Origin of the sequence: Bartonella sp. A05 (genome assembly GCF_026930145.1) — a bacterium.
Lineage (GTDB): Bacteria > Pseudomonadota > Alphaproteobacteria > Rhizobiales > Rhizobiaceae > Bartonella.
Genome location: NZ_JANHOJ010000001.1, coordinates 461,372 through 576,714 on the forward strand (window position 1 = coordinate 461,372; position 115,343 = coordinate 576,714).

Sequence of the window (115,343 nt, forward strand, 5' to 3'; positions counted from 1 at the left end):
AGCACCAGTCTTTATTGAGGGCAAAAAAGTGAAAACATTGCGTGGTCCTCATATTGCTGAAGAGTTTGAACTTATACTGAGTGACTATATTCACACACGCTTTGGGCAGGCTGAAACAAAGCTATAATTTTGCTCTGCTTGACGATCTCAACGATTTTTCAATAATTTGCGTAAAAGATCGAAGCAGATTTATGTAAGAATTGCCGATTTGGCGCGATAAATATCTTGGTGTTGAAGGTTTTAAAGGTGCTGTACAGGGCGGTATTATCGATGGGGCAGGAGAACAAAATATGTCGAAATTACGCTTTGCTCTCGTGTGCTCTGATCGTCGTATAGATCGTGGTACAGAAGGAAATAATGACTTTAATTTTTGCGCGTGATAATAAACCGTGCTGCTTGTTTGAGTGGTTGAGCTTTGGTGCCAAAAGGGTAAAGAAGTTCTTCTGCTTCGACAATGAGGTCGTCTCGTTTTTTTTGTGCTTTTTGAATGCCATAAAGATTGATAAGAGTAGCTTTATTCGCTGTTCGATCTTTACCAGCAGTTTTTCCAAGAATTTGGGTGCTGGCGGTTACATCAAGAATATCATCAGCTAATTGAAAAGCAAGACCAATGTGTGCTCCAAATGTGGCAAGTTGTTCGATTTGTGCTTGAGAAGCATTCCCAATTATGGCGCCTGCTTGGCAGGCAAAGCTTATAAGTGCTGCTGTTTTCATGCGCTGCAGAGTGATGATGGTGTTCTCATTTTGAGGCTTATTTTCGGCTTCAATGTCGAGCATTTGGCCACCGACCATACCGCCAAGTCCTGCTGCTTGTGATAGAGCTGTGATAAGGTTAATTCTTGTTTCGGGCGTGAGGGTATCTGCTTTATGTGCGATAATTTCAAAAGCGAATGTTAGAAGGGCATTTCCTGCCAAAATTGCTGTGGCTTCATCAAATGCTGTGTGAACAGTGGGTTGTCCGCGTCGTAGCGTATCGTTATCCATAGCAGGAAGATCATCATGAATCAGTGAATAACAATGGAGACATTCTAACGCTACTCCGACATCAAGGGACTGTTCAGGAGGAACATCAAAAAGTGCGGCACTTTGGATAACCAGAAAAGGGCGTAAGCGTTTTCCACCATTGAGCACACCGTGACGCATGGCTTTGATTAAGATTTCAGGTCGAGCAATTTCACCCTCTTGAACACTATGATTTAAAAGCATATCGAGTCGTTTTTCAACATCATGAGCATGTTGTGCAAGAAGGGTCGTGAATTCATGCATTGTTACTTCCTTTATGCTTTGCAAAATAGGGGAGTTCTTTTTATGATAGGAAAATAAAGAATGGAATGGTTATTTTGGTGATCGTGCATTCTATTAGGCAAAATCGGGACAATGGCTAGATGTGGAGAGCAAAGAGGAAAAAGAAGCGGAGGGGGTGGTACAATTGGAAAAGGTGGCGCTGTTACGTTGTGTGGCTTTTGGCGTTGTTATTTTTTCTACCAGTTGTTTTTTTATGGATTTATCGTCTTGATTTTGTGCATCCCATCTCGACTTTGATGGTGCGTGATGTCATGAGGATGGAGGGTTATAAGCGTGAATGGATTGCGCTATCGGATGTTGCATTCTCAGTGCCAGCAGGGGTTGTTATGTCTGAAGATGGGAAGTTTTGCCGTCATTCTGGGGTTGATTGGGATGTGTTTTTGGAGATCTTACAAGATGATGTAGAACGTTTGCGAGGTGGATCAACAGTCACAATGCAAATGGTCAAAAATTTATTTCTTTGGTCCAATCGATCTTATGTGCGTAAGATTTTTGAAATTCCTTATTCTATCATTGCTGATTCCGTTTTATCAAAAAAACGCATTATGGAAATTTACTTGAATATTGCAGAATGGGGTCCCAGAATTTACGGGATAGAAGCTGCATCTTTTTATTATTTTAATAAATCTGCACGGAATCTAACGATTCAACAGGCGGCAGCTCTTGTGGCGAGCTTGCCAAATCCTTATTTGCGAAACCCGCATCAACCTACAGATCATTTTTTAGCTCTAATCCAGCTTATTCAGAAACGAATTTCTATTTCAAGCGCGTATACACACTGTATTCGTTGAGTGTGTTAGGACACACTTTATAAAGTCAAACAAAAAATTGAATGAACGTCTAGTCAAAAGACTTTAATCAGTGTATAGAAAAATCAAATTTTGTTATGTGATCGACAGAAACTGTCATTATTGACACTGTCTATTTTGTTTTTGTGGATTTGGAGTATCCCTCTATGGCTGTACCTAAACGAAAAACCTCTCCGTCAAAACGGGGTATGCGCCGTTCGGCTGATGCCCTTAAAGCACCGACTTATATTGAAGATAAAAATTCCGGTGAATTGCGGCGTCCTCATCATATTGATTTGAAGATGGGTATGTATCGCGGACGTTCGGTTCTACCTGCTAAGGATTAAGGTTTTTATCCGGCATCCGTGGTAAAATTCATTTTCGAACGATAAGATTCATTTGACGGATGGTGTGGGAAGAAAGCTTTTTCTCATTATTCTCATGAGATATTTATCATTTCTGCGCATGGTTATCTAATCATGCGGAGATTTTTTGTGCACTTTATTATTCTTTACAACAAAGGCTTGTGTGGTTGCAGATCTCTGCAGATCTGCGTAAGGTATCTTTGCTCTTTTTAAAAGGCGTTTCTTCGTGCTATCTGTGTCAAGAATTAAAGGCATAAATAGTATGAATCGTTAATGTTGGCCTATTTTACAGTTTTCTTGGTTAGCCCTATTTTTAAAAATAATCATTCAGCTCTGGCAGACAATCGGTACACTTGCACGATAAATCAATAAAATTTAGACAATAGATTGCCACTTGGCATCGGTCAATGATAGGTCACAATACATTGATGGAGCTGTCTTTTTTCTTATACGATCGAGAATGGTTCTGAGAGGTTATAATTTTCTGTATGCTTATGAGAGCGCACAGGCAGAAACAGGATTATGCGCTTGTAAAAGTATATCTTTGAAAAAATGCAGGGATTTATTGCGACTCATGAAGAGTAGAATTCTCTTCAAAATGGGAATGGTCGAAATATAAAGCAGAATGCTCTCTTTCCTCATGGCAAGATATGCATGGTAAGATATGACATGCAATATTTTTTGAAAAGCGCCAAGTGAAATAAAAGAGAAATGGCACGTGTCGGATCAAGTTTATTTTTCTGAGCTTCATATTTTAGCGAAATAAAAACGGTTTCACTGTCCTATGAATAAAACAGAAAAATTATGCAATTCTGCGCTTCCCTGCTTTCCTTTTGAACAGGGGTCGAGTGATTTTATTCTCTTATTCGTGTTGATAAATAACCTTAATGTTATGAATTTTATGCAAAGGCAATAGATATTCTCATCATCTATGGCATTTTCTCTCTGCAATTTTTGAGATTTAAGAGTTTAGTGAGCTGAAATGATCTGTTGAAAGAAATTTATGATATTGTTAGTGCAGCTTTTTGTTATAAATGAGTTTGTTTAAAGAGAGAGCTTATTGAAAACTGTTTCTGTTGTCAATTTTGTGGTTTCTATAAGTTTTAATAGAATTTACAACTTTAGACTATTATGTGTTTTGGTTTCTTTGGAAACTATTACAACCGTTTGAAAATTCTAATCACTCTTAGAGGTAGGATTTTAAGGTAAATCTGATCCGGAAAAGCAAAAATTGACTTAAAAAAGGGGTTAGAAATAAATGCAATACAAGCAAACTACTCGATTGCATTCACTCGTTCATAAAATACTGACCTTAATGGAACAATTTGTCAAAGAAGATACAGAATTATTAAAGAAGATATAGCAATCCACTTATGGCAGCATAAAACCATCTTTGCGTTTAATTTTATGCTGTTAATCATGCAAATCTCATTGCTTATGCAGCATAGACTGCGTTATTTTCTTCATCTGTTTCATCTACATCCGTTTTAAATTCGCGCCTTGGCTTGTTCATGAGATGCATCTCTATTAAATTAATAGCTTCCGTTTCAGAAAAACTTTTGATGACAGCAATTTCACGTGCCATCCGCTCAAGCGCAGCAGTATAGAGCTGACGTTCAGAGTATGATTGTTCAGGTTGAACATTTGGGCGAAAGAGATCTCGTACGACTTCAGCAATACAGATAAGATCCCCAGAATTAATTTTAGCATCATATTCTTGAGCACGACGTGACCACATTGTACGCTTAATCCGTGCTTTTCCTTGTAGGATTTTAAATGCACGCTCAACAGAATCAACAGCAGACAATTTGCGCATTCCGATAGAAAGAGCTTTTGCAATTGGTACTTTTACATTCATTTTGTCTTTAGCAAAATGGATCACAAAAAGTTTTAATTTATGCCCCGCAACTTCCTGGTCTTCGATTGCTACAATTTGTCCTACCCCATGGGTAGGATAGACGATATATTCAGAGGTTGAGAATCCCTTAGCGCCGGAAGGGATGTTGTGCTGGGACGCCATATCTTAATTTACTCCCTTTGTGACCAATAGTCATACCAAAAAAGAGGCTGAAAGTAGAACCTTCCTTCAACCAAGCACATTGCATCAATTTATCAAGCATAAAAGCTGCATACTCTTATATTCAGTAAAAAACACCCTTTTTCGCAATGAAGAACAAGGGCAAAATACTTAAAAGAACGATTGTGCTAGCAAATCGTTAACATAAAAAATCAAAAAAAACAATCATTCTGCTTGAAATTTTTTATTTCTACATAATATGAGCTGAGCTTTTTAAGAGGCATATTGCGTTATTACTCATCACTTCCGGGATTTTCTGAAAAATACTTTTCTAGTTTATTAGGAATACCATCCATTTCTTTAGCTTGTGGAAGAGGGTCTTTTGGGGTTGTTAAATTAGGCCATTTTGTCGCGTATTTCAGATTCAATTCCAGCCATTCTTCCAGTCCTGGTTCCGTATCAGGCTTAATAGCTTCAGCTGGACATTCTGGCTCGCATACACCACAATCGATACATTCATCAGGGTGAATGACGAGCATATTTTCACCTTCATAAAAACAATCCACAGGGCAGACTGCAACACAATCGGTATATTTGCAGTGAATGCAATTGTCGGTTACAACATAGGCCAAGATTGAACTCCATTTTTCTTTTTATGACCTTTGGAAGGAATACAGCGTATGCCCTTATCCATTTTTAAGTTGGTCGCGGAGTGCTGCCAATTTTGCAAAAGGCGAATCGGGATCAAGACGTTTTCGTGTTTGAGAGGAGAGGGTATTTGGGCGATTGATATATGTTTTATTGCCTTTATGGGAACGTTTGACATGTGATGGTTCTTTGAAAGCAGCCTCATCACGTGTGTTAAACTCTTTTTTGAATGTTTTTCTATGTTTATTTTGCGACATTTGTCTGGATTCACCGCGGGCTCTATGAGAGCTGTGATGGTGTTGGTGATTATAACGCCACAATAAAACAATTTTCTCTTTTGTTGTTGCGATAGGCTTTTGTACGGAAAAATCGCCAACGGGTTCTGCGGCCGGTAAACAATTTTCTGCACAAGAGTTTTCTTCAAAAGAAGCGGTTGAAACCATATGTTTTTTTTGTACCACTTCTGATCCTTGCATTGCTTGCCATTGATCTCCGATACATTCTGCTTCAGGATAGTTTTGTTCTGTCATGTTCTCAGAGTTGGAGGATTTCTCTTGTGTGAGGGTCTGTTCAAGTCTAGCATTTTCAAGTCCAGCGCTACTAATGGGCTGAGATTGATAGCCAAGCCCTTTGAGAATTTCTTCCATATCAGTTCCATTGGCACCAAGGATAGACATCATCGTTGGCGTGACAAAAAAACTCTTGCCATCGTAAGCGCCATCAGGTTTAGGTTGCATTTCAGGTTTCCAATTCAGTGCAGGGCGGATGAGGTTGGCAAGACGTTCTAAAATATCAATGCGCACAGCACGCCGTCCTAGGACTTGATAACCTGCTAACTGATAAAATTTTTGATTATATGTTGGATCAACAACCAATGAGGTACGCCCAGCAACTAGAGCTGCCAATATTTCATTCAAACCGCTTTGGTTACTATTCTCATTTTGAAGTCTCCAGAGGAGTGTAATTGCTTGTGCTGGAATTGGTTTAAGCATCGCAATAACGTAGATATGAAAAGCTCCAAAGCGCACACCTAAACGCCGGAGCACTGCTCGGGATTCTTGGTCAAGGTTTTTAACTGTTTCAGCCACTTTTCGACGTGGCAAAACACCCAAAGAGTTTACAAGCTGTAAAGCGAGACTACGTGTTGTATCTGTTAAAGTATCGGCATTACACAAATCAAATAGCGGTTTTAAAGCTGTTTCAAAATGAAAAATGACAAAACGCTCTAACCGTGCCATGACCTTATCACGGGCTTCTCCAGTTAATTGGGCATCTGCGAAAAGAATGGGTTTGGGTTTTAAAATGTCTTCCGTTGGAACAAGTTGCCCCACTGGTTGGCCAATCCAGCGTACAAGGCCGTCAGAACTGAGTGTAAAATCTCCATTAGCAGCAGCGCAAAAACGCGCTGCACGTTTGGCAAAGGCGCTTACCAAATTGTCGTTATCCGTTAAACTCTGTGTATCCGTTTCTTGACCGGTTATGTTCTTATTTGTGTAAAAACGAAATCCTTCAAATCTACCATTTCCATGTTTTTCAATAAGAATATCATCCTGTTGAATAATTTCACTATCCATGATCGTTTTCTTTCTTAGCGCCTTATGGGTAAAAGATTACTTTTGACAATACCGTATCCACATTGTTTCTTTAGCATGTTTGTTGCACTTTCTTCAATCATCCTGATGCTCTTTAATAGCCCTTGAGAGCATTTTGATTTTGAGCGTTTCTTTTTTGCATCATTTAGCATGAACTCTGAACGTATCTGCGTATTTGTATATGCAATCTATGATTGTATCAGAAAGCCTTGAATATAAAAAGTTAGCTGGCGGCGCACAAAACAAAATTCATTCTGCTTTTGATTTTATTTTTTCTGCTTAACGTCGTCAAGACGTGAGAATGTAGCATTTTCAACTGTTCCTTGGAGTAAAATCATCTTTCTATTAGCGGTTTATCAAGCCAGTTCGCTCCTTAAGACAAGAAGTTTTAAGGTTATCACAAAAAAAACAATTGCGATTATAAAAATACACGTTAAAGTAGTGATTCTTTAAAGTACAATTTTTACGTTCTTTTTTGCAGAAGAATGGTGATGTGGTTGTCAAGTCAACTTTAAAATTTTAATCGCAAGAGGTTGTGTATGGGTACTCTTTCAAGTGCTGTTTATAAAAGCAGTAAAAATTATAGCGATGCTGATAAAAGCTTGGGAAGGAATATGATGCGTTCTGCGATGCAGGCGCCTTATCTTGAACGACAAAAGGAGCATGATTTAGCTCTGCGGTGGAAAGATAAACGCGATGATGATGCTATGCATCAAATTGCAGCGGCTCATATGCGTTTGGTTATTTCAATTGCGAACCGTTTTAAACGTTTTAAAATGCCGTTAGGGGATTTAGTGCAAGAAGGATATGTGGGGCTATTGGAGGCAGCTGCGCGTTTCGAGCCTGATCGTGAAGTGCGTTTTTCAACCTATGCAACGTGGTGGATACGTGCTTCTATACAAGATTATATTTTACGGAATTGGTCAATCGTTCGAGGTGGAACCAGTTCTTCGCAAAAAGCGCTTTTCTTTAATCTTCGGCGCTTACGGGCTAAATTGGTGCAAGATGATAGCGCCTTGACAAAGCAAGATGTCTTTCGCACGATTGCTGAAAAGCTTGGTGTTTCAGTTAACGATGTTGAAAAGATGGATTTCCGCTTTTCGGGTTCTGATAATTCATTGAGTGTTTCTGTTTCTGAGAGTGGTGAAAATACAATTGCCAAAATGGATGCTTTAGTGGATGAAAATCCTCTGCCTGATGCTTTAATTGAGCAAGTGATTGATGGTCAACGGCGGACACAATGGCTTTACGATGCTTTACAAATTCTTAATGAGCGGGAACTTGAAATTATCCGTTTTCGCCGATTAAATGAAGAAGGGGCTACTTTAGAGGTTTTGGGTGAAAAGTTAGGAATCTCAAAAGAGCGAGTGCGCCAAATTGAAGCGCGCGCTTTACAAAAATTACGTGCTGCTTTGCTGACTGCTAATTCAGCAGATGCTTATGAGGTATAAGTCTTTATCCGTAAAAACCATATAATGGTTTATGTGGAGTTGTATCAGAAGCTGATGATTAAAAATGTAGCGCTTATTCAGCAATAATTTTGACGTGTGTTCCTGCTTGTAAAGTTTGAGCAGGGGAGAGCGCATTAAGAATACGAAATAGTTTTTCTTTATTCGGTATATCCTGCATTTTGTTTGCAAGGCTTGCAGGGGTTTCTCCTTGTTTAACGCGCACGACACGGATTCTCAAGGGTTTAAGTTTGTTTAATTCCGGCGATGAAAGCAAATGAAAACTTTGCGTTGTGCTTTTAGCAACAGTATCAAAATTTCTGGAATGATGAGGAGCGGCAGTGATAAAGCGAAAGACACGGTTTTCGATGGGAATGACCATTACATCAAATTGCCAATGTTCGTTGGTCGCACGGGCATGAGCTGCGGATAAGCCTTGAATGAGGATCGGGCGAACAGAGGATTCATCTAGTCCTGCAATCCATCCGCTTTTTAAATAATCGCTTGCAGACATGTTGGCAGGCAGTGGCACTGCATCAAAACGAAGTGCGGTTTTGTCTGGGCCGCTGGCTAGAACAGCATGGGGTGAATTCTCTATGGTAAAATTATTAGGAATAGAAAAAGCGACACGCAATTGTGGATGGATAAATTGGTTTCCTCTTACATAACCGTCACGAAAACTTCCACCAAAAATCATACCATCAATGCTTTTTAAAAAACGATCGCGATTTAAAAAACGATCGTGATCAGTCTTTCCAATGTAAGATTGGCTGATTTTACGGGCTTTTTCTATAGCAAGATGAATCCGCTGCGGGGTTGTCGGGTGTGTTGCTAGAAAATCTAACGAAGTATTTTGGGTTCCTGAGATATTGTGAAAAGCTCTATAATTTTCCATTGATTGTAGGAAGCGTGGGGAAGCAAACGGATTATATCCGGCTTTGTGGAGCATTTCGATTGCAATAGAGTCAGCTTGCAGTTCCTGATTGCGTGAAAACTGCGCCATTTTTCGTTTGGTCTCAAGAATGTGTTGGGATTCGGATGTGGAAGGATACAAAAGGTCGTTGGGCATATGATTTGCCTGCTGTAATGCGACTTTTTGTTGTAGACGCAAAATACCATGATTGGCTGTAAGGTGCGCTATTTCATGGGCTAAAACTGCTGCGACTTCTGAGGTGTCATTCGCCAATGCCAGCATGCCACGAGTGACATAGATATATCCCCCTGGCAAGGTGAAGGCGTTGACATGTGCCGAGTCTAAGATGGTTACATAATAGACTTGGCTGGGATCTTGTGCTGCAGCGGTTAATTTGTCCACAATTTTTGTTAACATGTGTTCAAGTCTTGGATCATTATACGCGCCGCCATATATGTCTAAGATGCGCGGATGTTGTTTGGCACCCAATAGGGCATAGGCATCATTGTCACTCATATGTGTGGTGGTTGCAGATGAGCTGAAAGGAAAAGGTGTCTGGCTCGATGTGAGATTGATGTGACAGGCAGAAAGGAAAGGCATCAGGCTTGCGAGAGTTGCTATACAAATTTGACTGTGGAGAAAGAATTGAGAGCGAAAAGAAAATATTAATTGAACAAATCTAATGCCTCGAATCATTGTACGCCTCTGCTGAGTGTTATTCCTATAAAACGCGGTTTATATCTTTTGATCTTTTTATATCGAAGGGTTTTTATCGTAAGGGATATTTTAGTTTTTTCATGATTAATAGTTTAATAAGATTGGTGTAAATAATTTTCATGGAAAGCCTAGTATATCATGGCAACATTTACAATATTGTTAAATGGAGATGTTTGCGTTACTGATCGTTTACGTTCTCAAATTCGTAAAAGCCGCGTGATTGCAGCCGATGGTGGGATGCGCCATGCTGCAGCATTGGGTGTGATTCCTGAGCTTTGGTTAGGAGATTTTGATTCTTCTGATCAGAATTTACAGCAAAAATACAGTGATGTCCCCCGTGCGTGTTTCCCTTCTGATAAAGATGCAACTGATAGCGCATTGGCATGTGAAAAAGCTTTGCAGCAAGGCGCTAAAAAGCTTATTTTATGTGGTGCTTTTGGAGGCGAAAGGTGCGATCATAGCCTTTCTCATATGACGCAAGCCATTGCAATGGCAGAAAAAGGCATTTCCGTTTTCTTGACCAGTGGAGGCGAAGAAGGTTGGCCAATTGTTCCAGGGTCTTTCTCCTGTAATTTGCCTGATGATTGTCTTTTTAGCATTATTGGGTTTTCTGATTTGCACGGGTTAACAATGTCAGGTGTAAAATGGCCATTATCACGGAAAAATGTGCCTTTTGGATCTTCTTTAACGCTTTCTAACCGCGCTTGTGGAACCTTTTACTGTGATTTATATTCTGGAAAAGCTATGTTATTAGCATCTATACCTATTCTATAGATCTCTTCTGGTCTATAAAAATTAGGAGGAAGAGTAAAAATGTAAATGATGGTGCAGTTGATGCGCCTTTATTTTGACTTTAAAAAAGAGGGACTGAGTATGTTAAAATCAATTTTTACAATGACTGCTATTTCAGTTGTTGGTCTGAGTTTAGTGGCTTGTACTGCTAGTGAACAGACCGTTGCAGACTATGGTGTTGGTGGTGCGGCGCTGGGTGCTGTAGCAGGAACAGTGGCTACCGGAGGAACTGCTGAAGGTGCAAGAAGAGGGGCAGCAGTTGGTGCTATTGCAGGTACAGTAACAGGTGTTGCTGCAGCGCAAAGAAAAGCTCAAGAGCATGCTCCTATAGTTATGCAGCAAGCTCCTTCTTCCATGATGGTTCAGCAAACGCTGCCCCCTCATACGGTTGTGCAGCAACCAGCATTATGTACCTACCAGGATAGAAGAGGTAGATTGTATCAAGCACCTTGTCCTCAACCGGTTTCACCACACAAGTTATGCACCTTTACTGATGGAACAGGTAAGCTTTTTCAGGCACCTTGTCATAGCCACCCACGCTGATGACAGTTCCACTTCTGCGGCTTGATCGTATTGTCTTAACTTTTGGGGCAACAGCTTTGCTCAACGAGGCATGCTTATGTGTTGGGCAAGGTGAGCGTATCGCGCTTGTTGGCCGTAATGGATGTGGAAAATCAACGCTGTTAAAAATTGCAGCGGGAATATTAGAGCCGAGTGGAGGCGAAATCTTTCGTCACCCTCGGACGACTGTGCATTATGTATCTCAAAATCCGGATTGTTTAGAATTTGATGATATGAATGCGTATGTAGAATCTAGCTTAAATGCTACGCATGATATCCAATGGGTCAAAACACTCTTTAGAACTCTTGGCTTTTCAGGCAATGAAAAGCTGTCAACGCTTTCTGGTGGAGAAAGGCGGCGTGCCTCATTGTTGCGGGCGATTGCAGCGCAGCCAGATGTTCTTTTATTGGATGAACCAACCAATCATCTTGATTTACCAAATATTGAGTGGCTTGAAGGCATTTTGTGTTCTCTGCGTTCAGCAATTGTAGTAATTTCGCACGATAGACGTTTTTTAGAAACAGTGACACAGTCAACGGTATGGCTGGATCGTGGGGTTACCAAAAGACTTGAAAAGCGTTTCTCTGAGTTTGAACGTTGGCGCGATAAGGTGCTCGAAGAAGAAGCGCTCGATCAGCATAAATTGGGTCGTCAGATTAAGCGTGAAGAGGACTGGTTGCGTTATGGAGTAACAGCGCGACGTAAACGTAATGTGCGGCGTTTAGATGCATTAAAAGAACTGCGGAAGCAGCATAAAACCTATGCAGGACCACAGGGAAAAGCGCTTTTAGTAGCCTCTAAAAGTCACAATTCTGGTCAGTTGGTTCTTGAAGCCAAAAAGGTTTCAAAGTGTTATGGTGATCGTGTCATTATTAAAGATTTTTCCTTGCGTATTCAACGTGGAGATAGGATCGGTCTTATTGGTCCCAATGGTGTCGGGAAAACAACATTGCTCTCAGTCTTGATTGGTCAGGAGTTGGCAGACCATGGAGTGATTAAGCATGGGCATAATTTAGCCATGGCATTTCTCGATCAGCAACGCATTTTAAATGAAGAAGAAACCGTAGCGTGTTATTTAACAAGTGGGCGGGGTGAGACTTTGCTTATCAATGGGCAAGAACGGCATGTTGTTTCTTATATGAAGGATTTTTTGTTTTTGCCAGAACAAGCCCGTACGCCTCTTAAGAAATTATCTGGCGGCGAAAAAGCCCGTTTAATGTTAGCACGGCTTTTATCTCGACCTGCAAACTTTTTGATTTTAGATGAGCCAACCAATGATCTGGATATAGAAACATTGGATTTACTGCAAGAATTTATTGCTGATTTTGCAGGAACAGTGCTGTTGGTCAGCCACGACAGGGATTTTTTAGATAGGACAGTCACCCATATGCTGGTGCCCCAAGGTGATGGAAAATGGGTTCTGTACGCTGGCGGTTATAGTGATATGATGGCGCAAAGAAAGAACATTGAACTTCCACAGCGTAAAGAACTGCCAAAGTCTACGGCACGTAACGATACAAAACCAACATCTTTGCGCCCTCAAACAATGACGCGCAAATTATCTTATAAGCAGGTTTATGCGCTGGAAAAATTGCCTGAGCAAATCACTGTGTTGCAGGGCGAGATTAGAAAAATCGAAGAAGAATTATGTGACCCAACGCTTTATGGCTTTGATAAAGACCGTTTTGGTCGTTTATCAACAGTGCTTGCAGAAAAGCAAAAAATATGTGCGCAAAAAGAAGAAGAATGGTTAGCACTTGAGCTTTTGCGCGAAGAAATAGAGAAAGAACAGCGTTCTCGTTAATTCACGCAGTATATTCACTCAGTATATTATTGTCTTGTTCGCTAACATCACGTGTATTCTCGTGTTAATTCATACCGAGTGCATTTTTGTAAAGTTGGATGATTGCTTCTTCTTCAAGTCGTTCATGATCTTCTTTTTTACGTAGTCGTATAATGCTACGCACAGCTTTGCTATCAAAACCAGATCCTTTAAGCTCAGTATAAACGTCTTTAATATCCTCAGAAATGGTTTTTTTTTCTTCTTCTAATCGTTCGATGCGTTCGATAAAAGAACGCAATTGGTTGACTGATATAGCTTGTGTTTGCTCTGTTATATCGCTCATGGTATTTTCTCCGAATCGTATGTTTTTTTTGGGCTTGTTTGATAATAAGCCACTGTTTGCGTGCCTGAAAAAGAGCAAAAGTGAAGCATTGTGCATTTTTTTACAAGCTGATTTTAACTAATTTGTATAAACAATTTGTATAAAGCAAGGTGTATCCATTGATAAAATGACAATAAGAGACAGAAAAAAATATGATATTAAATGGCATATGCTTATATGCTAATAGGTGTGTACTTGAATGTGTTTTTGGAAAGATAAAAAAGGGATGTATGTTTTTTTTAGGTTTTTGTCGTAAGATAGGGCTTATGGTTATGAAAAAACAGGAAGGAACATTTCAGAGAAGGTTTAGGGTTTTTCTGCTCAGTATTTTTCTTTTATTTTTTGCAGCTGGTTTTGCACGGGCTGACTTTCGTGTTTGTAATATGACTCAAGAGTCTGTTGGTGTTGCTCTTGGTTACCGTACGCCTTCAGGCTGGGTTAGTGAGGGGTGGTGGGTTATCCCCGTTACAGAGTGTAAAACCCTCCTTGAGGAGCCTCTTACATCGCGATTTTATTATTTTTATGCAGAAGATGCTCAGAAAAAAGGTGGCTGGCCAGGCACTGTGACTATGTGTGTAAAAGATAGCCAATTTACGATTAAAGGGGTTCATGATTGTTTTGCAAGAGGGTTTCAAAGGGCTGGATTTCAAGAAATTGATACAGGGAATCAAACCAGTTGGATGGTACAGCTGACGGATATGTCTTCGCTTAGTGATGCGGTTCTGAACGCTCCTTCATTGTCAGGGGTTTCTCCATGAAGCGCACGCGTAAAGTAAAAATCATTGCCACTCTTGGCCCTTCTTCTTTTTCATTATCGATGATTGAAAAGCTTTTTAGAGCTGGAGCAGATGTTTTTCGCATTAATATGAGCCACACCGATCATGCTACAATGCGTGATTTGGTGGAACGAATACGGGCTGTAGAAAAAGTTGTTAATAGACCAATTGGTATTCTTGCAGATCTGCAAGGTCCGAAACTGCGGATCGGATGCTTTGCGAAGGGGCAAGCAGATTTGATTGTTGGACAACGTTTCACATTGGACGATTGCGATGTTCTTGGCGATTCACAGCGTGTTTTTTTACCACATAAGGAAATTTTAGCAGTTGTAAAACCAGGTGATCGATTATTGATTAATGATGGAAAATTAGAATTGCGTGCTGAAGTGTGTGACAGTCATTCTCTTCAATGTCGTGTGGTTGCTGGAACCCATATTTCTGATCGAAAAGGGGTCAGTTTCCCTGATACGGTTTTACCCTTTGGTCCCATGACTTTAAAAGATGATGCTGATCTTGCAGCTCTTTTGGAACAGCAGGTTGATTGGATAGCGCTTTCTTTTATTCAACGTCCGGAAGATATTGTGGCGGTTCGTAAACGAACACGAGGCAAAGTATCGTTGATGGCTAAAATAGAAAAACCTCAAGCCTTGGAGCATATAAAAGAGATTATTGATGTTTCAGATGGCGTTATGATTGCACGGGGAGATCTTGGGGTGGAAATACCGCTGGAGAGAGTGCCAACCCTTCAGATAGAGCTTATAAAAGCGTGCCGTTTAGCCGGAAAACCCGTTGTGGTGGCTACACAAATGCTTGAGTCAATGGTTGCATCATTTGTGCCGACACGGGCAGAAGTTTCTGATGTTGCTACAGCGGTTTATGCTGGAACTGATGCACTGATGTTATCGGCAGAGTCAGCATCTGGGCTGTATCCTGAAGAGGCTGTGCTTGTGATGGATCGGATCGCTCGACAGATTGAGAAGGATTGCAATTATGCCGCAATGGCTGATGCACAGCGTCCTATGCCAGAGCCGACAGGAACTGATGCGATTTCTCTTGCGGTGCGTCAGATTGCTGAAACGCTTCAATTAGCAGCCATTGTTGCTTACACTGCTTCGGGTACAACGGGTGTGCGCATATCACGTGAGCGTCCAAGCAGGCCAATTATTGCTTTATCACCCATTGTGGCTACAGCACGGCGATTAGCCTTGGTTTGGGGGCTTCATTGCGTGGTGACTGAAGATGCACGTGATTTGGATGATATGGTTAATCATGCAGCTGCCATCGCTTTTCGGGAGTGTTTTTGTCGTGGGGATGATCGGTTTATTGTGACAGCTGGAATTCCACTTGGAACACCGGGGGCTACAAATTTATTGCGTATTGCTTCTGTTTCTAAAGATGGGACAAAAGGTGTTTAACGGAAATGTGGCAAGTATAGTTTTTTTCAAGATCATGTATTTTCTCTTAAGGGTATTTTAAGGTTTCATGATTCTTGTGTGTTCGCAAGATACTTTAATAATCATCTTGGCCAGAGTGGAACAGTCAAATACCACTTAATTGTTCTTGTAAGAATTATACGTGTGTTTCTGAGTTGTCTTCTTTTTGTAGAGTTATATTATTGTGATCGCCTTGAAGCAGTTGATGGGTGAGCTTTTCAATTTGTTGGGTTGTTTCGCGTACAACTCTGCTCATGGTGCGGTTTATTTCATCATTTTGCCGTAAAAGATCTGCATTGCTTTTTCGTAATTGCTGGTTTTCTCGTTTTATTTCTTCCATTTCATCTATAACCATGATGCCGGCCATTACGGATAAACGATGATCGCCAATTTCACCGAAGTTTTCTTTTAGATGCGCAATATATTGATCCAATTGAGCGGCAAGCTCCATAAGATGGCTCTCTTGTCCTGCATCGCACGCCATACGATAAACTTTGCCATCAATTGTCACGGAAACGGTTTCCATATGTTTAAACCTTTATCTATCAATCACAATACGAATCGTTTCCATCGCTTTAATGAGTCGTTTGGAAATTTCTTTATTAACAGCTTCTAGCCGTTCTGCGTGGGCTTCGGCCTTATCCAGTTCTTGGGCTAGACGGCTACGATCAGCGTTCATTCGCTGAATTTCCTCTTCCCATTCGTTGTTCTTATCAATGACTGCATTGTGTTTTATAATGGTGATTTCTAAGTTTCTGAGTGCTTTTTCCAGTTGTTCAAGATCTTGTGATAAAACAGCAGTTCCTTGCTTCATAACAGTTGTATCCTTTATCAATCTTTTATGCAAAAACGAATCACGAATGTTTTTTTTGCATATAGTATATTTTTAAATATGTAAGATCTTTTAGCAAGCAAAGCGGGGGATCGATGTAAATTAAAGGCTGGATTTTTTGATATTGTTGGAATAAATGATATGAGCATTGGATGGTGCTCGGAAAGGAAAAGAGAATCAAGAAAATTACAACAAAGTGTACGAGCAAGCTTGTATACAAACCCTATGAAAGTGTCTCTCAAGTGAACAATATAATTCAGGGATAATCAACAAAATAACCAACTTAACACAAATGGTTTATTATTCATGACAAATACCAAACAACAAAATCAGATGGCCAATGCTATCCGTTTTCTTGCTATTGATGCGATTGAAAAAGCAAATTCTGGTCATCCTGGTTTACCCATGGGGGCGGCTGATATTGCCACTGTTCTTTATACAAGATTTTTAGCGCATGATCCGAAAAATCCTCACTGGCCTAACCGTGATCGCTTTGTCTTATCAGCAGGGCATGGGTCTATGTTGCTTTATGCCCTTATGTATCTTTCCGGTTATGAAGATATTTCTCTTGAGGATCTCCGCAATTTTCGTCAGCTTGGTTACAAAGTTGCTGGTCATCCAGAATATGGGCATGCTGCGGGAGTCGAAACAACCACCGGTCCGCTCGGGCAGGGGTTGGCTAATGCCGTAGGTATGGCTCTGGGGGAGCGTTTACTGAATGCGCGTTTTGGTGATTTGATTAATCATTATACCTATGCGTTGGTGGGTGATGGATGTTTAATGGAAGGTATCTCCCAAGAAGCAATATCTCTTGCTGGTCATTTAAAACTCAGCAAGCTGATTGTGTTATGGGATGATAACAATATTTCAATCGATGGAGCTATCTCGCTGACCGATAGTACAGATCAAATAGCGCGCTTTAAGGCATCTGGTTGGAATACAATCAAAGTCAATGGCCACAGCCAAGAATCCTTGGCTCACGCACTCGAAACTGCAAAGGTTTCTGACCAGCCAACTCTGATCGCATGTAAAACAACCATTGGTTTTGGAGCGCCAAATAAAAGTGGAACCAGTAAGGTTCATGGTTCACCTTTGGGGGCACAAGAAATTGCTGAAACTCGTAAAGCTTTGGGGTGGGAAGCGGAACCTTTTGTGATCCCGTCCGATATTCTCGATAGTTGGCGCTTGGCAGGTCTGAATGCTGCTAAAAAACGGCAAGAATGGGAAACAAAATTTGCTGCTTTGCCTGTATCTGAGCGCGTTGAGTTTGAACGGTTAATGCGTGGTGATCTCGTGGGGAGCTTCGATGCTGCACTGGATGCGTATAAACAACAATTGGCAAAAGATTGCCCCGTTGTTGCAACGCGTAAAGCTTCGGAAATGGCTCTCGATGTTATTAATGAAGTGGTTGTAGAAACCATTGGCGGTTCTGCCGATTTAACAGGTTCCAATAATACAAAAAGCAGCCAAATGAAAAGCATCACTGCGGACGATTTTGCAGGCCGCTATCTGCATTATGGGATTCGCGAACATGCTATGGGCGCAGTGATGAATGGTCTTGCGTTGTATGGCGGTTTTATTCCCTATGGTGGAACGTTTTTATGCTTTTCTGACTATATGCGCCCCGCAATGCGTCTCTCTTCTTTGATGGGCTTGCGGGTTATTTATGTCATGACGCATGATTCAATTGGTTTGGGTGAGGATGGTCCGACTCATCAGCCGGTAGAGCATTTGGCTACACTGCGTGCACTTCCAAATCATTTTGTTTTCCGACCTGCTGATGCTGTAGAAACAGTTGAATGTTGGCAATTGGCTTTAAAATCGCGCGGAACACCTTCCACTTTGGCTTTGAGCCGGCAAAATTTACCATTGTTACGTCAAGACTATGAAGAAGAGAATCTATGCATGTTGGGCGCGTATGAATTATTGACGGCCAGTGATGATGCGAAAGTGACGCTGTTTGCTTCAGGTTCAGAAGTGCAAATTGTTGTAAAAGCGCATGCTGTGTTAGAAGCAAAGGGTATTTCTACGCGTGTGGTATCCGTGCCTTGTTTTGAATTATTCGCTCAACAGTCTGCTTCGTATCAGCGTGTACTCATTGGTGATGCACCAATTAAAATTGCTGTTGAAGCGGCAGTTCAACAAGGATGGGATCGCTTTATTGGCTGTGATGGTGTATTCATTGGCATGGACGGATTTGGCGCGAGTGGGCCGATTGATGAACTTTATGCACATTTTGGTATTACGTCTGAGAATGTCGTAGCGATCGTTGAAGAAAAGCTTGAGAAGATCAATGAGAAAGGTAAAAAATGACTGTGCGCGTTGCAATTAATGGGTTTGGGCGTATTGGGCGCAATGTCTTGCGTGCTATTGTTGAAAGTGGACGCAAAGATATTGAAGTTGTTGCACTGAATGATTTAGGTTCAGTAGAAACAAATGCTCATTTATTGCGCTATGATTCGGTGCATGGGCGTTTTCCTGTACCCGTTCAGGTTGCTGGTGATGCAATTGATGTCGGTTCTGGTTTAATTAAGGTTATTGCGGAGCGTGATCCTGCACAATTGCCGTGGAAGGATTTGGATATTGATGTTGCACTGGAATGCACAGGCTTTTTTACGGCTCGTGACAAAGCAAGTGCGCATTTGGCAGCTGGTGCAAAGCGTGTTCTTGTTTCCGCGCCTGCTGAGGGTGCTGATTTAACGGTGGTCTATGGGGTCAATCATCAGGCTTTAAATAAAGAGCATCGTGTTGTTTCGAATGCTTCTTGCACAACAAATTGTTTAGCGCCCGTTGCGCAAGTGCTTCATAATACGGTTGGGATTGAAAAAGGCTTTATGACGACCATTCATTCTTATACAGGAGATCAACCTGTTTTAGATACAATGCATCGTGATCTTTATCGCGCGCGTGCAGCTGCTCTTTCTATGATCCCTACATCAACAGGTGCCGCTAAAGCTGTGGGGTTGGTTCTGCCAGAATTAAACGGTTTGCTCGATGGTGTGTCTCTTCGCGTTCCGACGCCCAATGTTTCTGTCGTTGATTTTACATTTACTGCTAAGCGTTCCACAACTGTGGCTGAAATTAATGCTGCCATTTGTTCGGCTGCTCAAGGGCATCTCAAGGGGATTTTAGACTATACAGAGGAAAAACTTGTAAGCAGTGATTTTAATCACAATCCACATTCGGCAATTGTTCATAATGACCAAACTAAAGTGATCGATGGTACGCTTTGTCGGGTTCTTGTTTGGTACGATAATGAATGGGGTTTTTCAAACCGCATGAGTGATACTGCTGTAGCTCTTGCCGGGACATTGTAGCCAGGATCTTGTAAATGAGGAGGGCCTGAAGGTCCTCTTTTTTATTATGCAGAAAGTGTCACGAGCGCGTTTAGTCGGTATTGATTGAAATAGAGAATCAAAGAGGATATTGTCGAAAAAACAGGAATGAGATTCATTCTGCCCTCTCAAGTATAGAAAGGGTCTTTTTCTGCCCTCCGCAGAAGAGTGCAGCTCGTGCATTTGGTTTGTGTTGATTATAGCCAGAGCCAAAAAGGGGTGACTATCAAGGAAATGAAAATGAGATTCATTCTGCAAGATTAAGCACAGAAAGAGTCTACGGTGTTTGGTAGAGAAATAGAAGTTTGAGGGACGTTGCGAAAGCATTTTAAACAGAGAAGCCGTAAAAATAGCAACAATAATCGGGGATCAGACAGTGGAGAGAGCAATGAAAGAATTTCATACACTTGATGATATTGATGTTTCAGGAAAATGTGTGCTCGTGCGGGTGGATTTTAATGTTCCAATGTCTCAGGGGAAGGTATGTGATGTAACGCGTATTGAGCGGCATAAAGAGACGCTCATGGAACTTCAAAAACGGGGTGCTAAGCTGATACTTCTGTCGCATTGTGGTCGCCCGAAAGGGCAGGTGATGCCAGAATTTTCATTACGACCTGTTGCTGAAGTCCTCGCAAACATAATGGATCAGAAGGTTTTTTTCGTAAAAGATTGTATTGGTGCAGAAGTTCGGGAGGCGGTTGAAGCGTTGCAAGAGGGTGAGATCCTTTTGCTTGAAAATGTCCGTTTTTATTCAGGCGAAGAACAAAATAGTCGTTCTTTTGCAGAAGCTTTAGCGCGCAATGGTGATATTTATGTGAATGATGCTTTTTCTGTATCTCATCGGGCTCATGCTTCTGTCGAGGGGATAACGGGTTTTTTGCCTTCTTATGCAGGGCGTGCATTGCAGCGTGAATTGCAGGCTTTAAAACAAGGACTCGGCAATCCAGTTCATCCGGTGGTAGCCGTTGTGGGTGGTGCTAAGGTTTCAAGTAAGCTTTTTGTACTCAATCATTTGGTTGAAAAAGTTGATTGTTTGGTGATTGGGGGTGGCATGGCTAATAGTTTTTTAGCTGCACAAGGTAGCCATATTGGTCAATCTCTTTGTGAACCTACATTCATGGAAACAGTTAAAGAAATTATTGAAAAAGCGCGTGAGTGCCAATGTACGCTTCTTTTGCCTGTTGATGCGGTGGTTGGATTTCGTTTTACAAAAGACACACCTTATCGCCTTTATGATATTGATGATATCCCTGAAAATGGGATGATTTTGGATATTGGTATGCGCTCTATTGCGTGTATCAATGCTGCAATTGATAAGGCTACAACTCTTGTGTGGAATGGGCCGCTTGGTGTTTTTGAGATGCCTCCCTTTGATCGGGGTACGATTGCTGTTGCTTGCCATGCAGCAGAGCGCACTAAAGAAGGGAAGTTGGTCTCAATTGCTGGAGGAGGAGATACGGCTTTTGCATTGAATCATGCTGGAGTTGCCAATGATTTTACGTATCTTTCAACGGCTGGGGGGGCTTTCTTGGAATGGATGGAGGGTAAAACTCTGCCTGGCGTTTTCGCTTTAATGCAGGCTGGGAAGATTATGATGTAGTTTATAGCATGTTGTTTATATTGTATTGATTAATCAATTACTTTTGAAAATTAAGACAAAAAAGAGGAATTTTTTATGAATGAACGTCTTGAAGATATAGCACTGTCTTTGGTTGAATCGGGGAAAGGTATTTTGGCGGCTGATGAAAGTACCGCTACGATTGGAAAGCGTTTTGAAAGCATTGGTATAGAATCAAGCGAAAATAATCGTCGTGCCTATCGTGAAATGCTTTTCACTGCAAAAGAAGCTATGGAATGCGCTATTTCTGGTGTTATTTTATTTGATGAAACTATTCGCCAAAAGGCGTCTACCGGTCAAATGTTGACAGACATCATTCGGGAATCCGGTGCTTTGCCAGGCATTAAAGTTGACACAGGTGCTAAGCCATTGGCAGCTTTCGCTCATGAAACAATTACAGAAGGATTGGACGCTCTTCGTGAGCGTTTAAAAGAGTATTATGCGTTAGGGGCACGTTTTGCCAAGTGGCGTGCGGTGATTGCAATTGATGAGCACTCTTTGCCAACACAAGGTGCAATATACCAAAATGCACAAGCTTTAGCACGTTATGCTGCTTTGTGTCAGGAAGTGGGCGTTGTTCCGATTGTAGAGCCAGAAGTGTTGATGGATGGTCCATCGCGCCAGCATTCAATAACACGCTGCTTTGATGTTACAAAAGCTGTTTTAAAAACTGTGTTTGAAGAATTATTTCAGGCTCGTGTTCTGTGTGAAGGTATGATTTTAAAACCCAATATGGTGATTGATGGCAAAGATTTGCGTAAAGCTTCACTTGAAGAAGTTGCTGAAAAGACTATTTACGTCCTTAAACAGACTGTTCCTGCTGCTGTCCCAGGGATTGCATTTCTTTCAGGTGGGCAGTCTGATGAAGAGGCAACAGCTCATTTGTCTGCTATGAATGCTCAGGGGACATTGCCGTGGAAATTGACCTTCTCTTATGGGCGTGCGTTGCAATCGGCTGCTTTGAAAATATGGGGCGGAAAAGAAGAAAATATTACGGCTGCACAAAAGGCTTTTTATCATCGTGCTCGGATGAATCATCTTGCAGCTTTAGGACAATGGAGAAAGGAAGAGGAAGAGTCCTTTGTTTAAAGAACAGTTTGGTATGCTCCAGCACCTCTATTACGGTGATTGTCGTCATAGAGGTGTTTTTGCTGTGTAGGAGAGGTGTATTTTAAAGATTAGCAAAGCAAACTCCATGGAATGCCATCATTCTCACGCTTGTCAAGCCACAAACGAGTTCCATTATTATCTTTACCGGCACTAAGTGTTGCCACGACTCTTGCGTTTAAACGGTTTACCGTTTGCATGCCCAATCTATCTTTAAAACGCTATAATTCAGTCCTCCTCCCAATCCACCTTCTTTATGTGCGATTGAGTGATTTTTAATGATTTGCAGTATTTGCAGTAATAGTGCACGAAATGATAAAATCTTACAATATCAAATGGTTCAATACAGCAGGAAAATTTACAATTTCTTCTGAAGAATCAATAGATTATTTGAGTAAGCATAAACAGGTACGGTTGGTGTCGAGTGTTTCCGCTTGCATGTTATTTTCTTGCATTAAACACTGAATAAGAGAAACTATACTGCGGTCATTTTTTTAATTGTTTCACGAAAGCAACATTATTTTGTATAGTTCTCTTTTATTGGAGATTGAGCTATTGGAGATTGAGCAAGGGTGACCATGCTGGGTCAGAGGCATCATTAGGGGTTGGTAATAGACGTTCATTCCGTCCGCTAATATCAATCGTGTAAATTTTGGGTCCTACGCCGGGATCTTTGCGGAAAAACATCAGCACGCGCCCATTTGGCGCCCAGGTTGGACCTTCATTATGAAAACCTGTGGTTAAAATCCGCTCCCCTTGTCCATCGGGACGCATAACACCAATGGAAAATTGTCCCTGAGATTGTTTCGTAAAAGCGATGTAATCACCACGCGGTGACCAAATAGGTGTTGAATAGCTGCTATCGTTTGATGAAATTTTCTGAAGATTGCTTCCATCTTCGTTCATCGTGTAAATTTGTGGTCTTCCGTTGCGGTCAGATGAAAAGACAATCTGTTTGCCATCCGGTGAATAAGAGGCAGATGTATCAATAGCCTGAGTTGCCGTTAGGCGTGTCATGGTACGTGTTCGTAAATCCATTGTGTAAAGATTGGCACTGCCATTATTTTGTAACAAACTCATAATTACTTTTTGTCCATCAGGCGAAAAACGTGGGGCAATAGTCATATTGTCAAAAGCCCCTATTAATTCCCTTTGCCCCATTTCAATTTGTTGAAGATAAACGTGGGGCGTTTTCTTATGGCCATAAGCCATATAGGTTATTTCTTGTCGCTTGGGTGAAAAACGTGGCGTGAGCACCAATTCTTTTCCATTAGAGAGATAGATTAAATTAGCTCCATCTTGATCCATAATTGCTAAGCGTTTGATACGTGCATTGAGAGGGCCTGTTTCATCGATAAAAACAATACGCGTATCAAAATAACCACTTTCACCTGTCATTTTACTATAAATCTCATCCGCGATCATATGCGCAACACGCCGCCAGCGTTCTGTTGCTGTATAGAAGCGTTGTCCTTTGATTTGTCGATTACCAAAGACATCCCATAAACGAAAATCGACTCTTAATCGTCCATCTGTTTCTCTTACAACCTGTCCAGTAACCAACCCTTGAGCTTTTATTGTCTGCCAATCGGAAAAGCGCGGTTGACTATTGGGATTGATGATTTGTTCAAGAAAAGATGCCTTGTCAATCGGTACAAAAAGCCCAGATCGTTCAAGATCTGCTGAGACTACGGCAGAAATCTTTTGTCCTATTGAATCGCTGGAGATAAAATCCGTAATTGCGATTGGTATGGGATTAAAATCAGCGTTGACAATGGTGCCTTTCAACTGCGCAGAGGCAGAGGAAAACCCTGAAAGCCACAAACTCATGGTGACAATAAACAAAGAAAAAAATGAATGTCTTGTTACAGTCATAATGGAATGCATCCTTTCATAGAGAGACAACTTTGTTGCATTTTGAGATTTATTTTACGTAGAGATATTCCTTCATAGATCTGTTTCTTGAAGGGGATCAACATTAAAATCAAAACCCTGTCCCCACAAATCGTACTGATCGCGTGGGAGATTTGCGTAAGGTTGGCATGAGAAAACAGCCGCATACACTTGCCGCATCATAATGTCCTGCTGGCTTCTGTCGCCACTGAGTGGTTCAATCATCGGATCTCCTATGACCATTCCCTCGCGGTTTAAGGAAAATTGCAAACGCACGATTGGACGGTTTTTTAAATTGCTACCAATGGCAACAAGTTTGAGCTTTTCCTGAATACATGAACCAGCAAGATTCACTAATGTTTGCGCCATTTTTGTGGTATCGCCAATATTTTTTTTCTTTCCTAATGCTTCCTCTTCATCAGATCGCTTTGCTCCACCTCCTTGAGTACGCATGCGGTTCAAAAGATTTTTTTCTTCCATTGCTAAAATATCTTCAATTGTTTGTTCGCTTTGTTTTTCAGGAGCGTGCGCTCTTTGGGGTACGGATTGTTTGTCTTGTTTTGGTTTGACCTGTGGGAGAGGCGTATGTTCTAGTTGCTCAACCTCTTTGGATGGTTTATGTGCTGGTATTGCTTTAACTGGCTTTGTTGGTGCACTTGATTCTGGTTTCTTCTGTGGTGTTATGACTTCATTTCGAGTTGTTTTCGAAGCATTCACTTCTGGTTTGATTATCTCCGGCGTGATTTCTTTTGGCGCAATTTCTTTTGGTGTGGTTGTTTCTGGTTTAATGATTTCGGGTATGTTTTTTTTGGGCGCAGCTTCTTTCGAAGCAGTTACTTCCGGTTTGCTTATTTTTGGTGTGCTCGCTTCTGGTGCGCCTACTTCTGGCTTGGTTATTTCAGATGTGGTTTCTTTTGGCACAGCTTCTTTTAGCGTGCTTACTTCTGGTTTGATTATTTCCGGCGTAATTTCTGTTGGTAATACCTCAACTTTTTCTTCTAGCAATTCTTTTGTTTTGAGTGGTGGTACAGGTGTTTCTGGAACATCCTTTTTTCCAGAAGTGGACAATGCTGCCTCAACTCGCCGCGGTTTTTCTTTTGGCTTGAAAGGCGCTATATTATCCACTATGCCATCACCGATATGGTGTACATCTTCTTTTTCTGGAGGTTTGGTCGTTGGTTTTGGTTTTGAATTTTCATTAGGCAAAGCACTGGATGAGCCTTGTTGCAGGGCAAGTTCTTTTTCAAAAGGAGCTAAGGTAATGGGAACTGCTTCTAGCTTTTGTTGTGGTGGGATGTTGGAATTGGTAAGATGTACGCCTCCCCAAATGATGAGAACGATATGCGCTGCAAGGGATAAAGCCAAGCTTCCTTTCATGCTATGATAAGAATTTTTATCCATCTATACATTTTACCTTTTTATTTTTCAATCACAACGCTCATTTTTGCATCGATTGCCTAAAGAGTGGTTTTTATTGCGCCAAACTGGCTAGAGCAACTTGTGAAAAGCCCGCTTTTTGAATATCAGCGAGAAGCTGTAATACTTGTTGATATTCGACAGTTTTAGCGGCACGCACGAAAATGCGTTGATTTTTTTGTGTCGGATCAATAGCCAGTTGTGCTTTGAGCTTTGACATCAGATCTTCAGAGGTATCGTAATAATCTTGATTGATTGCTAAACGCCCTTGTTCATCAAGTGAAATTGTGAGTGGAGGTTTATCGGCGTGCACTGGTCCCGCTTGGCTACGAGGTAAATCAAGAGGAACGCCATTGACTAGAAGTGGAGCCGATACCATAAAGATGATAAGCAAAACTAACATCACATCAACAAAAGGTGTTACATTAATTTCGCTCATTAGATGCTTGCTTGAGCTACGCCGTCTCCGTGTGTTTTTTTGAGAAGAAGAAGCAACAGAAAATCCCATGATAGATCTCTCTATAAAGATGAATTAGATGTCATCGTCTCATCGATGCGCCGTGACACAATTGTTGAAAATTCATCAGCAAATCTCTCTATTTGCGTGATGATGTAAGCACTTTCATTGGTCAATTTGTTATAAGCAATAACCGCTGGAATTGCTGCAAACAAACCAATTGCAGTGGCTAAAAGTGCTTCTGCAATGCCCGGAGCTACAATTGCCAGCGATGTATTTTGAGATGCTGAAATAGAAAGAAATGAATTCATAATACCAACAACCGTTCCGAATAAGCCGATAAAGGGACCAGCTGATCCAAGGGTTGCTAAAAAGCCTAATCTTGATTCTATTTTTGCACTTTCACGCCCCAAAGCAAGATCCATCGCTTTGTCAATTCTGGTCTGTAGGTTTAATGATGTATGAATCCCTTTTGAGAGTGATTTTTTCCATTCTATCATTGCTGCTACAAAAACGGCCGACATGCTATTGGTACGTTGATTTTTATAGGTTTCATAAAGTTTTTCTAAGGGTTCGCCTGACCAAAACACGCGCTCGAAATACTTTATTTCATGCCGTATTTTTCGGTAAGTAAAGATTTTATCAAAAATAATCGCCCAGCTCCATATGGAAGCCAGCAATAATCCAATCATAACAGATTTCACAACCCAATTTGCTTGCATAAACAAGCTTAACACTCCAATCGCTTCTGGAGCCGTAAGCTCTATGTGTGGCATAATGTCTACCTCTTTAAATGAAAGATTCATGTTTTAAAATCTAATAACACGCATTATTTTACAGTTTCTAAATTTATTTTACAGATGCTAAATTTGAAGTATAAGTTTTCTGTGTTTTAAAGAGCACTGCACAGTGACGCTTTTACACGGTATCGTTTCTATGAAGGATTGTCGAAAAAAGACCTTGGGGTAAACGCCGTGGTTTGCCTTCTTGGTTAATGATGGCGATTTCAACCTTCGCATCAACCAACACTTTATCATCGTGCAGGATATATTGATCCATGAAAAAACGTGCTCCTTGAAGACGCGTGAGGCGTGTTTTAACGGTTAAAAGATGATCAATCTGTGCTGGTCGGCAAAAATGAATGTCTATATGCCGCACGACGAAAAACAGTTTTTCATCTTGGGTTCCTGATGCTAATCCGCTGTTATTAAAACCCGTATTACGCAAAAATTCTGAGCGACCTCTTTCAAAAAACTCCAAATAGCGCGCATGGTAAACGACACCAGAGAAGTCTGTATCTGCAACATAGACGCGTATTTGAAGATCGTGAAAAAAGTTTGCATGATTGTCATCAACAAATGTTATTTCAGCCATCGTCTTCTTCCCATAAGGTCGTTTGTATCGATGAATGCGTTTGCATCTGATTTTGAACATGTACGTTGGTTAGTTGAGTACATTTTTGTGTTGAAAGTGCGGACGTAGGTGCACAAAGCCCTAGATGTGTCCAAGCTTTTTCTGTGAGAATCCGCCCACGGGTGGTTCGTTGAATAAAACCTTGTTGGAGCAGATAAGGTTCAATAATATCTTCAATAGCATCACGCGGTTCTGAAAGAGCGGCTGCAATGGTTTCAACGCCTACGGGGCCGCCTAAAAAAGTTTCTGCAATGAGTAGTAGATAACGTCGATCAAGAGGATCAAGACCAAAATGATCGACTTCAAGACGGGAAAGTGCTTCATCAGCAATTGAGCGATCAATGGTTTGAGCATGTTTGACGAGAGCAAAGTCACAGACACGACGTAAAAGCCGTCCTGCAATGCGCGGGGTACCACGTGCGCGGCGTGCAATCTCATGAGCCCCATCCTCGCTGATATAAACCGAAAAAAGGCGCGCATTGCGTCGAACGATATATTCTAATTCCTCTATAGTATAAAAATTTAACCGAATTGGGATGCCAAAACGATCCCGTAATGGTGTGGTCAATAAGCCTAAACGTGTGGTTGCAGCCACTAAAGTGAATTTAGCTAAGTCAATTTTGACCGAACGAGCTGCTGGACCTTCTCCAATGATTAAATCAAGCTGATAGTCTTCCATGGCGGGATAAAGAATTTCCTCAATCGCCGGATTTAAACGATGAATTTCATCAATAAAAAGGACATCACGTTCTTCCAGATTGGTTAAAAGAGCCGCTAAATCTCCTGCTTTGGCAATCACTGGTCCTGATGTGGAACGAAAATTAACGCCTAATTCCTTAGCCATAATTTGCGAAAGTGTTGTTTTCCCCAAACCCGGCGGCCCCACAAACAAAACATGATCCAGTGCTTCTTTACGTGTTTTTGCCGCTTCAATAAATATTTTTAAATTTGCGCGTGCCGCTTCTTGACCAATAAAGTCATCGAGCACTTGTGGTCTTAAGGAACGATCAGGATCATTGGGAAGGGGAACGGCATCAAGAAGCCGTTTATCTTCGTTTTTATGCATCTTTACCTTGTGCTAAGTGAGAGGAAAGCAATTTAAGGCTATGGCGAATAAGGAGTGCTGAAGAGACTGTTTCTCCTTCAAGAGTGTTTATCACTGAAGCTAAAACATTGGCTGCTTGAGAGCGCTCATAACCAAGATTGATTAAAGCCAATAGTGCGTCGTTGACCGGTTGATTTGTTGCCTCTGGGTGAAAGCTGGAGACGGAATGTAATTTGTTTTTGCTGTTTTCACTTAGAGGAAGGGTTTTGCTTTTAAGTTCGCCTACAATTCTTTGACTCACTTTCTTGCCCACGCCCGGAGCGCGGCTGATCGTTGGAATATCGTTGAGTGCAATCGCTTGTGCGAGTTCATCGGGCGATAATGTGCCTAAAATTGCTAAGGCAACTTTTGTCCCGACGCCGGGCACATTTTGCAGAAGACAAAACCAATCTTGTTCCGTTTTCGTTGCAAAACCAAAAAGGCGGATAGCATCTTCACGAACATGTGTTTCAATAAACAAGCTTAAATTTTCACCAAGAGATGGTAAAGAAGGACGAAGTCGGTTTGATATAAAAACGATATATCCTACACCCTGCACATCGAGAATAACATGATCGTCAAAGATATTTTCAAGGGTGCCCTTTAATTTGCCGATCATGGGCTTACCTTTGAGAGATAGGAGAAGCTGGTACGGTGGGTACTATGGCAGAGTGCAAGAGCAAGCGCATCGGCTGCATCATTGCTATCAAACTCAGCGCGTGGAAGAAGAACTTTTACCATCATATGAATTTGTTCTTTAGTACCATGGCCGACACCAATGACAGACTTTTTGATTTGGTTCGGTGCATATTCAGAAACGGGAAGACCTTCTTGCGCTGGGACAAGAAGTGCAATGGCGCGTGCTTGACTTAGTTTTAAAGTGGCCGTAGCATCTTTGTTCACAAAAACATGCTCAACAGCTGCTTCATGAGGCATAAATTGATGAACAGTATCTGAAAGCCCCTTATAAAGTTGATATAATCTGGAGGGGAGGGTGCACTGTGCGTCAGAGTAGATTGTTCCTGCTGCGACAAAGTGCAGACGATTGCCTAAGAGGTCAATAACACCCCATCCTGTTTGTCGGAGTCCTGGATCAATGCCTATAATACGAATCGTTTCTGCCATAGAGCGAGTTTATGCTATTTATTTCTATTTGAACAGATGCAACAAAACTAGAACATAAGACAGTTAACCCCGTGCAAAAATAAGGGGAGAACCAAAAAAGAATGCCGAAAGGGGAGGGTGCATCTGAAAGAATGAGTGGAATAGAGGCTTAAGAATTAGGGCAAACAGGATAAAAGATCGCGGCTAGAAGCGTGGGCGTGAGAAACCGAAGATCGAGAGAGGATCAAGGGACAAAAATTGTTTAAGGACGCTGAAAAGCTGTTTGAAGCAATTGGATTTGTTTGTTCACCGGATTGTTGTTCTCTAAAGTATGGGAAGATACTTGTTGTTTATTGTAGCTTATATAGCGCATCCGTTCTTCTATACGAAGAGAACGGATCACAAAGTGGCGAAAAATTTCTGGTAATTCTTTCCAATGGTCGGTTTCTTGGCTTAGTGATGGTGTATGAAGGGATATTTTTGCGGTTTCTTTCTGTATTTGTTCCGGTGACATTTCTCCTTCACGCTCTGCACGAAGCAGCAAAAGCTGAGAGGCTACTTGCATAAGTCGCGTACTTAAATACACAGTTTCTTTCGCGTAAAGTGCAGAGACTTCTGCCGGAAGGGAACGAGCTGCTAATTTGCCTTCTGTATCAATATAAGCCGCTGTTTCTTCAATCAGAATCATTGTTTCTTCACAAAGGCGGTTAAAAACATTCTCAAAGGCATCATGCTCAATCATGAGAATGAGCTCATCATGTGGATGTTTATGTGCACTCACGCTATTTTACACTCCCAAGTATGGAACTATGGTAATCAACAAACATAAGGATGAAAAGTTCCTTTCACTGTTGTATAAAGTATTTTTCCTCCAATTGGATAGCTTTTTTTCAAGAATTGTGCAATGCGCTTCTTACACTAGGGTTAATGCGCTTTTACATGCGTGTTTCATGTCCTGCGTAGTCGGTATTATGCATTTCTTTGATGTTCTGATGGCGAGGGAGAACGAGAGCTTTGTCTATGAGATTTTTGATTTTCATAATAATAGGCGACGAAAAATTGTACTGCAATTCCGCTCATGATTAAGAGGGTGTCGGAAAAAAAACTACTGGGCACTAATGTTTTAAAAATCTGTCCAAATATCGCAAAAATAGTGCCGATTACAAAAACCGGTAAGCCGTGTTTTCCCAAAATAGCTAAGGGGTGCTTCTCGGAAACGCGTAATCGCTTATAAAGCCAAGGAAGGCAAAGAACCAAGAATGATAAGGAAAGAATATGGAGTAGACGAGGAAGGCTTAAAAAAGTTTTATTAAAATTAACGAGTGGTGAAGACCAGTTAAGCCAACCGAGAACCCACCACCAATTTAAGCGCACCCATAATAACGAGAGGATAATATAACCAGCTGATAAAATGAATAAAAAAGGCTGAAATGGGATGGTTTTTCCTTGTTTGAGATATAAAGTGCCTGTTAATCCAATTACAAAAAGGAATTGCCATGATAAAGGATTTAAAAACCACTTTCCCGGTAAAGGATAAGAAGGTGGTGCAATCTTATAAAAGCCACATATCAAGTAGATTATGAATGAGATGAAAAGAAGAAGCCTTTTATGCTTGCAGCTTAAATACAGTGCAAGGGGAGAAATAATTGTGAGAACAATATAAAGCGGGAGGATATTATTGTAACCTAATTGATGGCCAAAGCTCAGTGTGCTGAAAAATGCGGTAACAGGTTGTGTCAGAAATAAACCTATATTATTCATCGATAAAAGTTTTTCTGAGTTCCAAAGAAAAGATGCTCCTAAAAAAAGGCTTAAAGTCGCAAAGGTGGCAAAAAGATGCGCTTTATAAAGCTGAAAAGCTCTTCGCCAAAGTTTGCGCACAATCAAAGTAAAACGCTCTTTGTGGAAACGAGCATGGAAGCTAAGTCCAAGAGAGACACCTGAAAGCAAAACGAATATTTCTGTGGCGTCGGAAAAACCGAAATTTTTATGTGTTATATGTTCATAGATTGTGCCAGGAATATGATTGATGAAAATCGTCAATAACGCTAGAGAACGGACAACATCAATGCGTGTATCACGGTTAGAAGGGGGGAGATCGTGATTGAAAGAACCAGGATGAGCCATAGATGAACCTTGATAAGCGATATAAAGAAACGCTTCTTTTAGCAAAATGTGACAATAAAAAGAACCTTTTTTAGACTCAAGGATACTGTATGACAAAACAAAAGAATAAGTCGGGTGAGATTTGTCTTTTTCCTCAGTTAGTTTTGACATTAGATGTTCGGCGTTCTTTAAAGCCTGCATTTTTGCATCAAATTTTGCAAACAGAGTCTTTTGCATGCGTTATCCTTTACGATTCGCAAATCGATCAGGGGGATGAGGTCTTTTTCCAAAACAATGCTCAATTATATGCTGATGATATTCAGCGAAACGGTGCAGCTCTTCTTATCGCTGATGAAGGCCGTATTGCTGGTCGAATCAAAGCAGACGGCTTGCATTTGGATCGTAATGTTAATGCTCTGAAAAATCTTGAAAAACGGAAACAGGAAGGCAAAATCATTGGCTTTGGAAATCTGCGTAATCGTCATTCTGCTATGAATGCTGCTGAAGCCGGGAGCGATTATCTGCTGTTTGGAAAACTTGGTGCTGATAAAAAACGACACTCTCATCCCAGAAATATACAATTGGCGCAATGGTGGGCTGAGATTATGGAAATTCCTGCCATTATTCAAGCTGGGAGTGATCCCGCATCTTTTGATGAAACCTTGGCAACGGCATGTGAATTTATTGCGGTTGAAGAAATGATTTTTGCCCATGATGATCCTTTGAGTGTGCTTGATATGATAAAAAGAAAATGTATACAGTCTCCCTTATCTACGGAGACGCAATATCCATGATAAAAAGAATCGTTGGTTTATTGATCTTACTCGTATTCTGGTCTATCGCAGCTGTCGCCCATTTCGTCGAAATCCCTGATATATTCTCACAATCTGAGAGTGTTTCGAAATCTAAAAGGACTTTAAACACCATTCAATTAGAGGAACTAGAGGCTCTAGCGCCGGCAGAGGTGAAAGAGGTGCCAGTGCCAGCAGAGGTGAAAGAGGCTCTAGCGCCAGCGGAGGTGAAAGAGGTGCCAGCGCCAGCGGAGGTGAAAGAGGTGCTAGTGCCGGCAGTGGAGGTGGAAGAGGTGCCAGTGCCAGCGGAGGTGAAAGAGGTACCAGTGCCAGCGGAGGTGAAAGAGGTGCCAGCGCCAGCGGAGGTGAAAGAGGTACCAGTGCCAGCGGAGGTGAAAGAGGTGCCAGTGCCAGCAGAGGTGAAAGAGGTACCAGTGCCAGTGGAGGTGAAAGAGGTGCCAGTGCCAGTGGAGGTGAAAGAGGTACCAGTGCCAGCGGAGGTGAAAGAGGTACCAGTGCCAGCGGAGGTGAAAGAGGTACCAGTGCCAGCGGAGGTGAAAGAGGTACCAGTGCCAGCGGAGGTGAAAGAGGTATCAGTGCCAGTGGAGGTGGAAGAAGATCAAAAACCTTTTCAGTTTTTACAAGCAGGACAATATGATGAAGCTTATGATTATTATGTTAAAGGTTATTATTTAACTGCTCTTCGGGAAGCGATCAGACGTGCCGAACAAGGCGATCCAATCGCACAAACTTTAGTTGGACGAATATATCTGGAAGGATATGCTGTTCCAAGTGATGGTGCGCGTGCAGCTTTATGGTTTGGACGTGCTGCAAAACAAGGCGAACCGCATGCACAATTGCGCTATGGTCTTATGTTATTTGAAGGTCGTTTTATTACACAAAATCAAGAATTAGCCGAAGAATATATCCGAACAGCTGTGCAGGCTGGTTTACCGGAGGCCTATTTCCATTATGGACAATTGCTTCTTTATAAAGCTTCGCGCAAAACGCAATCTCTTCCAGGTGTTTCTTTACAAAGCCAAGACCATGAATGCATTGAACAGGCTTTGAAATGGTTTTTAAAAGGTAGTTCCCTAGGTGATTCTGATGCCGCTTTTGCTGCTGCACAAATTCTTGCTTCAGGAACTTTAACAAGACCGAAAGATGATTACAATGCGCTAAGATTGATTGAAGTTGCAGCCAATAATAATCATATAATGGCTCAAATAACCTTAGCAGAATGGCTTGTTCAAGGCCGTGGTGGAAAAACCGATTTTCAACGGGCTTTTCATTTACTGTTTAACAATGCAATGAACATGATTGTGCCAGCACAGATCAATTTGGCAAAGCTTTATCATGCTGGAATCGGGACAAAAGGCGATATTATCATGGCAGCGGCATGGTATATGGTTGCAAAGCAAGCAAAAGTACAGGTGTCCGATCTCGAAATTATGCTGCAAGGTTTGAGCGCCGACCAATTGGAGGAAGCCTCCAAAAAAGCGATGGAACTCATATTTGCTTTCTAAAGATATGCTCAATGCGAAACAAAGTGCTTTTATGCAAATATCTAATTTCTAAAAGAAAATCTTTTGGCAAATTTTGGGGCAATATTTTATAAGGACTTGATAAAGGTTTATAATCAGGATACTTTTTCTGCTCTATGAAGAGCCAAAAGCTAGAGTTCATAAAGGTTTTCCTCTATTTAAAGACATAATTGGAGTTCTCTACTGTAAGGACAGAATTGGGATTCTTCCCCGCAAAGACGAAATTGGATAAGAACGATGAAGATTAATGGTAATGAAATTCGACCCGGAAATGTGATCGAGCATCAAGGAGGTTTGTGGGTCGCTGTTAAATGCAATGCCGTAAAACCAGGAAAAGGCGGAGCATTTAATCAAGTCGAAATGAAAAATGTGATCGATGGTACAAAACTCAATGAGCGGTTTCGAGCGGCTGAAACCGTTGAAAGAGTTCGACTCGAACAAAAGGATTTTACCTTTCTTTATCAACAGGGTGATGTCTTGGTCTTTATGGATTCACAATCTTATGAACAGCTCGAATTGCAAAAAGATTTTGTTGGTGACCGCGCTGCTTTCTTGCAAGATGGGATGACTGTGACGGTTGAACTCTATCAAGAAAAACCAATTGGTATATCGCTTCCCGATCAAGTCACCGTGACAATTGCTGAGGCCGATCCCGCAATTAAAGGGCAAACGGTTACATCATCTTATAAGCCCGCAGTGCTTGAAAATGGTATTCGTATTCTTGTGCCGCCTTTCATTAATTCGGGTGAACGTGTGATTGTTGACACAAATGAATTAATTTATTTGCGTCGTGCAAATTAAACAAGAGGTAAGTAAGATATGGCTCATTCTGCGATCATGCATGTTATGGTGCAAGCCGCAATTAAAGCTGGTCGCTCTTTAGTGCGTGATTATGGTGAAGTCCAAAATTTGCAAGTATCATTGAAAGGTCCAGCGCATTATGTCGGTAAAGCCGGCCGCAAAGCGGAAAAAATTATTTTCACGGATTTGATGAAAGCGCGACCCAAATTCAGTTTTCTTATGAAAAAAAATGAAGAAATAACGGGAGTAGATCCCCAGCATCGTTTCATTATTAATCCTTTGGATGGAACAACAAATTTTTTGCATGGTATCCCTTTTTTCTCCGTTTCTATAGCTTTGGAACGTCAAGGCCAGATTGTTGCTGCTGTGATTTATAATCCTGTTTTTGATGAACTTTTTACTGCTGAACGCGGAAATGGTGTTTTCTATAATGATCGACGTTGTCGTGTTGCCGCACGGAGAAAATTAGAAGATTGTATGATTGCGACGGCAATTCCCCATTTAGGTTCTCCCCAACATGGGCAATATCTGATTGAATTGCGTAATGTTATGGTTGAAGTTGCAGGTGTTCGCTCTTTGGGAGCCGCTTCTCTCGATTTGGCTTACGTGGCTGCGGGAAGAACAGATGGTTTGTGGATAAATAATCTTACAATTTGGGACATGGCTACAGGGATATTGATGGTTCGTGAAGCCGGTGGTTTTATTACTGATAAAGAAGGAAAAAACGATATTTTTTGTGCAAAAAATATCGTTGCTGGCAATGAATTTGTTCAAGCGGAATTAAGGAAAATTCTCAAAAAAGGTATTTGAATGTTTCAGCTCTTTGCAAAAATATTCGAGGGATATGATATGCTAGAAGGTTTTTTTGTTGAAAAGTCCTGATTTCAAGACTATTTGAGGGAGCAGGATTTTTCGCAAAAGCATCCGAAGGAGTAGGACACCAAGAACAAGAATGTGCTTGATTAAAGCAGGTCTGATCCTCAATTTTTGAGAGTATAAGGCTTCCTACAAGAATATTCGGGAGCAGAGGATACGTTTTCAAGCATTGATAATGGTTATCCTTTTTAATGATGGTATGCTTTGGTGCTTGGTGGTTCTCTTTTTACTACGCTTTGTCTGGTGAGAATTGGAGTTTAGCCAAGCGCGCATAAACCCCGTTTTGTGCGACCAACTGTGCATGAGTCCCTTCTTCAACAAGAGTTCCTTTATCGAGAACAAGAATACGATCTGCTTTTAAAACTGTGGCTAAACGGTGTGCGATAATCAAAGTTGTACGATTTTTCATGAGTTTTTCTAAGGCATCTTGTACAAGCTTTTCGCTGTATGCGTCTAAAGCTGAAGTTGCTTCATCCAGTAGCAATAAGGGGGCGTTTCTTAAAATTGCTCGCGCTATGCCGATACGTTGTTTTTGTCCACCGGAAAGCATGATACCGCGTTCTCCAACCAGACTATCAAAGCCATCTGGTAAGGTTTCAATAAACTCAAAAGCGTTGGCAGCTTGGGCTGCGGCGATGATTTGTTCATGAGTGGCATTTTCAGTACCAAAGGCAATATTATCGCGTAATGTGCCATCAAAAATGTCGACATCTTGTGGGACATAAGCAATAAAGGAACGTAAATCATGCAGGGAAAGGCGGTTAATCTCAACGCCATCAAACTGGATATTCCCGCTTTCGGGATCATAGAAACGGAAAATAAGAGAAAAAATGGTACTTTTTCCTGCACCAGATGCGCCTACAAAGGCAACTGTTTCCCCCGCTTTGATCGAAAAGGATAGATTCTGTAAAATTTTATCATTTGCTCTGGAAGGATAATTGAAATTGACTTTGTCAAAAACAATGGCTCCTTGAACGGGTTTTGCCAATGGCAAAGGGATACTAGGGGTCATAACAGAGGGTTTTTCTTGCAGAAGTTCTGAAAGCCGTTCAGCGGCACCCGCTGCTTGTGCTAATTCTGCACCGACTTCTGATAATTGTGCGAATGTGCTGGCACCGAATATTGCATAGAGGAAAAATTGACTTAATGCTCCAACAGACAGATTACCATTCAAAACATCACGTGATCCGATCCATAAAACTCCAACAACGCTGCTAAAAACCAAAGAAATGGCAAATGCGGTAAAAATGGAACGCACGACAACTGAAGTGCGTGCTGTTTGAAATGCAGATTCAATTAAGTTTGAAAAACGTGTAGAAATAAGTTTCTCAGCGGTGAAGGCTTGTACCGTGCGAATAGCACTGACCTGTTCAGTCGCTAAAGCGTTTGCATCGGCAACACGATCCTGTGCTGTGCGTGTGTGTGTGCGAACCTTTTGCCCAAAGATTACGAGGGGAAAGGTAACACAGGGAATGGTCAGTAGAACGAGTAAGGATAATTTGGCATTCGTAATGACCATCATTATCATTGCTCCGATGATGACAATCAGATGGCGCAAAGCAATAGAGATTGTTGATCCGAGTGCTGATTTTATTTGGGTTGTGTCTGTTAAAAGCCGCGAAACAATTGCGCCAGAGTGGGATTTGTCAAAAAAAGCAGGTGAAAGTTGCATGAGGTGCGTAAAAACATCGCGCCGTAAATCTGCGACAATATGTTCACCCAAAGTGGTAACACAATAGTAGCGGCTGGCTGAAGCAAGAGCCATAAGTAAGGCTAACAACAACAAAATACCAAAATAAAAATCGAGTCTGCCACTCTCCGATGCGTTAAAATCATGATCCATTATTTGACGAATAGCGATAGGAAAGACGAGTGTAATAAAAGCAGCAAGAGACAGAGACAATAAAGCACTTATCATAAGCCAGCGATAACGTATAACGTAAGGACCAAAACTGGCAAGAAAAGTTAAAGAATGTTTTATGCTTAATGGTCTTTCGGGTCGTGTAGAACTCTTCAGGGATTCTGCGTGATGTTGTTTATGCACTTTTGTGCCTCAAAAGATTTTATTGATTAAATTTCTTAAATACTTGTTTTTTTTTATGTATTCAATTATAATAAATTTTCAGCCTATTGAATGTATAAAATAAAGTCAATGTAATAAAATATAAAGTCAGCGTGCCAAAGCAAAAACAAAAGCAATGTATCATATCGATGCATAAGCTGTTGTTTCGCATAAGCTGGTGTTTCGTTGTATAAAAACAGAAAGTTTACTGTATGAAAGCGAATATTCATCCTAATTATCATATGATTAACGTTGTCATGACTGATGGAACTCAGTATACAACGCGTTCGACTTGGGGAAAAGAGGGTGATACCCTTAATTTGGATATTGATCCAAGAACCCATCCAGCGTGGACGGGCGGTTCTCAAACATTGGTAGATCGTGGTGGGCGCGTTTCTAAATTCAAAAATCGCTTTGGTAATCTTGGTGTTTAAAATTTGCGATCTGTAAAATGTGTTGGCTTTTGTGGAGTGTAAAAGACACAAAAGCTTCAATAAGATTAGTCTATTTCTCTGGGATTAATCAGTTTTAAACCCCGATAAGGTTTGCGTTTCTTTTGCGTTTTTAATGTGTCCAGCTTTATGACTTTCTGCAAAAGCTCAGAAAAGAATCGGTTAAAAACCTCTCATCTCATAAGGTGTGTGGCGAGGTCCTAAACGAATAATAGGTGGCGGATCTCTAGATCAAGCAGATGTTTAAGTTTGCGGCGAGATGGTGGCTGCCTTCTAAATAAAGCGGATAGCTCAATTCTGAGCAGGCTGGGTGGCTGAATAGTAAGTTCAGCAGATAGTCATTCAAAGTGCGATCGATAACTGTCTTCTAAGGTATACTAACAGCTGAATTTCAAGCAGATGATAGCAGCTCTTTAAGTGAAGCTGAGATGTTGAAGTCCGCAATAGAATCATAGCTAAGGCCCAAAAGAGGGGGCAAGAAGCTACATTTGAAGCAAAGCAAAAGATGATTTACGCAGATAGTTTCGCTAAAATTTCATCGCTAACATCAAAATTAGTATAAACATTTTGCACGTCATCATCTTCTTCTAAAGTTGCAATAAGGCGTAAAACAGATTGAGCTTTTTCTTCATCTACGGGTGCAAGGATGGTGGCTTTCCAAATATTTTTGATGGATTCTGCTTCACCGAGTGTTGTTTCAAGCATTTTTGAAACTTCACCAATATCTTCGAATGCGCAAATAATGTGGTGGCCAGTTTCTTCGGTTTGGACATCTTCAGCGCCTGCTTCAATGGCTGCATCCATAATGTTATCAGCTGTGCCCGCTTCAGGCTTGTAGACGATTTCACCAATTCGATTAAACATAAAGCTAACTGAACCCGTTTCTCCTAAAGCACCGCCTGATTTGGTAAATGCGGCACGCACATTTGAAGCGGTTCGGTTTCGGTTATCGGTTAAAGCTTCAACAATGATTGCAACGCCTCCAGGGCCATATCCTTCGTAGCGGACTTCATCATAATGTTCGACATCACTGCCGGAGGCTTTTTTAATGGCTCGTTCAATATTATCTTTCGGCATTGATTGTGCTTTGGCATTTTGGACAGCGAGCCTTAAGCGCGGATTCATTGCAGGGTCAGGAGAGCCTTGTTTGGCCGCAACCGTAATTTCACGTGCAAGTTTGGAAAATATTTTCGAGCGCATTGCATCTTGACGTCCTTTACGGTGCATAATATTTTTAAATTGTGAATGGCCTGCCATAGGCTTACCTTTCCGTTTAGGTGATCAAACGCTTTTTTCAGCAGAACAAACGTACCGCTGCGTAGGGTGAATAGATTTAAAAGCCCTTATAAGAAAATTCTGACCAAAGGTAAAGATATTCTCGTTAGAATTACTAAAAGATAGGTATCTTGTCGTAGCATGAAAATCACGTTATAATATAAAGTAATTTCATGGCAGAATTGGTTTACTCTATGTTTCGCTTTATGAGAGCGAAAAGGAGAGAGTCTTAACATTTAAGTCAAAGGCTATCTAATATATAGAAATAAATACCTATAGCTTCAAAAGAGGGCAATACTCTGCTATAAAAACAGGTAAGTAAGAGGATGGTATAAAAATGGCAATGCAACTTTTGATGCCCAAAGCAACAGCTGTTTGGCTGGTTGATAATACAGCACTTTCTTTCGATCAGATTGCAGAGTTTTGTAAATTACATGTGTTGGAAGTGAAAGCCATTGCTGATGGCGAAGCTGCCTACGGTATTAGAGGGCTGGATCCAATTAGTTCTGGACAATTGACGCGGAGTGAAATCGCACGGGTTGAAGCCGATAAAACCGCACGTTTAAGAATCTCTGAGTCAAGAGTGCATTTTTCTGAAAAAAAACGCAAGGGTGCTCGCTATATCCCTCTTTCTCGGCGTCAGGATCGCCCCAATGGTATTTTATGGCTCGTTCTTAATCATCCTGAGTTGAAAGATGCGCAAATTGCACGATTGATTGGAACAACAAAATCAACCATTGAGCAAATTCGCCACAGAACACATTGGAATAGTGCTAATTTAGTCCCTCGGGATCCTGTGGGGCTTGGTTTGTGCTCGCAAATGGATTTGAATATTGAACTCCAGCGCGTTGAAAAAAATCGTCCCGTATCTGTGGAGGAAGATAGGACTTTGCTTCCTGCATCGGTGACAGAAAATTTCGCTTTCAATGAAGCAGAGGTTGAACAAGTCGTCGATAAAAATTTTGATGCCGATAAAATTTTCGCCAAATTAAACGCTCTTCAAAAGGATCGTCAAGACGATGTATAGAATAATATAGGGTTGCGCGATGGTTCAAAACGGTTCTGAAAAAGGCGCTGTGAAGGCAATTGATAGAAAATGAGAACGAGATAGAAAATAAAAAGTGGTAAAGCTTTTTATATTAATTAAACATTAACAATTATTCTTGCAGAGCTGTTAAGGTCATGTTCTTGCAGAGGTGGTAAGAATGTGCGTTATTTTAACTTTGACGTTGTTTATAAGGAGAAGCAGTCTATGGACTCTATCAAAAGCGTTACTCGTCATCCATTTGCAGTGGTTCTTTTTTTTCTATTGGCTATGGTTGGTTGTGCTAAGAAAGATATCAATGCAACAAACAGTATGAGCAGTTATTCTATGGATGGTGCTGACGTTAAGAATGCAGTATCAGGTTCCGTACAGGACTTTGTTGTTAATGTTGGTGACCGCATTTTCTTTAGTCTTGATTCTTCTTCTATTGAGCCTGATGCTCAACGTATTTTGGAACGCCAAGCGGAATGGTTGCTTCGTAATCCTCACTATTTTGTTACGATTGAAGGTCATGCTGATGAACGCGGTACGCGTGAATATAATTTGGCACTTGGGCAGCGCCGCGCTGTTGCCGCACGCGATTATTTGATTTCTCTTGGGGTGTCTGCACAACGGTTGCAAACAATTTCATACGGAAAAGAAAGACCAGTGGCAATTTGTGACGATATTTCTTGCTGGAACCAAAATCGGCGCGCTGTGACGACAGTTAGTACCGTGAGAGATCGTTAAAAGAATTTGGTCAGTAGCCCCAAGGAGGCTGTTGATGCATCTTTGGCTTTAAGTTAGCCGTTGACAAGTCTTGATGGGGGGATATGAGCAAAAAGCTTTGTGTTTATTTTTCGTTAATCTTTATGGTATGTTTCGGTTCATCTGCTCAAAGTCGTATGCATGAAAACAATCAGCTTTTCGTTGAGAGGTCCATGCAAGATCAAAACAGGTTTATAGAACGTGATGCTACTTCTGTCAAAGATGAATATTTAGAGTGGCTCTTGCATAGGATACAAATGGTGTTGGTTCATAACGATCAAGAGAAGACGGAAAATCAATTACACCAGTTTTTTGAGAAAGGAGGGGCTCTTTTTTATGTGTGTCCCTCTGATAATTTCCGTTTAGATGCGCAATTTCAGACATTTAAACGTGAGGATGAAAACCGATTCAGGAATAGAAATCAGAAATATGATGCTGGTGAGAAAAATGATATTTCTGGCGTAAAGAAGAGTTCTTCTGGTATCAAGAATGATATATCAGATGCAAAGAAGCCCGCTTTTGATGTTAAGAATCATGGTGAGAATAAACAAGCTGGGGGAATGTATGAAAAGAACGGGCGTCCTGATGAAGCCCGTAGGAGTAAAAACCTTCACGATCTATCTTCCCCCAAAGCATTGTACAAAACAGGCTATCATTTTATTCTTTCTGCTCGTTATGGTGAGGCTGAAAAAGTCTTTTGCGCTTTTCAAAATCTTTATCGACAGGATCCTTTGAGCGGTGATGCTCTCTTTTGGTTGGCAGAATCTTTGTTAGGACAAAAACGGTATCGTGAAGCGGCACAAATGTATCTTACGGTGTGGCATGAGGATAAAAAGACGCTATATGGTCCTGAAATTTTGCTAAAATTAGCAATGAGCATGGCTGCTTTGGATCAACATGGAGCGGCGTGTGCGCTCTTTGCTGACATACAAAAACGGTATAAAACGTTGGAGAGTGTTTTTTATCAACGTCTTAAAAAAGAGCAGAGTCATTCTAAGTGTCCGTTAAATTAGCTGCAAATCTTTTTAAAAAATCCGATTTTGCACATTGTCAAAAATTGATCCTTGCGGTCTCAGGAGGCAGTGATTCGCTTGCTTTAATGTTTCTGGTCAAAGATCATTTAAAAACCTTGCTTTCTCCCCCTGAGATGATTGCCGTTACGGTTGATCACCAATTGCGTGAAGAATCCAGCGCTGAAGCAGAAAATGTTGCAAAAATTTGTTGTATCCAACAGATTAAACACGTCATTGTGCAATGGAAAGGTGAAAAGCCAAAGACAAATGTCTTGGAAAAAGCACGTGTCGCACGGTATGATTTACTTTTCAAAGAAGCTGAGAAACATGGTGCAACGCTGATTATGACAGGGCATACGCTCAATGATCAGGTTGAAACTTATCAAATGCGCAGGAGCCGAAATGTTCAAAAGAATGCAGGTGCTTTGCAACAAGAACCCTTTGAAAACATGGATAAAGGAGCTTGTGTGGAAAGTGCTGTCGCAGGCATCTTTGAAAAGAGCGATGCGTTAGTGCTGGAACGCGGTTTGTCTTGTATCCCGCGGGAGGCTCTGTTGCGTCGAAAAGTGCGTTTGATTCGCCCACTTCTTGGTGTAAAGCGCAAAACATTGCGTGCTTATTTATGTTTTCGAAAAACGACTTGGATTGATGATCCAACGAATGAAGATTTGAAGTTTGAACGCGTGCGTGTGCGTTATTCGATATCTCAGCAAAAATTTGTTTCTATTGCTAAAAAAGTGAATGAAGCTACGCTTAAACGCCGTAAACAAGCACAAAAAATTGCAGATTTGATTTTAGCATTGGATATCTCGGTGGAGTATGGGCGATGTTTTATTGGAAAGCCTGCGCCTTTTTTACTCCAACATCCTGGTTTCCCTTTTGTCGTTGGATTGTTTGCAGTGCTGATGGGGGGAAGACCTTATTTGCTTCCGTATCAAAAATTGGTCGCTTTAAGACAAAAATTATGTCTGCAATATCCAGAAAAACAGCGCTTTACTCTGGCTGGATCTGTTATCGAATATAATCAAAATAGCATTGTTTGTTGGCGCGAATCGCGAAACATTAAAGAGATAATTATTGACCCGGGACAAACGCTTTTATGGGATGGGCGCTATCAAATCACCAATCAGGGTATAAATGCCATAAAGGTTAAATCTGCTGATCTTGTTCACTTGAAAGAGTGCCTTGATATGGGCATCGTTGATCTCGAACGTCCTCATTTTCCCTCTCTGCAATCGCTGCTGATGATCTCACATAACAACAGAATCGATATTCCAGAACTCTTTTATCCATTCCCTCTGCAGCACAAAGTCATTATAAAGCGAATTATAGCTCCATTTGACTGGTTATTGTCATGCGAAGATGCTGCGCTTGTCAATGTTGTTTGGCCTTTTTTTAATATCGCGTAGAAAAGATTCTTTAATATTGAAGAAAAGATGAAGAAAAATTACTCTAAAAGATGATAAACATCTTCTCATACCTTGGCAAGGCGCAGACAAGGTTATATGTTAAAAAGTAATTTTTAAGAATCTATATCTGATGAAATGGATCTAATATGAATTCCAATTACCGCTCTCTCTTTGTTTGGGGAATCATTGCTTTAATTTTAATAGTATCATTTTCTTTCTTTAATGGAGGGAACCAGCGTGCTGGAAGTGGTGAATTATCCTATTCCGAGTTTTTACAAAAAGTTGAGAATAATGAGCTTAAAAACGTTACCATTCAAGGGCAAAAATTAACGGGACAAACTGTCGATCATCGCGTTATTTCAACCTATGCGCCAAGAGATCCAAGCTTGGTGCAGAAATTGGAAAGCAAAAATGTTAATGTTAAAGCTGTTCCTGAAAGCTCAGGAAATAGTATCTTTCTCAATTTATTGTTCTCATTACTTCCTGTGATTATTATTGTCGGGGCGTGGGTTTTCTTTATGCGACAAATGCAAAATGGATCACGCGGTGCAATGGGATTTGGTAAATCAAAGGCAAAATTGTTGAGTGAAGCGCAAGGACGTGTCACTTTTCAAGATGTTGCTGGTGTTGAAGAAGCAAAACACGATTTACAAGAAATTGTTGATTTTCTCCGCGAACCTCAGAAATTTCAACGCTTAGGGGGGCGTATTCCACGTGGTGTTTTGCTCGTTGGACCTCCGGGAACCGGAAAAACCTTGCTCGCGCGTTCCGTTGCAGGTGAAGCCAATGTTCCATTCTTCACAATTTCAGGATCAGATTTTGTGGAAATGTTTGTTGGTGTTGGGGCAAGCCGTGTTCGTGATATGTTTGAGCAGGCTAAAAAAAATGCTCCATGTATCATCTTTATCGATGAAATCGACGCTGTAGGACGACATCGCGGAGCAGGATTGGGAGGAGGAAACGATGAACGGGAACAGACATTGAACCAACTGCTTGTTGAAATGGATGGATTTGAACCCAATGAAAGCATCATTCTTATTGCTGCAACAAACCGCCCCGATGTGCTCGACCCTGCTTTGCTCAGACCAGGGCGTTTTGACCGACAAGTTGTTGTGCCAAACCCTGATGTTTCTGGGCGTGAAGAAATCTTGAAAGTTCATGTGCGCAACGTACCTCTAGCTCCAAATGTCGATTTGAAAGTCTTAGCAAGAGGAACGCCGGGATTCTCTGGTGCAGATCTTATGAACCTTGTCAATGAAGCTGCTTTAATGGCGGCAAGCCGCAATAAAAGAGTGGTGACAATGCAAGAGTTTGAAGATGCAAAAGACAAAGTGATGATGGGTGCTGAACGGCGTTCGACAGCCATGACACAAGCAGAAAAAGAACTCACAGCATATCACGAGGCAGGACATGCTATTGTGGCCTTAAATGTGCCTGCTGCTGATCCTGTCCACAAAGCAACAATTGTACCAAGGGGAAGGGCTTTGGGTATGGTTATGCAGTTGCCTGAAGGTGATCGCTATTCCATGAGCTATCGGTGGATGATTTCCCGTCTGGCCATTATGATGGGTGGAAGAGTGGCTGAAGAATTGAAATTTGGGAAAGAAAATATCACATCTGGTGCTGCGTCCGATATCGAGCAAGCTACAAAATTAGCACGTGCTATGATTACACGATGGGGATTTTCCGATTTGCTTGGAAATGTTGCTTATGGGGATAATCAGGATGAAGTCTTTTTAGGTCATTCAGTTGCTAGAACACAGAATATTTCTGAAGAAACGGCACGCATGATTGATGCAGAAGTGCGTAAGCTTATTGATGATGCTTATAAAAGTGCAACAAAAATTCTGAAAACAAAAGAAAAACAATGGTTAGCACTTGCTCAGGGCTTATTGGAATATGAGACATTAACAGGTGCTGAAATTAATGAAATCATTGCAGGAAAACCTCCTTCACGCACACAGGGCAACGAGAGTATTCTTTCACGCACTTCCTCTGTCCCTAAAACAGGAGGAAAAGTTGGAAAAAGAACAACAACACCGAATGGTGTTGAGCCTGAAAGTCCTCAGTCTGATAATGCTCCGTCTGGTGGTTCTGAGTCTGGGAGTTTGAAATCTGATGGTGATAAATCCGATAGTGCTGAAAAAAATATGCGACGTACAAAGAAGAAAACCGAGACATTGGATACTCCAAAAAGCAAAACAGATGGTGAAAAAAGTTGAATGCTTTTGAACGCAAAAGAAAATAGGCAGTTCTAACGAGACTGAAAAAATGCAGCAACAGTTCTATGAGTAGTTCAGAGGTTTGTCTGTTCATTCGGTGGATCTTGTTAGGAGAGGCGCTTCTTTGTTTGAAAGGGGTATATTTTCGAGAGGGGACTTATCGAAAAGGTGGTGCTTTGATGTGTTGTTCAAATGTTGTGTGCGTGAGAAAACATTTACAGAAGGAAAGGATTGCTTAGTTTGTGAGATGTATCGTTTTTTTCTGAAAGATTCATGATCTGATAGGTTTGGGCGTGCATTTTGAGGTGGATTTTTGTGTTTTGTGGCATGTATCTTTGGATAAGATGAGGGAACATAAAGAATTCCAGTCTGTTGTTAGGACTGCGCAGATAATAAAGTAGGTATAAAAAGGAAAAAAAATGGCGCAAAAATATTTCGGTACAGATGGAATTCGAGGTAAAGCCAATTGTTTTCCCATGACGCCAGATTTTGCTATGAAAGTGGGAATGGCCGTGGGGGTTTTTTTTCGTTCACAACATCAGTCGCGTCGTGTGGTGATTGGAAAAGATACGCGGTTATCTGGGTATATGCTAGAAAATGCTTTGGTTTCAGGATTGACATCTGCTGGGATGGAAACTTTCTTATTGGGGCCTGTACCAACACCTGCTGTTGCTATGTTGTGCCGTTCTCTGCGCGCTGATATTGGGGTGATGATTTCAGCATCTCATAATCATTTCTATGACAATGGCATTAAGCTTTTTGGTTCTGATGGTTTTAAGCTTTCGGATGAAATAGAAACAAAAATTGAAGAATTAATTGATACAGATCTTTCAAAATCTTTAGCGGCGAGTGCAGAAATTGGCTACGCAAAACGGGTTGAAGGCGATATTTACCGCTATATTGAATATGCCAAACGAACTCTACCACGTGATGTGCGCTTGGATGCTTTGCGTATTGTCGTCGATTGCGCTAATGGCGCCGCTTATAAAGCTGCACCACGTGCTTTGTGGGAATTAGGCGCAGAGGTTTTTGCTATTAATAATGAGCCAAATGGTCTCAATATTAATCACAAATGTGGCTCAACTGATCTGACCTCTTTAAAAAAGAAAGTTCATGAAGTGCGTGCCGATGTGGGGATTGCTCTTGATGGAGACGGTGATCGAGTTTTAGTGGTAGATGAAAAAGCGCAAACAATTGATGGCGATCAATTGATCGCTGTTCTTGCTGAACATTGGCACAATTCTGGACGGTTGCAAAATAACGGCGTTGTTACAACTATTATGTCAAATCTGGGACTTGAGCGCTTTTTAGCCAGCAAAGGATTAGAGCTGGTGCGGACAAAAGTTGGTGATCGCTATGTTGTCGATGCAATGCGTAAAAAGGGGTATAATGTTGGTGGGGAGAGCTCTGGTCACATTGTGCTGAGTGATTTTGGAACAACCGGTGATGGGTTGGTGGCTGCCTTGCAGATTTTATCTTGTATGCAAGAAAGTCAATGTACGATGAGTCATTTATGTCAGCGTTTTGAGGCTGTGCCACAAATTTTGAAAAATATCAGAATTAAAGATAAAAATGTGTTGCAAAAGTCTGAAATTACAAGTGCAATTGAACAGGCAACAAAGCGTTTGGGAAAAAATGCACGGATGGTTATTCGTCCTTCTGGAACTGAGCCGGTAATCCGTATTATGGCGGAAGGTGATGATAAGGAAACTCTTGAAGCTATTGTTGCAGATATGGCCGATGTTATTGTGCGCAATCAGGTTGATTAAAAGAAAGCTCCATATTTTTACATGCATTCTATATAGATTTGCGTTAGGGGTTCCTTTGTAAACATCGTATGGAAGTGAAGAATTGTAGGTTGATTCTTAAATTTGGATTAGAGATGCGCTTAGGCTCTATCAATGTCTGAGATATGACACTCTCTATAACAGATTTGCATTATAACAGATTTGCGTTGTGCAGGCATATTGGCAGGCATATGGTATGGGCATGCGGATAAAACTTGAGAAATCAACAAACATATCATGATTAAGTAATGGGTGTTCGGGGTCTGTGACGGGTGCTCGGAATATGTTATCTGTAGTGCTTTCTCGGGATACGCTCTATGTTTTGTTGCTCACAGGGTGATGCAAGAGATATAGGGGGGTTTTTAATCATTGTCTTAAAATGCTGAAAACTTCGATATGGGTGGACGCGTTTTGTTGTTAAAATAAAAGGTGCTTTTCCTTGATATGAAGGAAAAGCACCTTGGGGGAGGGGAACAAAAGTCTGTATTTTAAGAAGGATCTTTTTTATCTTTTTGCCACAAAAGATAAGCAACAAGACCAAGGATAGGCACACCTAATTTGGTAAAAGGCAGATTTTGACCCAGCATTGCAATGCCGGAGAGTGTTGATGCTGTCATAAGTTGATGGCGCTGTTCTTCCAACTGTTTTTGATGCGCATAACGTTGGTACGTTCTAAAAACGTGACCAAGTAAGACTCCTAATCCTGCAATAAAAAGCCAAATGAAAAACATTATACTGGCTGCTACAAGAGGTTCCACTACCAAACATAAAGCAATAAAGCCCATAACGCATAAAAATATCAGAGCCATAAACAGTGAGATTCCGATAATTCCGTAGCAAATTGTGCGGATGCGTATTTGTTTGACGGTGTTTTTAATTCGACCGCCAACTAAGTGGCTCATAAGAGGTGCGATCAACTTCTGCATTGATTAACGACGCAACAATTGAGCAAGAACAAAGCCAATGCCTGCTGCAAACAGAACACTTTTACCGGGGTTTTTGCGAATACATTGGTTCATGGTGCTTTCAAGATCGCTTATTGTGTCTTTTGCTTGCGAGACCATTTCTTCACCATTTTCTTTCGCTGAGTTGTAAACTTTTTCAGCTTTATGTTTGGCTTTGTCCAGTTGATTTGCACCAAAATTACTGATGGTTGAGGTTATTCCTGCGATTTCATGGTGTAATTGCTTCAATTGTGCTTGAAGGTCTTTTTCTGTCGCTGTTCCATTCTTTTCTGCTGTTTTGTTATTTGCCATGATCATATTTCTTTCTATGGATTCATTATTTTTATATGGGACGTCATTTTGCTATGACGTAAACATTTTCAAACATTTACTGCTTTGGTAACGCGACAAAATCTTTTTTGTTCCACATTTTTATTTCATGGATCAATGTTTCTTGAAACTGTTCTTGTTTCGAAGCATTTCTGGCATTTGTATTTTGTATTTGCATCACAGAAGTTGATCCAAAAGAGGGCAGAAATTAAATAAATATGGCTTGTCTAGAGCAGATAACAGAATGGGAGAGAACAAAAATCAAGAGTCTCTCGGAGGAACATCTATCCTCTTGAGGAAACAGTTACAATGAGATATAAGATAGCGCACGATCAATCAGCAAAAGCTGTTTCTCTTTTGAAAAGAATTGGGGGGTATGTCCTAAAATAAAACTATATTGCAGTTATTGTGTTTTACTCCTTAAAATTGACACACAATAAAGCTACGGAAGGCTATTAATGCAATTATGAGATGAAAATGGAACCTGAAACAGTACATCTAGATCAAAGTCTTGCCGTATTTCCTACGCATGATCTTTCCCCTATTTCTATGTTTATGGCTGCCGATTGGGTGGTGAAAGCTGTTATTATCGCTTTATTAAGTGCTTCGGTCGTGTCTTGGACGATTGCTTTCGTCAAAATTGTTGAGATAACTTTGGCAAAACGAAGGGCGCGCTGTGAGCTTCGGTTAGCTCTGAATGCTCAAACTTTTGCGCGTTTGTCTGCGAGTTTTCAAGATAAAAAAGGCGTTGGAGGAGTTTTCTTGAAAGAGACTTTAAAAGAGGTTTATCTGTCTACACGACATGTCAACTTTGTAGGATCTGAAGGGATCGGTGAAAGCAAAGGTGAGGAGGCTTTCTCGTATGTGAATGTTGCGCCAAGTGAAGATGTTATGCATTTTGTCAATGAGGGCGTGGAAAAACGGGTACATTCACTTTTATCGCGCTGTTTGCTTGCTGCTATGCGGCGCGTTGCGCGTGGGAGTACTGTTCTTGCAACAATTGGCGCTATTGCACCTTTTGTTGGGCTTTTTGCTACCGTTTGGGGTATTATGAATTCTTTTATTGGGATTGCTCAATCCCAGACAACGCGGCTGGATGTTGTTGCTCCGGGAATTGCTGAGGCCTTACTTGCAACAGCTATTGGACTCTTTGTCGCTATCCCAGCTGTTATTATATATAATAGCCTCATGCGTGCGCTCAATGATTATCGAAACGATTTAGGCGATATTGCAGCTGCTATCGAAAGGCTTTTAAGTCGTGAACTTGATAAACAAAGACAACAGAAAAGTCGGAAGCAATGAAAACAAATTCTCATGATGATTGGGATACAGGTGATGGTTCGTTATACAATGATATTAATATAACGCCTTTCATTGATGTTGTGTTGGTCTTGCTCATTGTGTTTATGGTGGCTGCACCTTTGGCGACATCTGTTATTCCTGTTCAGCTCCCTTCCATGACCCAAGAAGCTTCTGTTGCCTCCCAGCCTGATGAATCTCTTTATATCACTGTGCAGAAAGATAATTCTCTTTATGTTGGAGATAAGCTTGTCAGTGAAATGCGTTTTGTCGAAGTCTTGTTGGAAGAAACAAAGCGAAATTTCAATACGAAGATTTTGATTAAAGCAGATACTGAAATTACTTATGGCTCTATTGTCGATGTCCTCAATAAATTGCGCATTGCTGGATATACCAAAATTGGTCTTGTGGGACTACAAAAGGCTTTAAATAATTTTTCAAGTGGTGCGTCTCAGCCTGTGGGTAATCATGGAATGAGCGGTTCAACAAATGATGCATCTCAGCCTATGGGCGATCATGGAATGAGTGGTTCAACAAGTGGTGCGTCTCAGTCTGTGGGCGATCATGGAATGAGTGGTTCAACAAGTGGTGCGTCTCAGTCTGTGGGCGATCATGGAATGAGTGGTTCAACAAGTGGTGCGTCTCAGCCTGTGGGCGATCATGGAATGAGCGGTTCAACAAGTGGTGCATCTCAGTCTGTGGGCGATCATGGGGTAAACACTGTTCCTCACACTACCACCATTACTCCCCATAATACAACACAGTGAATACACCGCTCCCTCTTCAGTAACGTACTTTCACAGCGTATAAGGGATATATTTATTCTATGTGATTAATCATATCCCGTTGAGCCAAAACCACCTGTTCCACGGGTTTTTGTGTCCGCTGGTGTACATATTTCTTGTGCTGTTTCAATCGTGCAAATATCAACTTGAATAACGGGTGCGATGATTGTTTGTGCAATACGCATTCCACGCTGAATGGAGAAAGTTTCTTGCCCTAAATTGATGAGAATGACTTTGACTTCGCCGCGGTAATCACTATCAATTGTTCCCGGTGCGTTTAACACGACAATTCCATGATTCAAAGATAAGCCAGAACGTGAACGTATCTGTGCTTCGTAACCGGGCATAAGATGAAACACCAAACCGGTTGGAATAAGAGCACGTTGCCCTGGCGCGAGTTCAACAGTTTCGTCTTCTGCAAGTGCGGCGCGTAAATCAAAACCAGCAGAACCCGCTGTGGCATAATTAGGAAGCTCTAAATCTTGCCCGTGTTCAAGGCGTTGTAGCAATAAAGTCATCTTTTGTGGAGGGGAAGAAGAGGCATGAGAAGAAGAAATCTCGTTATTGAGGGGAGCATTGGTTTGAGAATGAGGCATGGAAAGGGTTCCCAAAAAGATAAAACGAATGTTATTGTCGTAAAAGTTAGTTTGCGTGAAAGGGAAGAGAAGGTGTGAAAAGAAGCGTGCCTCTTCCGGTTATTCAGGCGAGTATTCGTATGCGTGTAAGACATAGCAATAATCTCCCAAAATTAAAACACAGGCACCAATTTAACAAAAGCTTCTCCACAAAACAAGTTGAGAAAGGTTTTAGAAATAGGGAGTGATTTGTCTCAAATACTTTATCAAATAAGCTGATAAAGATGTATTGATAGAAAATAATTTCTGTTTTTTATTTCAGATATTGCCGATAAGAATGCCTGTGGCAAAAACCAAAGCACCACCAATAATAACTTGGAGAGAGGCGCGCCAAAAGGGCGTTGACATAAATTTATTTTGAATCCAAACAATAGCCCATAATTCAAAAAACACGATGATAAATGCAAGAGTCGTTGCTAAGTAAAAAGAATTAATCAAATAAGGAAGAGCATGTCCTAGCCCCCCAACTGTTGTCATGACGCCGCTGGCAATGCCTCTTTTAAGCGGAGAACCACGGCCTGACAATTTCCCATCATCATGTGCTGCTTCTGTGAATCCCATTGAAAGACCTGCTCCAACAGAAGCGGAAAGGCCGATTAAAAAGGTTTGATGCGTATCACCTGTGGCAAAGGCTGCTGCAAAAATGGGGGCAAGGGTGGAAACCGATCCATCCATTAATCCTGCAAGGCCGGGTTGAATCCACGTTAAAAGTGTTTGCTTATCTGTCTGTGTTTGCACTTGCTCTTGCGTAGCTTTATTGACTTCTGTTGTCGTTTGAAGGCTGGTGTATGAGGAGGGAGTTTCCGCAAAAGAAGGCTTATCACGCACTGCAATCATATCTTTTGCATGAGCATTGTGAAAGAGGCAAAGAAGTCGCTGATAATTTTCAAGCTTGTGGACTCCCATCGCTGCAAAAAGTTCTGCTTGATTGGGAGAATTACGCTGTAAAGCTTTTGCTGCCTTTAAATAAAATGCTGCTTGTTTCTTTTTTGATTTGAGCGTGCGTGCGATCATTTCTTGCGGTGCACAAGAGGAAGAAACGTGACGGGGTACAAATGAAAAGAAGGACTTCAACATTGTTTATAGCTCTATTATTTAGAATGATTCTAAAATATAGGATGCGAAAAACGAAAGTCAATTTACAGTTGTACAGTCAAAAATATGTTGTGATGAAGAAGGACGATGATTCATGAAAAGGGACTGTTCAGGAATTATATATATAATTCCTCAGATTTGGACAGAGAGAGATGCTTGTACATTGGTAGAAATGAAGGCCAATGAAGTTAGACAAAAACATCTTTTTAAAGGAGAAAGAAGCTTACGGTTTCGAAAGTTTTTGATCCGCGTTTTGGGAGTGTTGGTGCTTTATTTTCTTAAAATGTGACTCATTCTATCAAAGCGTACTCTCAAAATTTGACCGAGAAGATATAAAAACAAGTGCTCCACATGGTCAAACTGTTTGTAAAATTCCATGCGGACAGTTTGTAAGAATTTTTGAAAAAACGTTTTCTGCATGCTTTGATATAGAACAAGGGAAGAGGCATACTGAGCGCCTAAATGACGAAAGGAGTGGTTTCCCACTCCTCCGTTTCAACTCCCCTTATTGGGGAAGCGGCCACCTTAGTGCCGTATTATGATACAAAATGTACACTGATTTTTTCAAAAGTCAATAGTTTTCACGTGGTAAATGTTTGTGCATAAGAGCTATAATTTTATTAAACTCTTTTTTAGATAATCTCTTGATATGGGATGGAGCGCTTAAACGGCTGACGGAAACCGTTGTTATATAATCACAAATAACCCATGACTTTTTATTGTTTATGGGAGATTGTATTGGATAAGCTGCCGGATTGTCCGCTTGTGATTGTGTTGTCAATGGCAAAATGGTAACATTTCTATGCAGTTTCGCATGTGTAGAAATCACTAAAACAAGCCGCTGTTTCCAAAATTCAGGTACGATAACATCATGAGGAAAATCACACCAAAAGACTTGCCTTATGCGCGGAGCCGATCGGATTCGTGGTTTTATGCGTGGCAGCTTTTTAGGGAGCTTGTTGAAATCTCTTTTTTGCATATATTCTTGCCACGTGCAGGGTGTATCGAAATTGCTTTCGTCCGTATTTTGCGCATCATACTCCATTCCATCAGGCAATTCTTCTGGATATACTCTTTCTAGGTTTGCTGTTTTGGGGACAATAGTTGCTGAAGTTGCAAGAAGAGGTTTTGTATTTTCAGGCATGGCAAACCACTCGTATTTGTCAAGATCCTGAGGAGATGTTCGTTAAGTTCCTGACTTATTTTTACCGCTTTTGAATGGGCGGTTTCTATCAAACTATTGCAATTAAGTACAGAGGTTTAAGACAAGCAAAATCAGCAAAATGAGCGCTATCAGCAAAATGTATGCTTGTTTTATTTTTGAGGCATTTATGTAAAGAGGAAATATGTGTAGGACAAATGCAAGGATATTGATATTGGATTATCTGGTGTGATGGGAAGTGAGGCAAAGATATTGGGCATATCAGGGGCTTGCGTGCTGTAGTGTCAAGTGCTTTGTAGTGTTAAGCGCTGTTTCACCCCTTCTTTTGCGGTTATGATGTATGATATCTTTTGGTTACGATGTGTGGCGGTTTGCTAGAAGCCCTTTTGAAGCAGCATAGAGGCTGATGAATGTATAAAATAGACTGGCGACGGCATTCCAACCGGCAAATGAGAGAAAAAGAAAGCGCCCCGGTGCTTCGACACAGGATGGAGGGTGAATGTTGTTTAATTGTGCTAAAAGCTGATTAACATCTGCTGTTAACTTTGTTGTCCCTTGACCGCAACTAAGAGGAGCAGGCCAAAAACCATATTCGACACCTGCATGATACACTGCGAACAAAAGGCTGTTAATCATTAATATGAAAACGCACAAAAATAAAAATCGTACCCAAGAAGACATGTGAGAACACCATGCCAATAAGCCTGCTAAAATCAAAAGTGGGATAGCACTATAATAAGGGACACGCTCAATGAGACATAAGTCACAAGGAATATAACCCTCGATATATTCAAAACCAAGTGCGAGACCTATTGTGGCTGATAGGCAAAAAGCGAGAAAAAGAGCCCATAAACTTTGTTCTTTTTTGCTTAGTTTCAGATGAAGATGCTTTTGCAACATGTGCTGAAAAGGCCAACAGAAAGTCATTGAGTGTGTTCCTTTAAAGTCAAGGGCGTTATTTCAAGAAAACAGTGTACAACCCATAGAATAGCAAGAGCATAATACAACCTACGAGAATAACCCATTTGAAATGGCGAGAAAGAAAGTCTATAGCTTGATGGCCAAAACGCTGAATAAGCCATGCGAGCAGATAAAAACGCGCTCCCCGTGAGAGGATGCATGCTATCACAAAAAGCCATAGATGAACACCCATGGCTCCTGACAAAATCGTCACGATTTTGATCGGTGGAAGATGAAAGAATCCTGAACTCATCAGTAAAATCACTAGAAATTCTAATGTTGTATCATCTTTAAGCGTTTGAAAACTTTCATATTTATTATAAAATTCTAAGATCGGTTTGGCGATATTATCATAAGCAAAATAGCCAATGAACCAACCGGCAATTCCTCCAAGAACAGAACATGTTGTCGCAATAAAAGCGTAATGATAAGCTTTTTGAGGCCGGACAAGAGACATCGGGATATATAAAACATCCGCAGGGATTGGAAAAACAGAACTTTCAATAAAAGCAATGAATCCAAGCCAATGTTGTGCTGTATATCGCTCAGCTAAAGAAACTGTCCAACGCTTTAAGGTGCTAAAAATCATGATTCTAGTCCGTAAGTTTAAGAGGTCAATCATCTCAAATTGTACCAGATAAACCAAATGGGGTAAAAATGATGTGAATTCTTGAAAAAACAAAAGTCCGATGTTGACGAATCTACACTTCTTCATATAGTGCAGGAGAGTGAAGAACAAAAATGTTCTCTTTACTTTATAAGTGTGCGGGTGTGGTGGAACTGGTAGACGCGCCAGACTCAAAATCTGGTTCCGAAAGGAGTGTCGGTTCGAGTCCGACCACCCGCACCATTTGATTTCAAAAGATATGATATAACCCAAATGATATAACCAATAAGTTGATCATCAATAAATTGGCGATTTTATCGTTATCTGCATCATTTTTAAGAGCACGTCATTGAGAGATTCCAATCTGTTGCTTGAGCGCGGCTTTGCTTGTCAGTTCTAGAAGATCTTTCAAGTAATCAGTGCCAAATACGCATCTCTTATAAATAAAGAAGCATGGCCAACCATATTGATAAGCTACTTATCGCTAAGACTGACAAAAATTGGGAGCACAATTAAGACGTGGGTAATAAAAAGAGTCCCGATCGGGTTGATCTAGCTGAAATGAGGATAAAAAACAGTGAAATCATCCCGATAGGGTTTATTTTCTTGAAATGAAGGTAAAAAACGGTATAATCATCCCGTACGGGATGATTGGAAGAGATTATTATGCAGAGCAGAATAGAAATACTAAGCCATCTTGTGAGAAATGCACGCAAAGAGCAAGGATTAACACAAGAACAGTTGGCAGTGGCATCTGGGGTTGGTGTGCGATTTATTCGTGATTTAGAACGCGGCAAAGAATCATGTCAGATTGGAAAAATCCTACATGTACTCGCAATGCTAGGTCTTGATATTCAGATTGATGATAAAAAATTATGACGCTTACACTTGATGTTTATTTCCATAATGTTTATTTCCATAATGTTTTCTTACAGGCAAAATTGGTCGGTAAACTGCATCAAAAGAAAAGCGGAAAGCTCAAATTTTGTTACGATGCTGATTATTTGAATGCAAATTTACCCGGCATTTCTCTTTCTCTTCCTCCCCGTGTTGAAGCTTATGAAGGCCAATCGGTAAAAATTTTTTTCTCTGGTCTTTTACCTGATGAAAATGAAAAGCAGCGCTTAGCAGCTTATTTAGGACTCTCTGAAGACAATGCTTTCGCTTTGCTCAAGGAAGTTGGTGGGGATTGTGCGGGAGCGCTTGCTTTGTATCCAGAAGGGCAAGTTCCATCTGCTTCAACCAATGATAATGATGTAAAAATTCTCGATGATAATCAATTGAAAGAAATTCTTGAGAAGATAAAACGGTATCCGATGCTTGCCGGAGAGGATGGTTATAGATTATCTCTCGCTGGGGCGCAAAGTAAACTAGCGGTTGGCTTTGAAGATGGTCGTGTTCAGCTCATGAAAGGGGGAGCGCCGACCACGCATATTTTAAAACCGTTTATTGGGCATATTGATGATAGTGCGCATAATGAATTCTTTTGTATGAAATTAGCAAAACGCATGGGCATTGATGTCCCCGAAGTCTTCCTACATTTTGTCAATGATACGCCTTACTACCTTATTGAACGATATGATCGTCAGAGAACTGATGATGGAACGGTTTGGCGTATTCATCAGGAAGATTTTTGTCAGGCACTGAGCATTGCGCCAGAAATGAAATATGAACGGGAAGGAGGCCCCAGTATTGCTAAGTGTCAAGCTCTTATTTCTCGCCATACAATGCGTCCTGCGGTTGATCAACTGAACTTCATGAATAGGGTCATTTTTAATTATTTAATTGGTAACGCTGATGCGCATGGTAAAAACTTCTCGCTCCTTTATCGTCAGAAGAAACCAGAATTCGCTCCTGCTTATGATATGTTAAGCACAGCTATTTACCCAGATTTATCTTCAAAAATGGCTATGAAAATAGGAGAGGAATATGATCCTCAAAAGGTATATTTGCGTCACTTTTATAAGACGTTTGCTACCACCAAAACTGCTCAAAACGCTTTCAATAAGCAAAAGAAACAAATAACCGATTTAATCAATGATGAGGCAGTAAAATTAAAACAAGAGCTTGAAAGGCAACATTCTAAAGTTTTTGATGCAATCCTTACTGTTATTCAGCAACGTTCTAGACATTTACAATTATAGAGGAAATCATATCCTTTGTAATGCAAATATTATTGTATCCTTATATGATTATACAAATTTGAGTGTTCCACAAACAGTTCATTATTTGATTGGATTGAGTGCTTGATTTTAGTGCACCTGCTTGGAAATTCTACGACGAATAGCCCGTTATTCCTTTTGGATATTAAAGGTTGTTTTCAAGTTTGTATTTGGTGCAAGGATAAGGCAATCTTATTTGAGCTCTTTTATGAACCTTCAAAACACCCAAAATACCTTATAGGCCGATATGAAAAATGATCTCGGTCGGGCAAATATTCCAGCTGAGGGGGAGTTATTCCACATAACGAATTATTTCTCTTGGAATGGCGCTCAGAAAAAGAGAAGCGAATCGATTTTTCTTTTTTGTAATGTAATTACGTTATGAATTTAATGCTTGTGATATGATTGTTCCTTATTTTGGCATGAATAAGGAAAATCGATATTCTATTATTCGCTGGAATCAGAGAACATCCAAACTATATTGTTATAAAAATCCACCCTTACATAAGGCTTGGCAAGAACGTATTGTCGTGAAGGATTATGAGCTTGTCGCGGTAAAGAATCCTGAAAAGATAAGCTAATATGGCACTACTTTTATGATTGCGTATGTTATTGAATGCAGATTCTGTTTAAAATAACAGTGATCTGGGTTTGCAATAAAGATCTCCTTTTTGCATTTGATCAAGCAGAACTTTTAAATATTTTTTTGCGCCTTAAAAATTCCTCAATCAACTTTTCCACCAGTTTATTAGGTGTAAATATGTAAACATTATGTATAAAATTAGTGTATATCTACAATATTTATAGATTTATAAGTGAAAACATATAAAACATTATGTATTAAATATAATGTATATAAATTGTATATTAAAGATTGATCTGTCAAAATTATACGCTTAAACATTCATTACGGAGCAAATTTATGCATATAAAACGTTTAATAACGGCCTCTATGTTTGTTGTGGGTTCAGTTTCTGCAACACAAGCAGCAGACGTTACGGGTCCTCAAACTTGTGTTGGGGCTTCCGCTTTTTCTTGGTCGGGTTTTTATGTTGGGGGAAAGTTGGGGGGATTTTCAAGTAAGATAGCAGCAGATATACTTTCTGGAACAGTAAGTCATCCGATGAGTACACTTATGTTGCCTGGAGTGCCAGGTCTTATTAGTAGTCTTTTAGGCAAGATGGCAGTGGATATGCTTGCTAAAACAGCAAATCAGCAGGCTAAAACAGTAAGTCAGCCGGTGCATAAAGATAAGTTGCCTGAACTGTCAAGCATTATCGGTGGTCTTTATGCAGGTTCCAATATTGATTTTGGCAAGAACTTTATCCTAGGGATTGATATGGATATGGTTTGGTCTGGTAAAAAAAACGCAAAAACGCATGCATTCCATATTCAAGAAGAGAATAGAAGTGATTCTGAAAAGAAATTGCAGGAGATTGGATACAAATTTGATAAGACACCACTCCAAGTTGGTGATGAAGTCGTTAATAATTTTGCTTTGCAAAAAAAGTGGGCAGGTGCTACGCGGGCACGTGTCGGCTTTGCGTTTGATCGTTTTATGCCTTATGTCGTTGGTGGAGTTTCCTATGCGCAGCTTCAAGAGATTGTAGAGGTATCACTTAAAAGAAAAGGGATCGATCAAGAAGACTCTGTTAATATTTCGGATGAAGCCAAGATGATGCTTGGTTATACTTTCGGTGTTGGTATTGATTATGCAATGACCAAGAATGCGATTATGCGTGCGGAATATCGTTATTCGGATCTTGGGAAAAAGAAAGTTGCAGAAGATAAAATGGAACTCGCTTACAAAACCAATGATTTACGCGTTGGTGTCGCTTATAAATTCTAATATGTTCTCTATTAAGTTGTTTAGAGGCTCCATCTTGATGGAGTCTTTATTTTTCTTAACTGTGTCATTATGGATTTTGTTTGAAGCTTAAACTTTTTATGCTCCTTTTACTGAGTCTACTTGATTTTTAAACTGATATTATAATATTAATAATGGACAATAAAAAGGGTATATTAATAAAATGGTATCACTTTTGACAATATCTGAAACGCAAGAGCAATTACGCAAACAAGTGAAGTCAATACGTCTTAGTCAAGGCTTTACACAAGAAGGACTTGCTAAAAGAGCAGGTATTCCTTTACCAACTTTGCGTAAGTTTGAGCAAAAAGGCCAAATTTCTTTGGAATCGTTTCTCAAAATTTTGGTTGTGCTTGGATGCCTTGAAGATATTGTACAAGCGTTGAAAAATAGTGATGAGCATTTTAAATCAATTGATGATGTCTTAGAAGGTTGTTCGCAAAAACCACGTAAATATGGGTGGCGTACATGAGTTTTGAGTTCATTTCACACATTAAAGTATCCTTATGCTTTGATGATAAAATGTTACCCGTTGGGCGTTTGGCGAGACGTGAGCGTAAAATCTATTTTGAATATGATAGAAATTTCATTAAGCAAGGATTAGAAATATCGCCAATAAAATGTCCGTTAAAGCCGGGTGTGTGCTCTTTTGATCCTTTCTTGTTTGAAGGATTGCCCGGAGTTTTTAATGACAGTCTTCCCGATGGATGGGGGCGCCTTTTGTTGGATCGTCAGATGCGCACACGCGGCATTTTAGCGCAAGAGCTTTCCCCTCTCGATCGTCTTGCTCATGTCGGCCTTACAGGTATGGGTGCCTTGGTTTATGAACCTGACTACACAGATGAGATTATGGATAGCACAATCAATATTGATGTGCTTGCCCAGCAGGTACAGCAGGTTTTATCTGGAGAAGCCACGGAAATATTGACCGAACTTATTGCACTCAATGGTTCATCAGCGGGTGCACGACCGAAAGCGATGATCGGGCTTCATACAAACAGGCAGGATATTATCTATGGTACTCATCAGCTGAATGACGATTATCAGCCTTGGCTCGTTAAATTCCCAAATTTTAATGATGGTGTGGATGCAGGAGCTATTGAATATGTTTATGCTTTGATGGCAATAGATGCTGGATTGGAAATGCCGGATGTTCATTTATTTCCTGCTCAAACAGGTTGTGGATATTTTGCTGTTCAGCGCTTTGATAGAAAGGAAAATAGGCGCTTCCATATGCATACGGTTTGCGGGTTGCTGCATTCTAATTTTAGAACTCCGTCGCTTGATTATGACAATCTGATGGCGCTTACAATGATTTTAACCAAAGACATACGCGAAGTTGAAAAAATGTATCGATTGGCTGTGTTCAATGTTTTTGCCCATAATCGTGATGACCATGCCAAAAATTTTAGTTATTTGATGGATAGGACTGGTGAATGGAAGCTTTCACCGGCCTATGATCTAACATTTTCATCGGGATTTAATGGTGAGCAAAGTACGGTAGTTATGGGGGAAGGCAAACACCCGGGACGAGACGAACTGATCAAACTTGGCCTTAAAGCGACTCTCCCGAAAACCACCATTGATGCAATTATCGAACAAACCAGAGACTCTCTCAGCAAATGGCCACGGCTTGCTAAAGAATACGGTGTGACCAGCTCAAATATTCATTTTATTGCCTCAAAAATTACGACAGACAATATATAGATCATCAACGGAATTCTAATCGATTCAAACAAATGATGGTTTTTGCTTATTGATGAGACATAGAAACATTCAAGAGATAAAATTATGCCACTCACAACCATGCCAACGACACGTGAAAAACCTTATACCAAAAAACAGAAGCTGGGTTTGTTAGAAAAGGCTAAAGATTTTTCTTCGCTGCATATTGAAGAAGAAATAGCAAGTTGAAAAAAGATTGATGCAAACGTAAGTTTGGCCATTTAATTGGAAAAAAATGAACAAAGGTGATGTGTTGTTGCTGTTTGGGTTTTCTGATCCAGATTGTGTTAAATCTAGTGTTGTGGCTTAGGTAAAATATTGTGCACCCATGAAGCTATCAATATCAATGCATATGTGTTTCATACATTTATATGATACATGAGCGTGTGTTGGTACGTTGCATGCAGTTTAGGCAATGCGTGTTGTATGCATGAATGAAACGACGGATTTTTTTTATTAATTGTCAGTTTTGTGTCGCAAGAAGAACTTTAACTGTTCTTGAAATTGTGTTGTGCTTTGATAACAAAAGAGGGCAGAAGTAAAATAATATCATGCGTAATAAACAACAAAGGCTACATCGAAGATAGAGCCTTTAACAATTGAATTGCATAATATCAGAATTGATATGTTACCATTTATATATTTTACGTCTGATCATTTACGAAAAATATTTGAAGACAAAGCACATAACCGCTTTTAACAAGTCTACAAGGTATATTTTGCAGCTTTGCGAGGCTTATATAAATTTTCTGTCCTGCTTACGACACGCCAAAAAAACTTAGAGAATCAGAAAAAGATTTATTGAGGGTATTAGGATAAGGAGGATTTAGATGACCTAAGGGAGATTACTGTACATAATGTGTTACAATCTTGTTTATTTGATGGCAAATATGTCTCATCAACAGTAATAGATTTTATTTCTTGAATGATGATATGACTATATACAAGTTCTATAAAGATTAAACTGAAAAGAATAGAATATATAAGAACAGAATATCTGATATTCATAGCTATATTCCTAATACTTATTGAACAAGAAATGCACAAAACAAAATTTATATAAATTCATTTCAAGCTATATAGATTCATTTTTTATGGCTATAGTAAAAATGCCACAGATATCGAAAAAACAAAAATTATTTATGTTTTATCAAAAGAATATCGACTAAGAGAGAGAGTATTTTATTTTTTTATCTTTATCGTGTGGAAAAGATTGAAATTTTATATCACAATAGATGTACAGAAACTTGAGATATGTACAAAATTTTAGGTCATGAAGACTGGCAGGATATGTGCTTATAGTCTGTGTTTGAATGCATCTGCTTGCTGTCATATGGTTTAGTGTCATTGAATACAGTTTTGCATCGAACTCAGCTTTAGAAAAGCTTGTGTTAGCCGCTTTTTTCTTTGCGCGAGCATAGCTCTTCGTGGGTATCACAGTGTCAATATATATTGTCGTATATATGTATATGTAGATTGCATGATGCGTCTTTATAGGTTGTATAGTATGGTGTACGTATGTTGTCGTCGCACGAATGAAGCTGCATGGGTTATATGCGTGGATTGAGAACTCGTTGAAGCATCAGTTTGCGTTTCTGATGTAGGAGGAGCATTCAATATTCTTTAAAGTCTTGTTTTATGCTTTTTGACAAGCGTTTGATCAAAGAATGATACAATAAAAAGAATATAAACCGTGATAAAAGAAAAGGCTCTATCTGAGATAGAGCCTTCGTTTTTAGTTCTGCAATGGACTAATAAAAGTGTGCCATCTATGTGATTCCAAGTTTATTATCGATGTCACTTATGAAAGCACGTGCCTTATTCATTACAGAAGAGATGAAAGAATCTCCTTGTGTAACCATATCTTTCACACCTTTCCAGGCTACTCCAGCCATGACACTTTTCCATAGCATTCCAGCAGCATTCGCAATAATAGCAGGAAGAGCTACTTTCTGTAACGTGGCATCACACAACGCGGTGTCAGATTGTCCATTGAGGTATAGGTACGAAGCTGTCTGAGAAACAGCCACAACAGGTGCGGGTTCAAGAATAACTGTACGACTATTTGCTTGTCCTGCAGTTAATACACCAGCAATGATAGTACATATAAAAACAAAATACCTGATATTCATAACTATACTCCTATATTTATTTCGTCAATAAATATACAAAGTGCATTTTATATAAATTCAATTTAAATATCTATAGTAAAAATATCACAGTTATTAAAAAACAAAATATATTCATTCTTTGTCAAAAGAATATTGATAGATAAAGATGTTTTTTGAAAATATATTGTATTTATAAATAAAAGAACTTTTTGCGTCTCATATAGTTCCTGTACAAATATTTGTAATTGATACAGAGTGGTGATCTGTGTTTGTAACGGCTATTTTGAATCTTATTGTCTGTATTATACAAAAAAGAAAATAATTGACGCCTCACAAGAGATATACAAAGAAGAGGTGCAGAACTTGAGATATGCACAAATTTCGTAAGTGGCGAAAAGTTACGAGAGAGATGTTTGTAATGGTGTTTCCTGTCGTAATAGATCTGTGGCATTGTGTCGTTAGGGTGGATCTGTAAGGGCTATCCCTGCAATGTAAATGTTTGCAATAGATTATTTCCTTATGACATTAGAATACAGCTTTGCATCGAACCAAGGTGCAGAAAAAGCTTGTGTTAGCTGCTTTCTGCGTATTGGTTTAGCTTTGGTCTATGTGGTAGAGCATTAGCACGGTGTTCATAATGTAATCGGTATGGTATGGTCTGTGTAATAATGCAGGTTGTATAATGCTCTATGTCAATTGCGTGATGCGTATATATATGGTTTGTGATGCCGTATATATCAAAGTGTATAGTGCGGTACGTCGCATAAATGAAGTTGACCATACATGACGAATTGAAAAAAAGCTCCTGATGGATTGGTCGCGTTTCTATAGGAGAAGAGTGCACAATATTTTGAGCTTCTTTTTATGCTTTTCCTGTCAAAAGTGGGATTGCAAAATGATAGAACAATAAGGAAACACGATAAAAAGGCTCTATCTGGGATAGAGCCTTCTTTTAATCCTATGATGGATTAAGAAGATTTTCCATCTATAAAATTTACAAATGTGCGAACAATCCTTAGGATAAAGGATACGAATTTTTCTACATAAAAGTATGTGCTTCTCACGCCTTTCCATGCTGTTTTAAGAGCATATGAAGTCGTATAATGCGTTGCAACTTTATGCAATGTAGTATCAGATTGTCCACTGAGGTATAGGTACGAAGCTGTTTTAGAAACAGCAACCACAGGTGCGGGTTCAAGAATAACTGTACGACTATTTGCTTGTCCTGCAGTTAATACACCAGCAATGATAGTACATATAAAAACAAAATACCTGATATTCATAACTATACTCCTATATTTATTTCGTCAATAAATATACAAAGTGTACTTTATATAAAATCAATTTAAATATCTATAGTAAAAATATCACAGTTATTAAAAAACAAAATATATTCATTCTTTGTCAAAAGAATATTGATAGATAAAGATGTTTTTTGAAAATATATTGTATTTATAAATAAAAGAACTTTTTGCGTCTCATATAGTTCCTGTACAAATATTTGTAATTGATACAGAGTGGTGATCTGTGTTTGTAACGGCTATTTTGAATCTTATTGTCTGTATTATACAAAAAAGAAAATAATTGACGCCTCACAAGAGATATACAAAGAAGAGGTGCAGAACTTGAGATATGCACAAATTTCGTAAGTGGCGAAAAGTTACGAGAGAGATGTTTGTAATGGTGTTTCCTGTCGTAATAGATCTGTGGCATTGTGTCGTTAGGGTGGATCTGTAAGGGCTATCCCTGCAATGTAAATGTTTGCAATAGATTATTTCCTTATGACATTAGAATACAGCTTTGCATCGAACCAAGGTGCAGAAAAAGCTTGTGTTAGCTGCTTTCTGCGTATTGGTTTAGCTTTGGTCTATGTGGTAGAGCATTAGCACGGTGTTCATAATGTAATCGGTATGGTATGGTCTGTGTAATAATGCAGGTTGTATAATGCTCTATGTCAATTGCGTGATGCGTATATATATGGTTTGTGATGCCGTATATATCAAAGTGTATAGTGCGGTACGTCGCATAAATGAAGTTGACCATACATGACGAATTGAAAAAAAGCTCCTGATGGATTGGTCGCGTTTCTATAGGAGAAGAGTGCACAATATTTTGAGCTTCTTTTTATGCTTTTCCTGTCAAAAGTGGGATTGCAAAATGATAGAACAATAAGGAAACACGATAAAAAGGCTCTATCTGGGATAGAGCCTTCTTTTAATCCTATGATGGATTAAGAAGATTTTCCATCTATAAAATTTACAAATGTGCGAACAATCCTTAGGATAAAGGATACGAATTTTTCTACATAAAAGTATGTGCTTCTCACGCCTTTCCATGCTGTTTTAAGAGCATATGAAGTCGTATAATGCGTTGCAACTTTATGCAATGTAGTATCAGATTGTCCACTGAGGTATAGGTACGAAGCTGTTTTAGAAACAGCAACCACAGGTGCGGGTTCAAGAATAACTGTACGACTATTTGCTTGTCCTGCAGTTAATACACCAGCAATGATAGTACATATAAAAACAAAATACCTGATATTCATAACTATACTCCTATATTTATTTCGTCAATAAATATACAAAGTGTACTTTATATAAAATCAATTTAAATATCTATAGTAAAAATATCACAGTTATTAAAAAACAAAATATATTCATTCTTTGTCAAAAGAATATTGATAGATAAAGATGTTTTTTGAAAATATATTGTATTTATAAGTAAAAGAACTTTTTGCGTCTCATATAGTTCATGTCCAAATATTTGCAATTAACGAAGTATCGCATAATGTATTGCAATGAATGGTCTCAGGATTTTAAGTGTTCAAAATTGCTATAATATGCGCCTGCTGTGTCTGTGTTTATAATGCAGTTTGCGCTATAGATGTCGTTTTTAGTGCAATTGAATGGGGGTGTATTGGTTAAAAGACGGCAGAAATTTGTATCTGTTGTTTTTTACGTGAGCATAGCGTTGGATATATGTGTATGAGATATTGTCATGATGTTCATGCAATGAGACTATTGGTGCCTATTGTAGGTAAGATGCACAGATTGTTCTGTGTATGAATAAAGTTATGTATAGTTGTTTGTATAAATAAATGAGAGGTTTTTACCTGAATGATCCGTTTGAGGCTTTATCAAAAATAAAGAGCTTAATCGAAAAAAATGGGATGTTTCTTTAAAGCTCGACTTGTTCTATTTTTGTAAAAGTTGAAACCAAAGAAAATCAGAACAGAAAAATAGGGTAAGCTATTATAAAGTAAAGGCCCCATCAAAGACAGGGCCTTCAACAGCTTTTCAATTCTACAACAACTTCAATTCTACAACAAACTAGAGATTAGGTTTGTTATGACAGAGCGTACAACTATGTCTATGACAGATAATACAGTTTCCCCTGCCAAGTATGCGTTTTCATACTCCCCGCAGAAACAGTTGCTTTAAATTTTACTGACTGCCAGACTATCCCTCCCAAGTGCGAAGCTGTTTTAGCAACGAAACAACAGCTGGCGTTTGATCGTAAAAAACCGCATAATATAATCATGTATTATACAGAGCATAAACGACCAATAGTCGTAAAAATAAAACAAAATATCTGGATATTCATAGTTGTACTTAAATATTTATTTAATTTCAATAAATATCCGAAATGGAATATATAGAAATTTAATTTAAATATCTATAGTAAAAATGTCACATTCACTAAAAAAACAAAAAATATCCATTATTGGCACAATGAATATTCACAATAAGCATATCATCGTGAATATTATTCTATTTTTCTATAAAATAGTGAGATTTTTGCAACATAATTCATGAATTAAGGCTGATATCTGTTTCAGATTGGTAATTAACTGAGGCTGGAAGGGCATGTGTCTGCCATGACATTGCTCGCAATAGATACAGTTTTTCAATAAAATTGAATATGAATGCATAGATTAAAGGATTAACTTGAGTTGGTGCGCGCTATTTTTTGTATTTATGTAGCTTTGGTGCTTGTGTACGAAATGTTATTACCGTGTTAATAATTCGTTTCTGATGGTAGATATAGGTTGTATGATGCATATATATTTTATGAGAGGTATATAGGAAGTTGTATATAGTGCGTCGGTTATTGTCTGAAAGAAGTTGTACGGGCAGTATATATAACGGGCAGCATATATAAATGAATTAGCCCATGAATTGCATACTTGAATTCGCCAGCAGTTTTTCAATTCTATAATTGGTTTAAGGCTCTGTTAGAAGGAATGTTTTGAACAATAACATACCATGGAATGTTGTTTTATAGTCCAGTTTATGCTTCCACAGCAAAAGTTGAAATCAAAGAAGAGTAAAATAAAAATAACAAAAAGCGTACGAGTGATGAAAAGTGAAGGCTCTATCCGTGATAGAGCCTTCAATAATTTAAATCTGTAACGAATTAATGCTTATGTCCGTCACCGATTAATTCATTATCGACTAAATTGATAATGACGCGCATGATTTTTTTTATAAAAGAGAATACGCTTTCTCCCTTCGTATACATGTTTTTTGCAGAATTCCACCATGTTTGCAATTTATTGAGATAATTTGAGGAGGAGTCTAGGATACAGATTCCTGTGGTACAGGCTGTACCATTCGCAACTCTATATATTTTGCCGCTAGGTTGTTCATTCATGAGCGGAGCTGTTTCATAAATAGCGGCAATAACGGGTTTTGGTTCATGAATAACGGTATGACTATATGCTTGTCCTATAGAAAATAAACTAGCCATAACAGTAAATGTAACAATAAAATATCTCATGTTCATAATTATACTCCCATATTTATTTGTGAAATAAATATCCAAAATAGAGTTTATATAAATTCATTTAAAATAGATATAAAAAAATTATTATAGACATAAAAAAAACATAATTAGACAAATTTCTCTTTAAGAAAAGTCCATCCTGGAAACATTGCTTCATTGATCTGGTAAAAAATGGATTTACTCAACGTAATGAGTTTATCAAAATTAATAAGGGGGCTGCTTGTTATACAAATACGGACAATCAAGTATGCATGTATAAAATATATATGGGAAAAGGTGGCAGATGTAAGAGATGTTCTTATTGTTAGATGAAATAGACTATAAAAGAAAAGAAGGAAGCTAGCTTTAGGTTTGTTCTGACAGTTTTTGTGTAGATATATGGTTTTCTTGTGTATGAAATGTGATTGCAATATGAATATATGGATGTTGTATTATGCAGAAATAGGTTCATGCATCCATGAATTCATAAACGGCTTTATTCTGATTGCCGAGCTTGAGACTTTGTCGAAAAAGTACTTTTAAAAGAAGTTCATTAAAGGATATTGGAGTTGCATTCTTACCTTCAATGTACAGGTTAAAATCAAAGAATCAAAATAAAGAAGAACAAGAAGTGTATACGCAATAAATAAAGGCTCTGTTCGTTACAAAGCCTTCGATGTTTTAATTCTGTCATAAATTAACGTTCATATTAGTTTTTGATAAACTCTTTATCGACTAAATTAATAATGACATGCATAATTTTCCCTATAGCAGATAATACGCTTTCTCCCTTCGCGTATATATTTTTTGCCAAATTCCACCATTTTTGCAATTTATTGAAATAATTTGAGGAGTCTGTGTTGGAGTTTCCTATGGCGCATACCATCCCATCCCCAAGTCTATACATTTTGCAGGTAGGTTGTCCGTTCACATGCGAAGCTGCTTGATAAAGAGTAGCCATAACGGGGGTTGGTTTATGAATAACGGTATGACTATATGCCTGTCCTGTAAAAAATAAACTGACCATGGCAGTAAACATAACAACAAAATATCTAATGCTCATAATTATACTCCCATATTTATTTGTGAAATAAATATCCAAAACAGAACTTATATAAATTCATTTTAAATGGCTATAGTAAAATTGTCACAGACATAAAAAACTACAAAAAGACATTATTTTTTCAAATAATATTTATAAAAAAGCTTAAATATTTGCATTTTTATTTTATTTATTGGTTAAATAATGTGGTTATTCTTAATATAATGAGTTTATCAAAATTGATAAGGTGGCTGCTTGTTATATAAATACGGACAATCAAATATGCATGATAAAATATATGTATAGGAAAAGGTGCTGCATGTAAGAGATGTTCTTATTGTTAGATGAAATAGACTATAAAAGAAAAGAAGGAAGATAGTTTTAGGTTTGTGCCGACAGTTTCCGTGTAGATATATGGTTTTCTTGTGTATGAAATGTGATTGCAATGTGAAGATATGTATGTTGTATTATGCAGAAATAGGTTCATGCATCCATGAATTCATAAACGGCTTTATTCTGATTGCCGAGCTTGAGACTTTGTCGAAAAAGTACTTTTTAAAAGAAGCGCATTAAAGGATGTTGGAGTTGCGTTCTGTACCTTCAATGTACAGGTTAAAATCAAAGAATCAAAATCAAGAAGAACAAGAAGTGTATACGCAATAAATAAAGGCTCTGTTCGTTACAAAGCCTTCAGTCTGTTTATACTACAATGCATTACAATTTAAGTTCGCTATCCACGTAACTGATGATTATGCGCATAAATTTTCCTATGATGGAGAATATCATTTCCCCTTTCATGTATATATTTTTCGCGTAGTTCCACCATTTTTGCGCATTATTCATAGGGCTTGAAGAAAGGTCTGTACTACTTTGGGAACTTCCTGGTAATGCCTGTATTGCATCACCCGCAACTCTATATATTTTGCCGTTAGGTTGTTCGTTCATGAGCGAAGCTGTTTCATAAATAGCGGCAATAACGGGTTTTGGTTCATGAATAACAGTGTGGCTATATGCCTGTCCCACAGAAAGTAAGCTGGCAATAACAGTAAATGTGACAATAAAATATCTCATGTTCATAATTATACTCCCATATTTATTTGTGAAATAAATATCCAAAATAGAGTTTACATAAATTCGTTTTAAATAGCTATAGTAAAATTGTCAAAAATATGAAAAAACACAAAAAAAACATTTTTATTAAGATAACATTTATAATAAGCGTAAATCTTTGTATTTTTATTTTATTTATTGGTTAAATAGTATGGTTGCTATTAACAAAATGGATTTATAGAGATTTGTAGGATAGATAATTGTCAACAAATTCTGACAATAAATGTGTATGCGAGTGTGTCTACTAGGGATGCGATTTTGTCCGATGAAAGAAAATATAAAGAGATAAATATCGATTAAGCAGATAGTCTAGGTTTGTGCTGGTTGTTTTTTCTGTGTTGTTTATGCATGATATTTTTATTGACCTATTGGGTTATACCACCCTTTGGCGCTTCGTGGAGTCATGCCGTATCGCGGGATAGGCTCTTTGGGGCGATGTTGTGGGCAGGGCGATGCTCTGGACGTGTTGTTTACTTAGGTATGGCTTTTATGCATGATAGCGCGCTACAGTTTTGTTTATTTCTATAAGTGTTTTAGGATATGTCTCTGCCAGTTTCTTCTATTGGGGTTTGCTATCGTTGATGAATGATATTTTTATCGACCCATTGGGTTATACCACCCTTTGGTGCTTCGTGGAGTCGTGCCGTCTCGCGGGATAGGTTCTTTGGGGCGATGTCGTGGGCAAGGGCGAGGCTCTGGGAAAAGATGATTTTATCCTACGTTTGTTAAGTTGGGCGCGTGTTCATTGCGCGTGGGTCCGATTCGAATATCCCCAATGGGTTGCCATTAGATCTAAACAATCCCGTAAATGATCGGCAAAAGAATTTTGTCTACGTTTTGATGGGCTTAAGTCTTTGACTGCTTGGCCATGACCAACAACCCGCTCAACCAAGTTATAGCCTAGAACGCCAAGTTGTATCTTGATTGCTTGTAGATGATTAGAAGCATCTATTTGGCGTTCAATATTGTGTATATGACCACGACCGCCATCAACTTTTTGACGGCTGTAATCAATGCTCATCTGCGTATCACCTTGGCATTGATGCCAGTAAATGTAAAAACGCTCTGCTGCTTTATATTGCGCTTGGCTGATGTGCCCTTTCGCATATAAACGCGCAATAGGGGTGCTTTGAGCATTGGCTTTGACAAGGAGTGTACGTGGGTTGCTGGGACTTTCTGGAGCTTGCTGCTGAAAATAGGGATTACTTGTTTCAATTGTCACTTCTTGCACATTAAGGTTATGCTTTTCTAAAAAATGAGGTAGGGTGTGCGTTATAGCGTCCTTATTTTGTTTATCTTGGGCTATTCTCTTATTTGAATGGTGCATGATGTTTCCCTCGGAAATGATCGCTGTATAGGCTGTGTATGTGTGTGATGACAGATTCAAAAAGGCGCATTTATCCACGCGTTATTGAGGATGTAGAATATTTTTAAAGGAAGGGGGGGCTGCCGCCAGTGGGATGTCGGGTGTGTCTGTGAGATGCGAATGTGTTTGCGAGGTGCCGGGGTGTGTTTGCGATGTGTGCGGGTGTGTTTGCGATGTGTGCGGATGTGCTTGTGCTGTCGGCGGTGTATCAGGAGGGGATCCTGCTTCCAATGGGTGATGATATGTGTGCTCTTGGCTGTGGGGTCTTTTGTCTTTCCGCTCAATATAGCGTCGTGGCCATAGGGGATTGCTAGAGGAACAACGGTAACGATAGCTTTTGGGATCAAACCAAAGGCCAATCTTGCCTTCAAAATCACCGGAACGCTGTTTGGCGATATTCATAACTACACCCGGACGGGTAGCTAATTCCGCTTTCTCTTCTGGAGTGGAGGCTGCAAAAATTTTATCCTCTAAAGATCGATTGCGCCAGATCGTGATAATATTAAAGGCATTGGCTCCAATTTCTGAAGCTCCTTTTATGTCTTCTGTGCCCGGGATATCTTTATCCAAACCACTTTTACGGGCATGGGCAACAAGGTGAATATGCACCCCGTTTAAAACCGCCCAGTCAACCATTTTATAAACCGCTTGTTCTTGTCCGGCATAGTCATCCGAGGAAATCCCAAGACGCATCAAACTGTCGATGATAAACTGATCGCAACCATATTTCGAACGGCAATAGTCAAAAACATCAAGAAGAGCATCCACATTCGATTTGCCAACATGCTCATAGAGAATCAGTCCATCATCTAAAAAATGAAGAATTCGTTCAATCATATCACGCGTTGGCTGATCTAAGCCGCCCGTTTGTTTCACTAAACGACGCAGCGATTGTTCCCCTTTCATTTCTAGGGAAGCTAAGCAAAGACGACTCTTTTGCATGATCCAATGTGGTATACAGTCTGATAAAAGCTGGCTTTTGCCCGCGCCACTCGCTCCGCTCCAGAGCGTTAATTCCGCTGGGCGAAAGTAAAGTTTGCTATTCAATTTCGGATAGGGAACCGTATAGCCTATATGCTCTTCAGAGCTAGGCCAAAAGAGTGCAATGACTTTATCTCTATACTCTGACGCAAAGTGTAACCCTTCTGGTGCAAAATTTTTCGCTTGGGAAAATGCTGTTACGAGAATAGAATGATCAAGGCCAGCACGTAAACAGTCATTGGCATCCTTATGGGGAAGGATCACACGGTAACAGCGGTGCCGGCCAAGACGATGCGCAATTTCAAGGGCGGCTTCTTCACCCGGTTTATCCATATCGGTGGCCAGAAAAATTTTTTCAAACGGTTCTAAATGATCAAATTCATTTTCAATCCAATTATGTTTGCCCCCTTTACCACCGCCAAAAGGCAGCGATACCGCAGGATAGCCATAAGCCGCTAACGAAAGCGCATCAATCTCTCCTTCCGTGATGACAAGTTCCCGTGCCGTAGGCGAAATAGCCTGCCAGCCAAACAAAATCGGTTCACATTGCGAGGCTGTCGGTTTGGATTTTGCACCAGATTCCGCAAGCCGCTCTTTCACCAACGCAAGGGTGCCATCCGGCTTATAAAAAGGAAAAATAATCTTCTTGCCATTTTCCCCAATTCGATAACGCTTTAAAATATCAAGAGGAATATGACGCTCCTTGTGTAAATAAGTCTTGACCAAATGCTGTGGTTCATTTGCTAGAGGAACCGGGGGGGCACGATAATGATGACGTGGAGCCATAAAAGCCGGGGGACGCGATAGATTGAGATAAGCGCGCGCTTCATTCAACGCCTGAGACAAAGAGATACCTTTGACGGCACACCACAGATCTAAAATATCGCCGCCGATGCCCTCGGCAAAATCATACCAAAAACCCGATTTATGGCCGCTTAAACAGAGCGACAAACTTTGACCCATTTCACCACGCGTGCTGCCGACAACCCAATTATTGCCACGTTTGCGGCCTTGCGGAAGAAGCATTTCTGCAATCGTACCTGTTTGAACTGAAAGCTGCTGTTTGATCTCAAAAATTGTGCTCATGGTCATTCGCTTGGTAATTAATAAGGCTGCGGTAAAGGATTTCTTCACCCGGGCTACAAGATACACCATGGCGCGAAGCGGAAAAAACAGAAAGCTTTTCGCGGGTGTCTCTTAAACGTTCAATTTCACGGCGAAACCAGTTGCGCCACGTGGCTTGCCAATCAACCTTAAGGGCTTCTTTGCCACTCTTTGCTTGCCAATAATCGCGAAATTTCTTTTCTTGCCAACGCGCTTGCTCTTCGCTCAAACCTTCCGCGATGGCCGCATCAATATCTGCTATCCAATCAGAGGGAAGACGTTGCCCTTTCGATCCCCCTTCTGGAGAGCCGCGTTTTTTAAGAGAGGTGGTCGCTATGGGAGCTGCCTGTCGAGAGGAAAGCTTCTCGGAAACACCATCGAGAGATAAATCATGCTTTTGTGAAACACCGTTAGGTGTTTCTTTTTCTTCTCCCTTTTGAGCTTCTGAGTTACGTTCAGCATCTCCTGTATGCGCGTTCAGCAGATGTTGAACCTTTATATTGATCTCTTTGCGTTTTTTCGCAGAAGAACGACCAGCATAGGATTTCTGCTCAAGCAATTTTGCGCGCTCATAAAATACATTTTCGCAGCGTTCATTCCATAAACCACTCGCTAAATTTAAAATCTTTCCTTCCGCAATTAACATCTCTAAAACGTGCACAAAAGTACGCTTGTCACAACCACAAAGACGCGCTAAACGCTCAACAGATAAATCAAGAGGACGTCCCCGAGCATACATTTCATTGAGTAAAATCGTGTAAATACCTATCTCATGGGCGCGCATCCCACGAACGCCGCCAAGAAAATCATTCTGATACCAACAAACATAAGGAAGAGTAGAGGATTCATAGTTGGGGGTTTCTGCTTGAGGCTCTTGTTTCATCATTCAATGTGCTTTCTATCTGTCGATTGATCACGTGCAAAAGAAAATTTGAAAGAGTGTTTGCAATAAGTCGTGGACATTTGATTCAGTGTTTACAATTTGGTAAAGTGTTTCTGGTTTGTTTCTGGTTTGTTTCGGTTTTGTTCTGTAAATAATTGTGTGGGTTAAATGCTTTTTTGAGATGTGCTAGTTGAGTTCTCTCTTAGAGAAAAAGTAACTTTACAATTTTAAGTTGCAGAAAGGACCAAGAACCGATAAGACGATATTTTAAAGATGCATGGAGTTTTTAAAAGGCATTTTGGTGCATTCTTTAGGGTGGTTAAGTGCTTATGTATTGCAAAAATGGCATTTAGCTTCCCTTCAAAAATAAAATTTATTTGATTAAATTGTATCCTCTTTAGCGGATAATGCAAGTCAATTTTATAAAAGGACATGTATTTTTTGAAAAAAAATTATAGGGTGAAGCTATGAATATTGATGGTTGGCGTCAAAGATTGAATGAAGCGTTGGAAAAAAGTGGACGCTCGAAGCGATCTATTTCTCTTGCTGCTGGAAAAGGAGCGGGGTATCTTCACTCGATTCTCGCTGAAGGAAAAGAGCCAACCATTGAATCACTTTCTAAAATATGTCACACAATTAATATCAGTATGAATTATATCCTTTATGGGCATACTGCAAGTCTTGAAGATCAAGAATTTATTGATCTAATCGCTAAGCTTTCTTCGGAGGAACGACAGGCAATTTTGACTCTTTTACGGCGGTCAACTGACGAAGTAAAACAATAATATCTTGTTGTGTTTTACGGTCAAGCGTGTTCCAATATTGTATCAATTTGAAATCACTCATTTCAGCCCTCCTGTCTGTTTTTGGGTATCTAGATTTAGAACAAATGGAGAAAATATAAGAACAATCCATGAACAAAATATGGTCAGCTTTTTGTTTCTCCCACGCCTCCAAAGTGTCAAAATATATTTTTTATTGATGACAAAATAATTGACATCTCCTCAATAGAGGATATAAGGGTAACGCTATATTTGATCATGTCAAGACAAAGCTTAGTGTTATCAACTATCCAAGGGGGAAAAACATGAAAAATATTCCATTCATTAAAGAGGACGAAATGCTCATCATTCTTTGCGAAAAAGAAAATAGTGATGTCTATATTGGTCCTATCGATCAACCAGAAGAAATCTTGGAATTCATAGAAGAGTACGAAACTGTGCAGAGACTTTTACGCCTCGATTTAAAAACTTTGCATGCCGATGATGTCAGTGAACAATTGGCTGATTTATATATCGACAATAACGAAATTGACAAAGAAGACAATCAATTTCAGCCATTCATTCTCAATAGTGATGCTTATCACATATGTTTAAATCAACAAGCCGATCGCGAATATGAAAATAAGCTCTATGGATCCTACGAAGAACAACATCGCTTGCGTCCGCGTGATGTGTTGGCTGATTATTGGTGGTGACGAAAAAGCAATCTCAAAACTGTTTATCATCAGATTCCTTCCTTTGCTTCACTGGAAATGCCCATAAGACAAGCAGCCTCTCGCTATAGAAATACAAGCGTTCGTGAGAGGTGAATTAAAAGTGTTGTGAAAAGATACTTTTCTGAAAAGTACTGCGATGACGAGGCTGGTGTGCGTGATGGAGGCTGCTGATTGCGCGGTGTGTAATGGGCTTTATGCAGGGAAAATCGGATTTGCAAAGGAAGCACAAGATTTGTGCGTGCAGTATAAGGCTGCTGATTGCGCGATGCGTAATAGGCTTTGTGCTGTGCGTATAATGTACGGAAAAGTACTTGAGTGAAAAATATCATTTTTCCAATGGTGAAAAATCTATAAAAGGGGGATTATAAAATACGATGCCGATTGTTATCGATTGTGTCCAAGGAACGTCTGAATGGCGTCAAGCACGCAATGGCTTGATTACTGCTTCTTTGTTTGAAATGGTTATTGCGCGAAAAAAAGATGGGAAAAAAACCCAAAAATATCATTCCGTTATGATGAAACTTGCTGGAGAAAGAATCACGGGAAAGCCCGTTGAAGAAGGCACAACAATTCCTATGCGGCGCGGGACAGAATTAGAACCAAGCGCACGGCAGCTTTATGGTACGCTCACAAAGACAAACCCTGAATGTGTTGGTTTCATCTTGGCTGATGACCGTATGAAAGGTTTTTCTCCCGATGCTTTTATCGGAACAAATGGGCTGTTGGAAATTAAAACCAAAAAACCTGAAATTTTGATCCCTTATTATTATCAAAACAGCTTTCCTGCCGAACATAAGGCACAGTGTCAAGGAGGTTTATGGATTGCTCAACGTGAATGGGTGGATTTGATGCTCTATTGGCCCAATATGCCGCCTTTGATTAAGCGTGCCTACCGTGATGAAGTCTATATTCGTAAGCTCGAAAATGAAATCAGTCGTTTTAATCATGCTTTGGATATGATGGTGCACCAAATTAAAAATTCCGACATTTTAAGAATGTCTATACAGGAGAAAACGCCGATATAAGCTTTGATAAAGAATTGCAGAGAGTGATCAAACAATGACAAGGCTTCTTGAAGGCAAGGATCTTGAAGGCAAGGATCTTGGGTAAGAGGTGTAGAAATGCCTTAGGGCTCATGAGGGGAATGCTCACGGAACAGGAAAAGGGCGGTAGGCAAAACAAATGAGTGATTGATTGTTAGGAACAGAAAATTCAAGAGAAGCGCCGGACATTGTGTTAAAATAAATATAAATAATGTTGCATGGAAGAGAATAAATAACTGCATTGTGTTGTTTTCTCTTTTGTAAAGTCTTTTTCCTTATCATTATTTTGGATGGGGAGATATCCCTTGAAGGGATCAACAAGAAGCTCATTTGATATATATTTTATGATATCTAGTGTGCTTACTTAGAAAACTGTGTGAATCTGGATTGGGGGGTGGAACAATCTGTTAGCGTGCCTGTGAATAGCGACTTGATGGTTGTTTCAATCAGTGTTTAGGAAGGAATTATAAGGTTTCTTTTAAAGACAATATTTCTAGCTCTGATTGCGATCATTTGAACAAAAACAACTCTGTATGCCACAGATCCTACAAACAAACGTCAACATGTAAGAAGTTATGTCCTCAAGTATTATCGTTGCAAGTGTTATAGCTGAAGGTATTATATTTGATAGAAATACGCTAATGTGTCAGGTCAATGTAAAAGATTTTATGGACAAAGTTAGTTCCTTTTATTGGGAGTGCCCAACGGATTTTGGGAAAATTATGCTTGATAGGGTTAAAACTGCGTACACGCTAAAATATTATTGATTGCGGTGGTAAATGGTGCTGCGAGAGAGGATTGAACTCTCGACCTCTCCCTTACCAAGGGAGTGCTCTGCCACTGAGCTACCGCAGCATTTCTCAATTTTTATGCCACCTTGTACCACACCATTATAAACACACTGTTATAAAATTATGAAAGGAGTGTTCTATAAAAAGAGTGCTCTAACATTGCGTTGTCGCGGCACTTCTCAAGCTTTACGTTGCCCTACGCCGCATGACCATGGGACTTGTGCCACATTGTGATAAAATACGCAAGAGAGCATTTATCCATCCTTGCAAGAAAACGCTTCTTATGTCATGACAAAAGCTCTTTAAAATATTCATCAGTTGCTCAAAAATTCTATGTCGTGCAAGAGGTTATGCAATGACACAAAAATATCAACAACAAAAACAAGAAAAAATAAACGATCAAGATGAGAAAAACAAAAAGCGCCAAAATAGGCTTGCGCAGCAATTGCGTGAAAATCTTAAACGACGCAAAGAGCAAAGCAGAAAAAGGGCACAACAAGAACTCTGAAAAATTCTTCCAGTTTGAGTATTTTTACGGCATCTTTGCAACAAGATTGTTCAGTGATTCGTTTCAAAGCTATTTAAAATAAAGCTATTTAAAATAATGTCCCCAAAAGTAAAAACCTTGGCAGGAAAAACGGAGAGGGATGTACAGAAAAAGAGTAAAAGAATTATGGATTCTATTCAAATTATTGGCGGAAAATCTCTCAATGGAAGCATTTCTATTTCGGGAGCAAAAAATGCTGCATTGCCTCTTATGATCGCTTCTTTGCTGACTGAGGATACGCTTACCCTAGAGAATGTCCCTCATCTTGCAGATGTAGAACTGCTCATTCGAATCTTAAATAATCATGGTGTCGATTATGCCGTCGAAGGACGAAAATTACATCAAGACTGCACCGATGCAAGAACAATCCATTTTACTGCACATTCAATAACAACAACACGTGCGCCCTATGAACTCGTGAAAAAAATGCGCGCAAGCTTCTGGGTTATTGGGCCACTGCTTGCACGATGTGGGGAGGTTTACGTTTCACTGCCAGGGGGATGCGCGATTGGAACACGACCTGTCGATTTTATCCTCGAAGGACTCAAAAGTTTAGGAGCAAATCTCGATATCGAAAATGGATATGTGCATGCCAAAGCTCCAACAGGATTAAAAGGGGGATATTATCGTTTCCCTAAAGTCTCTGTCGGAGGAACGCACACTATGCTCATGGCAGCTGTTTTAGCACGCGGAAAAACTGTGCTTGAAAATGCTGCGCGTGAACCAGAAATCACGAATCTTATTCAAGCCCTCAAAGCAATGGGAGCGAACATCATTGGGGAAGAAACATCAACATTAACAATCAGTGGTGTTGAAAAACTGCATGGGGCAAGGATACAGGTTATCCCAGATCGAATCGAAGCCGGAACATACGCTATGGCTGTAGCTATGACCGGGGGCGATGTTTTGCTTAAAAATGCGAACCCTGATCATCTGACTGAAGTGCTTCAAGTCCTCCAAAAAACAGGGCTCGATATTGAAGTGAAACCCGAAGGAATTCAGGTCAAGCGAAACCAAAATCAAACAAAAATTATACCCGTCGATATCAAAACAGGCCCTTATCCTGCTTTCCCAACCGATCTTCAAGCGCAATTTATGGCGCTCATGACGCGCGCTCAGGGAGATGCGCATATTACCGAAACAATTTTCGAAAATCGTTTCATGCATGTTCAGGAATTAGCACGTTTAGGTGCGCATATAAAGCTGGATGGGCAAACTGCAATCATACACGGAACCGATAGCCTACAGGGCGCACCAGTAATGGCAACAGATCTGCGCGCTTCCGTTTCTCTTGTTATTGCTGCCCTTGCTGCAAAAGGAGAAACAATCGTCAATCGTGTGTATCATCTTGATCGCGGATTTGAACGGTTGGAAGAAAAATTAGCACAGTGTGGAGCTATCCTACAACGCATTGCTATGTGACTGAAATGCAGGTGACGGTGTCGATAGTTTGCAGACCGCAACTGCGCATGAAATCAATCGCTTATGTCGAAATGAACACGTTTAGGTGCGCATATAAAGCTGGATGGGCAAACCGCAATCATACACGGAACCGATAGCCTACAGGGCGCACCAGTAATGGCAACAGATCTGCGCGCTTCCGTCTTTATAATAACATCATTGTGGCAAATACATCTATTGTACAAAATCCTCAAAGAAAAATGCTGAAGCCAAAATTCTTGGCGGGAAATTCTTGGTGGGGAATCCTTGATGCGCAATTTTCATAACAGGTTACCAGAAATCTGGAACCTCAGGCTTTACATGAGGCCCAAGAAGGTGTATCGCTAATGCCCGCAAAGTCTCTATGGACGATGTTTGCTTCCTGCGAAGAGTTGCTTTGTTCCTGCGAAGATGTCTTTGCTCGAACGTTTAAGAGGTATATCAAAGCGCTTTTCTTGTAAAGAGAGAGGTTACCAGAAATCTGGAACCTCAGGCTTTAAATGAGGCCCAAGGCGTACCGCTGATACCTTTTCCGCAAGCCCTGTGCGATCCGACAGCTCAACAGCTAAACCGCAAAGCGTTGCAGAGCCCTGTGCGGGTTCAAAATGACCCAGCTTTTTTTTATAAAGAAAACGGTGTAAAGGTTCTTCCTTGTCCATGCCAAGAGAGGAGTTATAGTCACCACACATGCCCGCATCCGACATATAGGCGCTGCCACCCTCTAAAATTTGTGCATCCGCCGTGGGAATATGCGTATGGGTTCCCACAACAACACTCACACGACTATCAAGAAAATGGCCAAAACATTGCTTCTCGCTTGTGGCTTCTGCGTGAAAGTCAAAAATAATGGCATCGGCTTGCTCACCCAAAGAGCATGCGGAAACAATCTTTTCTGCCGTTTCAAAAGGGTCATCCGCTGCGCACGGCATAAAAACATTTCCCAGAACATTGGCAACAAGAACATGCGCGCCATTTTTCGCTATAAATAAACCAGAACCTTTGCCAGCTGTCCCTTGGGAAAAATTCGCTGGGCGTAAAAAATGGTCGCTATCGTTAGCAAATTTTAGTGTCTCTTTGTATTGAAAAGCATGATTTCCCGTTGTAACAACGTTAGCACCCGCAGCTAAAAGGTCTTGATAATCATCTTGTGTGATGCCAAAACCATTGGAAGCATTTTCCCCATTGACGACAACAAAATCCAGCCGCCACCTTTCAATTAAGTGCGGAAGCTCTCTAAAGACAGCTGTGCAGCCTGTTTTTCCAACAATGTCACCTAAAAATAAAAATCGCATAAGCGTTTTAATCATAGTTTAACGTTCGAGAAAACCTTTTTCTGTGAAAATTCCACGCAAAACAAGATCATGTTCTGCATAGGGAATGGACTCAACTTCCTGACACGAAAAACCTAAGCCAAATAAATGGATAGATGATTTATTTTTCTGAAGTTTTTCAACAGCACGATCATAATATCCTCCACCGTAACCAAGCCGATGGCACTGGCGGTCAAAAACGGAAAGAGGCACAATGATAATAGTGGGAGAAACAATAGCACTATCAGCTCCGGGGCCAACCGTGCCAAATCGCATCGGCTCTAAGGACATGCCCTCTGAAAATTTGCGAAAAACCATCGTTGTACGGTCCAGCACTGCCGGTAATGCTAAACAACCACCACGCGATGATACAAAATGAAAAACAGGGCGGGGGTCTATTTCTGAGCGTATTGGCCAATAGCCAGAAAGAATGGTTTTTGAAAAATCCTCAACTATTCGTTCAAGGTAATGAATCATATGGGAACAGGCTTGCTGTGAAAAAAGACGCTTATCATGTGCTGAAAGCTGATTACGGCGTGATAAACCAAGAGTACGCAAACGCGATCGAACCGATAAAGCCGATGATGTGCATGCAGAAGTGTTTTGCTCAGTCAATTTCGGTGTGAATTTAGATCGGTAATGTTTGGCATCGCTCAACTCATGATACCCCAAATCGATTGCAAAAAATATTGAATGATTTGCTTAATCTATAACATAAAGTGATGGACTACAACAACCGATAGAAAAGGTTAAATCCTAAGAACCTCACATAAAAAGAATGGTGAACCACAACAACCGATGGAAAAGGTTGACCCCGAGAACCTACGCTGTAGGTGGGCGCCATATGAAAAAGCCCACGAGCTTCTTCAGGGACAGCTCCCTTGGAAATCAATAAGGTCTCAGGAATATGTTATTTCCTGTCGAGAAGCGCAGAACACCGTCTCCATTATAGAACAGTTTGATTCTTTCGACTAGATAAAAATGACATAATGGCACTCTAAAATTGCATCAATACAAACCTCTTGGTTGGGTGGTTTTATTATATGGTTTTATTGGATTGCTTGGTGAGGTGGTTTTGTTGGATTGCTTGGCTAAAGTGTCCAGGGATAGATTGTGCTTGGCAAAATTATCCCTTAGTAGATTGTTTTTGGTTAGATTTCTTCTATAAAGGCATACTAATGTACTTTTGCAATTTCTGTATTTGCGGAGAGTAATAGAGTGCTGTTTCGTAGGTTTTGAGGAGAGGCTGGGATCATTCCGTTGCTTCCATAGCGCTTGCAAGAGAAATCCCTGAGGTGTTGTTTCACACCTCTTGGCTGGATTGTTTTTCTAAAAGAATGCCAATGCGCTCTTGGAGTTGCTGCATTTGCGGGTAGTAATAGAGTGCTGTTTCGTAGGCTTTGATGGCAAGCTGTGGCCGTTCTGTTGCTTCCATGGTGATTCCAAGCTCAAAAAATGCCATATAGTTCCGTGGTTCAAGCGTAATAGCTCGTTCAAGGTCAAGCATTGCAAGTTTAAAGTCACTCAATTGAATATGAACCCAAGCACGTTTAACCCAAGCGGTTGCATAAGTGGGAGAAAGTGCTATCGCAGTATCAAGATAATCAAGTGTCAGGCCATAATCCTCTGCACTGATGCTATCGTCGGCCCAAGCCATTAAAAGATCAATGGTTTCATTGCCTGATTGTGACCATAAAAGTTGAATTTGCTGACTGATATTTTTGGCTTCATCGATATCAACACTATATTTCAATTCTTTGAGTAAGCGCATAATTTCTGCTTCTTTGCGCTGTTCTACCGTATAAGAATGGGCGTTCCGCGTCGACTCAAAACCCTCAAGAACAGTTGCTGCCGAATCAGGATCATGAGGTGCTGAAGGTGGTTGACTAAAAATCAGATCATCCGAAGGTAAAAGGGACTGCGGAAGAGATTCATCCAACAGTAAAGAAGGAGGATCGCCACCAAGACTAGGAGATGTCAAACAAAAAATACTTACGAAAAGAATAAAAAAATTCTGCCGCTTTAAAATTTTGAAAAAAAAAGAAAAACGCCAACTCAAAAAGAAAAAGAGTTGTATAAAACCTAAAAGATATAAAACCTGCAAGAAAATAACAGGCATTAAATGTTTAGCCTTGACGCGCTCTAAAACGCGGATTGGTTTTATTTAGAATATAAATACGACCCTTACGACGAACCAACCGATTGTTGCGGTGACGTTCTTTAAGTGCTTTAAGCGAATTTTTAATTTTCATCATACTCACCGTTTATATATATTGGAACGTTCTACACACAAATTCTACACACAAGGATGTCATATTACGCACCTTCTCTTTAATTCCTATCCTTATTCTATTACCACAATATACGCACTTCTGAATAACAAAAGAGCGTTTATCAGTACAACAAACAAGTAGAAATTGCAAAAAAATCACGGTCTTTCTAACAGGAAGCCTTATTTCTGTCAAGCGAACATCTGCCACAAAATTTCTCATAAAATGAAAGGGAGACGTTGAAGGGTGAGACTGAGAAATGATGTTATTTGTGTATGTTGAATGAAGATTTCAAGTTCTTATTGCTGAACTCTCGATGTGCAAATTTTGCTCTTTTTTCTAGATTGTTCCTGATGTGGATAATTCCGATAGATTGATCGTTTCTGTGATGATAGCAGGGAAGGAATGATAATAGGTAGGGTGATGCCTGTGTGCCTGTGTGCCTGTATGGTTGTGTGAAGCATGGAGTTTGTGCAATGGAGTGATGTGCATTCATGTGCCGATAGTATGCCGATAGTATATGGATACATTCGGACATAAAGAACGTATGAGGGCGTTTGCTTAAAGCACTTGGGTTAGGGCGTGTTTATTCTGTTATGTGTTGAGGAGAGGCCGTGGGTGTTCCTGTTAACTGGATAACATGCCCCATTTTACGTGTCGGTTGAATATCGCTTTTGCCATATAAATGCACCGATGTATCCTCTTGTCCTAGAAAATATTGGAAATCACCTAGGTTATTGCCAAGAAGATTCGTCATCTCGCAATTGCTATGGCGGTTTGTACTCCCTAACGGAAGGGCGCAAATAGAACGGATATGCTGTTCAAATTGTGAAGTGATGCACGCCTTTTGCGTCCAATGACCAGAATTATGTACGCGAGGAGCGATCTCATTAACCAGAAGTTGGCCATCTGCTAAGACAAAAAATTCGATGCAAAGTACACCAACATAATGCAAGGCATCCATAACTATAGCGCTTATCTCTTGGGCCGCTTCTTGTACAAAATGTGGAGCGCACGACGGAACAAATGTTTTGTGAAGAATACCGTTTTGATGCTTATTCTCTGAACAGTCATAAAAAGCATGTTCCCCTTGAGGATTGCTCGATGATAAAACCGAAATTTCTAACGAAAAGGGAACAATCTCTTCTAAAATCGATGGTTGATATTGAAGAGCGGTTAAAGCTTTGTCCATGATTTCTTCGCTTGGATGATGAAGCGCAATCTGATTTTTGCCATCATAGCCAAAACATCGCGTTTTTAAAAGACCACGTCCGCCTAAGGCAGATAATCCTGAAGACAAAGAGGCACGGTCATCAACTGAATGCCATGATGTCGTGCGGATGCCTAGATCATTTAAAAATTGCTTCTCAAGTGAACGATCTTGAGCAATTTCCAAAGCTTTCGACGGTGGAAAAAGAACATTGATTTTCTCTATATACTGAATCGTTGAAAGTGGAAGATTTTCAAACTCATATGTAACAACATCGCACATCGAAATAAGGCGATCTAAGGCTGAACGATCATCATAAGGGGCAACAATATGCTCGTTGGCCGTTTGTGATGCTGGACAATCTGCTTCAGGGCTGAGAATAACCGTTTTAAAGCCAAGTTCTGCCGCCGCTATGGCGAGCATGCGTGCTAGCTGTCCTCCTCCTATCAAACCTATCATACTGCCTGGTGGTAATCCGTTAGACCAATGTGCCATCTTAAACCTCAGTCGTTGGACAATCAGCAACATTGGCTGTTTGTTGTTGGCGCCAGTCTTGTAACCGTTGAGCCAAATCATCATCATAAACTGCCAAAACCGATGCTGCTAAAAGGGCTGCATTAATGGCGCCTGCTTTCCCAATCGCTAAGGTACCAACTGGTATGCCTGCCGGCATTTGCACAATCGAAAGCAAAGAATCTTGACCCGATAGAGTTTGGGTGTGTACAGGAACCCCAAAAACAGGTAACGGAGTCATAGACGCTAACATGCCAGGAAGATGCGCAGCACCGCCAGCTCCTGCTATCAAAACTTTAAAGCCTGAACTTTTCGCTGATTGTGCAAAGCTGTAAAGCCGATCAGGAGTGCGGTGAGCCGATATAATACGCGAAATATGAGAAATGCCAAGACCGGTTAAAATATCCGCACTATGGCGCATAGTGGGCCAATCTGATTGGCTCCCCATCAAAATCGCTACGTCATATGATTCTTGAGCCATGGCATATCCTTTTTCGTTCCTAAAATGCAATTCAGTTTACATTCTCTAAGAGTCTTATACTCTCTTTGCAAAGTCAATCGATAAGGATAAATACTTTTCTTATTTGCCTGCAAAAAGATTTTTAATCTACTTTTGAATGTCCATAATGAAAGTCGTAGAAAGGGAGGAGGCGAAATCAAAATTGTTACAATAAGATGTAAAGTAGAGTAATGGTATCGGAGAGGAAAGGTGAGCCAATGCGCATGAATGGGCAAATACGATTGGACAGGATTGCGTATAAAGGTAAAATATCTTAGATGAAACAAATGAAAAAGCCTAAAAAAAATCAAACGAGTGAGAGAGTTTGAAACAGAAATGTGGCAAAAATTCTCTTAAACTCAATAATCCTCTTGAGATTGTTAGGAAGCACGTGTAAAAGCAAAATTTTGCTCTTTGTACCGAAACCTTGTTCACAAAAACAAGAAAATAGGATATGAACGCTGAGCAGTCGCTTATAGCGCAAAAATAAAATAAATATGCAAGTCATAAAGGAAGTCTCTATTTATGTCCAAAGAAGAAGTTTTGGAATTTTCTGGTATTGTAACTGAGCTTTTACCAAATGCTATGTTTCGTGTAAAACTGGAAAACGATCATGAAATTATCGCTCATACTGCAGGAAGAATGCGCAAAAACCGTATTCGTGTTTTGGCCGGTGATAAAATTATGGTTGAAATGACACCTTATGATTTGACAAAAGGGCGGATTACATATCGCTATAAATAAATTGGTAACAGGATATGCTCCAGAATCGATGTTCCAAAGCTTTGGATCGTCGGTGAGGCTGTGTGCAGAAAAGCGCATATGTGGACGAGAAAAATCAAAGAAAGATCATATGTAGGTAAGATATAGGGTAAGACATAGATTGTATTCAAACGGAACACACTCTATTCATGTTGAATAAAGCTATATCTAAATACGAGCGAATTTGCAAATAACCCAGTAAGCGTGTAAGATGAGCGTGTAAAACGTGTGTTAACTAAATAAGCTATCATACAAGATCAGTATCAGTAGAAAAAAAGCAGATCATAGAATACGCTTACAATCACTCTGAAAGGGGCAACAATGAAAATCGATTTGGTGCTTGCTTCCGCTTCACCGCGTCGTTTAGCACTTTTGGCGCAAATGGGCATTGATCCTCAACAGGTTTATGCCGCCGATATCGATGAAACCCCAAAAGCAAAAGAATATCCCGCAAATCTCGCTAAGCGTTTAGCAAAGGAAAAAGCACTTAAAGCGCGAGAAATCTTGTTATGGTACGATCAAAAAAACGGTGAAGATTCGTTAGCAAAAAAAAGACTCATTTTGGCTGCAGATACCGTGGTTGCTGTCGGGCGCGTCATTGTTCCTAAACCAGAAGGAGAAGATGAAGCCTATGAATATTTACGCTTCCTGTCTGGACGTGTGCACCAAGTGTATGGAGCTATTTGTGTGCTCAATGAATGCGGAAAATCAACCATAAAATTGGTCGAAAGTCGTGTCCGTTTTAGACGTTTGACCACCGCGATGATGGATGCTTATTTGGCTTCTGGAGAATGGGAAGGAAAAGCAGGAGGATATGCTATTCAAGGAAAAGCTGGCGCTTTTGTCGTGAATATTGCGGGATCTTATTCCAATGTCGTGGGTTTGCCACTCGCTGAAACAATGGATCTCTTAATAAACCATCATTACCCCATTCTCCAAAATTGGACAAATGAGATCGATGAATAAAAAACGTCCAAAAGGATTGATTAACCAGGCAGAGCACAATGAAAAAGCTTAATCAACCAAAAAGAATGGCGGAACAACAAGAAAAAAAATTAAAGCGGCTTGAACAATCAATGCAGAAGTCTCCAGCGCGCATTCCACGTCCGTGCCCAGAATGTGGCCAAATGTCACAGCAGAATACATATCCTTTCTGTTCATCCCGATGTCGGGCTATCGATCTTAATCGTTGGCTTTCAGGTGCTTATATTTTACCACCACCACCGCAACAGACCGATGAAGAAGAATAACAATCGCTATAGTCTGAAGGAAAAAGAGTTTCTAGAGAAGCAGTTGCTTTGCCCTTGGAAATGGAATGTTGCGTTTGGGGAGAGGATGCTCATTTTGCCAGAGCTTCTTCTTCCCTCCTCTTGTTATGGTTGTTTTGAAATCCCATATTGCGTGTAGATATAAGACAGTTTTCAATCTGCATCGTTAATGATATTCCGCATCGTTTTTGGGGAAATTTGAAGAAAAGCTTTAAAAGATGAAATGAAATAGCGGTCAAAGAAAGGAACAACATGAACCTAGAAAAATATAGTGAACGACTGCAAGGTTTTTTACAAGCAGCACAAAATAGCGCCCTTTCTTCCGACAATCAGCAATTTATGCCTGAACATTTCTTAAAAATACTCTTAGATGATAATCAAGGATTGGCGGCTTCCTTGATTCAAAAAGCCGGGGGGGATTTGCCAAGCATTCAAAAAGCACTCAAAGCAGCACTCGATGCTTTGCCTAAAGTGCAAGGCGGAAATGGACAGCTTTATATGTCGCAGCCGCTCGCAAAAGTCTTTACAATGGCTGAAGATCTCGCGCAGAAAGCGGGTGATCAATTTGTCACTGTGGAACGGGTGTTACAAGCTCTTCTCATGGAAAAAACCGCAAAAACTGCCGATATTCTCAAAACCGGAGGTTTAACACAACAGGCTCTTAATCAAGCAGTTAATACTATGCGAAAAGGAAAAACAGCAACAAGCCCGCATGCTGAAAGCCAATATGATGCATTGGAGAAATATGCACGCAATCTTACACAAGATGCACGCGAAGGAAAGCTTGATCCTGTCATTGGACGGGAAGAAGAAATTCGCCGAACAATTCAGGTTCTCTCACGCCGAACAAAAAATAATCCTGTTCTTATCGGTGAACCCGGTGTGGGAAAAACCGCAATCGTAGAGGGTTTGGTACTTCGTATCGTTAATGGGGATGTCCCTGAAACATTGCGCGATAAACAACTCTATGCTTTGGATATGGGTGCTCTTATTGCTGGTGCAAAATATCGGGGGGAATTCGAAGAACGATTAAAAGCTGTCTTAGCAGAGGTGCAAGCCGAAAATGGACAGATTATCCTCTTTATTGATGAATTGCATAATCTCGTGGGAGCCGGGAAATCCGATGGCCCTATGGATGCCTCCAATTTGCTGAAGCCCGCTCTCGCACGCGGTGAACTCCATTGTGTTGGCGCTACAACACTCGAAGAATACCGGAAATATGTCGAAAAAGACGCCGCTCTCGCACGACGGTTCCAACCCGTCTTCGTGCCTGAGCCAACATTTGAGGATACAATCTCTATCTTACGCGGCATCAAAGAAAAATACGAACAACATCACAAAGTACGTTTGGCTGACAGTGCTTTGATCGCCGCTGCGCGCTTGTCAAATCGCTATATTACCGATCGATTTCTGCCCGATAAAGCGATTGATCTCATCGATGAAGCTGCTGCACGATTGCGTATGCAGGTCGATTCAAAACCAGAAGAGCTTGATGCAATAGATCGGCGCATTTTGCAGTTAAAAATTGAACGGGAAGCTTTGAAAACAGAAGTCGATCCTACGTCAAAAGAGCGGTTGCGAACTGTGGAAACTGAACTCAATACATTGGAAAAACAATCCACTGAGATGACAAGCGCTTGGCAGGCTGAAAAACAAAAATTAGGTCATGCCGCCGACTTAAAAAAACAGCTCGAAGAAGCGCGAAATGCTCTAGCTATTGCACAGCGTAACGGACAGTTTCAACGTGCTGGGGAACTAGCCTATAGTGTGATCCCTGAACTCGAAAAACAACTGAACATTGCAGAAAATGACGACCAAAAAAATAATCTAGTCGAAGAAGTCGTAAGTGCTGAACATATCGCGCAAATCGTCTCACGGTGGACAGGAATTCCCGTCGATCGTATGCTCGAAGCTGAACGCGATAAACTATTGCGTATGGAAGATGAAATCAGTAAACGAGTGGTCGGACAGGGCGAAGCCGTTCAAGCCGTCGCTCGGGCTGTGCGACGCGCGCGCGCCGGATTACAAGATCCAAATCGGCCAATCGGATCCTTCATGTTCCTAGGGCCAACAGGCGTGGGAAAAACAGAATTAACAAAAGCGCTCGCTGCTTTCCTCTTCCAAGACCCTAATGCAATGCTGCGAATCGATATGTCAGAATATATGGAAAAACACGCTGGTGCACGACTCATCGGTGCACCGCCAGGATATATCGGATACGAAGAAGGGGGCGTGCTAACCGAAGCTGTAAGACGGAGACCCTATCAAGTCATCCTTTTTGACGAAATTGAAAAAGCACATCCAGATATCTTTAATCTCTTACTCCAAGTGCTCGATGAAGGGCGCTTAACAGATGGACAAGGGCGAACCGTCGATTTTCGAAATACATTGCTCATTATGACATCAAATCTTGGTGCTGACTTCTTAACCGCACTGCCTGAAGGGCAAACAACCGATACAGTCAGAGAGGATGTCATGCACGCCGTTAAGGATGCATTCCGACCTGAATTCTTGAACCGTATTGATGAAATTATTCTCTTTCAAAGATTGCAACGTCAAGATATGGAAGCTATCGTTGATATTCAAATACAATATTTACAAAATTTGCTCAATGAACGAAACATAACATTGCAAATTACACAAGAAGCGCGCGAATTTCTCGCAAATAAAGGATATGACCCACTCTATGGCGCGAGGCCGCTAAAACGAATCATTCAAAAAGAAATTCAAGATCCTCTTGCCGAAAGCATCCTCTTTGGAACAGTTCAAGATGAAGAAACCATTATGGTAACAAAAAAAGAAGAAAAATTGGCATTTTCCTCCCTAAAAAATGAGGCATAAAAAAGGACAAAAACAATGAAAACAGAAAATAAAAATTGACAAAGTAAACCTAAATGGATATTATAAATCCATAATCGGAATTCTATGTTTCTTTATCAAGGTACTTTTATTCCGAGATAGAGGGCATAAATAAGTGAAGCGGATTTTGTCAGTCTTCTCTTTTTTAGGTTCTATTTATTTCTAGAGGGTAGGCATGCGGGGGAAATATTCCTCAGAGGTGAATGTCTTTAGATTTTTACGTCTGCGGGTTTTTATGGGATGCTTTAGGCGATCTACGCCGTAATTTACATTCTTTATGACATGTTACCCTATTACATTTTATCCTGTTCATCATTGGGGTTTTTGATTCCGAGGGGGATGGTACCTTTGTGTGTGATTGCTCCCTGTCTTTATTTATAACATATATCTGTTTGCACAATGTACATTTTAGAATTGCGTACATTTTAGAATTGTGCAGCGCTTTGGAGAGAAGCGTAGATCAATAGGGTTTTTGCATGCCCGAAAGTGAATGCAGAGAGCGGTTATGCCCAAGGATCAGTTTTGATCAAATCAAAAAAATGATCAGAGCAATATGCAGTAAAGCATGCAACAAAATATGTAAAATCTGGAAACAATGCTCAACCATCTTTCTTGCGGGTGGCTGCTGGGATACATGTTGAAATGTTCTAAAGTAAGCACCAGTTTGGTGAAAGCATGGGTTTGAAAAATGCGATCCTGTGCTGAGGCGTGCACTGAATTTGGTATCGCCACAGAGGAGATGTGCAGATTATTTTACGGTTTTTACCGGTAATATTTATGCAACACACGAGGTCATGTGATTGTTCTTCCTTCGGGGGCATAGAGATTCGCATGGAGCAAATAATTTGAAGGAATATTCAGGTGACAAATGAAAAAAGTCTCTCTTCATGCAGAAGAGGGCGGCCAAAAGGCGCATTGAATAAAACAACAAAACTGCTCAAAGATGCTATTCTGACAGCTGCTGCACAGGCGGGGTATCACTATGGTTCTGATGGTTTGGTATCTTATCTTCAATATCATGCGATCAATAATCCTGTGCCTTTTTTCTCGCTTTTGGCAAAGGTTTTGCCTCTGCAAGTGACCGGAGAAGGGGGAGGCGATGTCAAAACAGTTTCACGTGTTGAAATTGTGCCGGTCATTGCAAAGGAGACGACGCTTGAGGAGCATAATGCATCGACTTGTAATGATTAGCGCTATAAATGATCGTTCATACGGTAAGTCAAACCGGTTTTTGATAGGGCACTCAAGCGCTCAATATGCGAGAAAACTCCATTTATGCACAAAAACACACAAATTATATAACACTGCGCAAATGATACTGCGCAAATGATACTGCATTTGCGGAAAGAATGCGGAACAAGGGAGCGTCTTTTTCTGAAACGCTGATGTCGACGCTGCTTTCGAGCGCGGGGATGTTAAAAAGGCTGATATGCGTGCCGCTGCGGGGGAAAATCATGGAGCGCGTTGAAAATAGCTCTAGAAAATACACGCCTTGGCTTTATGTCGGCTGTGGGTGGTTATCAGCGTGAAAGATAAGAAATAAGGTTTAATCAAACAGTCAAGCTGGTGAGAAAAGCGTGATTATGGCGCGGGGGCGGGAGCTTATGGGCAAGACAAGGAAGCAAGACTTAAGCGGAAAACAAGGTTTAAGTGGAAAACAAGGTTTGATCGGAGAATGGGTCTGATGGGGGAACGAAGCGTGATCTACAGAAAAATAAAGCAACGAGGAAGTCGCTCATGACAACAGCTCAAGTTGCTCTTATCCCAAAACTTATCCCTGTTTTTGCTGGAAAAGCAGATGTGCGTGCCGCTTGGGGAGGGCGAGGATCTGGAAAAACACGATCCTTTGCTTTGATGTCAGCGGTGGTTGGTTATCGGCACGGAAAGGCAGGGGAAAGAGGTATAATTTTATGTGCAAGACAGTTCCAAAATTCACTTAATGAAAGTTCCTTGGAAGAAATTAAACGAGCTATTGAGTCTTATCGCTTTTTACAAGACTATTATGAGATCGGTGATAAATATATCAAATCAAAAGATGGGCGCATCGTTTATGTTTTTGCTGGGCTTGATCGCAATATCACAAGCATTAAATCCATGGGACGCATTCTGATTTGTTGGGTTGATGAAGCAGAACCCGTCACAGACAATGCATGGCAAACGCTTATTCCAACATTACGAGAAGAAGGAAAAAATTGGCATTCTGAATTATGGGTCACTTGGAACCCCGTACGGGAAAATGCGCCCGTTGAAAAAAGATTCAGAAATATAAACGATCCCAATATTAAGGGGGTGGAGATCAATTGGCGCGATAATCCTCAATTTCCTGATAAACTCAATCGAGATCGAAAAGCTGATTTTGAACAAAGGCCGGAACAGTATCAGCATATTTGGGAAGGCCACTATCTGCAAGCCATTCAAGGTGCATATTATCAAAAATCACTCCTCGAAGCTGAACAGGAAGGACGGATTACATATGTTCCGCGTGATCCGCTCATTCAGATTAAAATCTTTTGGGATATTGGGGGAACAGGAGCAAAGGCTGATGCAACGGCCTTATGGGTAGCACAATTCGTCGGTCGTGAAATTCGCGTCCTCGATTATTATGAAGCGCAAGGACAGCCTCTCTCCGAGCACATTGGCTGGGTGTGCCATAAGGGATATAACGAGGCTCTTATGGTCTTGCCTCACGATGGGGCAACAAAAGATCGGGTTTGCAATGTTAGTTTTGAAAGTGCTCTCCAACAAGCCGGATTTCAAACCAGAATTATTCCAAATCAAGGACTGGGAGCCGTCAAAATGCGCATCGAAGCGGTGAGACGTTTATTTCCGGCCATATGGTTTAATCGCGACACAACAGAGGCTGGACGAAAAGCACTCGCATGGTATCACGAAAAACGCGACGAGCAACGCAATATCGGATTAGGTGCAGAACATGATTGGGCAAGCCATGGCGCCGATAGTTTCGGACTTATGTGTATCGCCTATGAACAACCCAACAACAAACCCAGAAAAGATATCTATCGCTCTTCTTCCTATTCTCAAACATCATGGATGGCTTTCTAATGAACAACGGTACAGCTTTTTTTGACTTGAGTGAAACACTCGAACATCAAGCGCTTTTTAAAAAACTTGTCGGTTGGTATCAGGATGATATCAAACATGCCGAGCAATGGCGCAAGAATGCTCAAGAAGATTATGATTTCTACAATGGGCGGCAATGGAATGAGCAAGATCTCGCCGTGCTACGGGAACAGAATAGACCTGTTATGACCTTTAACCGTATCGCTCCTTTGATTCATGCGGTTGTTGGGGCTGAGCGAAATAATAAACGGCAAGTGCAATTTATTCCCAGACAAGAAGGGGCCGCTTTGGCCAATGAAATCTTAACCGGAGCGGCTGAATGGTTTCGCGATGAGGCCGGTGGAGAATTTGAAGATTCTGATGCTTTCCAAGATGCAATTATCTGCGGAATGGGCTGGACAGATACACGGCTTGACTACGAAGAGGACCCAAAGGGAAAACCAGTAATCGCGCGATTGGATCCCATGAAAATGGTCTGGGATGCAAGTGCTATTAAGCCCAATCTGATCGATGCACAGCGCGTATGGTATATCGATGAAAAACCTCTCGCTATGGCTAAGGAAATGTTCCCAAATGTCCATTGGAGTGAACTCAATGCCGATTGGGTACAAAATCATAGCTTTCTGCACGACTCCAGCGATGGCGAAAGCCAAAGCTTTCACAACGAATATGGCGAGGGTGGTAGCTCTTCTGGTCCCAAAATGGTGACTTTGGCTGAATGCCGGTGGTTTGAGCGCGAGGTCTATTATAAAGTCCTCAACCCCCAAACAGGGCAGTTTATCGATTATTCAGAACAGGACTTTCAAAGTATAAAAAAAGATATCCCACAAATCCAAGCGACAAAAATGACTAGAAAAATCGTTAAACGTGCATTCTTGGGAAAAAAACTACTCGATGCACCCGATAAGCCATTAGTGCCCTCCGATCAACTGGGGTGGGAATGTATTACAGGATATTTTGATAAGCTAAGCAGACAATTTTATGGTATCGTCAAAGCAGCAAAAGATCCGCAACGGTGGGCCAATAAATATTTTAGTCAAGTCATGCATTTGCTCAATAGTCAGTCAAAAGGCGGAATCATGGCAGAACGTGATGCTTTCGATGATGATCGGCAAGCTGCAGAAAGCTGGGCAAGAGCCGATAGTATTACATGGCTTAAAAGTGGTGCTGTCTCGGGAGGAAGAATCCAGCCAAAACCAGTGGCCCAATTTCCAAATGGATTTTTTCAGCTCTTTAATGAAGCAAAAGGCGCAATTTCTCAAGTAACAGGATTATCTCCCGAATTTATTGGGATACGCGCGGTAAACCAACCAGGTGTTCTTGAAGAACAACGACGCCAATCATCACTTAACCTTTTGGCATCCTTTTTTGATGGCTTGCGGCGATACCGGAAACGGCAGGGGCAAATTATCCTCTATCTCATTCAAAATTATCTTTCTGATGGGCGATTGGTGCGCATCGTCGGTGAAGAAAACGCTAAGTATGTGCCGCTGACGCGCGAAATGGTTACCAGTCTGGAATATGATATTGTTGTCGATGATGCGCCAACAAGTCCTAATGAAAAAGAACGGACATTTGCTGTTATTACACAATTGCTTCCTTTAATGCAGAATTTCGCAACACCAGATATGATGCTCGATTTATTGCACTATTCACCATTGCCTGCATCGCTTATTCATAAAATTGCGACAAAAGCGCAAAAGCAGAATCTAGAACAGGATAACCTGCAAGTGCTCCTATAACACAAGGATACGCTCTGCTGTACTCAGAAATGAAGCCGAAAACGTCATGGAAATAGTGGTGAAACCGCTTATTCCAACAGGACGGATAAAAAGATTGGCTTGGGGACAAAGCAAAAAGAGCAAGACCCGTTTGTAAAAGGCATTTGCAGTTTGGGGGCGCTCTGGGATGGTGCCAAAGCAGGATAATGCGCAAAGGGCATTTTCTACACAAAGCATCTCATCATTTGTTGAGAAGACGGTATCTTATTGTCTGAATAGAAAAAAGGCTGACACAATGGACGAAGAAAACTTAATCTGGGAAGAACAAAACCAATTCACACAAAATGCTCTTCAAGAAAGTGAAAACCATGAAGAGGTTAACACTGTGGAGGGGGAAAAGGCAGAAAATATCGGAGAAAATCGAGAAGAGTCTCAAAACGCTGAAGGGATTGAAGCACCACCAGATCCGCAAAAAGATTTTATGGGTTATATGCAATGGTTGGGAAAAACACTCCACAAACAGGAATTATTACGTGCTCAATCACAACACAGTTCTGTTCCTTCAGAAGCAGAGCAATTGCGCTCTTTTTTCCAGAAATCTGTGGCAGATGTCAAACAAAAGCATCAAGATTTCGATCAAGCCGCAGACTTCATTTATGATACGCGTGCTAAACAATTGGCTGCTTGTGCTGCACTCTATCCCGAAATGGCCGATCCAAAAGTTATTGATGAAAGAATCGGAAATGAATTAAAGCAGATTATTCGGGATTGTGCACAAAAAAAGCAAAATCCTGCTCAAGTGATCTACACTATTGCACAAAAAATTGGTTATACGAACACGCTGCAAAGCAACTCTGTTGAAACTATACAGGAAAGGCAAAATTCTGCACGCACACTTGCTGCTCATAACGGTTTGACCCCAACCGGAACTATTTCTTTGGAAATGCTCGATAAAATGTCAGAAGCAGAATTTAGTACTTGGATTAATGATCCCAAAAATAAAGCCGCTTTTAATCATTTAATGGGGGGAGGCGATCTCTAAAGGAGGAGAGCTGTGAATAAACACAAGACAAAACTCTAAACAGGAAAAACACAAACCAAGCAATTTACGGCTTTGAAAATAAGACATGTGGATGCTCAGAAACCGGCAGTTCGCCGGATTTTTTTTATCAATAATTCTAAGGGGGAAAAATGGCTGTAACGCAAATCAAACTCAACGACCCAATGGCTGTGCGCTCGTGGTCTAAACTACTCAATCAAGAAGTCTCAAAAGCGATTTCTATTGCACCATTAATTGGAAAAGATTCAAACAGTATTATACAATTGAAAGATGAAACCAATAAGGCAAGTGGCGATTCAATTAGCTTTAGTTTGCGGACGCAATTATTCGGTGATGGTGTCACTGAAGGACAGGAGATTGAAGGCAAAGAAGAAGTCTTGCAATTCTTAAATGACCGATTGGCGATTAATGAACTCGTTCATGCTGTTCGGGTTAAAAATGAAGGAACCATCGATCAGCAACGTATCTTACATAATTTGCGCACAGAAGCAAAAAATGGGTTGGTCGATTGGTATGCCGATCGTTTGAGCATGATGTTCTTCATTCATGTTTGTGGTTATACCGCAAAAACGCTCCATTTCGAAGGACGAACCATTACATTGAAGCCTGTCCATTACGGATTTAATACACCAACCGCTCCGACCAATAAACGTGTCGTGCGACCCAATGGAAAAATAAAAGATGAAGATTTGAAAGCAAACGATCTGTTTGATCTCAAATTGATCGATAAAGCTGTTGAACGCGCGAAACTTGCAAATCCAAAAATTAGGCCCGTGCGTGTCGATGGCGAAAATGTTTATGTGCTTTATCTCCATCCAACACAGGTTACACAATTGAGAACCAATACCGAAGCTGGGCAGTGGCTCGATATTACCAAAGCAATCTACAGCGGTAGCCGTATGAAAAACCCAATCTATAATGGATCCCTCGGTATGTATAATGGGGTCATCTTGCGGGAAGCCGAACATGTAACCGAAGGCGTAGAGTCAGGAACTCTAGGAAATGTTGTGTCTAAAGTGCGCCGTGCTGTTTTGCTTGGGGCACAAAGTGCTGTTATCGCTTTCGGTAAAGATCAGGGAGCAACGCGTTATAAATTGGTGGAAGAACTCTTTGACTATGAACGCGAATTCGGTGTGGCAGCAAAAACCATCATTGGTATGAAAAAAACATGCTTCAATTTGCCAACAAGCAGTGCTCAAGATGCACAAGATTTCGGTACAATCGTAATACCAACCTATGGTGTACCTGCTTAAAATATGCGCAAAAGTTTTGATCTTTTCTCTCCCAATAAAGAACTTCTTTGGGGGAGAAATACAAAAAAGGAACCTATATGACCATGACTGTTTCAGCTTTTGACCCTTATACCTTCGAAGAGAGTATCCCAGATACTCATTATTCTAAAGCTTTTCAGAGTATGATGACGCTTATCCAAGATGAAATCGATGATACAACAGATGAATATTCACCACAAATTCAAGATTCAATTATAAGTGCTCTTCGAATGTGTAAACGAGAACTTTTTTTCTTTAATACAAAGGAAAAAATCTCATTTAAAATACAAAAAGGGAAACAATGGTACGGAAAAGAGGATAACATCTTTATTGAACCAGACATGGTTATTGAGGCATTGTTTTTAAAAACAAATTCTGAAAAACAACAAGCACTTTCCTATAAATCCATGGAAGAGTTGGAAGAAGAAGAAAGGTTGCAAGAAAAATATGGACTGCGTGCGTCGCGAGAATACCACGATTCCTATACCTTCTTGAATCAAAAAATAGGAATTTTCCCAATCCCTCAAAAGGATGGTGTCGCCTGGCTCTATTGTGTACCGCGTTTGGTCGAGGGAGCTACAATGCAAAAAGATGATATTTGGTTCTTCTGTGCTTTTGATTTAATTAAAGCCCGCGCAAAATACGAACTCTACAAAAATATCCTTAAAGATCCTGAGTATGCGGCTGTCTCTTACAACGACTTTCAAGAACAGCTCCAACTGTTACGCTATGAAACATCGCGCCTGAGGGGCTGCGGAAACATTCTTCCAACGGGGTTTTAAATGGCTTTTTTCCCAATCGCTGATTATCGACCCGATGTGGCTGATATCAATAGCATTTTTACTGATGAGCTTGTTAATGTTCTGCCGGCAGGCGGATCCTATATTCCTATGCCAAGTTTTACACCTTTATCACAACCTTGCCCTGACACAATCTTAAGCGCTATCGCTGTCAAAACCAAAAATGGGGTGTCTGTTATCGTTGGAACACCAACAAAAATCTACCTGCTTGATAATACAACAATGCAGTGGAAAAATATTAGCCGAAAAGAAAAATCCTATCTGGCCAATGTGGATGCACCATGGTCATTCGCTTTGTTTGGTGATTATGTCATTGCCGTTAATGCCAATGATAAGCCTCAGGTCATTGACATTAATCAAGATGAAACATTTAGAAATTTAGGCGGTAATCCTCCACAAGCAAGTATCGTTCGTATTTGGGGCGATTTCGTCTGTTTGATGAAATTAACAGAATATCCGCGACGGGTGCATTGGTCGGGGCTGAACGATGCAGAATTTTGGACTGTCGGAAAAAAAAGTTGCGATTATCAGGATTTCCCCGATGGCGGATATGTGCAAGGAGCAACGGAAACAACAAATCCTCTCATCTTTATGCGTTCTGCAATCTATGCCGGTTCATTTATCCCCGGATCAAAAATGATCTTCAGCTTTCAAAAAATACATGATAAACGAGGCGCAAAAAATGCACAAGCTATCGTCTGTCGAGGAGATCTTGCCTTTTTCAACGATGAAGGTGGTTTCTACCAAATCACAAATGATGGACGAATTACACCAATTGGTTTTGAAAAAGTCGATCGAACCATAACCGAAAAAATAGGACAAAGCCGCTTATCTATTCTGTGGGCCGCTATCGATGGGGTGTATAATCGCGTTTATTGGATGCTCGATGCCGATCATAACATCCAAGAACGAACCTTGCTTATTTATGATTGGGGCTTGCAAAAATGGACAAAAGCAATTGTTAAAGTGCAAATGATTTTACCCATTTTCCTAGCGGGATATAGTTTAGAAGGTTTGGATCGGATTTCTGAAAGCCTAGATGATTTACCTTTTTCTCTCGACAGTAAAGTTTGGCAAAATGAAGCTCCAATTCTTGGTGCTTTTGACCATGAAGGAAGGCTTGGCTCATTTTCTGGACAACCAATGGCTTGCGTGGTGACATCACAAGAAATGGGGAAAACAAATGGCATGATAACGCGCCTGCACAATATTATGCCTCAGGTGAACAGTAAAGAGGTATACCTCTCCGTAGGAATTCGTTTGCGGCAATCTTCCGAAGAGAAAATTGTGTGGTTGCCAGCAAAAAAGCCTTCCAAGAATACAGGTCAAATCCATTGTCGTGCAAGAGCAAGGTTTTATCGCTTGCAATTGCGGATCCCTGAAGGGGAAAATTGGTCTCATGTTACAGGTTTCGATGTGGAGTTAAAGCCAGCCGGAAGGCGGTAAGCATGACTAAAAAGTTATGCGGTCAACAGATCAGAGAACAAACCATAAACGTATCAGGCAATAAGCGATGAAATTAAGGCGGTTTAACAAGGATGCTATAATAACCAACAAGGGAGGATGTGGGTTCTCCCAGAGAGAGCTGAAAAAGCCAAAAATATGACACGGAAACAAAACAGGCAAAGTTCTTATTCCATTCATCTTACAAATCAATGGACATGGGAAAAAATAGCCCGATATCAAGAAGATATCAATGCGGCAATGACAAAATATGCTAAGCGATTTCCTGATGATGTGTGTTTGAAAACGGTTGCGGAAGAAATCGCTAAAGGTCAAACACAACTGTGGGTGATCTTAAAAGATGAAACACAATTTTGCGCCTTTGGAATCACCAAAATTGAAATGACGCACAATGGAAAAAAACGCGTGGTCATTCTGGATCTTGCTGGTGAAGGAGGGCTGAAATTGGTCCAATTGATCGATAAGGTCGAAGAATGGGCGCGAACAATCAATGCTGATGAAATGCTGACACTTGGAAGATCAGGATGGGCTAAAATGCTGGCTCATCATGGATATGCTATTAATCTTATTCATTATAGAAAGGTTCTGACTCATGAGCAGACAAACAAGCCCTCGAATACAAACAACAACACAAACAAATGCACCACCTATATGGGCAGAAGATATCTTGAAACAATCTGCCGAAGCCGCTCTTGACCTTTATAATAAAGGCATTGGGAGGAATGTCTATCAAGGAGAACGACACGCCGGTTTGAGTGATACAACACAAAATGCAATCACAGCTCTGGAAAATGCAGCCAATCAGCACAACAATCCAACACTGAATCAGTGGCTGAATGAACCAACGCAAAGTACTCATAATCTCTCTTCTATGGCAGAGGGAAATTGGATTGGAAAGAACAGCAAATTTAATGAGGCTCTGAACAATGCGCTGAATAAAACGTCCGATGCCATCAACCAGTCCATGGCTGGAGCTGGTCGATATGGATCCGGTGCGCATACCAGTGTTCTTGCTGATGAATTAGGTGGCTTGGCAACAAAAGCAATAGCACAACAATATAATCAAGATGTCAACAATATGATGAATGCCAATCAGATTATTGATCGTTCAAGGCGCGATCAGGTTAATGCCGCAAACGCCTATTATCAAGGACAAAGCAACGCTCAAAGCAATGCTTTAAAAGGGGGGATGGTTCGCGATCTAGATCGGCAAAATGCTTTAGATGTTGAACGTAACAAGTGGATAGAACAAGACAATCAGGCATGGAACCAGTTGGAAAAATTACTGCGCGTGGGAAATGCAACTTCTGGAAATTATAGAACCAAAACAGGTCAAACAACCACAATATCCTCGGGCACACAAAATTCGTTAAAAAATGCTCAGAAATTGCTTGGATTATTCGGGAGTATCATAGGACTTTCCGATCTCAGAGTTAAAGAAAATATTGTGCGGGTGGGAGAAAAAAATGGGTATCCGATTTACGATTTCAATTATAAAGGAAATACCCAACGCTATCGTGGCGTGATTGCTCAAGATGTGATGCGCTTGAATCCCGATGCTGTGCATCTGGATTCAAGAACAGGTTTATTGCATGTCAATTATAGAAAAATTGGCTTTGAGCTAGAGATGATTAAACCCACTAAAAACAAAATCAGCCTCATCTTATCTCGTTTCTTTGCGCGTTGTGGTTTTCTGAAAAAAGGACATGTCATATGAGTTCTATTTATGATTGGTCGCTGATAGCGCTAGAAAATGCTCGTGCTGATGAAATCATTAACTGGGCAGAAGGACAACCGCCAAGCTCAGTGAATGACAGTGCTCGCGTAATGATGCAACGCGTCAGAGAATATATGGCGGATCAAGGCGGCGCAATTGAAACAAAGTTTGCCGTAAACAATGAGGAGAAAAAAACATCAATTCGTTTGATAACAAAGTCTCCTATTATCGTTTATACAAACGATATTGTTGTTCGCTTCAAATCGCAAGGGGTCAATATTGGAGCAACAAATGTTGCGATCAATCAATTATCAGCTCAGCCCGTTTATAAGGTAACACAGAATGGTATAGAGCCTTTAAGCGGTGGTGAAATTCAAAAGGGAGGGATTTATGAACTCATCTATCATCAGGGCATTACCGGAAAAAGCCTAGATGGTTGGTATCTTACAAATCCAACCATTGAATTCTCAACAAGTTTTCCAGCAGGCCTTATTGCCACATTTGCTATGGAAAAATTGCCGGAAGGTTGGATTTTATGTGACGGCAAAGCATATCTCCGCAAGCAGTTCGCAAACCTCTTTTCAGCCATTGGGGAAATATGGGGAAAAGGTGACGGAACAACAACATTCAATGTTCCTGATTTACGGGGCATGTTTTTGCGCGGATTGGATAATGAGAAGGGGATTGATAAAGGCCGTACTTTAGGGAGTAGGCAAGAAGATTCTTTCAAAGCCCACACCCATACAGGGAAAACAAAGGAAGCGGGTGCGCATACGCACACATATGAGGAGTTATCTGTCTTAGAAAATATGACGGCTATAGATGACTCCGAGTGGCGGAACGTCTATAGTAAGTTCAGAACAAAGAACACATCGAGAGCAGGTAATCATAGCCACGAAATAATATTGAATCAAACAGGTGGGGAAGAAACACGCCCTGTCAATGTTGCCGTTGTTTATGCCATTAAGACATGAAAACGGAGCCTGTTCCATTTCTGCACAAAAGCTTCAAATAACCCGCATGAATTGATATATTTTAGAAGAGGTACGTGCGTGCGGTTCCAAAACGCTAAGGGGTGGAAGCAATTGGTGCGGTATGCTCTCATTTAGCATAAAATGCAATGCACATAATGATATCAAGAGCATATATGATCAGTCGATCAATGGGCGGGATAACGCAAAGTTCGTTGGCAAAAATGCAACAAATATTTCTCAATTGATAGGAAATAATAATATGAGGTAACGGAATGGTGATTTTTCCATTTTCTATTGCAGACATTGATGATCCAAAACATATTCGTGTGGTTCTCTATGCAAGTGGGTGCATGGGACACGCTCCTTTAAATGCATTGTTTGATCCAATACGTAAGGGTATGCATCAAGATATGAGGTGTGAAGACAAAAGACATAATCAAAATTATGCACAATTGTTGCAGCGTATCATTGTCTTAGAAGAAAAATTAAAAGCTGTCATCGATGATAATAGGGGTACCAAAGATGATGATGACAATAGAGACAATAATAGAAAAATAGAAAACGGCGATAAAGCCAATGGTGCATGTTAGCAATTACTCAAATGATATCAACATAAGCCTCTTAGGTGGCTTTTTTTTATGAGGTGAGGGGGATAATGCGGAAAATATCAAAAGAGGGGCTTGCGTTGATTAAACAGTGGGAAGGGCTGCGTTTTCATGCTTATCAAGATGCCGTTGGTGTGTGGACAATTGGCTATGGCCATACGGCACAAGCAGGTGCTCCTATTGTGCATGATGGTATGAAAATCACGGCAAGCCAAGCAGATGTCATTTTGAAACAAGATTTAGCACAATTTGAGGAAACTGTTGAAAAAGCAGTTCTTCTCCCCTTAACCGATGAGCAGTTCGCAGCTCTCGTGTCTTTTTGCTATAATGTGGGAACAGAGGCTTTTTGCAATTCTACGCTTTTAAAAAAGCTAAATAAAGGCGATTATGAGGCTGTGCCTGCTGAATTGCAAAAATGGACCAAAGCAGATGGAAAACGCTTGATAGGTCTCGTTCATCGACGAGCTGCAGAAGCAGGGTTATGGGTCAAAGGGGCTTATGTTGCTTCTCGTTCTCAGGAGGTAGAAGAACCCTCAGTTGCTCCTTTTTCGAACGCTGAAATGTGGGCACCGATCATTGGAGCATTCTCTGGTTTAACGGGGATTTTTACGGGAGAGGGGCCTGTGCAATGGGCTTTAGCCTCAATTATGGTTTTGGCCGCGATCGTATGGATGTGGGTCTATGTTGATCGGATAAGGAAAGAACATCTATGACGATTATATCGCGTTTGAGCTTAATTTTTACTTTTATGATTGCTGCTGCGTTAAGCGGCTTTTTTTATGGTCGCTCTTTCGAGCATACTAAAACGCTAAGCCAAGCGGTGGTTGCTTTTCAAAATCGTGAGAAAATTAATGATGAAACTTTTGCCCTTTCTCCTTTTCACCTCTGTATTGCTCTTGGTGGGTTGTCAGACGAGTGTTCCACTCTATTGCATGGGATGGACAAAACCTCCCGCTATTAACAAACCAACCCTTTTGGTCAAAACAGAGCCAATCTTATCTCGCTGGATTGTGGCAACAGATCGTTTTGGTCAGCAGCAAAACTGTTGGAAGCCGTAAGGGGGAAGAAATAAACTATTTATGGGAGAAAAGAATTTTTCGTCTTCTCTCTCTCTTGTTACTATTTGAGCATGCTATGGTGTGTGCGTGGTGGCATGGCGTATTGCGACGGATAGTCAGAATTTTCCAACGTGAAACCACACGCATAACCACGTTTAGGTGCATTTTGAAATCACTTTACGATGAAATCCCCAGTTTTTTATCTTCTTTTCGTGTCATATGTCTTGTATCCCCTTGAGTGGATGACAAACATGGAATATGTTCTTCAGGTTAAAGGAAATCATTATAGGCGTTTATTGAGACACTCCAGAAAGGGACTTTTCTGTAGAGGTCTATAATGTAGAACTGCACAGCAGAGCAGTCATCAGAGTCTGTCGTGTGCTAAAGTTGAGGGGAATGAATTATGCGAATGTTTCTAAAACAAATATTTTTAGCTCTGATGGCCGTCATTCTTATAACAGAAATTTCTCATGCTCAAGATGATGAAAAAGAAGATTTTGTAATTGGTAATGTAGTTCTTGTTCAAGCTTTTGCATCGTCAAACTGTTTGATAGAGATCAAAGAATACAAATCAGGTGAGAAAATGGTAGGAGCTTGGAATTGTGACACGATAAGCGGGCAAAATGTGATGAATATGGCTCGTATTGCGCTTACTGAGAAGACGTTTATAAAGGTGTATTATGATAATCCAAAAACTCTAAATGGTATGCCTGGCTTTCGGGTAAAAAGTATTGTGTCCGTCAATAATAGGATAGAAGAAACTAGTATACACTAAAATGAACAGTTTTTCCATTTCTTTCTCGTATTATGTGCCTAGAGCCAACTTGAGTGAATTGTCGCTATAAAGTATATCTTTTTGTATTAAGGGAGAGATCATCTATATTCGAGACGTTTTATGGAAAAACTAAGGTAGTGTTGCCTATAAATGTGGAATTGTACAAGCAGATCAGCGGTTAAAGTGCGCTGTGAAGGGACATTTTGGCATCAGATGCGAGCTAAGTGGAAACTTTGCTTTTTAAATTAAACAAGCGGAAGTTGGATCAAAATATCCGTCAGAGTGCATGTGCTATCAGCGTGCAGATGGACGTATCTGATGTCAATGTTTAGGGGATGAATTATGGGGACTTCAAAATATAAAGAGTAAATAAATAAAGTGGGAGCGGTGGTTTGTTTTCAATCTGTTGATACTGCGTGAACGGATGCACGAAGCGAAGTGCCATAGTGTTAGCACCCGAAGCGCATTATAATATTTCTATCAAAATGCGTTATGAATCTTGATACCTTTTGTTTTGTATAAAGGAGTGATTGCTTTTTGATGTAAAAAGATTGATAACGGATGTTTCCCGATATATTCTTGTAAATTATTATGCTGATATTATTTTCTGTTATAAAAAGTTTGCCTTGATGAATAAAGGATATGGTGTTCATGGAAAGAAGAATTCACGCGAGGCGCAAAAACTATAGCAGAAAATTATATCGCAAAATGATTTTTATTTGTGTCATTCTTTTTTGTACGTTTTCCTTTTGTTTTGTCGCTAAAGAGGCTATCAATCATTTTTTTTTCAAAAAAGAAGTGGTACAACAAGTGCAGGTTAAACCCGTCATTCCAACATTTGATTTGCGCATTTATTGTACAGAAATTGCTGCTTTGGCTATGCCGAATATAATGAGAGAGGTTTATCAGCATTGCATAAACTCAGAAAGTGATGCCTATTTTGCCATTCGTAAAATTTGGGAAGCAATTCCTGATGATGTAAAGGAAAGATGCGTTCAAATTGTTCGACCAGGAGATGGAAACTATTTTCTCTTACGTGATTGCCTTATGAATGCAAAACAGGATGAGCTCAATCAAGTCCGTCATCATTTTTAGGCTGATAACATTTCTTATTTACTGATATTTTTAACTTTTTATCATATCGTGATGGCGCATGCGGTTGGTAGAAGGAGATGGGAATCAGATCCACTCACGATTATTTGATGATTTTTTACGGTTTTAAAAGATGCCTTTTTTCTTTATGTTAAAAGGAATTAGAGTGCTTTTGGTGGTTTTCTCAAGTCTATACGACCCACTGTTTTGGGGAGAATTATTGCAAAAAAAACGCAAGTACAAAAAGCGCTTTTTTAACAATTAGCTGAGTCGTCCTAAAAGATTCGCTCCGTTTACAGCACTATGTATGAAAAGCGCTATGTATAGATTAAATCACTAAAAAGGATATTATTTCAGTTGTTTTGTGCTTTTTTCTTGTTAGAGGTACGATTTTGTGTGCCGAATTTCTCGAATGATATCCTCTTTATATCCTTGAAATTAAGGCAAATATACAAAAGGATCCACTCCTTTTAATCTATTTTTCAACGGAAATGATACTTAACTCTCGTTGTTTTCAAAATGATTCAGTTTTCACCATAAATTTGCCTTATTTTTGCTGGATAATCATTTCAGCTTCAGCATTTGTAGAGGCCGAAGTTAGGTGATTAACAGGGTTATCATGTTTGCTGCGTCTCCCTGTAGCAAGATTGCAGTCTAATCACCGCTCCTTAGCTTTCCGGCAGTTGCGGTAGCAGCTGTCGGAATGAGATTATATTATAGGTATGGAGTGCAGGTCAATTTCAAAATTGATGTTTGCAGTTTTGCGTTTTTGTACAGACGGATATCGTGTGTTATTTTCCTTAAGCCATGTGCTTTTCTACGGGGAGAAATCTGCATGCAATCAGTTTAGTATGCAAAAGAAAATACTTTAGCTCTTCTTTTCCTATGTGTATTTATGAAAGAAAAACCATCAATGGTTATGATTTTTTTATTCGAAACGGATAAAGATATTCGGGGTTCAAATAAGAAGAGACTTACTGTGTTCATATGAACACAGAAGTAAAAATCTTACGTTTTTTTTCAATATACGGTTGTCTTTTTAAAATATTTGTGCTTCTCTTGTCGTCGTTGGAGGTGATGTTTATGCGCATTTCTAACGTATTTCTTTTGTATTTTTGAGAATTTATACCGTTTTTAGTCTCTGTCAGTGTATGGCATTTTCAATGGGAATATGATTTGTAGCGGGATGTGGTCGTCTTTGTTGCAAGATAGAAACATCTTCTGATTTTCCTTGATATGATAGTTTGTCATGCATAACAGATCCAGTAAGTCGTTATATAATTGGGAATTACAGAGCAGGAACTACAGGACAGTTGAGCAAAATAATGATTTGTTGGCTATTATAGCGCTTGTATTCATTTATACGCAAATGAAGCGATTTTTTAGGGGAGGGTGTATAAACAACTGATGGTTGTTTTCTTTTCCTGCAGAATGGAGCTATGTTGGTACAACGCTTGTGAGTTAAATATGCGAAAAAGTGAGAGTATATTGGTGTTTTTTAAAGAGCAGTTATTTTAAGAGCAAAAGGAAATCATTTGTTTGTTTTCGGACACTTTATGTGTAGATTTTCATTTTTTTGCTATTTTTCCACAAGATGATTGTTTTTTTAATGAAGTATAGCTTATTTTCAAAAAAATACTTGGCATTTTCTGTGAACATCATTAGGTTCCTGCTGGTTAACAGAGGAAGAGGAAATCTTGGGCTTAGATATTCCTTTCTGTTTTTTGTGATTTTCAAGAAATATTTACTTTTATCAGATGTCGATAGAGGGCATGTGAGTGAAATTAATCGGGGATATCCGATAACATATTTTGAATATGATTAACATTGCCAAATAAATAATAAAGTCAATTAAGATAACACACTCCAGAAGGGATAAATATGAGGCCACAACAAAATAGACGGGTACGCGGTCGCAATAACAACAATAACAGACGCGGTCCTAATCCGTTGTCTCGGAATTATGAAAGTAACGGTCCAGATGTTAAAATTCGTGGAAACGCTCAGCAAATTGCTGATAAATATATAAGTCTTGCGCGCGATGCACAGGGTTCTGGTGATCGCGTTATGGCTGAGAATTATCTGCAACATGCTGAACATTATCTGCGTATTATCTTGGCGGCCATTGGGCAAATGCCTCAACATGCTCAGCGTGATGAAAACAGTGAACAGGAATGTGGAGAAATAAGCGCCGCTGAAGATATTAAAAGGAGCGATGTCAGTGCTGATAATTCTGCGTTGCAGATGCAATCACAAAAGAATAGCAATGAACCAAAAGGTCAAGAGAAGAATGGGCAAGCATGTAATCCTTTGGATGTGAATGCTCTGTCGGCTGAGAGTGATCCTCAAGAGCAGTGCGCTGTTGGAGATGTTTCAGAAACTGTTAAAAGACCACGTCGTGTTTCACGTCGGCGCGTTACGCAGCCTCAAGAAGCTCCATCTCTTGAACTTTCTCAGGAAATGAAAGAGCTTACTGGGGAAAAAGATGAAGCAACAGAAACAAAAAAGGTTGTTGCTCTATTAAGTGAAGGAGTGCAGAAAAAACCACGCCGCCGTCGTATGGTGGCTTCCTTAGCTGAAGAGAATGTTTAAAAACGCTTACAATTCTGCCCTTTGAATTCAATAGAGGCAGTTGTTTAAGCGTTTATGATGGTGTTATAGCCCTTGAAGAAAGGGTCATGATGTTTTTTCTGTTATTTCAACGGAAAGAATCGCTATAAGCGCACCGGTACGATAATTATAAATCATAAATTTGATCTGTCCTTCAGGTGTTAAAATTTTCAACACGATATTTTGTTCTGAGAGACTTTGCGATAAAATTTGTGTTTTTTCTGGGAACGTTAGTGTGTGATTGGCAATTTCTGAACCATTGCTTTGGGACGAAACAACACTTTCCTGTTTTGGTGCTCCTTGATGTATTGTAACTTTATACACGATTCCAACCAAAACAGCGAGAATAAGAATAATCGTGATTGAAATGGAAAATATCATCAAACGCATGAGTTTTTTCCTCACCCGTTCCACTGCAGGATCTAAAGGTTCTTCTTGAAGACAAGAGTTTTGTTCATCATGATCGTTTTTAAAAGAATGGATTTGCTGATTGTTTAACATGTTGCACGTTTTTCGTTATTTTGTTCTCAGGATATGACGAACTTATGCTTTTAATAATTTTTATGCAATGGATCTCTGTATGGAAAAGGAGATGGTTGTCGTCAAGGTGTTTGTTTCAGGGGCTCTGTGTGTGTTACAATATGGGTGCTGTGCGTGTTATATCTATAGTTTGGCTTCTCAGCAGAAGATTCCCTCGGTTTGTGATAGACCAAGTAAGAGCGACTTCTTGTTGATTTAAGTTTGCACGTATGTTTGTGCATTGGGAGAAGATTTGTTCTCCATAAAATGCAAATTTTTCGGTCAATGGGATTATGTCTTGTTCACATGCCAGTACTGTTGGGTAAATTTTGACCATTGTGTCATTGGAATAACAGCTTTTAAAATCATCTGTACATGAAATGAGTAAGAGAATAGAAACAAAGGGAGTCATGAAATCCTTTCTCGATAAGAGGCAGACAGTCTTGTCGATGTTCTGTCAGAAAGTGGGGGTCTTGCTGCTAAACGATCTTACTTTCTCTTTGTTCCAAGATTGTTTATTCCAAGATTGGTGGATACTGGTTTTAATGGATTTTCAGTGCAAAGTTCTAAGAGATTGTGGTGGTATGTGGCTTTAAACTTAGCGATTCAGGGAGAGCGTTTTTGCTTAAAGAAGGGAAGTTGAGTGTGCTCAAGGCTTTATACTGGAGATATAATCTGCTTTTTATGCTGTGATGTTGCAATTTTTCTTTTTTCAACAAAAGGTATCAAAATGCGTATCAGGAACATACAGATAATATACAACACCTTCTTTTGTTAATTTAAAAGAGGCTGAACCATTCACGGAAATAGGAACGATTTTTTCCAAAACGGCACTGCCAAAACAGGATTTATTTTGAGTAGAGAGAATTATTCCAGCTTCAAAATTTTCGCTCCATGTGATTAAAAGTTGCGAGCGTCCATTCACTGTTTCATGGATGTCGCAGCACACAGATACGCTACCTCTTTCTTGTGATAGGGCACCACAAGACAGAGAATTGATAATGAGTTCATGAAACGCCAAACCAATATGCAAAGCTGCGTTTGGGAAGAGATATGGATCTACCCCCTTGATGGAAAAACGCTCTCTTTCTTTTGCTAAATAACCCAAGGCTTGAGATTGCACCAATTCACGAAATTGAGCACCTCGCCAATTAGAATCAGTAACCAGATCTTGGGAATGGGAGAGAGAATGGATACGTCCTTGAAATTTGCGCAAGAAAACCTGAAGCGATTCTGTATAACGAGCAGTTTGGCTGGCGATACTTTGAATGATTGCTAAAAGATTTTTAGAACGGTGGCTGACTTCCCGGAGTAAGATTTTGAGCACCTGCTCGCGTCGACGCAAGCCAGAAATATCAACCCCAGTAGTAATGATACCAATAATTTCTCCATTATCATTGCGGTGACAATCAATAGAAAATTTATACCAAATAGTTTGGTTGGTAACATCTTCAAATCGTGCTTCAATTGTCTGCATTTTGCCGGTAGCTAAAACCTGCAATTTAATTGTTTCCATATTATCAGCAAGATCGAGCGAAAAGAAGTCATTGTCACGACACCCCACCCGCCATTTATTATGCAGATGCTGAGGTAGGTTTTCTGCCCATACATAGATCAAATTTGTTGTTTGATATAAGACACAAATATCAGCACCTCGGATTGCCTGCATTAAGGCATCGAGATGAGATTTTTCCATAGGGAGCGGAGAAACAGGAGCGATAATCATGATCAATACTGTCTTATGTTAGGCGGCTTTGGAAGCGTTTTCTTGAAAAAACAGAGCCTGTGAGATGAGTGCTTTCACCATATCGGGATTAAATGGCTTTGTTACCAAAAAAGTTGGTTCAGGACGCTTTCCGGTCAGCAGTCTTTCGGGAAACGCTGTGATAAAGATCACCGGTATAGGATCGTTTTTCAAAATGTCATTGACGGCATCAATGCCGGAACTATTGTCTGCTAATTGAATATCGGCCAAAATCATTCGTGGCTTTTTCTGATGATACATGACCACAGCTTCATCATGGGTACGTGCAATTCCTACGACATGATGACCAAGACTTTTGACCATTTGCTCAATATCCATAGCAATGAGAGGTTCGTCCTCAATAATCATAACATCTGTGGCAATTTGTTGAGAAATATCAATGGATGCTTGGTTGAGAAGCTGACGAAATTCTTTTGTGTCAAGATTCATAATTTCGCTCGCTTCACGTTCGTTAAATCCTTCTACAGCAATCAGCAAAAATGCTTGGCGTGCACGTGGTGTGAGATACGATAATTTTGCATGCGCTTTGTGTTCAAGATCAAGCTGTGGAAATGGGATAGCAGTATTGGGTGTGGTTTGGTCAAACAGGTGACAGAAAAGGCGATAAATCCCAATGCGATCACTAGATGTGGTTGGAAAAATAGAGATATCAATAATGAGCGCTTCTAACATCGCTGCTACATAAGCATCACCCGATGCTTGGTTACCTGTTACGGATCGGGCGAAACGTCGAAGATAAGGGAGATGTGATGCAATACGCGTTGATAATGACATAATATGTGACTCCTTCGTCCTTTGTAAGCGCTTTCTTGATTGAAATTTTCCACACACAAAAAAGTTCCCTTTTTTATATGGAACTTTTTAGAGGGCACTATATTTACAACCTATAAGAGATAAACTTTCTCTGCACTACTTATATGGGTTAGGGGGATGAAAAATGAACAATTGTGGTGAAAAAAATATCACCAGTTATTTCACGCTCGAAGATGATCTTCTTGGAAGCAATAGCGAAATAGGTCTGAGGTTACGCCAATTTTATATGAAAATTCAGGAAGAAGCTATTCCTACACATTTACTTGAACTTTTGGACAAGTTGAGTCGGGTAGAGCAAACGAGCTTAAACAGTGCAGAAAAGGCTTGATCCTTTATGACGATGGGCGCAAAAGATTTTAAACAAGAACTTCTCTTGGTTTTGCCAGCTTTAAGAGCTTTTGCGATTTCTTTAAGTGGTAAGCATGATAAAGCCGAAGATTTGGTACAAGATACCATCATGAAGGCATGGGCGAAGCAAGACAGTTTTAAAATGGGAACAAATCTCAAAGCTTGGCTTTTTACCATTTTGCGGAATGAATTTTATAGTCAAATGCGTAAACGGGGAAGAGAAGTTCAAGATAGTGAGGGAACTCTTCTCCAAAGTGTAGCGGTTCATCCTGCACAATATGGATCCCTGGATTTGCAAGATTTTAAAAAAGCCTTAGATATGTTATCTCCTGATCAAAAAGAAGCCATTATTCTCATTGGTGCATCGGGTTTTTCTTATGAAGATGCCGCAGCTATTTGTGGCTGTGCCGTTGGAACGATTAAAAGTCGTGTGAGCAGAGCGCGCAATCGTTTGCAAGAACTGCTTGGTGTGAACGGTGAATCCGATTATGGCCCTGATTCTCATTCAGCAGGAAGTACATTGTGTTCATTTAGTGTCTAAAATAGCATAATAATTATGGTCAATGGCCTTGTTTTTTTTATTCTCGTCATAGCTATTAAAGAAAGTCAGTATTCTGAGGAAATGCAGAGCGCTTGGTGTGCATTTTGTAAAACATAAGAAAGCCACCAGAAAGCATCAATCAGACTTTTTTATTACGTTATGATCGATAGAGCAAGTCTCCTCCGTGTTGAAAAATGACGATTGTCAGGTTCGCCAATGGAAATTATATGACAATAAAGACGAATTTGCTTCCTGAAAAAAGAATTGATTCAGCGACGTCGCGTTGGCGTTGGGTGGCGATTATTGTTTCTCTCCTTATGGCTTTTTTGGCGTCGACCTTTATTATGCTTTTATCGAATGCAGTTGATCGAGAGATTAGCCAATTGAATACAAGTGCAGAACTGCGTGAACAAGCTGATTTAGTGCTCGTTAGTTTGATCGATCTGGCCATAGCCAATCGTCGTTATGCCAGTAGCCGCGAAGAAAAAGACAAAGCTCACTTTGAAAATGCGGTTCGTGATCTGGATAATATCCTTAATTATACGGCACTTATTATTTATTCATATCCGCAATGGTATGAATGGTTTAAGGAGTTTAGAAAGGAAGTCGAAGCGCGTAAAAACATGATGAGATCTCATATGCGTGCTCTTGATGCGTCTCCTCGTCAATCTGTTCAATTCCCTTTTCCTGTAATGCCAAAGACTCAAGTTACACGTTTGGTTCAATTGATGACAAATTTCATTAATGAAGATGATATTATGCGGCAAAAGCAGCGCGAAGGTATAGCGATTATGCGTGCTGCCTTAACATTAGCGGCGATTGTTTCTGTTGTTAGTACTTTTATTTCAGCTTATTTTGTGATTAACCGTTTTCGCCGTGATGTTCGCTATTTAAAATTATATCAATTGTTGCTTCATAGTGAAAACGCGGCACTTGAAGCTCGGGTGAAAGAGCGTACACGAGAATTGGAAAAAGCACGCAATTATGCTGAAAAAGAACGCCAGCGTGTTGAAATTCTCTTACAAGATGTCAGCCATCGCATTGGCAATTCTCTGAGCACGGTTTCTTCTCTTCTGGGTTTGCAACTCAATCGTAGCAAAAATGAAGAAGTTCGTTCTGTTCTTGGTGCTGCCCGTGATCGTATCCAGACGATATCTACTGCGCATCGTCGTTTGCGTTTGAGTGATGATATGGAAACAACTTTATTGGCAGAGTTTTTGAGTTCGGTTGTCCATGATGTCGAATTGGCGGTGCCTTTTGAATTGCGCGAAAACATAACTATTCATACATCTTTCAAAGATTGTCGTTTATCTTCAAGAGATGCCACAACGCTCGGGATTATTTTGGGTGAACTTTTAACAAATTCTTTAAAACATGCTTTTCCAGATCACCGCTCGGGGCATATTCATATTTCTTTTGGACCTCAAAAAAATGGCCAAATGATGCTTATCGTTGAAGATGATGGTATTGGCATGTGTAGCCAAGAATCTGAGCAAAAAACAGGTATTGGACGCTTGGTTATAGAACAGCTTTGTATGCAATTTGGTGAGAAATCACTTTTTGAAACATCTGATTTAGGCGGAACAAAGGTCACAATTCCTTTACCCAAGCTGATAATGAGTGACTCAGATGACGCCAATGATTCACCATTGGTTTCTTAAAAATTTTTTTTACAAGATTGCCTTTTTCTTTCTTTGTATGAGCAGGGCAGAATCAAATCCCCACATCTTTGGGCTTCATTATGCCCGCTCTTTGGTGCTTTTTATGGAATCAAACTTCAAAGAGAGGAAGACACATATTTCGATTATTAGCGGATCTTACGTATTGTTTAAGAAGCTGCTTCCGATTGAGTTGTGGGGTTGTTGAGCAAAGAATCAATATTGTTTTTTTCTCGCAAGAATGCTTGTAACTCTTGATCGATTAAAGTTTTACTGTCCGGGAGACGAATACGCATAGGGTCAACTTTTTTCCCATTGACAATGACTTCAAAATGACAGTGTGGGCCGGTTGCAAGCCCAGTTGATCCAACATAGCCGATGACTTGCCCTTGTCGAACTTTCACACCTGGTTTAATACCTGGTGCATAAGTATTTTGGTGTGAATAAGAGCTAGTATAACCATTGGCATGTTGAATGACGGTATGGTTGCCATAACCGCTTGTTGCTTCCATTTTCGTAACAACGCCATCACCAGCTGCAACAATAGGAGATCCTTTTGGGGCGGCCCAATCCACTCCCGTATGCATACGCACATAGCCTAAAACAGGGTGTTTTCGTG

At 40.3% G+C, this 115,343-nt stretch carries 106 protein-coding genes, 2 tRNA genes, 1 other RNA gene and 3 pseudogenes (2 of these 112 running past the window's edge); 63 read left to right on the forward strand and 49 right to left on the reverse strand.

Annotated features, from left to right (window positions below; genetic code table 11):
• Both ispG and NPX98_RS06615 read left to right on the forward strand, forming a co-directional pair.
• Positions 1-127, forward strand: partial view of a flavodoxin-dependent (E)-4-hydroxy-3-methylbut-2-enyl-diphosphate synthase gene (gene ispG, locus NPX98_RS01830; RefSeq protein ID WP_269022277.1) — the 3' portion only. It extends 1,127 nt beyond the left edge of the window; 127 of the gene's 1,254 nt are visible here — the last part of the coding sequence; its start codon lies beyond the left edge, outside the window; the stop codon is at positions 125-127.
• Positions 128-200: 73 nt separating this feature from the next.
• Positions 201-380 (forward strand): hypothetical protein, encoded by a 180-nt coding sequence (locus NPX98_RS06615; protein WP_442864443.1) that lies wholly within the window; start codon positions 201-203, stop codon positions 378-380.
• On the opposite strand, the gene NPX98_RS01840 is transcribed toward NPX98_RS06615, so the two are convergent.
• Positions 364-1,266: a polyprenyl synthetase family protein gene (locus NPX98_RS01840; RefSeq protein WP_269022278.1), complete on the reverse strand. Its 903-nt coding sequence runs from the start codon at positions 1,264-1,266 to the stop codon at positions 364-366. The two genes, NPX98_RS06615 and NPX98_RS01840, sit on opposite strands and share 17 nt — an antisense overlap.
• Positions 1,267-1,454: 188 nt before the next feature.
• Between NPX98_RS01840 and NPX98_RS01845 the strand changes: the two genes are divergently transcribed.
• On the forward strand, positions 1,455-2,096 hold the full coding sequence (locus NPX98_RS01845) for a biosynthetic peptidoglycan transglycosylase (protein WP_269022280.1): 642 nt from the start codon (positions 1,455-1,457) through the stop codon (positions 2,094-2,096).
• A 164-nt stretch (positions 2,097-2,260) separates the two neighbouring features.
• Positions 2,261-2,440 carry a 50S ribosomal protein L32 gene (gene rpmF / locus NPX98_RS01850; protein WP_269022281.1) on the forward strand — a complete coding sequence of 60 codons (180 nt, stop codon included), beginning with the start codon at positions 2,261-2,263 and terminating at the stop codon, positions 2,438-2,440.
• 1,453 nt (positions 2,441-3,893) lie between these two features.
• Here rpmF and NPX98_RS01855 read toward each other — a convergent pair.
• The 3 genes from NPX98_RS01855 to NPX98_RS01865 all read right to left on the reverse strand — a co-directional run bounded on the left by NPX98_RS01855 (position 3,894) and on the right by NPX98_RS01865 (position 6,697).
• Positions 3,894-4,478 (reverse strand): CarD family transcriptional regulator, encoded by a 585-nt coding sequence (locus NPX98_RS01855; RefSeq protein ID WP_269022282.1) that lies wholly within the window; start codon positions 4,476-4,478, stop codon positions 3,894-3,896.
• 290 nt (positions 4,479-4,768) lie between these two features.
• Positions 4,769-5,107, reverse strand: coding sequence for a ferredoxin FdxA (fdxA, locus tag NPX98_RS01860; protein WP_269022283.1), 339 nt, complete (start codon positions 5,105-5,107; stop codon positions 4,769-4,771).
• Positions 5,108-5,161: 54 nt separating this feature from the next.
• Positions 5,162-6,697: a hypothetical protein gene (locus NPX98_RS01865; RefSeq protein WP_269022284.1), complete on the reverse strand. Its 1,536-nt coding sequence runs from the start codon at positions 6,695-6,697 to the stop codon at positions 5,162-5,164.
• Between the two features lie 557 nt (positions 6,698-7,254).
• Between NPX98_RS01865 and NPX98_RS01870 the strand changes: the two genes are divergently transcribed.
• Positions 7,255-8,166, forward strand: coding sequence for an RNA polymerase factor sigma-32 (locus NPX98_RS01870; RefSeq protein WP_269022285.1), 912 nt, complete (start codon positions 7,255-7,257; stop codon positions 8,164-8,166).
• A 73-nt stretch (positions 8,167-8,239) separates the two neighbouring features.
• On the opposite strand, the gene NPX98_RS01875 is transcribed toward NPX98_RS01870, so the two are convergent.
• Complete coding sequence (locus tag NPX98_RS01875) at positions 8,240-9,772, reverse strand: M48 family metalloprotease (protein WP_269022287.1); 1,533 nt, start codon at positions 9,770-9,772, stop codon at positions 8,240-8,242.
• Positions 9,773-9,931: 159 nt separating this feature from the next.
• On the opposite strand from NPX98_RS01875, the gene NPX98_RS01880 reads away from it, so the two are divergent.
• The 3 genes from NPX98_RS01880 (at position 9,932) to NPX98_RS01890 (ending at position 12,951) form a co-directional block, all read left to right on the forward strand.
• Positions 9,932-10,567 (forward strand): thiamine diphosphokinase, encoded by a 636-nt coding sequence (locus NPX98_RS01880; RefSeq protein WP_269022288.1) that lies wholly within the window; start codon positions 9,932-9,934, stop codon positions 10,565-10,567.
• A 99-nt stretch (positions 10,568-10,666) separates the two neighbouring features.
• Complete coding sequence (locus NPX98_RS01885; protein WP_269022289.1) at positions 10,667-11,128, forward strand: hypothetical protein; 462 nt, start codon at positions 10,667-10,669, stop codon at positions 11,126-11,128.
• Positions 11,128-12,951: an ABC-F family ATP-binding cassette domain-containing protein gene (locus tag NPX98_RS01890; protein ID WP_269022290.1), complete on the forward strand. Its 1,824-nt coding sequence runs from the start codon at positions 11,128-11,130 to the stop codon at positions 12,949-12,951. The genes NPX98_RS01885 and NPX98_RS01890 overlap by 1 nt, the downstream gene beginning before the upstream one ends.
• Before the next feature lie 64 nt (positions 12,952-13,015).
• Here the strand turns inward: NPX98_RS01890 and NPX98_RS01895 are convergent, their stop codons facing one another.
• A complete protein-coding gene (locus NPX98_RS01895; protein ID WP_269022291.1) occupies positions 13,016-13,273 on the reverse strand; it encodes a DUF2312 domain-containing protein in 258 nt (85 codons plus the stop codon).
• A 269-nt stretch (positions 13,274-13,542) separates the two neighbouring features.
• Between NPX98_RS01895 and NPX98_RS01900 the strand changes: the two genes are divergently transcribed.
• Complete coding sequence (locus NPX98_RS01900; protein WP_269022292.1) at positions 13,543-14,070, forward strand: DUF1036 domain-containing protein; 528 nt, start codon at positions 13,543-13,545, stop codon at positions 14,068-14,070.
• Positions 14,067-15,503, forward strand: a complete 1,437-nt coding sequence (pyk, locus tag NPX98_RS01905) for a pyruvate kinase (RefSeq protein ID WP_269022293.1) — start codon at positions 14,067-14,069, stop codon at positions 15,501-15,503. The genes NPX98_RS01900 and pyk overlap by 4 nt, the downstream gene beginning before the upstream one ends.
• 154 nt (positions 15,504-15,657) lie before the next feature.
• Here pyk and NPX98_RS01910 read toward each other — a convergent pair whose 3' ends face one another.
• Positions 15,658-16,047 (reverse strand): cell division protein ZapA, encoded by a 390-nt coding sequence (locus NPX98_RS01910; protein ID WP_269022295.1) that lies wholly within the window; start codon positions 16,045-16,047, stop codon positions 15,658-15,660.
• Positions 16,048-16,059: 12 nt separating this feature from the next.
• On the reverse strand, positions 16,060-16,335 hold the full coding sequence (locus NPX98_RS01915; RefSeq protein ID WP_269022297.1) for a DUF4164 domain-containing protein: 276 nt from the start codon (positions 16,333-16,335) through the stop codon (positions 16,060-16,062).
• A gap of 324 nt (positions 16,336-16,659) precedes the next feature.
• Between NPX98_RS01915 and tkt the strand changes: the two genes are divergently transcribed.
• The 4 genes from tkt to NPX98_RS01935 all read left to right on the forward strand — a co-directional run bounded on the left by tkt (position 16,660) and on the right by NPX98_RS01935 (position 22,395).
• A complete protein-coding gene (gene tkt / locus NPX98_RS01920) occupies positions 16,660-18,666 on the forward strand; it encodes a transketolase (RefSeq protein WP_269022298.1) in 2,007 nt (668 codons plus the stop codon).
• Positions 18,663-19,670: a type I glyceraldehyde-3-phosphate dehydrogenase gene (gene gap / locus NPX98_RS01925; RefSeq protein ID WP_269022299.1), complete on the forward strand. Its 1,008-nt coding sequence runs from the start codon at positions 18,663-18,665 to the stop codon at positions 19,668-19,670. Before tkt ends, gap begins: the two co-directional genes overlap by 4 nt.
• Positions 19,671-20,076: 406 nt before the next feature.
• Entirely contained in the window at positions 20,077-21,288 is a 1,212-nt protein-coding gene (locus NPX98_RS01930; RefSeq protein ID WP_269022300.1) for a phosphoglycerate kinase, read from the forward strand.
• Positions 21,289-21,363: 75 nt separating this feature from the next.
• Positions 21,364-22,395, forward strand: coding sequence for a class I fructose-bisphosphate aldolase (locus NPX98_RS01935; protein WP_269022301.1), 1,032 nt, complete (start codon positions 21,364-21,366; stop codon positions 22,393-22,395).
• A gap of 89 nt (positions 22,396-22,484) precedes the next feature.
• Here NPX98_RS01935 and NPX98_RS01940 read toward each other — a convergent pair whose 3' ends face one another.
• The 11 genes from NPX98_RS01940 to NPX98_RS01990 form a co-directional block, all read right to left on the reverse strand.
• Positions 22,485-22,613, reverse strand: a complete 129-nt coding sequence (locus tag NPX98_RS01940) for a DUF4102 domain-containing protein (RefSeq protein WP_269022303.1) — start codon at positions 22,611-22,613, stop codon at positions 22,485-22,487.
• A gap of 352 nt (positions 22,614-22,965) precedes the next feature.
• Positions 22,966-24,288 carry a Tol-Pal system beta propeller repeat protein TolB gene (gene tolB, locus NPX98_RS01945; protein WP_269022304.1) on the reverse strand — a complete coding sequence of 441 codons (1,323 nt, stop codon included), beginning with the start codon at positions 24,286-24,288 and terminating at the stop codon, positions 22,966-22,968.
• 72 nt (positions 24,289-24,360) lie between these two features.
• Entirely contained in the window at positions 24,361-25,707 is a 1,347-nt protein-coding gene (locus tag NPX98_RS01950; protein WP_269022305.1) for a cell envelope biogenesis protein TolA, read from the reverse strand.
• 70 nt (positions 25,708-25,777) lie between these two features.
• Complete coding sequence (tolR, locus tag NPX98_RS01955; RefSeq protein ID WP_269022306.1) at positions 25,778-26,230, reverse strand: protein TolR; 453 nt, start codon at positions 26,228-26,230, stop codon at positions 25,778-25,780.
• An 11-nt stretch (positions 26,231-26,241) separates the two neighbouring features.
• Positions 26,242-26,955: a protein TolQ gene (tolQ, locus tag NPX98_RS01960; RefSeq protein ID WP_269022308.1), complete on the reverse strand. Its 714-nt coding sequence runs from the start codon at positions 26,953-26,955 to the stop codon at positions 26,242-26,244.
• Positions 26,956-27,097: 142 nt separating this feature from the next.
• A complete protein-coding gene (gene ybgC, locus NPX98_RS01965) occupies positions 27,098-27,553 on the reverse strand; it encodes a tol-pal system-associated acyl-CoA thioesterase (RefSeq protein ID WP_269022309.1) in 456 nt (151 codons plus the stop codon).
• Positions 27,546-28,658 (reverse strand): Holliday junction branch migration DNA helicase RuvB, encoded by a 1,113-nt coding sequence (gene ruvB / locus NPX98_RS01970; RefSeq protein WP_269022311.1) that lies wholly within the window; start codon positions 28,656-28,658, stop codon positions 27,546-27,548. The genes ybgC and ruvB overlap by 8 nt, the downstream gene beginning before the upstream one ends.
• A complete protein-coding gene (gene ruvA / locus NPX98_RS01975) occupies positions 28,651-29,295 on the reverse strand; it encodes a Holliday junction branch migration protein RuvA (protein WP_269022312.1) in 645 nt (214 codons plus the stop codon). The genes ruvB and ruvA overlap by 8 nt, the downstream gene beginning before the upstream one ends.
• On the reverse strand, positions 29,292-29,801 hold the full coding sequence (gene ruvC / locus NPX98_RS01980; protein ID WP_269022313.1) for a crossover junction endodeoxyribonuclease RuvC: 510 nt from the start codon (positions 29,799-29,801) through the stop codon (positions 29,292-29,294). The genes ruvA and ruvC overlap by 4 nt, the downstream gene beginning before the upstream one ends.
• Positions 29,802-30,042: 241 nt before the next feature.
• Positions 30,043-30,561 (reverse strand): DUF1465 family protein, encoded by a 519-nt coding sequence (locus tag NPX98_RS01985; RefSeq protein WP_269022314.1) that lies wholly within the window; start codon positions 30,559-30,561, stop codon positions 30,043-30,045.
• Positions 30,562-30,749: 188 nt separating this feature from the next.
• Positions 30,750-31,907, reverse strand: a complete 1,158-nt coding sequence (locus tag NPX98_RS01990) for an OpgC family protein (RefSeq protein WP_269022315.1) — start codon at positions 31,905-31,907, stop codon at positions 30,750-30,752.
• An 89-nt stretch (positions 31,908-31,996) separates the two neighbouring features.
• Here NPX98_RS01990 and NPX98_RS01995 point away from each other — a divergent pair, with 89 nt between their 5' ends.
• The 4 genes and pseudogenes from NPX98_RS01995 (at position 31,997) to NPX98_RS02010 (ending at position 35,832) form a co-directional block, all read left to right on the forward strand.
• Positions 31,997-32,680, forward strand: a complete 684-nt coding sequence (locus tag NPX98_RS01995) for a thiamine phosphate synthase (protein ID WP_269022316.1) — start codon at positions 31,997-31,999, stop codon at positions 32,678-32,680.
• A gap of 617 nt (positions 32,681-33,297) precedes the next feature.
• Positions 33,298-34,203, forward strand: a pseudogene (locus tag NPX98_RS02000) (tetratricopeptide repeat protein); the annotation flags it as partial.
• Positions 34,204-34,458: 255 nt separating this feature from the next.
• Positions 34,459-35,022: an elongation factor P gene (gene efp / locus NPX98_RS02005; protein ID WP_269022318.1), complete on the forward strand. Its 564-nt coding sequence runs from the start codon at positions 34,459-34,461 to the stop codon at positions 35,020-35,022.
• A gap of 18 nt (positions 35,023-35,040) precedes the next feature.
• A complete protein-coding gene (locus NPX98_RS02010; protein ID WP_269022319.1) occupies positions 35,041-35,832 on the forward strand; it encodes an inositol monophosphatase family protein in 792 nt (263 codons plus the stop codon).
• A 295-nt stretch (positions 35,833-36,127) separates the two neighbouring features.
• Here the strand turns inward: NPX98_RS02010 and NPX98_RS02015 are convergent, their stop codons facing one another.
• Positions 36,128-37,915, reverse strand: coding sequence for an ABC transporter transmembrane domain-containing protein (locus NPX98_RS02015; RefSeq protein WP_442864449.1), 1,788 nt, complete (start codon positions 37,913-37,915; stop codon positions 36,128-36,130).
• Between the two features lie 257 nt (positions 37,916-38,172).
• On the opposite strand from NPX98_RS02015, the gene rpmE reads away from it, so the two are divergent.
• Entirely contained in the window at positions 38,173-38,394 is a 222-nt protein-coding gene (rpmE, locus tag NPX98_RS02020; RefSeq protein ID WP_269022322.1) for a 50S ribosomal protein L31, read from the forward strand.
• Positions 38,395-38,922: 528 nt separating this feature from the next.
• Here the strand turns inward: rpmE and NPX98_RS02025 are convergent.
• The gene (locus NPX98_RS02025) at positions 38,923-39,669 is read right to left on the reverse strand and encodes a YebC/PmpR family DNA-binding transcriptional regulator (RefSeq protein ID WP_269022324.1); all 747 of its coding nucleotides are present in this window, start codon (positions 39,667-39,669) and stop codon (positions 38,923-38,925) included.
• A gap of 355 nt (positions 39,670-40,024) precedes the next feature.
• Here NPX98_RS02025 and NPX98_RS02030 point away from each other — a divergent pair, with 355 nt between their 5' ends.
• The 6 genes from NPX98_RS02030 to glmM all read left to right on the forward strand — a co-directional run bounded on the left by NPX98_RS02030 (position 40,025) and on the right by glmM (position 47,892).
• Complete coding sequence (locus tag NPX98_RS02030; protein ID WP_269022326.1) at positions 40,025-40,714, forward strand: DUF1013 domain-containing protein; 690 nt, start codon at positions 40,025-40,027, stop codon at positions 40,712-40,714.
• A gap of 225 nt (positions 40,715-40,939) precedes the next feature.
• Positions 40,940-41,461: a peptidoglycan-associated lipoprotein Pal gene (gene pal, locus NPX98_RS02035; protein WP_269022327.1), complete on the forward strand. Its 522-nt coding sequence runs from the start codon at positions 40,940-40,942 to the stop codon at positions 41,459-41,461.
• An 83-nt stretch (positions 41,462-41,544) separates the two neighbouring features.
• On the forward strand, positions 41,545-42,492 hold the full coding sequence (locus tag NPX98_RS02040) for a tetratricopeptide repeat protein (RefSeq protein WP_269022329.1): 948 nt from the start codon (positions 41,545-41,547) through the stop codon (positions 42,490-42,492).
• On the forward strand, positions 42,477-43,901 hold the full coding sequence (tilS, locus tag NPX98_RS02045) for a tRNA lysidine(34) synthetase TilS (protein WP_269022331.1): 1,425 nt from the start codon (positions 42,477-42,479) through the stop codon (positions 43,899-43,901). Before NPX98_RS02040 ends, tilS begins: the two co-directional genes overlap by 16 nt.
• Positions 43,902-44,047: 146 nt before the next feature.
• Positions 44,048-46,123 (forward strand): ATP-dependent zinc metalloprotease FtsH, encoded by a 2,076-nt coding sequence (gene ftsH / locus NPX98_RS02050; RefSeq protein ID WP_269022332.1) that lies wholly within the window; start codon positions 44,048-44,050, stop codon positions 46,121-46,123.
• A 419-nt stretch (positions 46,124-46,542) separates the two neighbouring features.
• Positions 46,543-47,892: a phosphoglucosamine mutase gene (glmM, locus tag NPX98_RS02055; RefSeq protein WP_269022334.1), complete on the forward strand. Its 1,350-nt coding sequence runs from the start codon at positions 46,543-46,545 to the stop codon at positions 47,890-47,892.
• 506 nt (positions 47,893-48,398) lie between these two features.
• On the opposite strand, the gene NPX98_RS02060 is transcribed toward glmM, so the two are convergent.
• Positions 48,399-48,836: a phage holin family protein gene (locus NPX98_RS02060; protein WP_269022336.1), complete on the reverse strand. Its 438-nt coding sequence runs from the start codon at positions 48,834-48,836 to the stop codon at positions 48,399-48,401.
• A 3-nt stretch (positions 48,837-48,839) separates the two neighbouring features.
• The gene (locus NPX98_RS02065; protein WP_269022337.1) at positions 48,840-49,166 is read right to left on the reverse strand and encodes a DUF883 family protein; all 327 of its coding nucleotides are present in this window, start codon (positions 49,164-49,166) and stop codon (positions 48,840-48,842) included.
• Between the two features lie 495 nt (positions 49,167-49,661).
• Here NPX98_RS02065 and NPX98_RS02070 point away from each other — a divergent pair, with 495 nt between their 5' ends.
• The gene (locus tag NPX98_RS02070; RefSeq protein WP_269022437.1) at positions 49,662-50,486 is read left to right on the forward strand and encodes a MotA/TolQ/ExbB proton channel family protein; all 825 of its coding nucleotides are present in this window, start codon (positions 49,662-49,664) and stop codon (positions 50,484-50,486) included.
• Positions 50,483-50,998 (forward strand): annotated as a pseudogene (locus NPX98_RS02075) (biopolymer transporter ExbD); the annotation flags it as partial. The gene NPX98_RS02070 and the pseudogene NPX98_RS02075, both read left to right, overlap by 4 nt.
• A gap of 317 nt (positions 50,999-51,315) precedes the next feature.
• On the opposite strand, the gene dut reads toward NPX98_RS02075, so the two are convergent.
• The 5 genes from dut to NPX98_RS02100 form a co-directional block, all read right to left on the reverse strand.
• Positions 51,316-51,864 carry a dUTP diphosphatase gene (dut, locus tag NPX98_RS02080; RefSeq protein WP_269022338.1) on the reverse strand — a complete coding sequence of 183 codons (549 nt, stop codon included), beginning with the start codon at positions 51,862-51,864 and terminating at the stop codon, positions 51,316-51,318.
• 297 nt (positions 51,865-52,161) lie between these two features.
• On the reverse strand, positions 52,162-52,980 hold the full coding sequence (locus tag NPX98_RS02085; RefSeq protein WP_269022339.1) for a VIT1/CCC1 transporter family protein: 819 nt from the start codon (positions 52,978-52,980) through the stop codon (positions 52,162-52,164).
• Positions 52,981-53,569: 589 nt separating this feature from the next.
• Positions 53,570-54,142 (reverse strand): type II toxin-antitoxin system PemK/MazF family toxin, encoded by a 573-nt coding sequence (locus NPX98_RS02090; protein ID WP_442864444.1) that lies wholly within the window; start codon positions 54,140-54,142, stop codon positions 53,570-53,572.
• 372 nt (positions 54,143-54,514) lie between these two features.
• Positions 54,515-55,087 (reverse strand): disulfide bond formation protein B, encoded by a 573-nt coding sequence (locus tag NPX98_RS02095; protein ID WP_269022340.1) that lies wholly within the window; start codon positions 55,085-55,087, stop codon positions 54,515-54,517.
• A 28-nt stretch (positions 55,088-55,115) separates the two neighbouring features.
• A complete protein-coding gene (locus tag NPX98_RS02100) occupies positions 55,116-55,709 on the reverse strand; it encodes a YqaA family protein (protein ID WP_269022342.1) in 594 nt (197 codons plus the stop codon).
• Positions 55,710-55,885: 176 nt separating this feature from the next.
• Between NPX98_RS02100 and NPX98_RS02105 the strand changes: the two genes are divergently transcribed.
• The 7 genes from NPX98_RS02105 to NPX98_RS02135 all read left to right on the forward strand — a co-directional run bounded on the left by NPX98_RS02105 (position 55,886) and on the right by NPX98_RS02135 (position 61,670).
• Positions 55,886-55,970, forward strand: a tRNA-Leu gene (locus NPX98_RS02105).
• 420 nt (positions 55,971-56,390) lie between these two features.
• Positions 56,391-56,606 (forward strand): type II toxin-antitoxin system Y4mF family antitoxin, encoded by a 216-nt coding sequence (locus tag NPX98_RS02110; RefSeq protein ID WP_442864450.1) that lies wholly within the window; start codon positions 56,391-56,393, stop codon positions 56,604-56,606.
• Complete coding sequence (locus NPX98_RS02115) at positions 56,603-57,871, forward strand: type II toxin-antitoxin system HipA family toxin (RefSeq protein WP_269022344.1); 1,269 nt, start codon at positions 56,603-56,605, stop codon at positions 57,869-57,871. Before NPX98_RS02110 ends, NPX98_RS02115 begins: the two co-directional genes overlap by 4 nt.
• A 940-nt stretch (positions 57,872-58,811) precedes the next feature.
• Positions 58,812-59,738, forward strand: coding sequence for an outer membrane protein (locus NPX98_RS02120; RefSeq protein WP_269022345.1), 927 nt, complete (start codon positions 58,812-58,814; stop codon positions 59,736-59,738).
• Positions 59,739-59,931: 193 nt separating this feature from the next.
• A complete protein-coding gene (locus tag NPX98_RS02125) occupies positions 59,932-60,228 on the forward strand; it encodes a helix-turn-helix domain-containing protein (protein ID WP_269022346.1) in 297 nt (98 codons plus the stop codon).
• On the forward strand, positions 60,225-61,463 hold the full coding sequence (locus NPX98_RS02130; RefSeq protein WP_269022348.1) for a type II toxin-antitoxin system HipA family toxin: 1,239 nt from the start codon (positions 60,225-60,227) through the stop codon (positions 61,461-61,463). Before NPX98_RS02125 ends, NPX98_RS02130 begins: the two co-directional genes overlap by 4 nt.
• An 84-nt stretch (positions 61,464-61,547) precedes the next feature.
• On the forward strand, positions 61,548-61,670 hold the full coding sequence (locus tag NPX98_RS02135; protein WP_269022350.1) for a hypothetical protein: 123 nt from the start codon (positions 61,548-61,550) through the stop codon (positions 61,668-61,670).
• A gap of 1,580 nt (positions 61,671-63,250) precedes the next feature.
• Here NPX98_RS02135 and NPX98_RS02140 read toward each other — a convergent pair.
• The 9 genes from NPX98_RS02140 to NPX98_RS02180 form a co-directional block, all read right to left on the reverse strand.
• A complete protein-coding gene (locus NPX98_RS02140) occupies positions 63,251-63,613 on the reverse strand; it encodes a hypothetical protein (RefSeq protein ID WP_269022352.1) in 363 nt (120 codons plus the stop codon).
• 947 nt (positions 63,614-64,560) lie between these two features.
• Positions 64,561-64,875 (reverse strand): hypothetical protein, encoded by a 315-nt coding sequence (locus NPX98_RS02145; protein ID WP_269022353.1) that lies wholly within the window; start codon positions 64,873-64,875, stop codon positions 64,561-64,563.
• Between the two features lie 947 nt (positions 64,876-65,822).
• Positions 65,823-66,137 (reverse strand): hypothetical protein, encoded by a 315-nt coding sequence (locus tag NPX98_RS02150; RefSeq protein WP_269022353.1) that lies wholly within the window; start codon positions 66,135-66,137, stop codon positions 65,823-65,825.
• Positions 66,138-68,008: 1,871 nt separating this feature from the next.
• Positions 68,009-68,377: a hypothetical protein gene (locus tag NPX98_RS02155; protein WP_269022354.1), complete on the reverse strand. Its 369-nt coding sequence runs from the start codon at positions 68,375-68,377 to the stop codon at positions 68,009-68,011.
• A gap of 688 nt (positions 68,378-69,065) precedes the next feature.
• Positions 69,066-69,419, reverse strand: a complete 354-nt coding sequence (locus NPX98_RS02160; RefSeq protein ID WP_269022355.1) for a hypothetical protein — start codon at positions 69,417-69,419, stop codon at positions 69,066-69,068.
• Positions 69,420-70,112: 693 nt separating this feature from the next.
• The gene (locus NPX98_RS02165) at positions 70,113-70,475 is read right to left on the reverse strand and encodes a hypothetical protein (RefSeq protein ID WP_269022356.1); all 363 of its coding nucleotides are present in this window, start codon (positions 70,473-70,475) and stop codon (positions 70,113-70,115) included.
• Positions 70,476-71,250: 775 nt separating this feature from the next.
• The gene (locus tag NPX98_RS02170) at positions 71,251-71,835 is read right to left on the reverse strand and encodes a hypothetical protein (RefSeq protein ID WP_269022357.1); all 585 of its coding nucleotides are present in this window, start codon (positions 71,833-71,835) and stop codon (positions 71,251-71,253) included.
• A gap of 81 nt (positions 71,836-71,916) precedes the next feature.
• A complete protein-coding gene (locus NPX98_RS02175) occupies positions 71,917-73,941 on the reverse strand; it encodes a toprim domain-containing protein (protein ID WP_269022358.1) in 2,025 nt (674 codons plus the stop codon).
• Positions 73,925-74,842, reverse strand: a complete 918-nt coding sequence (locus NPX98_RS02180) for a YdaU family protein (RefSeq protein ID WP_269022440.1) — start codon at positions 74,840-74,842, stop codon at positions 73,925-73,927. The genes NPX98_RS02175 and NPX98_RS02180 overlap by 17 nt, the downstream gene beginning before the upstream one ends.
• A 467-nt stretch (positions 74,843-75,309) precedes the next feature.
• On the opposite strand from NPX98_RS02180, the gene NPX98_RS02185 reads away from it, so the two are divergent.
• The 4 genes from NPX98_RS02185 (at position 75,310) to NPX98_RS02200 (ending at position 77,365) form a co-directional block, all read left to right on the forward strand.
• Positions 75,310-75,627, forward strand: a complete 318-nt coding sequence (locus NPX98_RS02185; protein WP_269022359.1) for an XRE family transcriptional regulator — start codon at positions 75,310-75,312, stop codon at positions 75,625-75,627.
• Between the two features lie 302 nt (positions 75,628-75,929).
• Entirely contained in the window at positions 75,930-76,319 is a 390-nt protein-coding gene (locus NPX98_RS02190; protein ID WP_269022360.1) for a hypothetical protein, read from the forward strand.
• Positions 76,320-76,494: 175 nt separating this feature from the next.
• On the forward strand, positions 76,495-76,659 hold the full coding sequence (locus NPX98_RS02195) for a hypothetical protein (RefSeq protein ID WP_269022361.1): 165 nt from the start codon (positions 76,495-76,497) through the stop codon (positions 76,657-76,659).
• A 55-nt stretch (positions 76,660-76,714) separates the two neighbouring features.
• Positions 76,715-77,365: a lambda exonuclease family protein gene (locus NPX98_RS02200; RefSeq protein ID WP_269022363.1), complete on the forward strand. Its 651-nt coding sequence runs from the start codon at positions 76,715-76,717 to the stop codon at positions 77,363-77,365.
• Between the two features lie 798 nt (positions 77,366-78,163).
• On the opposite strand, the gene NPX98_RS02205 is transcribed toward NPX98_RS02200, so the two are convergent.
• A tRNA-Thr gene (locus NPX98_RS02205) sits at positions 78,164-78,238 on the reverse strand.
• Positions 78,239-78,529: 291 nt separating this feature from the next.
• On the opposite strand from NPX98_RS02205, the gene NPX98_RS02210 reads away from it, so the two are divergent.
• Both NPX98_RS02210 and murA read left to right on the forward strand, forming a co-directional pair.
• Positions 78,530-78,682 carry a hypothetical protein gene (locus NPX98_RS02210; RefSeq protein WP_269022364.1) on the forward strand — a complete coding sequence of 51 codons (153 nt, stop codon included), beginning with the start codon at positions 78,530-78,532 and terminating at the stop codon, positions 78,680-78,682.
• Between the two features lie 165 nt (positions 78,683-78,847).
• Positions 78,848-80,143: a UDP-N-acetylglucosamine 1-carboxyvinyltransferase gene (gene murA, locus NPX98_RS02215; RefSeq protein WP_269022365.1), complete on the forward strand. Its 1,296-nt coding sequence runs from the start codon at positions 78,848-78,850 to the stop codon at positions 80,141-80,143.
• A 488-nt stretch (positions 80,144-80,631) separates the two neighbouring features.
• Here murA and NPX98_RS02220 read toward each other — a convergent pair whose 3' ends face one another.
• The 7 genes from NPX98_RS02220 to purE all read right to left on the reverse strand — a co-directional run bounded on the left by NPX98_RS02220 (position 80,632) and on the right by purE (position 85,945).
• Positions 80,632-81,468 carry a TIGR00282 family metallophosphoesterase gene (locus NPX98_RS02220; protein WP_269022367.1) on the reverse strand — a complete coding sequence of 279 codons (837 nt, stop codon included), beginning with the start codon at positions 81,466-81,468 and terminating at the stop codon, positions 80,632-80,634.
• A gap of 3 nt (positions 81,469-81,471) precedes the next feature.
• Positions 81,472-82,086, reverse strand: a complete 615-nt coding sequence (locus tag NPX98_RS02225; protein WP_269022441.1) for a 5-formyltetrahydrofolate cyclo-ligase — start codon at positions 82,084-82,086, stop codon at positions 81,472-81,474.
• Between the two features lie 164 nt (positions 82,087-82,250).
• A non-coding RNA gene (ssrS, locus tag NPX98_RS02230) (6S RNA) lies at positions 82,251-82,410 on the reverse strand.
• 364 nt (positions 82,411-82,774) lie between these two features.
• A complete protein-coding gene (locus NPX98_RS02235; protein WP_269022368.1) occupies positions 82,775-83,590 on the reverse strand; it encodes a tetratricopeptide repeat protein in 816 nt (271 codons plus the stop codon).
• Between the two features lie 7 nt (positions 83,591-83,597).
• The gene (gene ykgO, locus NPX98_RS02240; RefSeq protein WP_013545486.1) at positions 83,598-83,723 is read right to left on the reverse strand and encodes a type B 50S ribosomal protein L36; all 126 of its coding nucleotides are present in this window, start codon (positions 83,721-83,723) and stop codon (positions 83,598-83,600) included.
• Positions 83,724-84,327: 604 nt separating this feature from the next.
• Positions 84,328-85,446 carry a 5-(carboxyamino)imidazole ribonucleotide synthase gene (locus NPX98_RS02245; protein ID WP_269022370.1) on the reverse strand — a complete coding sequence of 373 codons (1,119 nt, stop codon included), beginning with the start codon at positions 85,444-85,446 and terminating at the stop codon, positions 84,328-84,330.
• A 1-nt stretch (position 85,447) separates the two neighbouring features.
• A complete protein-coding gene (gene purE, locus NPX98_RS02250; protein WP_269022371.1) occupies positions 85,448-85,945 on the reverse strand; it encodes a 5-(carboxyamino)imidazole ribonucleotide mutase in 498 nt (165 codons plus the stop codon).
• 543 nt (positions 85,946-86,488) lie between these two features.
• On the opposite strand from purE, the gene infA reads away from it, so the two are divergent.
• The 20 genes and pseudogenes from infA (at position 86,489) to NPX98_RS02350 (ending at position 109,062) form a co-directional block, all read left to right on the forward strand.
• On the forward strand, positions 86,489-86,707 hold the full coding sequence (infA, locus tag NPX98_RS02255; RefSeq protein ID WP_004857577.1) for a translation initiation factor IF-1: 219 nt from the start codon (positions 86,489-86,491) through the stop codon (positions 86,705-86,707).
• A gap of 339 nt (positions 86,708-87,046) precedes the next feature.
• Positions 87,047-87,691, forward strand: coding sequence for a Maf family nucleotide pyrophosphatase (locus tag NPX98_RS02260; RefSeq protein ID WP_269022376.1), 645 nt, complete (start codon positions 87,047-87,049; stop codon positions 87,689-87,691).
• A gap of 38 nt (positions 87,692-87,729) precedes the next feature.
• Positions 87,730-87,975 carry a DNA gyrase inhibitor YacG gene (gene yacG, locus NPX98_RS02265; protein WP_269022377.1) on the forward strand — a complete coding sequence of 82 codons (246 nt, stop codon included), beginning with the start codon at positions 87,730-87,732 and terminating at the stop codon, positions 87,973-87,975.
• Positions 87,976-88,245: 270 nt separating this feature from the next.
• Positions 88,246-90,834, forward strand: coding sequence for an ATP-dependent chaperone ClpB (gene clpB, locus NPX98_RS02270; protein ID WP_269022378.1), 2,589 nt, complete (start codon positions 88,246-88,248; stop codon positions 90,832-90,834).
• Between the two features lie 879 nt (positions 90,835-91,713).
• Positions 91,714-92,043, forward strand: a complete 330-nt coding sequence (locus tag NPX98_RS02275; RefSeq protein ID WP_269022379.1) for a hypothetical protein — start codon at positions 91,714-91,716, stop codon at positions 92,041-92,043.
• 546 nt (positions 92,044-92,589) lie between these two features.
• The gene (locus tag NPX98_RS02280; protein WP_269022381.1) at positions 92,590-93,915 is read left to right on the forward strand and encodes a PBSX family phage terminase large subunit; all 1,326 of its coding nucleotides are present in this window, start codon (positions 92,590-92,592) and stop codon (positions 93,913-93,915) included.
• Positions 93,915-95,675 (forward strand): portal protein, encoded by a 1,761-nt coding sequence (locus NPX98_RS02285; protein WP_442864446.1) that lies wholly within the window; start codon positions 93,915-93,917, stop codon positions 95,673-95,675. The genes NPX98_RS02280 and NPX98_RS02285 overlap by 1 nt, the downstream gene beginning before the upstream one ends.
• Positions 95,676-95,949: 274 nt before the next feature.
• The gene (locus tag NPX98_RS02290; protein ID WP_269022442.1) at positions 95,950-96,696 is read left to right on the forward strand and encodes a hypothetical protein; all 747 of its coding nucleotides are present in this window, start codon (positions 95,950-95,952) and stop codon (positions 96,694-96,696) included.
• A gap of 149 nt (positions 96,697-96,845) precedes the next feature.
• Positions 96,846-97,967, forward strand: coding sequence for a N4-gp56 family major capsid protein (locus NPX98_RS02295; protein ID WP_269022384.1), 1,122 nt, complete (start codon positions 96,846-96,848; stop codon positions 97,965-97,967).
• Between the two features lie 83 nt (positions 97,968-98,050).
• The gene (locus tag NPX98_RS02300) at positions 98,051-98,767 is read left to right on the forward strand and encodes a hypothetical protein (RefSeq protein WP_269022443.1); all 717 of its coding nucleotides are present in this window, start codon (positions 98,051-98,053) and stop codon (positions 98,765-98,767) included.
• Complete coding sequence (locus NPX98_RS02305; protein WP_269022385.1) at positions 98,768-100,231, forward strand: hypothetical protein; 1,464 nt, start codon at positions 98,768-98,770, stop codon at positions 100,229-100,231.
• Between the two features lie 156 nt (positions 100,232-100,387).
• Positions 100,388-100,837: pseudogene (locus tag NPX98_RS02310) on the forward strand (hypothetical protein); the annotation flags it as partial.
• 4 nt (positions 100,838-100,841) lie between these two features.
• Positions 100,842-101,966, forward strand: a complete 1,125-nt coding sequence (locus NPX98_RS02315; protein ID WP_269022386.1) for a tail fiber domain-containing protein — start codon at positions 100,842-100,844, stop codon at positions 101,964-101,966.
• Positions 101,963-102,940, forward strand: a complete 978-nt coding sequence (locus NPX98_RS02320) for a tail fiber protein (RefSeq protein WP_269022387.1) — start codon at positions 101,963-101,965, stop codon at positions 102,938-102,940. Before NPX98_RS02315 ends, NPX98_RS02320 begins: the two co-directional genes overlap by 4 nt.
• Before the next feature lie 272 nt (positions 102,941-103,212).
• Positions 103,213-103,530, forward strand: a complete 318-nt coding sequence (locus NPX98_RS02325) for a hypothetical protein (protein ID WP_269022388.1) — start codon at positions 103,213-103,215, stop codon at positions 103,528-103,530.
• A 65-nt stretch (positions 103,531-103,595) separates the two neighbouring features.
• The gene (locus tag NPX98_RS02330; protein WP_269022389.1) at positions 103,596-104,258 is read left to right on the forward strand and encodes a lysozyme; all 663 of its coding nucleotides are present in this window, start codon (positions 103,596-103,598) and stop codon (positions 104,256-104,258) included.
• Entirely contained in the window at positions 104,255-104,506 is a 252-nt protein-coding gene (locus tag NPX98_RS02335; RefSeq protein WP_269022391.1) for a hypothetical protein, read from the forward strand. The genes NPX98_RS02330 and NPX98_RS02335 overlap by 4 nt, the downstream gene beginning before the upstream one ends.
• 500 nt (positions 104,507-105,006) lie before the next feature.
• Positions 105,007-105,378, forward strand: coding sequence for a hypothetical protein (locus NPX98_RS02340; RefSeq protein ID WP_269022392.1), 372 nt, complete (start codon positions 105,007-105,009; stop codon positions 105,376-105,378).
• A 651-nt stretch (positions 105,379-106,029) separates the two neighbouring features.
• Positions 106,030-106,473 carry a hypothetical protein gene (locus NPX98_RS02345; RefSeq protein ID WP_269022394.1) on the forward strand — a complete coding sequence of 148 codons (444 nt, stop codon included), beginning with the start codon at positions 106,030-106,032 and terminating at the stop codon, positions 106,471-106,473.
• 1,878 nt (positions 106,474-108,351) lie between these two features.
• Positions 108,352-109,062, forward strand: coding sequence for a DUF4167 domain-containing protein (locus tag NPX98_RS02350; protein WP_269022396.1), 711 nt, complete (start codon positions 108,352-108,354; stop codon positions 109,060-109,062).
• A gap of 84 nt (positions 109,063-109,146) precedes the next feature.
• Here NPX98_RS02350 and NPX98_RS02355 read toward each other — a convergent pair whose 3' ends face one another.
• The 3 genes from NPX98_RS02355 to NPX98_RS02370 form a co-directional block, all read right to left on the reverse strand.
• Positions 109,147-109,581 (reverse strand): hypothetical protein, encoded by a 435-nt coding sequence (locus tag NPX98_RS02355; RefSeq protein WP_269022397.1) that lies wholly within the window; start codon positions 109,579-109,581, stop codon positions 109,147-109,149.
• A 730-nt stretch (positions 109,582-110,311) separates the two neighbouring features.
• Positions 110,312-111,325 (reverse strand): PAS domain-containing sensor histidine kinase, encoded by a 1,014-nt coding sequence (locus tag NPX98_RS02365; protein ID WP_269022401.1) that lies wholly within the window; start codon positions 111,323-111,325, stop codon positions 110,312-110,314.
• An 18-nt stretch (positions 111,326-111,343) separates the two neighbouring features.
• Entirely contained in the window at positions 111,344-112,138 is a 795-nt protein-coding gene (locus NPX98_RS02370) for a response regulator (protein ID WP_269022403.1), read from the reverse strand.
• A 163-nt stretch (positions 112,139-112,301) separates the two neighbouring features.
• Between NPX98_RS02370 and NPX98_RS02375 the strand changes: the two genes are divergently transcribed.
• From NPX98_RS02375 to NPX98_RS02385, 3 genes are all read left to right on the forward strand, one after another.
• Positions 112,302-112,505, forward strand: a complete 204-nt coding sequence (locus NPX98_RS02375) for a NepR family anti-sigma factor (RefSeq protein WP_269022404.1) — start codon at positions 112,302-112,304, stop codon at positions 112,503-112,505.
• 6 nt (positions 112,506-112,511) lie between these two features.
• Positions 112,512-113,066 carry an RNA polymerase sigma factor gene (locus NPX98_RS02380; RefSeq protein ID WP_269022405.1) on the forward strand — a complete coding sequence of 185 codons (555 nt, stop codon included), beginning with the start codon at positions 112,512-112,514 and terminating at the stop codon, positions 113,064-113,066.
• Positions 113,067-113,293: 227 nt separating this feature from the next.
• A complete protein-coding gene (locus NPX98_RS02385; protein ID WP_269022406.1) occupies positions 113,294-114,727 on the forward strand; it encodes a sensor histidine kinase in 1,434 nt (477 codons plus the stop codon).
• A gap of 167 nt (positions 114,728-114,894) precedes the next feature.
• Here NPX98_RS02385 and NPX98_RS02390 read toward each other — a convergent pair whose 3' ends face one another.
• On the reverse strand, positions 114,895-115,343 hold the final stretch of the coding sequence (locus NPX98_RS02390; RefSeq protein ID WP_269022407.1) for a M23 family metallopeptidase. It continues 1,552 nt past the right edge of the window; the window shows 449 of its 2,001 coding nt (coding positions 1,553-2,001); its start codon lies off the right edge, out of view — the gene reads right to left on this strand; the stop codon is at positions 114,895-114,897.

Bases quoted from the DNA above. Each gene is read 5' to 3' on its own strand.
- rpmE (WP_269022322.1), top strand. From the start codon at position 38,173: ATGAAAGCGAATATTCATCCTAATTATCATATGATTAACGTTGTCATG.
- ykgO (WP_013545486.1), bottom strand. From the start codon at position 83,723: ATGAAAATTAAAAATTCGCTTAAAGCACTTAAAGAACGTCACCGCAAC.
- NPX98_RS02235 (WP_269022368.1), bottom strand. From the start codon at position 83,590: ATGCCTGTTATTTTCTTGCAGGTTTTATATCTTTTAGGTTTTATACAA.
- NPX98_RS02130 (WP_269022348.1), top strand. From the start codon at position 60,225: ATGAGTTTTGAGTTCATTTCACACATTAAAGTATCCTTATGCTTTGAT.
- NPX98_RS02375 (WP_269022404.1), top strand. From the start codon at position 112,302: ATGAACAATTGTGGTGAAAAAAATATCACCAGTTATTTCACGCTCGAA.
- murA (WP_269022365.1), top strand. From the start codon at position 78,848: ATGGATTCTATTCAAATTATTGGCGGAAAATCTCTCAATGGAAGCATT.
- NPX98_RS01950 (WP_269022305.1), bottom strand. From the start codon at position 25,707: ATGGATAAAAATTCTTATCATAGCATGAAAGGAAGCTTGGCTTTATCC.
- NPX98_RS02175 (WP_269022358.1), bottom strand. From the start codon at position 73,941: ATGAGCACAATTTTTGAGATCAAACAGCAGCTTTCAGTTCAAACAGGT.
- NPX98_RS02260 (WP_269022376.1), top strand. From the start codon at position 87,047: ATGAAAATCGATTTGGTGCTTGCTTCCGCTTCACCGCGTCGTTTAGCA.
- NPX98_RS02325 (WP_269022388.1), top strand. From the start codon at position 103,213: ATGGTGATTTTTCCATTTTCTATTGCAGACATTGATGATCCAAAACAT.
- NPX98_RS01900 (WP_269022292.1), top strand. From the start codon at position 13,543: ATGTTTTTTTTAGGTTTTTGTCGTAAGATAGGGCTTATGGTTATGAAA.
- NPX98_RS01935 (WP_269022301.1), top strand. From the start codon at position 21,364: ATGAATGAACGTCTTGAAGATATAGCACTGTCTTTGGTTGAATCGGGG.
- NPX98_RS02290 (WP_269022442.1), top strand. From the start codon at position 95,950: ATGGACGAAGAAAACTTAATCTGGGAAGAACAAAACCAATTCACACAA.
- NPX98_RS02030 (WP_269022326.1), top strand. From the start codon at position 40,025: ATGGCAATGCAACTTTTGATGCCCAAAGCAACAGCTGTTTGGCTGGTT.
- NPX98_RS02010 (WP_269022319.1), top strand. From the start codon at position 35,041: ATGGCTCATTCTGCGATCATGCATGTTATGGTGCAAGCCGCAATTAAA.
- NPX98_RS02120 (WP_269022345.1), top strand. From the start codon at position 58,812: ATGCATATAAAACGTTTAATAACGGCCTCTATGTTTGTTGTGGGTTCA.
- NPX98_RS02210 (WP_269022364.1), top strand. From the start codon at position 78,530: ATGACACAAAAATATCAACAACAAAAACAAGAAAAAATAAACGATCAA.
- NPX98_RS02315 (WP_269022386.1), top strand. From the start codon at position 100,842: ATGAGCAGACAAACAAGCCCTCGAATACAAACAACAACACAAACAAAT.
- NPX98_RS01895 (WP_269022291.1), bottom strand. From the start codon at position 13,273: ATGAGCGATATAACAGAGCAAACACAAGCTATATCAGTCAACCAATTG.
- NPX98_RS02165 (WP_269022356.1), bottom strand. From the start codon at position 70,475: ATGAACATGAGATATTTTATTGTCACATTTACTGTTATTGCCAGCTTA.
- NPX98_RS02285 (WP_442864446.1), top strand. From the start codon at position 93,915: ATGAACAACGGTACAGCTTTTTTTGACTTGAGTGAAACACTCGAACAT.
- ftsH (WP_269022332.1), top strand. From the start codon at position 44,048: ATGAATTCCAATTACCGCTCTCTCTTTGTTTGGGGAATCATTGCTTTA.
- NPX98_RS01940 (WP_269022303.1), bottom strand. From the start codon at position 22,613: ATGCAAACGGTAAACCGTTTAAACGCAAGAGTCGTGGCAACACTTAGT.
- NPX98_RS02095 (WP_269022340.1), bottom strand. From the start codon at position 55,087: ATGACTTTCTGTTGGCCTTTTCAGCACATGTTGCAAAAGCATCTTCAT.
- ruvC (WP_269022313.1), bottom strand. From the start codon at position 29,801: ATGGCAGAAACGATTCGTATTATAGGCATTGATCCAGGACTCCGACAA.
- pal (WP_269022327.1), top strand. From the start codon at position 40,940: ATGGACTCTATCAAAAGCGTTACTCGTCATCCATTTGCAGTGGTTCTT.
- NPX98_RS02145 (WP_269022353.1), bottom strand. From the start codon at position 64,875: ATGAATATCAGGTATTTTGTTTTTATATGTACTATCATTGCTGGTGTA.
- NPX98_RS02280 (WP_269022381.1), top strand. From the start codon at position 92,590: ATGACAACAGCTCAAGTTGCTCTTATCCCAAAACTTATCCCTGTTTTT.
- yacG (WP_269022377.1), top strand. From the start codon at position 87,730: ATGAAAAAGCTTAATCAACCAAAAAGAATGGCGGAACAACAAGAAAAA.
- infA (WP_004857577.1), top strand. From the start codon at position 86,489: ATGTCCAAAGAAGAAGTTTTGGAATTTTCTGGTATTGTAACTGAGCTT.
- NPX98_RS02340 (WP_269022392.1), top strand. From the start codon at position 105,007: ATGCGAATGTTTCTAAAACAAATATTTTTAGCTCTGATGGCCGTCATT.
- NPX98_RS02135 (WP_269022350.1), top strand. From the start codon at position 61,548: ATGCCACTCACAACCATGCCAACGACACGTGAAAAACCTTATACCAAA.
- rpmF (WP_269022281.1), top strand. From the start codon at position 2,261: ATGGCTGTACCTAAACGAAAAACCTCTCCGTCAAAACGGGGTATGCGC.
- NPX98_RS02170 (WP_269022357.1), bottom strand. From the start codon at position 71,835: ATGCACCATTCAAATAAGAGAATAGCCCAAGATAAACAAAATAAGGAC.
- NPX98_RS01865 (WP_269022284.1), bottom strand. From the start codon at position 6,697: ATGGATAGTGAAATTATTCAACAGGATGATATTCTTATTGAAAAACAT.
- NPX98_RS01875 (WP_269022287.1), bottom strand. From the start codon at position 9,772: ATGATTCGAGGCATTAGATTTGTTCAATTAATATTTTCTTTTCGCTCT.
- clpB (WP_269022378.1), top strand. From the start codon at position 88,246: ATGAACCTAGAAAAATATAGTGAACGACTGCAAGGTTTTTTACAAGCA.
- NPX98_RS02220 (WP_269022367.1), bottom strand. From the start codon at position 81,468: ATGATTAAAACGCTTATGCGATTTTTATTTTTAGGTGACATTGTTGGA.
- NPX98_RS02155 (WP_269022354.1), bottom strand. From the start codon at position 68,377: ATGAACATGAGATATTTTATTGTTACATTTACTGTTATGGCTAGTTTA.
- NPX98_RS02355 (WP_269022397.1), bottom strand. From the start codon at position 109,581: ATGTTAAACAATCAGCAAATCCATTCTTTTAAAAACGATCATGATGAA.
- NPX98_RS02025 (WP_269022324.1), bottom strand. From the start codon at position 39,669: ATGGCAGGCCATTCACAATTTAAAAATATTATGCACCGTAAAGGACGT.
- NPX98_RS02060 (WP_269022336.1), bottom strand. From the start codon at position 48,836: ATGCAGAAGTTGATCGCACCTCTTATGAGCCACTTAGTTGGCGGTCGA.
- NPX98_RS02245 (WP_269022370.1), bottom strand. From the start codon at position 85,446: ATGGCACATTGGTCTAACGGATTACCACCAGGCAGTATGATAGGTTTG.
- NPX98_RS02085 (WP_269022339.1), bottom strand. From the start codon at position 52,980: ATGTTGAAGTCCTTCTTTTCATTTGTACCCCGTCACGTTTCTTCCTCT.
- NPX98_RS02320 (WP_269022387.1), top strand. From the start codon at position 101,963: ATGAGTTCTATTTATGATTGGTCGCTGATAGCGCTAGAAAATGCTCGT.
- NPX98_RS02185 (WP_269022359.1), top strand. From the start codon at position 75,310: ATGAATATTGATGGTTGGCGTCAAAGATTGAATGAAGCGTTGGAAAAA.
- NPX98_RS01840 (WP_269022278.1), bottom strand. From the start codon at position 1,266: ATGCATGAATTCACGACCCTTCTTGCACAACATGCTCATGATGTTGAA.
- NPX98_RS01885 (WP_269022289.1), top strand. From the start codon at position 10,667: ATGTTAAAATCAATTTTTACAATGACTGCTATTTCAGTTGTTGGTCTG.
- NPX98_RS02370 (WP_269022403.1), bottom strand. From the start codon at position 112,138: ATGTCATTATCAACGCGTATTGCATCACATCTCCCTTATCTTCGACGT.
- tolR (WP_269022306.1), bottom strand. From the start codon at position 26,230: ATGGGATTTTCTGTTGCTTCTTCTTCTCAAAAAAACACACGGAGACGG.
- NPX98_RS02345 (WP_269022394.1), top strand. From the start codon at position 106,030: ATGGAAAGAAGAATTCACGCGAGGCGCAAAAACTATAGCAGAAAATTA.
- NPX98_RS02380 (WP_269022405.1), top strand. From the start codon at position 112,512: ATGACGATGGGCGCAAAAGATTTTAAACAAGAACTTCTCTTGGTTTTG.
- efp (WP_269022318.1), top strand. From the start codon at position 34,459: ATGAAGATTAATGGTAATGAAATTCGACCCGGAAATGTGATCGAGCAT.
- NPX98_RS02150 (WP_269022353.1), bottom strand. From the start codon at position 66,137: ATGAATATCAGGTATTTTGTTTTTATATGTACTATCATTGCTGGTGTA.
- NPX98_RS01990 (WP_269022315.1), bottom strand. From the start codon at position 31,907: ATGGCTCATCCTGGTTCTTTCAATCACGATCTCCCCCCTTCTAACCGT.
- dut (WP_269022338.1), bottom strand. From the start codon at position 51,864: ATGCCTCATTCTCAAACCAATGCTCCCCTCAATAACGAGATTTCTTCT.
- NPX98_RS02305 (WP_269022385.1), top strand. From the start codon at position 98,768: ATGGCTTTTTTCCCAATCGCTGATTATCGACCCGATGTGGCTGATATC.
- ruvA (WP_269022312.1), bottom strand. From the start codon at position 29,295: ATGATCGGCAAATTAAAGGGCACCCTTGAAAATATCTTTGACGATCAT.
- NPX98_RS01870 (WP_269022285.1), top strand. From the start codon at position 7,255: ATGGGTACTCTTTCAAGTGCTGTTTATAAAAGCAGTAAAAATTATAGC.
- pyk (WP_269022293.1), top strand. From the start codon at position 14,067: ATGAAGCGCACGCGTAAAGTAAAAATCATTGCCACTCTTGGCCCTTCT.
- NPX98_RS01995 (WP_269022316.1), top strand. From the start codon at position 31,997: ATGACAAAACAAAAGAATAAGTCGGGTGAGATTTGTCTTTTTCCTCAG.
- NPX98_RS02350 (WP_269022396.1), top strand. From the start codon at position 108,352: ATGAGGCCACAACAAAATAGACGGGTACGCGGTCGCAATAACAACAAT.
- NPX98_RS02115 (WP_269022344.1), top strand. From the start codon at position 56,603: ATGACGCTTACACTTGATGTTTATTTCCATAATGTTTATTTCCATAAT.
- NPX98_RS02200 (WP_269022363.1), top strand. From the start codon at position 76,715: ATGCCGATTGTTATCGATTGTGTCCAAGGAACGTCTGAATGGCGTCAA.
- NPX98_RS02160 (WP_269022355.1), bottom strand. From the start codon at position 69,419: ATGAGCATTAGATATTTTGTTGTTATGTTTACTGCCATGGTCAGTTTA.
- NPX98_RS01910 (WP_269022295.1), bottom strand. From the start codon at position 16,047: ATGGAAACCGTTTCCGTGACAATTGATGGCAAAGTTTATCGTATGGCG.
- tkt (WP_269022298.1), top strand. From the start codon at position 16,660: ATGACAAATACCAAACAACAAAATCAGATGGCCAATGCTATCCGTTTT.
- NPX98_RS02295 (WP_269022384.1), top strand. From the start codon at position 96,846: ATGGCTGTAACGCAAATCAAACTCAACGACCCAATGGCTGTGCGCTCG.
- tolQ (WP_269022308.1), bottom strand. From the start codon at position 26,955: ATGCCACACATAGAGCTTACGGCTCCAGAAGCGATTGGAGTGTTAAGC.
- NPX98_RS01930 (WP_269022300.1), top strand. From the start codon at position 20,077: ATGAAAGAATTTCATACACTTGATGATATTGATGTTTCAGGAAAATGT.
- NPX98_RS02090 (WP_442864444.1), bottom strand. From the start codon at position 54,142: ATGCCTGAAAATACAAAACCTCTTCTTGCAACTTCAGCAACTATTGTC.
- NPX98_RS02385 (WP_269022406.1), top strand. From the start codon at position 113,294: ATGACAATAAAGACGAATTTGCTTCCTGAAAAAAGAATTGATTCAGCG.
- purE (WP_269022371.1), bottom strand. From the start codon at position 85,945: ATGGCTCAAGAATCATATGACGTAGCGATTTTGATGGGGAGCCAATCA.
- NPX98_RS02140 (WP_269022352.1), bottom strand. From the start codon at position 63,613: ATGAATATCAGGTATTTTGTTTTTATATGTACTATCATTGCTGGTGTA.
- NPX98_RS01890 (WP_269022290.1), top strand. From the start codon at position 11,128: ATGACAGTTCCACTTCTGCGGCTTGATCGTATTGTCTTAACTTTTGGG.
- NPX98_RS02365 (WP_269022401.1), bottom strand. From the start codon at position 111,325: ATGATTATCGCTCCTGTTTCTCCGCTCCCTATGGAAAAATCTCATCTC.
- gap (WP_269022299.1), top strand. From the start codon at position 18,663: ATGACTGTGCGCGTTGCAATTAATGGGTTTGGGCGTATTGGGCGCAAT.
- NPX98_RS02040 (WP_269022329.1), top strand. From the start codon at position 41,545: ATGAGCAAAAAGCTTTGTGTTTATTTTTCGTTAATCTTTATGGTATGT.
- NPX98_RS02330 (WP_269022389.1), top strand. From the start codon at position 103,596: ATGCGGAAAATATCAAAAGAGGGGCTTGCGTTGATTAAACAGTGGGAA.
- NPX98_RS02180 (WP_269022440.1), bottom strand. From the start codon at position 74,842: ATGAAACAAGAGCCTCAAGCAGAAACCCCCAACTATGAATCCTCTACT.
- NPX98_RS02100 (WP_269022342.1), bottom strand. From the start codon at position 55,709: ATGATTTTTAGCACCTTAAAGCGTTGGACAGTTTCTTTAGCTGAGCGA.
- ruvB (WP_269022311.1), bottom strand. From the start codon at position 28,658: ATGCATAAAAACGAAGATAAACGGCTTCTTGATGCCGTTCCCCTTCCC.
- NPX98_RS02065 (WP_269022337.1), bottom strand. From the start codon at position 49,166: ATGGCAAATAACAAAACAGCAGAAAAGAATGGAACAGCGACAGAAAAA.
- glmM (WP_269022334.1), top strand. From the start codon at position 46,543: ATGGCGCAAAAATATTTCGGTACAGATGGAATTCGAGGTAAAGCCAAT.
- tolB (WP_269022304.1), bottom strand. From the start codon at position 24,288: ATGACTGTAACAAGACATTCATTTTTTTCTTTGTTTATTGTCACCATG.
- NPX98_RS02335 (WP_269022391.1), top strand. From the start codon at position 104,255: ATGACGATTATATCGCGTTTGAGCTTAATTTTTACTTTTATGATTGCT.
- ybgC (WP_269022309.1), bottom strand. From the start codon at position 27,553: ATGGCTGAAATAACATTTGTTGATGACAATCATGCAAACTTTTTTCAC.
- NPX98_RS01855 (WP_269022282.1), bottom strand. From the start codon at position 4,478: ATGGCGTCCCAGCACAACATCCCTTCCGGCGCTAAGGGATTCTCAACC.
- NPX98_RS01880 (WP_269022288.1), top strand. From the start codon at position 9,932: ATGGCAACATTTACAATATTGTTAAATGGAGATGTTTGCGTTACTGAT.
- NPX98_RS02070 (WP_269022437.1), top strand. From the start codon at position 49,662: ATGGAACCTGAAACAGTACATCTAGATCAAAGTCTTGCCGTATTTCCT.
- NPX98_RS02300 (WP_269022443.1), top strand. From the start codon at position 98,051: ATGACTGTTTCAGCTTTTGACCCTTATACCTTCGAAGAGAGTATCCCA.
- NPX98_RS02190 (WP_269022360.1), top strand. From the start codon at position 75,930: ATGAAAAATATTCCATTCATTAAAGAGGACGAAATGCTCATCATTCTT.
- NPX98_RS01915 (WP_269022297.1), bottom strand. From the start codon at position 16,335: ATGAAGCAAGGAACTGCTGTTTTATCACAAGATCTTGAACAACTGGAA.